This is a genomic window from Microbispora cellulosiformans, assembly GCF_008728085.1.
GTDB classification, from domain to species: domain Bacteria; phylum Actinomycetota; class Actinomycetes; order Streptosporangiales; family Streptosporangiaceae; genus Microbispora; species Microbispora amethystogenes.
Genome location: NZ_VYTZ01000013.1, coordinates 1 through 114,280 on the forward strand (window position 1 = coordinate 1; position 114,280 = coordinate 114,280).

103 protein-coding genes and 1 pseudogene are annotated in these 114,280 nt (G+C 72.1%); 57 read left to right on the forward strand and 47 right to left on the reverse strand.

Going from position 1 to position 114,280, the window contains the following annotated elements; all coding sequences use genetic code 11:
• Positions 1 to 130 (forward strand): annotated as a pseudogene (locus F5972_RS28690) (sugar phosphate isomerase/epimerase); the annotation flags it as partial.
• A 67-nt stretch (positions 131 to 197) separates the two neighbouring features.
• Here F5972_RS28690 and F5972_RS39015 read toward each other — a convergent pair.
• The 4 genes from F5972_RS39015 to F5972_RS28710 all read right to left on the reverse strand — a co-directional run bounded on the left by F5972_RS39015 (position 198) and on the right by F5972_RS28710 (position 6,530).
• Complete coding sequence (locus F5972_RS39015) at positions 198 to 2,012, reverse strand: serine/threonine-protein kinase (RefSeq protein WP_150937806.1); 1,815 nt, start codon at positions 2,010 to 2,012, stop codon at positions 198 to 200.
• Between the two features lie 42 nt (positions 2,013 to 2,054).
• Positions 2,055 to 3,515 (reverse strand): serine/threonine-protein kinase, encoded by a 1,461-nt coding sequence (locus F5972_RS28700; RefSeq protein ID WP_150937808.1) that lies wholly within the window; start codon positions 3,513 to 3,515, stop codon positions 2,055 to 2,057.
• A 99-nt stretch (positions 3,516 to 3,614) separates the two neighbouring features.
• Positions 3,615 to 5,267, reverse strand: coding sequence for a fumarate hydratase (locus F5972_RS28705; RefSeq protein WP_150937810.1), 1,653 nt, complete (start codon positions 5,265 to 5,267; stop codon positions 3,615 to 3,617).
• 306 nt (positions 5,268 to 5,573) lie between these two features.
• A complete protein-coding gene (locus F5972_RS28710; protein WP_225311985.1) occupies positions 5,574 to 6,530 on the reverse strand; it encodes a DMT family transporter in 957 nt (318 codons plus the stop codon).
• 67 nt (positions 6,531 to 6,597) lie between these two features.
• Between F5972_RS28710 and pdxR the strand changes: the two genes are divergently transcribed.
• On the forward strand, positions 6,598 to 7,989 hold the full coding sequence (gene pdxR / locus F5972_RS28715) for a MocR-like pyridoxine biosynthesis transcription factor PdxR (RefSeq protein ID WP_150937812.1): 1,392 nt from the start codon (positions 6,598 to 6,600) through the stop codon (positions 7,987 to 7,989).
• Here pdxR and F5972_RS28720 read toward each other — a convergent pair.
• The gene (locus F5972_RS28720) at positions 7,976 to 9,199 is read right to left on the reverse strand and encodes an MFS transporter (RefSeq protein WP_225311986.1); all 1,224 of its coding nucleotides are present in this window, start codon (positions 9,197 to 9,199) and stop codon (positions 7,976 to 7,978) included. The genes pdxR and F5972_RS28720 overlap by 14 nt on opposite strands.
• A 164-nt stretch (positions 9,200 to 9,363) precedes the next feature.
• On the opposite strand from F5972_RS28720, the gene F5972_RS28725 reads away from it, so the two are divergent.
• Positions 9,364 to 10,026 carry a DUF1707 SHOCT-like domain-containing protein gene (locus F5972_RS28725; protein ID WP_225311987.1) on the forward strand — a complete coding sequence of 221 codons (663 nt, stop codon included), beginning with the start codon at positions 9,364 to 9,366 and terminating at the stop codon, positions 10,024 to 10,026.
• A gap of 7 nt (positions 10,027 to 10,033) precedes the next feature.
• Here F5972_RS28725 and glpX read toward each other — a convergent pair whose 3' ends face one another.
• Positions 10,034 to 11,062, reverse strand: coding sequence for a class II fructose-bisphosphatase (glpX, locus tag F5972_RS28730; RefSeq protein WP_150937816.1), 1,029 nt, complete (start codon positions 11,060 to 11,062; stop codon positions 10,034 to 10,036).
• A gap of 159 nt (positions 11,063 to 11,221) precedes the next feature.
• On the opposite strand from glpX, the gene F5972_RS28735 reads away from it, so the two are divergent.
• Entirely contained in the window at positions 11,222 to 11,839 is a 618-nt protein-coding gene (locus tag F5972_RS28735; protein WP_150937818.1) for a TetR/AcrR family transcriptional regulator, read from the forward strand.
• Between the two features lie 46 nt (positions 11,840 to 11,885).
• Positions 11,886 to 12,452: a DUF4245 domain-containing protein gene (locus tag F5972_RS28740; RefSeq protein WP_150937820.1), complete on the forward strand. Its 567-nt coding sequence runs from the start codon at positions 11,886 to 11,888 to the stop codon at positions 12,450 to 12,452.
• 103 nt (positions 12,453 to 12,555) lie between these two features.
• Here the strand turns inward: F5972_RS28740 and F5972_RS28745 are convergent, their stop codons facing one another.
• Positions 12,556 to 12,837, reverse strand: a complete 282-nt coding sequence (locus F5972_RS28745) for an exodeoxyribonuclease VII small subunit (RefSeq protein WP_150937822.1) — start codon at positions 12,835 to 12,837, stop codon at positions 12,556 to 12,558.
• A 136-nt stretch (positions 12,838 to 12,973) separates the two neighbouring features.
• Between F5972_RS28745 and asnB the strand changes: the two genes are divergently transcribed.
• On the forward strand, positions 12,974 to 14,818 hold the full coding sequence (gene asnB, locus F5972_RS28750) for an asparagine synthase (glutamine-hydrolyzing) (protein ID WP_150937824.1): 1,845 nt from the start codon (positions 12,974 to 12,976) through the stop codon (positions 14,816 to 14,818).
• A 33-nt stretch (positions 14,819 to 14,851) separates the two neighbouring features.
• Here the strand turns inward: asnB and xseA are convergent, their stop codons facing one another.
• Positions 14,852 to 16,069, reverse strand: coding sequence for an exodeoxyribonuclease VII large subunit (gene xseA, locus F5972_RS28755; RefSeq protein ID WP_150937826.1), 1,218 nt, complete (start codon positions 16,067 to 16,069; stop codon positions 14,852 to 14,854).
• A 400-nt stretch (positions 16,070 to 16,469) separates the two neighbouring features.
• Positions 16,470 to 17,906 (reverse strand): hypothetical protein, encoded by a 1,437-nt coding sequence (locus tag F5972_RS28760; RefSeq protein WP_150937828.1) that lies wholly within the window; start codon positions 17,904 to 17,906, stop codon positions 16,470 to 16,472.
• 130 nt (positions 17,907 to 18,036) lie between these two features.
• Here F5972_RS28760 and F5972_RS28765 point away from each other — a divergent pair, with 130 nt between their 5' ends.
• Positions 18,037 to 19,002 (forward strand): 4-hydroxy-3-methylbut-2-enyl diphosphate reductase, encoded by a 966-nt coding sequence (locus F5972_RS28765; protein WP_150937830.1) that lies wholly within the window; start codon positions 18,037 to 18,039, stop codon positions 19,000 to 19,002.
• 57 nt (positions 19,003 to 19,059) lie between these two features.
• Here the strand turns inward: F5972_RS28765 and F5972_RS28770 are convergent, their stop codons facing one another.
• Both F5972_RS28770 and F5972_RS28775 read right to left on the reverse strand, forming a co-directional pair.
• Positions 19,060 to 19,635 carry a DUF6542 domain-containing protein gene (locus F5972_RS28770; RefSeq protein WP_150937832.1) on the reverse strand — a complete coding sequence of 192 codons (576 nt, stop codon included), beginning with the start codon at positions 19,633 to 19,635 and terminating at the stop codon, positions 19,060 to 19,062.
• Positions 19,636 to 19,645: 10 nt separating this feature from the next.
• Positions 19,646 to 20,947 (reverse strand): DNA recombination protein RmuC, encoded by a 1,302-nt coding sequence (locus F5972_RS28775; protein WP_150937834.1) that lies wholly within the window; start codon positions 20,945 to 20,947, stop codon positions 19,646 to 19,648.
• Between the two features lie 109 nt (positions 20,948 to 21,056).
• Here F5972_RS28775 and ychF point away from each other — a divergent pair, with 109 nt between their 5' ends.
• The gene (gene ychF / locus F5972_RS28780; RefSeq protein ID WP_150937836.1) at positions 21,057 to 22,145 is read left to right on the forward strand and encodes a redox-regulated ATPase YchF; all 1,089 of its coding nucleotides are present in this window, start codon (positions 21,057 to 21,059) and stop codon (positions 22,143 to 22,145) included.
• On the opposite strand, the gene F5972_RS28785 is transcribed toward ychF, so the two are convergent.
• On the reverse strand, positions 22,097 to 22,558 hold the full coding sequence (locus F5972_RS28785; RefSeq protein ID WP_225311988.1) for a MerR family transcriptional regulator: 462 nt from the start codon (positions 22,556 to 22,558) through the stop codon (positions 22,097 to 22,099). The two genes, ychF and F5972_RS28785, sit on opposite strands and share 49 nt — an antisense overlap.
• Positions 22,559 to 22,613: 55 nt before the next feature.
• Here F5972_RS28785 and F5972_RS28790 point away from each other — a divergent pair, with 55 nt between their 5' ends.
• The 12 genes from F5972_RS28790 to F5972_RS37525 all read left to right on the forward strand — a co-directional run bounded on the left by F5972_RS28790 (position 22,614) and on the right by F5972_RS37525 (position 38,820).
• Entirely contained in the window at positions 22,614 to 23,558 is a 945-nt protein-coding gene (locus F5972_RS28790) for an SDR family NAD(P)-dependent oxidoreductase (RefSeq protein ID WP_150937841.1), read from the forward strand.
• 56 nt (positions 23,559 to 23,614) lie between these two features.
• Positions 23,615 to 24,364 carry a group II truncated hemoglobin gene (locus F5972_RS28795; RefSeq protein WP_225311989.1) on the forward strand — a complete coding sequence of 250 codons (750 nt, stop codon included), beginning with the start codon at positions 23,615 to 23,617 and terminating at the stop codon, positions 24,362 to 24,364.
• A 363-nt stretch (positions 24,365 to 24,727) separates the two neighbouring features.
• On the forward strand, positions 24,728 to 25,396 hold the full coding sequence (locus tag F5972_RS37520) for a hypothetical protein (protein WP_191910358.1): 669 nt from the start codon (positions 24,728 to 24,730) through the stop codon (positions 25,394 to 25,396).
• Positions 25,397 to 25,770: 374 nt separating this feature from the next.
• Positions 25,771 to 26,778 (forward strand): conjugal transfer protein, encoded by a 1,008-nt coding sequence (locus tag F5972_RS28805; protein WP_150937845.1) that lies wholly within the window; start codon positions 25,771 to 25,773, stop codon positions 26,776 to 26,778.
• A gap of 65 nt (positions 26,779 to 26,843) precedes the next feature.
• Complete coding sequence (locus F5972_RS28810; protein WP_396777362.1) at positions 26,844 to 27,116, forward strand: hypothetical protein; 273 nt, start codon at positions 26,844 to 26,846, stop codon at positions 27,114 to 27,116.
• 21 nt (positions 27,117 to 27,137) lie between these two features.
• Positions 27,138 to 30,296: a TcpE family conjugal transfer membrane protein gene (locus tag F5972_RS28815; RefSeq protein ID WP_150937849.1), complete on the forward strand. Its 3,159-nt coding sequence runs from the start codon at positions 27,138 to 27,140 to the stop codon at positions 30,294 to 30,296.
• 85 nt (positions 30,297 to 30,381) lie between these two features.
• A complete protein-coding gene (locus F5972_RS28820; RefSeq protein WP_150937851.1) occupies positions 30,382 to 32,859 on the forward strand; it encodes an ATP-binding protein in 2,478 nt (825 codons plus the stop codon).
• Positions 32,856 to 35,477: a type IV secretion system protein gene (locus F5972_RS28825; RefSeq protein ID WP_225311990.1), complete on the forward strand. Its 2,622-nt coding sequence runs from the start codon at positions 32,856 to 32,858 to the stop codon at positions 35,475 to 35,477. The genes F5972_RS28820 and F5972_RS28825 overlap by 4 nt, the downstream gene beginning before the upstream one ends.
• Positions 35,478 to 35,496: 19 nt before the next feature.
• Entirely contained in the window at positions 35,497 to 36,159 is a 663-nt protein-coding gene (locus F5972_RS28830; RefSeq protein ID WP_150937853.1) for a hypothetical protein, read from the forward strand.
• Positions 36,156 to 37,310, forward strand: coding sequence for a C40 family peptidase (locus F5972_RS28835; RefSeq protein ID WP_225311991.1), 1,155 nt, complete (start codon positions 36,156 to 36,158; stop codon positions 37,308 to 37,310). Before F5972_RS28830 ends, F5972_RS28835 begins: the two co-directional genes overlap by 4 nt.
• Entirely contained in the window at positions 37,307 to 37,696 is a 390-nt protein-coding gene (locus tag F5972_RS28840) for a (deoxy)nucleoside triphosphate pyrophosphohydrolase (RefSeq protein ID WP_150937855.1), read from the forward strand. Before F5972_RS28835 ends, F5972_RS28840 begins: the two co-directional genes overlap by 4 nt.
• Positions 37,697 to 37,809: 113 nt before the next feature.
• Positions 37,810 to 38,820 carry a hypothetical protein gene (locus tag F5972_RS37525; RefSeq protein ID WP_191910359.1) on the forward strand — a complete coding sequence of 337 codons (1,011 nt, stop codon included), beginning with the start codon at positions 37,810 to 37,812 and terminating at the stop codon, positions 38,818 to 38,820.
• An 81-nt stretch (positions 38,821 to 38,901) separates the two neighbouring features.
• Here F5972_RS37525 and F5972_RS28850 read toward each other — a convergent pair whose 3' ends face one another.
• The 7 genes from F5972_RS28850 to F5972_RS28880 form a co-directional block, all read right to left on the reverse strand.
• Entirely contained in the window at positions 38,902 to 39,654 is a 753-nt protein-coding gene (locus F5972_RS28850) for a succinate dehydrogenase/fumarate reductase iron-sulfur subunit (protein WP_150937857.1), read from the reverse strand.
• Positions 39,654 to 41,546 carry a fumarate reductase/succinate dehydrogenase flavoprotein subunit gene (locus tag F5972_RS28855; protein ID WP_150937859.1) on the reverse strand — a complete coding sequence of 631 codons (1,893 nt, stop codon included), beginning with the start codon at positions 41,544 to 41,546 and terminating at the stop codon, positions 39,654 to 39,656. Before F5972_RS28855 ends, F5972_RS28850 begins: the two co-directional genes overlap by 1 nt.
• A 27-nt stretch (positions 41,547 to 41,573) precedes the next feature.
• Positions 41,574 to 42,377 carry a hypothetical protein gene (locus tag F5972_RS28860; RefSeq protein WP_150937861.1) on the reverse strand — a complete coding sequence of 268 codons (804 nt, stop codon included), beginning with the start codon at positions 42,375 to 42,377 and terminating at the stop codon, positions 41,574 to 41,576.
• 195 nt (positions 42,378 to 42,572) lie between these two features.
• The gene (locus tag F5972_RS28865; protein ID WP_150937862.1) at positions 42,573 to 43,010 is read right to left on the reverse strand and encodes a response regulator; all 438 of its coding nucleotides are present in this window, start codon (positions 43,008 to 43,010) and stop codon (positions 42,573 to 42,575) included.
• On the reverse strand, positions 43,003 to 44,646 hold the full coding sequence (locus tag F5972_RS28870; protein WP_150937864.1) for a sensor histidine kinase: 1,644 nt from the start codon (positions 44,644 to 44,646) through the stop codon (positions 43,003 to 43,005). Before F5972_RS28870 ends, F5972_RS28865 begins: the two co-directional genes overlap by 8 nt.
• Positions 44,643 to 45,830, reverse strand: a complete 1,188-nt coding sequence (locus F5972_RS28875; protein ID WP_150937866.1) for a PP2C family protein-serine/threonine phosphatase — start codon at positions 45,828 to 45,830, stop codon at positions 44,643 to 44,645. The genes F5972_RS28870 and F5972_RS28875 overlap by 4 nt, the downstream gene beginning before the upstream one ends.
• A 118-nt stretch (positions 45,831 to 45,948) precedes the next feature.
• A complete protein-coding gene (locus F5972_RS28880) occupies positions 45,949 to 46,875 on the reverse strand; it encodes a LysR family transcriptional regulator (RefSeq protein ID WP_150937868.1) in 927 nt (308 codons plus the stop codon).
• A 247-nt stretch (positions 46,876 to 47,122) separates the two neighbouring features.
• Here F5972_RS28880 and F5972_RS28885 point away from each other — a divergent pair, with 247 nt between their 5' ends.
• From F5972_RS28885 to F5972_RS28900, 4 genes are all read left to right on the forward strand, one after another.
• Positions 47,123 to 47,902 carry a succinate dehydrogenase cytochrome b subunit gene (locus tag F5972_RS28885; protein WP_150937870.1) on the forward strand — a complete coding sequence of 260 codons (780 nt, stop codon included), beginning with the start codon at positions 47,123 to 47,125 and terminating at the stop codon, positions 47,900 to 47,902.
• 41 nt (positions 47,903 to 47,943) lie between these two features.
• Positions 47,944 to 49,893: a fumarate reductase/succinate dehydrogenase flavoprotein subunit gene (locus F5972_RS28890; RefSeq protein ID WP_150938100.1), complete on the forward strand. Its 1,950-nt coding sequence runs from the start codon at positions 47,944 to 47,946 to the stop codon at positions 49,891 to 49,893.
• Positions 49,890 to 50,630 (forward strand): succinate dehydrogenase/fumarate reductase iron-sulfur subunit, encoded by a 741-nt coding sequence (locus tag F5972_RS28895; RefSeq protein WP_150937872.1) that lies wholly within the window; start codon positions 49,890 to 49,892, stop codon positions 50,628 to 50,630. Before F5972_RS28890 ends, F5972_RS28895 begins: the two co-directional genes overlap by 4 nt.
• Before the next feature lie 151 nt (positions 50,631 to 50,781).
• Positions 50,782 to 51,186 carry an STAS domain-containing protein gene (locus F5972_RS28900; protein ID WP_191910360.1) on the forward strand — a complete coding sequence of 135 codons (405 nt, stop codon included), beginning with the start codon at positions 50,782 to 50,784 and terminating at the stop codon, positions 51,184 to 51,186.
• Positions 51,187 to 51,191: 5 nt separating this feature from the next.
• On the opposite strand, the gene F5972_RS28905 is transcribed toward F5972_RS28900, so the two are convergent.
• Positions 51,192 to 52,034, reverse strand: coding sequence for a sensor histidine kinase (locus F5972_RS28905; protein WP_191910361.1), 843 nt, complete (start codon positions 52,032 to 52,034; stop codon positions 51,192 to 51,194).
• Positions 52,035 to 52,203: 169 nt separating this feature from the next.
• Here F5972_RS28905 and F5972_RS28910 point away from each other — a divergent pair, with 169 nt between their 5' ends.
• From F5972_RS28910 to F5972_RS28925, 4 genes are all read left to right on the forward strand, one after another.
• Positions 52,204 to 53,100 (forward strand): helix-turn-helix domain-containing protein, encoded by an 897-nt coding sequence (locus F5972_RS28910; RefSeq protein ID WP_150937878.1) that lies wholly within the window; start codon positions 52,204 to 52,206, stop codon positions 53,098 to 53,100.
• Between the two features lie 95 nt (positions 53,101 to 53,195).
• Positions 53,196 to 53,546, forward strand: a complete 351-nt coding sequence (locus F5972_RS28915) for an STAS domain-containing protein (RefSeq protein WP_150937880.1) — start codon at positions 53,196 to 53,198, stop codon at positions 53,544 to 53,546.
• A 113-nt stretch (positions 53,547 to 53,659) separates the two neighbouring features.
• Entirely contained in the window at positions 53,660 to 55,354 is a 1,695-nt protein-coding gene (locus F5972_RS28920) for an ABC transporter ATP-binding protein (protein WP_150937882.1), read from the forward strand.
• A gap of 11 nt (positions 55,355 to 55,365) precedes the next feature.
• Positions 55,366 to 57,114 (forward strand): ABC transporter ATP-binding protein, encoded by a 1,749-nt coding sequence (locus F5972_RS28925; protein WP_150937884.1) that lies wholly within the window; start codon positions 55,366 to 55,368, stop codon positions 57,112 to 57,114.
• Position 57,115: 1 nt separating this feature from the next.
• Here the strand turns inward: F5972_RS28925 and F5972_RS28930 are convergent, their stop codons facing one another.
• The gene (locus F5972_RS28930) at positions 57,116 to 59,239 is read right to left on the reverse strand and encodes a prolyl oligopeptidase family serine peptidase (protein ID WP_150937886.1); all 2,124 of its coding nucleotides are present in this window, start codon (positions 59,237 to 59,239) and stop codon (positions 57,116 to 57,118) included.
• Between the two features lie 42 nt (positions 59,240 to 59,281).
• On the opposite strand from F5972_RS28930, the gene mshB reads away from it, so the two are divergent.
• The 5 genes from mshB (at position 59,282) to rraA (ending at position 62,738) form a co-directional block, all read left to right on the forward strand.
• Complete coding sequence (gene mshB / locus F5972_RS28935) at positions 59,282 to 60,187, forward strand: N-acetyl-1-D-myo-inositol-2-amino-2-deoxy-alpha-D-glucopyranoside deacetylase (protein ID WP_150937888.1); 906 nt, start codon at positions 59,282 to 59,284, stop codon at positions 60,185 to 60,187.
• Positions 60,188 to 60,196: 9 nt separating this feature from the next.
• Positions 60,197 to 60,649, forward strand: a complete 453-nt coding sequence (locus F5972_RS28940) for a DUF6113 family protein (protein WP_150937890.1) — start codon at positions 60,197 to 60,199, stop codon at positions 60,647 to 60,649.
• A 63-nt stretch (positions 60,650 to 60,712) separates the two neighbouring features.
• Positions 60,713 to 61,132 carry a hypothetical protein gene (locus F5972_RS28945; protein ID WP_150937892.1) on the forward strand — a complete coding sequence of 140 codons (420 nt, stop codon included), beginning with the start codon at positions 60,713 to 60,715 and terminating at the stop codon, positions 61,130 to 61,132.
• 77 nt (positions 61,133 to 61,209) lie between these two features.
• Positions 61,210 to 62,217 carry an MBL fold metallo-hydrolase gene (locus F5972_RS28950; RefSeq protein ID WP_150937894.1) on the forward strand — a complete coding sequence of 336 codons (1,008 nt, stop codon included), beginning with the start codon at positions 61,210 to 61,212 and terminating at the stop codon, positions 62,215 to 62,217.
• Between the two features lie 26 nt (positions 62,218 to 62,243).
• Positions 62,244 to 62,738, forward strand: a complete 495-nt coding sequence (gene rraA / locus F5972_RS28955; protein WP_150937896.1) for a ribonuclease E activity regulator RraA — start codon at positions 62,244 to 62,246, stop codon at positions 62,736 to 62,738.
• A 31-nt stretch (positions 62,739 to 62,769) separates the two neighbouring features.
• Here the strand turns inward: rraA and F5972_RS28960 are convergent, their stop codons facing one another.
• From F5972_RS28960 to F5972_RS28995, 8 genes are all read right to left on the reverse strand, one after another.
• Positions 62,770 to 64,566 (reverse strand): HNH endonuclease signature motif containing protein, encoded by a 1,797-nt coding sequence (locus F5972_RS28960; protein ID WP_191910362.1) that lies wholly within the window; start codon positions 64,564 to 64,566, stop codon positions 62,770 to 62,772.
• 699 nt (positions 64,567 to 65,265) lie between these two features.
• A complete protein-coding gene (locus F5972_RS28965) occupies positions 65,266 to 66,417 on the reverse strand; it encodes a cysteine--tRNA ligase (RefSeq protein ID WP_150937900.1) in 1,152 nt (383 codons plus the stop codon).
• Between the two features lie 111 nt (positions 66,418 to 66,528).
• Positions 66,529 to 68,406: a sigma factor-like helix-turn-helix DNA-binding protein gene (locus tag F5972_RS28970; RefSeq protein ID WP_150937902.1), complete on the reverse strand. Its 1,878-nt coding sequence runs from the start codon at positions 68,404 to 68,406 to the stop codon at positions 66,529 to 66,531.
• A 63-nt stretch (positions 68,407 to 68,469) separates the two neighbouring features.
• On the reverse strand, positions 68,470 to 70,563 hold the full coding sequence (locus F5972_RS28975) for a UvrD-helicase domain-containing protein (protein ID WP_150937904.1): 2,094 nt from the start codon (positions 70,561 to 70,563) through the stop codon (positions 68,470 to 68,472).
• A 4-nt stretch (positions 70,564 to 70,567) separates the two neighbouring features.
• On the reverse strand, positions 70,568 to 72,169 hold the full coding sequence (locus F5972_RS28980; protein WP_150937905.1) for a hypothetical protein: 1,602 nt from the start codon (positions 72,167 to 72,169) through the stop codon (positions 70,568 to 70,570).
• A gap of 76 nt (positions 72,170 to 72,245) precedes the next feature.
• Entirely contained in the window at positions 72,246 to 73,022 is a 777-nt protein-coding gene (locus F5972_RS28985; RefSeq protein WP_150937907.1) for a class I SAM-dependent methyltransferase, read from the reverse strand.
• A 185-nt stretch (positions 73,023 to 73,207) separates the two neighbouring features.
• Positions 73,208 to 74,299 carry an ABC transporter substrate-binding protein gene (locus tag F5972_RS28990; protein ID WP_150937909.1) on the reverse strand — a complete coding sequence of 364 codons (1,092 nt, stop codon included), beginning with the start codon at positions 74,297 to 74,299 and terminating at the stop codon, positions 73,208 to 73,210.
• A gap of 91 nt (positions 74,300 to 74,390) precedes the next feature.
• Positions 74,391 to 74,621 carry a putative acetyltransferase gene (locus tag F5972_RS28995; protein WP_150937911.1) on the reverse strand — a complete coding sequence of 77 codons (231 nt, stop codon included), beginning with the start codon at positions 74,619 to 74,621 and terminating at the stop codon, positions 74,391 to 74,393.
• A 97-nt stretch (positions 74,622 to 74,718) separates the two neighbouring features.
• Here F5972_RS28995 and fdxA point away from each other — a divergent pair, with 97 nt between their 5' ends.
• From fdxA to dapE, 5 genes are read left to right on the forward strand one after another with little or no spacing between them, the layout of a single operon-like run.
• A complete protein-coding gene (fdxA, locus tag F5972_RS29000; protein ID WP_111701357.1) occupies positions 74,719 to 75,045 on the forward strand; it encodes a ferredoxin in 327 nt (108 codons plus the stop codon).
• 50 nt (positions 75,046 to 75,095) lie between these two features.
• On the forward strand, positions 75,096 to 76,175 hold the full coding sequence (gene dapC / locus F5972_RS29005) for a succinyldiaminopimelate transaminase (protein ID WP_150937913.1): 1,080 nt from the start codon (positions 75,096 to 75,098) through the stop codon (positions 76,173 to 76,175).
• 11 nt (positions 76,176 to 76,186) lie between these two features.
• On the forward strand, positions 76,187 to 76,837 hold the full coding sequence (locus F5972_RS29010) for a DUF4178 domain-containing protein (protein ID WP_225311992.1): 651 nt from the start codon (positions 76,187 to 76,189) through the stop codon (positions 76,835 to 76,837).
• 22 nt (positions 76,838 to 76,859) lie between these two features.
• Positions 76,860 to 77,690, forward strand: coding sequence for a hypothetical protein (locus tag F5972_RS29015; protein WP_225311993.1), 831 nt, complete (start codon positions 76,860 to 76,862; stop codon positions 77,688 to 77,690).
• A gap of 11 nt (positions 77,691 to 77,701) precedes the next feature.
• Positions 77,702 to 78,772 carry a succinyl-diaminopimelate desuccinylase gene (gene dapE / locus F5972_RS29020; protein ID WP_150937916.1) on the forward strand — a complete coding sequence of 357 codons (1,071 nt, stop codon included), beginning with the start codon at positions 77,702 to 77,704 and terminating at the stop codon, positions 78,770 to 78,772.
• Between the two features lie 64 nt (positions 78,773 to 78,836).
• Here the strand turns inward: dapE and F5972_RS29025 are convergent, their stop codons facing one another.
• Entirely contained in the window at positions 78,837 to 81,038 is a 2,202-nt protein-coding gene (locus tag F5972_RS29025) for a bifunctional polysaccharide deacetylase/glycosyltransferase family 2 protein (protein ID WP_150937918.1), read from the reverse strand.
• Between the two features lie 19 nt (positions 81,039 to 81,057).
• On the reverse strand, positions 81,058 to 81,576 hold the full coding sequence (locus F5972_RS29030) for a hypothetical protein (RefSeq protein WP_150937920.1): 519 nt from the start codon (positions 81,574 to 81,576) through the stop codon (positions 81,058 to 81,060).
• 123 nt (positions 81,577 to 81,699) lie between these two features.
• On the opposite strand from F5972_RS29030, the gene F5972_RS29035 reads away from it, so the two are divergent.
• Together F5972_RS29035 and F5972_RS29040 are read left to right on the forward strand one after the other, a co-directional pair.
• Positions 81,700 to 82,440, forward strand: coding sequence for an LOG family protein (locus F5972_RS29035; protein ID WP_150937922.1), 741 nt, complete (start codon positions 81,700 to 81,702; stop codon positions 82,438 to 82,440).
• 9 nt (positions 82,441 to 82,449) lie between these two features.
• Positions 82,450 to 83,034 (forward strand): LOG family protein, encoded by a 585-nt coding sequence (locus F5972_RS29040; RefSeq protein WP_150937924.1) that lies wholly within the window; start codon positions 82,450 to 82,452, stop codon positions 83,032 to 83,034.
• 9 nt (positions 83,035 to 83,043) lie between these two features.
• Here F5972_RS29040 and F5972_RS29045 read toward each other — a convergent pair whose 3' ends face one another.
• On the reverse strand, positions 83,044 to 83,346 hold the full coding sequence (locus tag F5972_RS29045; RefSeq protein ID WP_150937926.1) for a hypothetical protein: 303 nt from the start codon (positions 83,344 to 83,346) through the stop codon (positions 83,044 to 83,046).
• 44 nt (positions 83,347 to 83,390) lie between these two features.
• Between F5972_RS29045 and F5972_RS29050 the strand changes: the two genes are divergently transcribed.
• A complete protein-coding gene (locus F5972_RS29050) occupies positions 83,391 to 83,864 on the forward strand; it encodes a hypothetical protein (RefSeq protein ID WP_150937928.1) in 474 nt (157 codons plus the stop codon).
• 15 nt (positions 83,865 to 83,879) lie between these two features.
• Positions 83,880 to 84,455, forward strand: coding sequence for a DNA-3-methyladenine glycosylase I (locus tag F5972_RS29055; RefSeq protein WP_150937930.1), 576 nt, complete (start codon positions 83,880 to 83,882; stop codon positions 84,453 to 84,455).
• Positions 84,456 to 84,467: 12 nt separating this feature from the next.
• Here F5972_RS29055 and F5972_RS29060 read toward each other — a convergent pair whose 3' ends face one another.
• On the reverse strand, positions 84,468 to 85,238 hold the full coding sequence (locus F5972_RS29060; RefSeq protein ID WP_150937932.1) for a PaaX family transcriptional regulator: 771 nt from the start codon (positions 85,236 to 85,238) through the stop codon (positions 84,468 to 84,470).
• A 181-nt stretch (positions 85,239 to 85,419) separates the two neighbouring features.
• Here F5972_RS29060 and F5972_RS29065 point away from each other — a divergent pair, with 181 nt between their 5' ends.
• Both F5972_RS29065 and F5972_RS29070 read left to right on the forward strand, forming a co-directional pair.
• Positions 85,420 to 85,587: a DUF3117 domain-containing protein gene (locus F5972_RS29065; protein ID WP_076433904.1), complete on the forward strand. Its 168-nt coding sequence runs from the start codon at positions 85,420 to 85,422 to the stop codon at positions 85,585 to 85,587.
• Positions 85,588 to 85,663: 76 nt separating this feature from the next.
• Complete coding sequence (locus F5972_RS29070) at positions 85,664 to 87,133, forward strand: leucyl aminopeptidase family protein (protein WP_225311994.1); 1,470 nt, start codon at positions 85,664 to 85,666, stop codon at positions 87,131 to 87,133.
• 7 nt (positions 87,134 to 87,140) lie between these two features.
• Here the strand turns inward: F5972_RS29070 and F5972_RS29075 are convergent, their stop codons facing one another.
• Positions 87,141 to 87,770 (reverse strand): O-methyltransferase, encoded by a 630-nt coding sequence (locus F5972_RS29075; RefSeq protein ID WP_150937934.1) that lies wholly within the window; start codon positions 87,768 to 87,770, stop codon positions 87,141 to 87,143.
• A 185-nt stretch (positions 87,771 to 87,955) separates the two neighbouring features.
• Between F5972_RS29075 and sigE the strand changes: the two genes are divergently transcribed.
• The 4 genes from sigE to F5972_RS29095 all read left to right on the forward strand — a co-directional run bounded on the left by sigE (position 87,956) and on the right by F5972_RS29095 (position 90,951).
• Entirely contained in the window at positions 87,956 to 88,564 is a 609-nt protein-coding gene (gene sigE, locus F5972_RS29080) for an RNA polymerase sigma factor SigE (RefSeq protein WP_111701367.1), read from the forward strand.
• Positions 88,561 to 89,118, forward strand: a complete 558-nt coding sequence (locus F5972_RS29085; protein WP_150937936.1) for an anti-sigma factor family protein — start codon at positions 88,561 to 88,563, stop codon at positions 89,116 to 89,118. Before sigE ends, F5972_RS29085 begins: the two co-directional genes overlap by 4 nt.
• An 80-nt stretch (positions 89,119 to 89,198) precedes the next feature.
• Entirely contained in the window at positions 89,199 to 90,497 is a 1,299-nt protein-coding gene (locus F5972_RS29090) for a S1C family serine protease (RefSeq protein WP_150937938.1), read from the forward strand.
• Positions 90,498 to 90,594: 97 nt separating this feature from the next.
• On the forward strand, positions 90,595 to 90,951 hold the full coding sequence (locus F5972_RS29095) for a sec-independent translocase (protein WP_150937940.1): 357 nt from the start codon (positions 90,595 to 90,597) through the stop codon (positions 90,949 to 90,951).
• A gap of 33 nt (positions 90,952 to 90,984) precedes the next feature.
• On the opposite strand, the gene F5972_RS29100 is transcribed toward F5972_RS29095, so the two are convergent.
• The 3 genes from F5972_RS29100 to F5972_RS29110 are packed head-to-tail and all read right to left on the reverse strand — an operon-like array spanning position 90,985 to position 93,838.
• Positions 90,985 to 92,124 (reverse strand): Mrp/NBP35 family ATP-binding protein, encoded by a 1,140-nt coding sequence (locus F5972_RS29100; protein ID WP_150937942.1) that lies wholly within the window; start codon positions 92,122 to 92,124, stop codon positions 90,985 to 90,987.
• A gap of 17 nt (positions 92,125 to 92,141) precedes the next feature.
• Positions 92,142 to 92,636 carry a DUF1003 domain-containing protein gene (locus tag F5972_RS29105; RefSeq protein ID WP_150937944.1) on the reverse strand — a complete coding sequence of 165 codons (495 nt, stop codon included), beginning with the start codon at positions 92,634 to 92,636 and terminating at the stop codon, positions 92,142 to 92,144.
• The gene (locus F5972_RS29110; protein ID WP_150937946.1) at positions 92,633 to 93,838 is read right to left on the reverse strand and encodes a magnesium transporter MgtE N-terminal domain-containing protein; all 1,206 of its coding nucleotides are present in this window, start codon (positions 93,836 to 93,838) and stop codon (positions 92,633 to 92,635) included. Before F5972_RS29110 ends, F5972_RS29105 begins: the two co-directional genes overlap by 4 nt.
• A gap of 85 nt (positions 93,839 to 93,923) precedes the next feature.
• Between F5972_RS29110 and F5972_RS29115 the strand changes: the two genes are divergently transcribed.
• The 4 genes from F5972_RS29115 (at position 93,924) to F5972_RS29130 (ending at position 100,576) form a co-directional block, all read left to right on the forward strand.
• Positions 93,924 to 94,868, forward strand: coding sequence for an EamA family transporter (locus F5972_RS29115; protein WP_150938108.1), 945 nt, complete (start codon positions 93,924 to 93,926; stop codon positions 94,866 to 94,868).
• 80 nt (positions 94,869 to 94,948) lie between these two features.
• Positions 94,949 to 95,887, forward strand: coding sequence for an HpcH/HpaI aldolase/citrate lyase family protein (locus F5972_RS29120; RefSeq protein WP_150937948.1), 939 nt, complete (start codon positions 94,949 to 94,951; stop codon positions 95,885 to 95,887).
• 81 nt (positions 95,888 to 95,968) lie between these two features.
• Positions 95,969 to 97,075, forward strand: coding sequence for a type II CAAX endopeptidase family protein (locus F5972_RS29125; protein ID WP_225311995.1), 1,107 nt, complete (start codon positions 95,969 to 95,971; stop codon positions 97,073 to 97,075).
• A 135-nt stretch (positions 97,076 to 97,210) separates the two neighbouring features.
• A complete protein-coding gene (locus tag F5972_RS29130; protein ID WP_150937953.1) occupies positions 97,211 to 100,576 on the forward strand; it encodes a beta propeller repeat protein in 3,366 nt (1,121 codons plus the stop codon).
• On the opposite strand, the gene F5972_RS29135 is transcribed toward F5972_RS29130, so the two are convergent.
• Positions 100,563 to 100,988, reverse strand: coding sequence for an NUDIX hydrolase (locus F5972_RS29135; RefSeq protein WP_225311996.1), 426 nt, complete (start codon positions 100,986 to 100,988; stop codon positions 100,563 to 100,565). The two genes, F5972_RS29130 and F5972_RS29135, sit on opposite strands and share 14 nt — an antisense overlap.
• 72 nt (positions 100,989 to 101,060) lie before the next feature.
• On the opposite strand from F5972_RS29135, the gene F5972_RS29140 reads away from it, so the two are divergent.
• The 3 genes from F5972_RS29140 to F5972_RS29150 are packed head-to-tail and all read left to right on the forward strand — an operon-like array spanning position 101,061 to position 103,458.
• Positions 101,061 to 101,723 (forward strand): DUF6758 family protein, encoded by a 663-nt coding sequence (locus F5972_RS29140; RefSeq protein WP_150937958.1) that lies wholly within the window; start codon positions 101,061 to 101,063, stop codon positions 101,721 to 101,723.
• A gap of 39 nt (positions 101,724 to 101,762) precedes the next feature.
• Positions 101,763 to 102,476 carry an MBL fold metallo-hydrolase gene (locus F5972_RS29145; RefSeq protein ID WP_150937960.1) on the forward strand — a complete coding sequence of 238 codons (714 nt, stop codon included), beginning with the start codon at positions 101,763 to 101,765 and terminating at the stop codon, positions 102,474 to 102,476.
• Positions 102,477 to 102,480: 4 nt separating this feature from the next.
• Positions 102,481 to 103,458 (forward strand): RecB family exonuclease, encoded by a 978-nt coding sequence (locus F5972_RS29150; RefSeq protein ID WP_225311997.1) that lies wholly within the window; start codon positions 102,481 to 102,483, stop codon positions 103,456 to 103,458.
• A gap of 6 nt (positions 103,459 to 103,464) precedes the next feature.
• Here the strand turns inward: F5972_RS29150 and F5972_RS29155 are convergent, their stop codons facing one another.
• The 3 genes from F5972_RS29155 to F5972_RS29165 all read right to left on the reverse strand — a co-directional run bounded on the left by F5972_RS29155 (position 103,465) and on the right by F5972_RS29165 (position 107,811).
• On the reverse strand, positions 103,465 to 104,388 hold the full coding sequence (locus tag F5972_RS29155) for an oxygenase MpaB family protein (protein WP_150937963.1): 924 nt from the start codon (positions 104,386 to 104,388) through the stop codon (positions 103,465 to 103,467).
• Between the two features lie 10 nt (positions 104,389 to 104,398).
• Complete coding sequence (locus tag F5972_RS29160) at positions 104,399 to 105,277, reverse strand: alpha/beta fold hydrolase (protein ID WP_150937965.1); 879 nt, start codon at positions 105,275 to 105,277, stop codon at positions 104,399 to 104,401.
• A gap of 380 nt (positions 105,278 to 105,657) precedes the next feature.
• Complete coding sequence (locus F5972_RS29165) at positions 105,658 to 107,811, reverse strand: DEAD/DEAH box helicase (protein WP_225311998.1); 2,154 nt, start codon at positions 107,809 to 107,811, stop codon at positions 105,658 to 105,660.
• Positions 107,812 to 108,263: 452 nt separating this feature from the next.
• Between F5972_RS29165 and F5972_RS29170 the strand changes: the two genes are divergently transcribed.
• Positions 108,264 to 108,923 carry a ferritin-like fold-containing protein gene (locus tag F5972_RS29170; protein WP_150937969.1) on the forward strand — a complete coding sequence of 220 codons (660 nt, stop codon included), beginning with the start codon at positions 108,264 to 108,266 and terminating at the stop codon, positions 108,921 to 108,923.
• A 354-nt stretch (positions 108,924 to 109,277) separates the two neighbouring features.
• Here F5972_RS29170 and F5972_RS29175 read toward each other — a convergent pair whose 3' ends face one another.
• The 5 genes from F5972_RS29175 to ligD (F5972_RS29195) form a co-directional block, all read right to left on the reverse strand.
• The gene (locus F5972_RS29175) at positions 109,278 to 109,508 is read right to left on the reverse strand and encodes a DUF3107 domain-containing protein (RefSeq protein WP_117409109.1); all 231 of its coding nucleotides are present in this window, start codon (positions 109,506 to 109,508) and stop codon (positions 109,278 to 109,280) included.
• Positions 109,509 to 109,625: 117 nt separating this feature from the next.
• Entirely contained in the window at positions 109,626 to 110,246 is a 621-nt protein-coding gene (locus tag F5972_RS29180; protein WP_117409108.1) for a TetR/AcrR family transcriptional regulator, read from the reverse strand.
• A gap of 72 nt (positions 110,247 to 110,318) precedes the next feature.
• Entirely contained in the window at positions 110,319 to 110,519 is a 201-nt protein-coding gene (locus tag F5972_RS29185; RefSeq protein WP_150937971.1) for a hypothetical protein, read from the reverse strand.
• 67 nt (positions 110,520 to 110,586) lie between these two features.
• Complete coding sequence (gene ligD / locus F5972_RS29190; protein WP_150937973.1) at positions 110,587 to 111,468, reverse strand: non-homologous end-joining DNA ligase; 882 nt, start codon at positions 111,466 to 111,468, stop codon at positions 110,587 to 110,589.
• Positions 111,468 to 112,439 (reverse strand): non-homologous end-joining DNA ligase, encoded by a 972-nt coding sequence (gene ligD / locus F5972_RS29195; protein WP_150937975.1) that lies wholly within the window; start codon positions 112,437 to 112,439, stop codon positions 111,468 to 111,470. Before ligD (F5972_RS29195) ends, ligD (F5972_RS29190) begins: the two co-directional genes overlap by 1 nt.
• Before the next feature lie 77 nt (positions 112,440 to 112,516).
• Between ligD (F5972_RS29195) and ku the strand changes: the two genes are divergently transcribed.
• Positions 112,517 to 113,485, forward strand: coding sequence for a non-homologous end joining protein Ku (ku, locus tag F5972_RS29200; protein ID WP_150937977.1), 969 nt, complete (start codon positions 112,517 to 112,519; stop codon positions 113,483 to 113,485).
• A 149-nt stretch (positions 113,486 to 113,634) separates the two neighbouring features.
• Here the strand turns inward: ku and F5972_RS29205 are convergent, their stop codons facing one another.
• The gene (locus F5972_RS29205; protein WP_150937979.1) at positions 113,635 to 113,943 is read right to left on the reverse strand and encodes a hypothetical protein; all 309 of its coding nucleotides are present in this window, start codon (positions 113,941 to 113,943) and stop codon (positions 113,635 to 113,637) included.
• Positions 113,944 to 114,280 lie beyond the last annotated feature (337 nt).

Consider the following 114,280-nt stretch of genomic DNA (forward strand, 5'->3'; position numbering starts at 1 on the left):
CTCCATCGAGTGGGAGGACGCGGGCATGGACCGGCTGCACGGCGCACCCGAGTCCCTGGCCTACATCCGCTCGCTCAACGCCATCACCCCACCCGACGCGGCCTTCGACGCCGCCTTCTCCTCCGAGTAAGGCCTCGCCCCCAGACGGCGGCCGCGGTGTCCCCACCGCGGCCGCCGTCTCATTTGGTGAAGACGTCTCATTTCGCGAAGAACACGACGGCCAGCAGAATCAGCACCACGAGGCCGGCGAGCACGACTCCCATCGTCACCAGCACCCGCACCCGCGTGCCGGGGTCCGGGCTGGAGGGGCCGCGCATCGCGAACAGGTCCGTGCCCAGGCTGCTCGACCCCGGTACGCCGTCCCCCGGCCCCCCAGGACCCCCGGGGCCCTCCAGCGGACCGCCCGGACCCCCGGAATTGCCGCCCAGGCCGCCGGGCCAGGAGGGGCTTCCGGGCTCGGGAACCCCGGGACCGTCAGGATGCGCCGAGGGATGCGGGCCGAAATGCGGGCCAGAGTGTGGGCCTGCGTGTGGCCCGGGATGTGGGCCGGCGGCTGGGCTGGCGGATGCACCTGCGTGTGGACCGGGGTGCGCCGGCGATTGCCCGGTGTGTGGGCCGGGATGCATCGGAGGTTGCCCGGCGGGCAGGGAGACGCTCCCCGCGCCGCGCTGCCCTGCGCCTCTGTCTCCTGCGCCTCCGTGTCCTGTGCTGCTGTGCCCGTAACCGGTGTCGCCTGCCGCGTCGCGACCGGTGGCGTTGCCCTCGGCGGTGCGATCGGAGGCAGGGGCGGGGGCCGCGGCCGGCCCCCGGCCGGTCGTCCCCGGCAGCCTGCCGGGGACGGTGGTCTCGTGCCTGCCGGCGGGATCGGAACCGGGCTCGGGGCGTGGCGGAGGAGGAGGCACCCGCGGCACGCCCGTCGGGCGGGCCACGACCATGGTGCGGTTCGCATCCTCCTCGTAACCACCCAGCACACCGCCCGGAGCCTCGCCGCCGGGACTCGCGCTGCCAGGGGCCACGCGGTCCGGGGCCACGCCGCCCGGAGCCGTGTTGCCCGGAGTCGCGCCGGGCGGACTCGCGCTGCCGGGACTCACGTCGGCTGGAGTCACGTCTGACGGGACGTCCGCGAGAGACGAGGCGGCGGGTGCCGGCCGGGCGGAGGGAGCCTGGGCGGGGGCGGGTGAGGCACCTGTGGGCGTGTCGGCGATCATCCGGAGCATCGCGGCGGCGCGTTCGGGCGTGAGGCGCGCCCTGTGGTCCTTCTCCAGCAGCCCCTCCAGCACCGGGCGCAGCGGCCCGGCCTGCGCGGGCGGGTCGGCGCTCTCGGTCATCAGCGCCGCGAGCGTCTCGCCCACCGTGGCCCGTTCGTACGCCGGTCGTCCCTCGACGGCGAAGTACAGCGTCGCGCCGAGCGACCACAGGTCCGACTCCGGGCCGGTGTGATCACCTCGCGCCCGCTCCGGGGCGGTGTATCCCGGGGAGCCGATGACCATGCCCGTCTGCGTGAGGGCGGTGTCGCCGAGGGCCTTGGCGATGCCGAAGTCGGTCAGGACGACCCGGCCCGTCTCGGTCAGCAGGACGTTCGCCGGTTTCACGTCCCGGTGCAGGATGTGCTGCGCGTGCGCGGCCCGCAGCGCGCTGAGCAGGTCGCAGCCGATCTCCGCCACCAGGCGTGGCGGCAGCGGCCCCTCCTCGTCGATCACCTGCTCCAGCGACCGGCCCTCGACCAGTTCCATGATGATCCACGGGATGCCGTCGGCCAGGATGACGTCGTGGATCGTGGCGACGGAGGGATGGCTGACGCGGGCCGCCATGCGGCCCTCACGCAGCATGCGTTCGCGCAGTTCCTGGCGTTGCCGAGGGCTGAGTGCCGGATCCTGGCGGATCTCCTTGACCGCGATCTCCCGGTCCAGCGACCGGTCGTACGCTCGCCAGACCGTGCCCATGGTGCCCCGACCGATGCGGACGCGTAGCTCGTAGCGCTCAGCGAGCATCCGCCCATGCTGTTCCGGCATGAGAAGAAAGATAGCGATTCCGCCTTGAAAAGCGCTTTCCTGTTACTTGATAAAAATCCTCGGCCAGTACCGTCGCGGCAGCAGGATCTTGATCATCTTGGCCACGTGCCGCATCATGGGGATGCGCACGACCTGCTGGAAAGCCGGCTCCGGCGGCTTGCGGTGCAGCCCCTCGCTCGGCCGCCGCCGCTGTGACGGCACGGCCGCGACGTCACCAGCGCTGCCCAGATCGCGGGGATAGGCGAGGTGCCGGCCCGACTGTCCGTAGAAGGTGTGCGGTCCGCTGTGCCGGAACTGACCGCTGTGCCCGTACGGCCCGGTCTGGCCGTAGGACCCCGACTGGCCGTAGGACTGGCCGTAGGGCCCGGTCTGCCCGTACTGGCCGGCAGGCGGGAACGACGAGCCGCTCGGGCCGTACACCTCGTAGGAGCCGGACGGATCGTACGCCCCGCCCGCCTGGTACGGCTGGCCGTACGGCCCCGACTGCCGGTGCGGCCCGGAGTCGCGGTCGCGTGGAGTCACCTTGGGCGCCGGTCGCGACTCGGCGCGGTGCTGGCCCCGGTGCTGCCCCCGGGGCGGGTTGCGGTGCGGCGGCTTGCGGCTGCTCGGCGGAGCGGGCGCGGTGGGCGGCGGCGAGGGCCGTCCGCCGCGGAAGGGAGAGGCGAGCGGATCGTCGACCACGCCTCCGGCCGCGACCCTGGACAGGACGTGCGCGGCGCGCACGCCGTCGATCCTGGCGGCCGGGTCGATCTGCAGCAGCCCCCGCAGGACCGGCGCCAGCGGGCCGGCCTTCTCCATCGGGATGGGCGCCCCGCTGGTCAGCGCCGCGAGCGCCGCCGCCGCCGTACGGCGGCCGTGGAGGCCGCGCCCCTCGACGGCGGTGTAGAGGGTCGCCCCGAGCGACCACAGGTCGGCGGCCGGGCTCGCCCGGTCGCCGAGGACGCGTTCGGGGGAGATGTATCCGGCGGAGCCGAGCACTATCCCCGCCTGGGTGATGGACGCGTCGCCCTCCAGGGCGGCCAGCCCGAAGTCGGTCAGCACCGCCCGGTCGTCGTCGGTGACCAGCACGTTGCTGGGCTTCACGTCGCGGTGCAGGATGCCCTTGCCGTGCACGGCCCGCAGCGCGCCGAGGACCTGCCGCCCGATGTCGGCGACCCGGCGAGGCGGCAGCGGGCCCTCCTGGCGGATGAGCTCCTCGAGCGACCGCGCCCGGAGCAGTTCCATCACGATCCACGGCCGGTCGTCCTCGGTGATGACGTCGAAGACCGTGATGACCGAGGGGTGGGCGACCATGGCGGTCGCCCGGCCCTCGCGCTCGGTGCGCGCGCACAGCTCCGCCCGCAGGTCCTCGTCGAGGACCAGCGGAAGCCGCACCTCCTTGACCGCCACCTCGCGGTCGAGCAGTTCGTCACGCGCCCGCCACACTGTGCCCATGCCGCCGCGCCCGACCGGCTCGATAAGCCGATAGCGCGCGGCTAGCAGGTATCCGGACGGCGCACGCATGAGGGGCAGCTTACCGATTTGTGCCATGCGACCTGTAGAGACCATGCCGGGAAATTGTTGAGATCTTCTGTCAAAGATCCTGACAACGTCCCCGTAGAGTCAGCGGCGTCCGATGGTAAGGACGGGCCCGGTGGTGTCGGTGAAGAAGTCGGCGCCCTTGTCGTCGACGACGATGAAGGCGGGGAAGTCGACGACCTCGATTTTCCAGACCGCCTCCATTCCCAGCTCCGGATATTCCAGGACATCAACCTTCTTGATGCAGTCCTGGGCCAGTCGGGCGGCAGGGCCGCCGATGGAGCCGAGGTAGAAGCCGCCGTACTTGTGGCACGCCTCGGTGACCTGCTTGGACCGGTTGCCCTTGGCCAGCATCACCATCGAGCCGCCCGCCGCCTGGAAACGCTCGACGTACGAGTCCATCCGGCCCGCCGTCGTGGGGCCGAAGGAGCCGGACGCGTAGCCCTCGGGGGTCTTGGCCGGGCCGGCGTAGTAGACGGCGTGGTCCTTCATGTACTGCGGCATGTCCTCGCCGGAGTCGAGCCGCTCGGCGATCTTCGCGTGCGCGATGTCGCGGGCGACCACGAGCGGCCCGGTGAGCGACAGCCGCGTCTTCACCGGATATCTGCTCAGCTCGGCGAGGATCTCCGGCATCGGGCGGTTCAGGTCGATGCTCACCACGTCGCCGCCGAGGTGCTCGTCGGTGGTGTCGGGGAGGAACCGGGCGGGGTCGGTCTCCAGCTGTTCGAGGAACACCCCTTCGGGCGTGATCTTCGCCAGCGCCTGCCGGTCCGCGCTGCAGCTCACCGCGATCGCGACCGGGCAGGACGCGCCGTGCCGCGGCAGCCGGATCACCCGCACGTCGTGGCAGAAGTACTTGCCGCCGAACTGCGCGCCGATGCCCAGCTTCTGGGTCAGCTCGAAGACCTTCTTCTCCATCTCCAGGTCGCGGAATCCGTGGCCGCTCGCCGAGCCCTCGGCAGGGATGGAGTCCAGATAGCGGGCCGAGGCGTACTTCGCCGTCTTCAGCGCGTACTCGGCGCTGGTGCCGCCCACGACGATCGCCAGATGGTACGGCGGGCAGGCGGCGGTGCCGAGCGAGCGGATCTTCTCCTCCAGGAAGGCGAGCATCCGCTTCTCGTTGAGCACCGCCTTCGTCTCCTGGTAGAGGAACGACTTGTTGGCCGAGCCGCCGCCCTTGGCCATGAAGAGGAACTTGTACTCGTCCGGGTGGCCGTTCGGGTCCTCGGCGTACAGCTCGATCTGCGCCGGCAGGTTGGAGCCGGTGTTCTTCTCGTCCCACATCGTCAGCGGCGCCATCTGCGAGTAACGCAGGTTGAGCCGCGTGTAGGCGTCGTACACGCCCCGGCTGAGGTGCTCGGCGTCGCGGCCGTCGGTCAGCACGTGCCGGCCGCGCTTGCCCATCACGATCGCGGTGCCGGTGTCCTGGCACATCGGCAGCACGCCGCCGGCCGAGATGCTCGCGTTCTTCAGCAGGTCGAGGGCCACGAAGCGGTCGTTGCCGCTGGACTCGGGGTCGTCCACGATCTTGCGGAGCTGGGCCAGGTGGGACGCGCGCAGATAGTGCGAGATGTCGTGGATCGCGGTCTCGGTGAGCAGCCGCAGCGCCTCCGGCTCGACCTCCAGGAACCTGCGCCCGGCCGCCTCGACGACCCGCACCCCCTCGCTGGTGATCAGGCGGTATTCCGTCTCGTCGGGTCCCAGCGGGAGCAGGTCGGTGTAGTCGAACTCCGGCATCGTCCTCGGTCCTCGTGGTCTGCCTCGTCGGGCGCGCCCGCCGCGCGGGCCGTCCATGTCCTGTCCGTGTCCCTGCACAGCGTACGGGTCCCTGCACAGGGTACGGCGAACGAGCGATGGTCATCATGCCCGGGGCATGAGTAGGTTTTGAAGAAATTCAACCAGACGATATGCGCACAAAGCGGGATAATCGAGACGGAACGAGAGGAGGGGCCATGAACGGCGAAGTCATCGTAATGATCATATTCGCGATCGGCATCCTCGTGGCCCTGGCGCTGTCGCTGCTCGCGCTCGTGCTGCGGCAGGTCAGAGAGGGCGAGATGACCTGGTTGGTTCCGTCCGGCGCCGCGCGTGACCGTTCGCGCGACGGCTCGCAGGACGGCTCGCGGCCCCCGTCTCCGGACGCCGAGGCCGGGGTGAACGGAGCCCGAGAGCGATTCCGCTGACGACGAGGGCCGCTCCGGCGAGATCGGCCGGGGTGGGGACGGCGATCCCGAGGAGGGCGGCCGTGGTGATCGCCCCGACGGGGACCATCCCGGCGAACAGCCCGGCCCGGTCGGGCCCCAGGCGGGGCAGCGAGCGGTACCACAGGAAGAACGCCACGGTCGTCACGATGAGCGCGAGGTAGGCGAGGCCCGCCGCCTCGGCCGGGGTGGGCGTCCGCAGCACGTTCCGGCCGTCCAGGGCCAGCCCGGCGGCCAGCAGGAGCGGCACGGCGAGCACGGCCGACCAGGCCGACAGCCGCACGGGCCCGATCACCGGCAGCAGCGGCAGGGCCAGCAGCGAGAAGCACAGCTCGCAGGCGAGCGCGCCGAGCGACCACAGCAGGCCGGGCAGGTTCCCGCTGCCGGCGCCCGTCGCGAGAAGGGCCCCGGCGGCCACCACCAGCCCCGCCCCGACGACGCGCGGGGACGGCCGCCCGCCCGTGGCCATCGGGCCCACGAGGGCGAGCGCCAGCGGCACGGTGCCGAGGACGATGCCGGGCAGCGCGGGGCCGGACGCCCGGGCCGCCTCGACGACGCACACGTTGAACAGCGCCAGCCCCGTCAGCGACAACGTGGCGAGCAGCCCCCACTGCCGCGGCCGGAGCCGTACGGGGCCGAGGCCGCGTGCGCGGGCGGCGGCGAGCAGGACAACGGCGGCGAGGGCGTAGCGGAGCGCCTGGCCGCCGTAGACCGGATAGTCCGCGATCGCGCCGGAGACCGCGGCCAGCGTCCCCACGAGGAACATCGCCCCCGCGGCCCCCGTCGTATAGGTGTTCACGTCTGGCGATCCTAGGAAGTCCTTGGTCCCCGCCACTGGTCCAATCGGACGGCGTTATGGTGGTCCAATGGCCGATCTTCACCTGGTGGTCGACCGGAGCGGCGGCGGGCTCGCCGCGCAGATCGCCCACGAGGTGCGCGAGGCGGTGCGCTCCGGGCGGCTCGGCCCGGGCGCCCGCCTGCCGGCCACCCGTGACCTCGCCCGCGATCTCGGCCTGTCGCGCGGCGTCGTCGTGGAGGCGTACGAGCAGCTCGTGGCCGAGGGGGTGCTCGAAAGCCGGACCGGCGCCGGGACCCGGGTCGCGGCGGGGGCCGGGCGGCACGCCGCCGTGGAGCCGGCCGGGCGGGAGGGGGAGGGCCGGCCCCACTACGGGCACCGGCCCACGTCGCCGGACCTCGGCGCCTTCCCCCGGCAGGCCTGGCTCGCGGCCGTCCGACACGTCCTCGCCACGCTGCCGAACGACGCGCTCGACTACGGCGATCCCGGGGGAGTGCCCGCCCTGCGCCGTGAGCTCGCGGCGTACCTGGGACGGGTGCGCGCCGCCGACGTGACGCCGGACGACGTCGTGGTCCTGACCGGGATGGCCCAGGGGCTCAGCCTCGTCCTGCACGCCCTGGCCCGCGAGCGGGGCCGCGACGTCGTGCTGGCCGTCGAGGACCCGACGAGCGAGCGGCAGCTTCCGCTGCTCCGCCGGACCGGGGCGCGGCTCGTCCCGGTGCGCGTCGACGGGGAGGGGATCGTCGTCGGGGACCTCCCGGCCGAGGCCGACGCCGTGCTGGTGACCCCCGCGCACCAGTACCCCACCGGTGTGGTGCTGTCCCCGGGCCGCCGCGCCGCCCTGATCGCCTGGGCCGCCCGCACCGGCGCCCTCGTGCTGGAGGACGACTACGACGCCGAGTTCCGCTTCGACCGCGATCCCGTCGGGTGCCTGCAGGGGCTCGCGCCCGGCCGGGTCGTGCTCGCGGGCAGCGTGAGCAAGGCCCTCGCCCCGGGGCTGCGGCTCGGCTGGATCGCCGCGCCGCCCGGCCTCGCCCGCGCCGTACGGCTCGCGCGTGAGGAGTTCGACCTCGGTTCTCCGGTCATCGAGCAGTACGCGCTCGCCCACCTGATCGCCAGTGGCGCGTACGACCGGCACCTGCGCCGGATGCGCAGGGAGTACCGGCGGCGCAGGGACGCGCTCGTCGGCGCGCTCGCCGAGCACCTGCCCCGGCTCGCCGTACGCGGCATCTCGGCCGGGCTGCACCTCTACGCGGTGACGGACCCCGAGACCGAAGGGACGGACGCGTCCGGCCTGGCCGAGGCGGCCCGGGCGTCCGGCCTGTCGGCCGAGGTCGCGACCCCGGCCCTCGGGGCGGCGGAAGGGCGGCCGGCGGGGCTCGTGATCGGGTTCGCCCGCCTGCCCGCCCACCGCGTCCGGGAGGCCGTGCGCGCGATGGCCGAGGGCGTCAGGACGCGATAGGGGCCGTCGTGGCGGCGCTCCCGGCCGTACGCGGCTGGAAGCCCCGGGCGAGCAGGATGATCGCGGCGGCCAGCACGAGCGGCGCGGCGAAGGCGACCTGGTAGCCGGAGGCGTCGGCGATGCCGCCGACGAGGGCGGCGCCGACGACGAACCCCACGTAGTTGAACATGTTGACCCGGGCGATGGCCACGCCCGTGCCCGCCGGGTCGAGGCGGCCGGCCGCGCTGAACGACTGCGGGGCGACCACCGACAGGCCGATCCCGGTGAGGGCGAAGCCCGCGATGGCCGCGGGCGCCGACGGAGCCGCCACGATGGCGACGAAGCCCAGCGTCGCGACGGCGCCGCCCGCGCGCACGATCGCCGCGGAGCCGAACCTGCGCACCGCGAGATCGCCCCCGACGCGGACGAGGAACGTCGTGAGCTGGTACGCCCCGAGGGCCAGCGGGATCACGGGCGTGGCGGCGTGCACGACCCGGTCCATGAAGACGGAGCCGAAGTTGGAGATCGACGAGTCGCCCACGTAGAGGAACGCCATCGCGAGGCAGAGGGGAATGATGGGACGCCACGCCACCTTCACCTTGGCCGTCGTCTCCTCCGCCGGGGACCCGGCACGGTGGCGGTGCTCCTCGCCCGGGAGGTAGAGCCAGGCCGAGGCGACCAGCGCGACGGCGACGGCCGGGACGAGGGCGATCGCGAAGGTGGCGGGCAGCCCGAGGCCGATCCCGGCCGCCGCCGACGCCCACACCGCGCCGGCGACCGCCGCCGCGCTCCACAGCGCGTGGAATCCGGTGAGCACCGCCCGGCCGTACTCCCGCTCGACCGCCACGCCCTGCATGTTCATGCCCGCGTCCACCCCGCCCAGGCCGAGGCCGAACAGGACGTTCGCCACGACGAGCGCGGGGACGTTCGGCGCGAGCCCGGCGAGCACCACGGCCGCGCAGGCGAGCGGCTGCGCGAGGCGCAGCACCAGGCGGCTGCCGTACCGGGAGGCGGCGGCGCCCGCGAGCACGCTCCCGCCGCCCGCGATCACCGGCACGACCAGGAGCAGGATGGACAGCTCGCCGTCGGTGAGACCATGCTTGCGCTGCAGCGTGGCCACCTGGGTGAGCAGCGTGGCGAAGGTGAGGCCCTGGACGGCGAACACCGCGAAGGCGGCGAGCCGGGCCCGCCGGTCACGCGGCGTGGGCACCGTGCCCCCGAGCGTGCGCACACAGGCGGCGAGTCCCGCGGACGGCGACCCTCACGGACATTGGGCCTCCACGAACATGAGGACAGTTCAGGTTTTCGCCAGCGTAGGAGCCGCGCCGCGCCCGGTCAATGGTCGGAACGGCCGGAGACTGGGAGGCGCGCCGCGGACCGCATACCCTCGAAGATGTGAGCAGCGAGTCCTCAGCCGCGAAGTGGATCACCACCTTCCTCGCGTCGCGCGCTCCCGGCACCTCGGGCGGTCCCGCCGCGCCCGATCCCGGGCTGATGCGCGCGTCGGACGCCGACCGGGAGCGGGTCGTCACGGTGCTGACGGACGCCGTCATCGACGGTCGCCTGACCCCGCTGGAGCACGAGGAACGGGTGGAGCGCGTCTGGGCCGCCCGGACCCTCGGCGAGCTGGCCGAGCTGACCCTGGACCTGCTGCCGCCGGAGAGCCAGCCGTTCCGCATGGACAGCCGTCCCGTCACCGCCTTCTTCCGTACGGAGACGCGCGGCGGCCGGTGGGTGGTGCCCTCGCAGATCCCGGTGACGTCGCTGGGCGGCACGGTCTCGATGGACCTGTGCGAGGCGCTGCTCCAGTCGCGGCACGTGGTGGTCCAGCTCGCCGTCATGGCCGGCACGGTCAACCTGACGGTTCCCGAAGGCGTGCGGATCGTGACCGCCCCGGACGCTCGCGTGCGGTCCTTCCGGAACGAGGTGCGGCTCCCGCCGGGCGCGACCGGCCACGCGCCGGACGCGCCCGTGATCGAGCTCGCCGGGTTCGTCTTCGGCGGCAAGGTCGTCGCCCGTTCGCCGAAACGCCCCCGCCGCCGCCTGTTCGGCCGGTGAGCCTGGTTCAGACGGCCGTGTCGAAGTTGATCGCGCTGTAGGCGCCGAGCTTCCAGAGCTGGTGCTCGCTCTCGATCTTCCGGATCGTCCCGGAACGTCCCCGCATCACGAGGGAGTGCGTCACCGCCGCGCCGCCCTGGAACCGTACGCCGTGCATCAGCTCGCCGTCGGTGATGCCCGTGGCGGCGAAGAACACGTCGTCGGAGCGTACGAGGTCGTCGGTGGTGAGCACCCGGTTCAGGTCGAGCCCGGCGTCGAGGGCCCGGAGGCGCTCGTCGTCGTCGCGCGGCCACAGCTTGCCCTGGATCACCCCGCCCATGCACTTGAGCGCGCATGCGGCGACGATGCCCTCCGGGGTGCCGCCGATGCCGAGCATGAGGTCGACGCCAGTGCCGGTGCGGGCGGCCATGATCGCGCCGGCCACGTCGCCGTCGGTGATGAAACGGATGCGGGCCCCGGTCTCCCGGATCTCCTTGACGACGCGCTCGTGCCGGGGCCGGTCCAGGATCACCACGGTCACGTCGGACGGCTTGGCGCCCTTGGCCCGCGCCACGGCCCGGATGTTGTCGGCCACCGGAGCGTCGATGTTCACCTGCCCGGCCGCCTCCGGACCGGTGACGAGCTTCTCCATGTAGAAGACCGCGGAGGGGTCGTACATCGAGCCGCGCTCGCTCACCGCGATCACGGAGATCGCGTTGTTCATGCCGAGCGCGCACAGCCGGGTGCCGTCGATCGGGTCCACGGCCACGTCGCACTCGGGCCCGGTCCCGTCGCCGACCCGCTCGCCGTTGTACAGCATCGGGGCGTTGTCCTTCTCGCCCTCGCCGATCACCACGGCGCCCTTCATCGAGACCGTGTTGATCAGCTGGCGCATGGCGTTGACGGCGGCGCCGTCCGCGCCGTTCTTGTCCCCGCGCCCCACCCAGCGGGCCGCGGCCATCGCCGCCGCCTCGGTCACCCTCACCAGTTCGAGAGCCAGGTTGCGGTCGGGCGCGCGTTCTCCCGCCGCCAGTGCCGCCGGTACGTGATCAGCCATTGATCCCCTCACGTCGCAAGCCCACTATGGGCGATCGTAGTGTGCGAAGGGTGCTCTTGTCCGATTGGTCTGAACCTGTCCGGCCAGGTGGGAGGCCGTTCGCGGCGTGCGCCACGGGAAGTGACGGTCGTGGACGACGGGCGGGGATATCGTCGCCGCATGAGCGGCGACATCGGGCAACCCCCAGTACGACAACCTGAGCGGCCTCTCGCGACGCGTGCGTCGGACCGCGGGGCGGCGACGAGGGTCGCGCTCCTGGACGCCGCCAAGGAGACCTTCGTCACCAGCGGCTTCGCGGAGGCCGGCGTGACCGAGGTCGTGGCCCGGGCCGGTGCCAGCGTCGGGAGTCTCTACCACCACTTCTCGGGCAAGGCCGACCTCTATCTCACGTTGTTCGAGGAGTTCCAGAAGCGTCAGGCCCAGCGCACCCGGCAGGCCGTGCAGGACGCGAGGGCGGCGGGGGAGACCGACCCGATGCCCCAGTTCCTCGCCGCCGCCCGCGCCTACCTGGAGGGCTGCCTCGCCGAGCGCGACCTCGCCGCGCTCTTCCTGCGGGGTGACGCGCCGCCCGGGTTCGAGGTCGTCATGCGGGAACGGCTCCGGCAGTGGGCCAGGCGCACCGCCGCCCTGTTCGAGCACGAGGACGCACTGGTCCTGGTCGTCACCGGCGCCCTCGCGGCGGTCGTGCAGGAGGTGACATTGTCCGACGACCCGGAGGCGGCCCGGAGGATGGCCGAGGACGCTCTTCGCATCATTGGCAATATCCGGCATCCCTGACCGCCGGTACGGCGGGCGGCCACCCTGACGGCTAACGTGGCGTGACGTGGGACGATTCACCCAGGGTTTCTACGGCTACGCGTTCGCGCTCCTCGTCTGCATCGCCGGCGTGGGATTGTTCCTGCTCGTCACGCCGCAGAGCCGCACCGAGCACATCCCCCGGGTGCAGTACGGCATCGACCAGGCCAACGCGGTCCGCACGGCTCCGTACGAGGTCGTGGCGCCGAGGCAGGTCCCGGCGAACTGGGTGCCCAACAGCTCGCGTCTGACCCAGGACGGCGGCGTCGTGACGTGGCGGCTGGGCTTCGCGACCGGCGAGCGGGAGCACGCGATGGTCGCCCAGAGCGACGAGCGCCCGATCGCGGGCTTCGTCAACCGGATGACCAACACCGACAAGCCCGGCGGAAGCCGCCAGATCGACGGCGTGACCTGGGAGGAGCGGGTGCGGCCGGACAAGAACCAGCGGTCGCTGGTCCGCGTTCTCCCCGATCACGCGGTGGTCGTCACCGGAACGGCCGGCTGGAGCGAACTGAGCGCCCTCGTCCACACCCTCGCCCCACAGCCCACGCCCACCCCCGTGCCCTCGGCCTCGCCGGTCGCGACGACCGGCTGATCTCCTCGCGACGGCCTGAGGACGGCCCAGAGCGCGGCGAAGCGCGGCACCCCGGGGGCGTCCTGCCGGGACGGGGCGAGGCGGCGCGCATGGAGGGGCGGGGTCAGAAGGGGGCGTCCTCTGGGGCGCCCGGCTGGGGTTCCTGCCGCTGGGCCATCGCGGCGGCGAGCTTGGCGCGCGCGCCCTGGAGCCACTCCTCACAGACCGCGGCCAGCCGCTCGCCCCGCTCCCACAGCTCGATCGACTGCTCCAGCGTGAGGCCGCCGTTCTCCAGCCGCCGCACCACGTCGGTCAGCTGCTCGCGGGCCTGCTCGTACGACGGTGTCTCCCCATCCTGCGCGGAAGCCTGTCCTTCCCGCGGGGGAGTCTGCCTGTCCTCGCTCACGTCACCTACCTTAGAGGCCGGGGCCGACACTTCGTGGCCTCATAGCGATGCCCGATTTGGGCATAAAAGTCCTGATTGGGTAGTTACTTAGGTGTACTAACCATCTGCGGGAGCTCTGGACCGGGAGGTCGTCTCCATGTGCGGAATCAGTGGCTGGGTGGACTACGGACGGGACCTCCGAGAGGAGCGGCAGACCGTCCAGGCGATGACGGACACGATGGCGTGCCGGGGGCCGGACGCCGAGGGAGCCTGGCTCGCGCCGCACGTCGCGTTCGGTCACCGGCGGCTCGCCGTCATCGACATCGAGGGCGGACGCCAGCCGATGACCGCCGAAGCCGACGGAGGGGTCCTGGCCGCCCTTACCTACAGCGGCGAGGTCTACAACTTCCAGGAGTTGCGCGACGAGCTCGTACGGCTCGGCCACGCCTTCCGGACCAGGAGCGACACCGAGGTCGTCCTGCGGGCGTACCTCGAATGGGGCGACGACTTCGTCGCCCGGCTCAACGGCATGTACGCCTTCGCGATCTGGGACACCCGCCGCGAGGAACTGCTGCTCGTGCGTGACCGCATGGGCATCAAGCCCCTCTACTACTACCCGACGCCCGACGGGGCGCTGTTCGGCTCGGAGCCCAAGGCGATCCTGGCCAACCCGCTCGCCGAGCGGGTCGTCGACGCCGACGGCCTGCGGGAGATCCTCGCCTTCGTGAAGACTCCGGAGAACGCGGTCTTCCGCGGCATGCACGAGGTGCGGCCCGGCCAGGTGGTCAAGGTGCGCCGCGAGGGGCTGAGCAAGCGCCGCTACTGGCAGTTGGAGGCCCGCGAGCACACCGACGACCTGCCGACGACCATCCGGACCATCCGCGAGCTGCTCGACGACATCGTCGCGCGGCAGCTCATCTCCGACGTGCCGCTGTGCACGCTGCTGTCCGGCGGCCTCGACTCCAGCGCGATCACCGCCCTCGCGGCCCGCGCGCTGCGCGGCCGGGGCACGGTGCGATCGTTCTCGGTCGACTTCAGCGGCTACGCCGAGAACTTCCAGCCCGACGACATGCGCGACACCGCCGACACGCCGTACGTACGCGACGTGGTGCGGCACGTGGGCTCCGACCACACGGACATCGTGCTGGACTCGGCCGACCTGATGGACCCGGCCGTGCGCGCGGCCGTGCTGCGCGCGAGAGACCTGCCGCTCGGCATCGGCGACATGGACACCTCGCTCTACCTGCTCTTCAAGGCGATCAGGGAGCGCTCGACGGTCGCGCTGTCGGGGGAGTCCGCCGACGAGGTGTTCGGCGGATACCGGTGGTTCCACGACCCGGCGGCGGTCGGCGCGCACACCTTCCCGTGGCTCGCCGCCGCGCAGACCCAGACCGGCCTGAGCACCCGGGGCGAGTTTCTGAACGAGGAACTGCTGCACAAGCTCGACGTCCCGGCCTACCGCGCCGACAGCTACCAGCGGGCGCTGGCCGAGGTGCCCCGGGTGCCGGGGGAGACCGGGTTGCAGAAGCGGATGCGGGAGATCAGCTACCTGCACCTGACCCGGTTCGTGCAGGTCCTGCTGGACCGCAAGGACCGCATGAGCATGGCCGTGGGGCTGGAGGTCCGCGTGCCGTTCTGCGACCACCGCCTGGTCGACTACGTCTTCAACGCCCCCTGGGCCATGAAGACCTTCGACGGCCACGAGAAGAGCCTGCTGCGCGCCGCGACGGCCGACGTGTTGCCCCGGTCTGTGGTCGAACGGCGCAAGGTGCCCTATCCCTCCACCCAGGACCCGGCGTACGAGCACGCGCTGCGCGCCGCCGTGGCCGACCTGCTGAGCGGAGAGCCGGCCATCGGCTGCCTGATCGACACTGCCAAGGTGCGGAGCATCCTCGCCCAGCCGGTGGGCGCCGTCAGTCTCCAGGGCTCCCGTACGGCCCTCGAAGGGCTGCTCCAGGTGAACGCCTGGCTCGACGCGTACGGTGTCCGGCTCGCCCTCTGACACCCGCCTGCCCGCCTGGCGGCCGGTCGGCCGTCAGGCGGGCGGGGCGTCGGGGTCGGCGGTCACCGTGACGCGGTCGTCGGAGAAGCGGATGGTGAGCGCGTCTCCCGGCTTGACGTCGGCCGCCAGGCGGACGACCTCGCCCGACGGGCGCTGCGCGATGGCGTAACCGCGTTCCAGGGTCGCGGCGGGGGAGAGCGTCACGAGCCGGGCCGTGAGGTGTTCGAGCGAGTCGGCCGAGCGGTCCAGGGAGGCGGAAAGACACCGCCGGGACCGCTCGCGCAGCGCGTCGACCTGCTCGGCCCGCCGGTCGAGCTCCCGCACCGGATCGGCGAGCGACGGCCGCGAGCGCACGGACTCCAGCCAGGACAGCTCCCGCTCGACCCAGCCGCGCAGCACCCGGCGGCCCCGGTCCCTCAGCTGGTGGACCAGGGTGAGCTGCTCGCCCACATCGGGCACGACCTTCTTGGCCGCGTCCGTCGGGGTGGAGGCGCGCACGTCTGCCACGAGATCCAGCAGCGGGCTGTCCTGCTCGTGGCCGATCGCGCTCACCACGGGCGTACGGCAGGCCGCCACGGCCCGAACCAGCGACTCGTCGGAGAAGGGCAGCAGGTCCTCCAGCGAGCCGCCGCCCCTGGCGATGACGATCACATCGACCTCGTGGTCGGCGTCCAGCCTGCGCAGCGCCTCGGTCACCTCGCCCACCGCGTACGGCCCCTGCACGGCGACCTGCTCCACCCGGAACCGTACGGCGGGCCAGCGGCGGCGGGCGTTCTCCAGCACGTCACGCTCGGCGGCGGAGTCGCGCCCGCAGATGAGCCCGACCGTCCCCGGCAGGAACGGCAGCCGTCGCTTCCGGTCCACGTTGAACAGGCCCTCGCCCGCCAGCACCTGCCGCAGCCGTTCGAGCCGGGCCAGCAGCTCGCCGATCCCCACCGGGCGGATCTCCAGGGCGGTGAAGGCGAACGACCCTCTGTTGACCCAGAAGTCCGGCTTGACGTGCACCACCACGCGCGCGCCGTCCACCGGGCGCGGCACGCTGGCCTCGTAGACGCCCCGGGCGCAGGTGACCCGCGCCGAGACGTTCGCCACCGGGTCGCGCAGGGTCAGGAAGACGGTGCCGCCACGTGCCGTCAGCTCGGTGATCTGCCCCTCGACCCAGACGGTGCCCAGCTTGCCGATCCACTGGGCCACCATCTGCAGCACCGACCTGATCGGCAGGGGCGCCTCCGGAGACGTCTTCGCGCTCAACCAGTCCTCCTCGCCTGGGCCAGGCGACCCACGCCACCTCATCGCCCACGGTCATCGCCCACCGTACGCTCGCCGTGCCGCACCCGCAGGCTAGCCGCAGCGCCCGACAGTTCCGGGACCGGCGGCCTAGCCGGTACGCGACCTCACCAGTGCGCAAGACGCGGCCGGTGAGCAGGACGTGACCTGTGCTCACGACCCGCCTGTGCTCACGACCCGCTTGTGCTCGCGACCCGGCCTGCGCTCGCTCACGACCCGCTTGTGCTCACGATGTGGCCTGTGCCTTGCGACCCGGCCTGTGCTCATGACCCGCATGTGCTCACGGCGCGCCTGTACTCGCGACCCGTACTCGCCACCCGGCCTGTGCTCAGGACGGAGCCGACGCTCGGGACGCGGCCGATGCTCAGGACTCGGACTGGAGCTTCGACAGCCGGTTCTGGAACATGCGGACCACCTCGGGACGGTTCGTGTGCGCCTTCTCGTAGTCGAGCAGCGCGTGCACCTGCTCGGCAGACTTGCCGCGCAGTCTCGACCGCAGCGACGCGATGGTGAGGTTGGCGTAACCCGGCATCGGCTCCGCCTGCTCACCCCCACCCTCGCCTGCGCTCACGGCGGTCTCGCTCACGGCGGCTTCGGAGACGGCGGGTTCGGTGCCGCTCTCAGTGGCCTGCGCGCCGGTGGTTTCCGCGGCGGCGGGCTGAGCGGCGCCGTCGCCACCGGCGGCCGTCGCGGGTGCATCCTCGGGGGCGCTCTCCGGGGCCGTCGCGGTGGTCTTCGCGGTGGTCTTCCTGCGGGTCCGGGCGGGCTTGGGTGCGGCGGCCTCGGCAGTCTCTCCGCCCGGCGCCTCGGTCGTCGCCGTCTCTGCTGCGGTCTCGGTGGCCTCCGCGGTGGTCTCGGCGGCGGGCTTGCGGCGGGTGCGCGGCTTCTTCGCAGGGGCCGCGGGCACGGCTTCGACTGCGGCTGCGAGGGCGGATTCGGCGGCGGGTTGAGCGGCGCCCTCGCCCTCCAGGGTCGCGGGTGCCTCCTCGGCGGCGCTCTCCGGGGCCGTCGCGGTGGTCTTCGCTGTGGTCTTCCTGCGGGTCCGGGCGGGCTTGGGTGCGGCGGCCTCGGCAGGCTCTCCGCCCGGCGCCTCAGTCGTCGCCGTCTCTGCTGCGGCCTCGGTGGCCTCCGCAGTGGTGGTCTCGGCGGCGGGCTTGCGGCGGGTGCGCGGCTTCTTCGCGGGAGCCGTAGTCGCGGCCTCGGCCTCTGCCTCGGTGCCCTGCGCGGCCTCCGTAACCTCTGCCACCGGCGCGGCCTCGACCTCGGTGGCGGCGGTGCCCTGTGGGGTCTCCGCATGCTCCGTCGCCGGGGCGGCCTCCGCGACCTCCGTGACCTGCGCGGTCTCGGCGGTGGTCTCGGCGGTGGTCTCGGGTGCCGGGGCTTCAGCGGCCGGGGTCTCGGGCGTGGGCTCGGGCTTGGGGGTGCTGAGGGATTCCTGGACCTGGGCCTCGGGGGCCGGCACCGCTTCGGTCTCGGCCGGAGCGGGCGTAGGCGCAGTAGTGGGGGCGGCAGTGGGAGCCGGTGCGCTCGCGACGGTCTTCTCGCCGTCCCGCTCCGCCTTGCTCGGGCGGGGTGCGAAGATGACGGGCTCCCTGCGCGTGGCCGCCGGTTCCGCGGCCTGCTCGTCGCGGGAGGCGGCGTCCGGGGCCTCGGTCTTCTCGGGCCCCTCTTCCTCACCCACGACCAGGCGCTTGATCCGGGACCTGACCTTGTCGCCGATCAGCAGTGCCTGGCCGACGCCGTTCAGAGCGGTCTGGAGCATGAGCACCGGCAGCGCCCGCAGCCGTTCCCCACTCTCCATTGCGTCGCGGAGAGGTTTTGTTATAGCCCTAAGGACGGACATTTCGGCTCCCGGGGAGATGTGTATAGGTACACCCAGTCTCGCAAGACCAGGGTCAAGAGGCGGCTCGCGTTCCACATAGCATAGGAACATGGACGTGCAGACCTCAGCGACCCGCCGTGTCCTGGTCGCCAAGCCCCGCGGCTACTGCGCGGGAGTCGACCGAGCGGTACAGGCGGTGGAGCGGGCGCTGGAGCAGTACGGCGCGCCCGTCTACGTACGCAAGCAGATCGTGCACAACACCCACGTCGTGAAGACGCTGGAGGAGCGCGGCGCCGTCTTCGTGGAGGAGACCGAGGAGGTCCCCGAGGGCGCGATCGTCGTGTTCTCCGCGCACGGCGTCGCCCCGGCCGTCCACGAGGAGGCCGCCGGCCGTCGGCTGAAGACCATCGACGCCACGTGCCCGCTGGTCACCAAGGTGCACAACGAGGCCAAGAGGTTCGCGGCCAAGGACTACGACATCCTGCTCATCGGGCACGAGGGGCACGAGGAGGTCGAGGGCACCGCCGGGGAGGCCCCCGAGCACATCCAGCTGGTCGACGGCCTCGACGGCGTCGGCGAGGTGTCCGTCCGGGACCCGGAGAAGGTGGTCTGGCTCTCCCAGACGACCCTGTCGGTGGACGAGACGACCGAGACCGTGGCCCGGCTGCGGACACGCTTCCCGAACCTCATCGACCCGCCGAGCGACGACATCTGCTACGCCACCTCCAACCGGCAGACGGCCGTCAAGGCGATCGCCGCGGAGTCCGACCTGGTCATCGTCGTCGGCTCGACCAACTCGTCCAACTCCAAGCGGCTGGTCGAGGTGGCCAAGGACTACGGCGCCACCGCCTCCTACCTCGTCGACGACGCCTCCTTCGTACGGGAGGAGTGGCTGGAGGGCGTCCGCACGGTCGGCCTCACCAGCGGCGCGTCGGTGCCGGAGGAGCTGGTGGAGGGCGTGCTCGCCAAGCTCGCCGGCCTCGGCTTCACCGACGTCGAGGAGGTCGAGTCGGTGCAGGAGAGCATGCGCTTCGCCCTGCCCCACGAGCTGCGCCGCGATCTCCGCGCCGTGTAGGCGACCCCGCCCACCCCACTACAGACCACTACGGAGACGACCGGCCGTGCGTACGGCCTATTCGTCGGCCGCCTTGCCGTACACGCGGGGTTCGAAGTAGCCCTCGGGCTCGGGGTCGAAGGCTTGGCCGCGGCCCCTGCGGGCGCGGCCGGGCGCGGTGGCGCGGGTCCCGCCGACCCCTGTGCCGGCCGCCGTCCCAGCCCTTGTGCCGGTCCTCGCGGCGCCCCCCGTACCGGCGGGTTCGGGCACGGCGCCCGTACGCAGTTCCCTGAGGTTGTCGGGCAGGCCGCGCACCCAGGCGACGCCCAGCGCCAGCGCCGATCCGGCGAACAGCCACGGGGCGGCCGACGACAGCGTCGTGAACATGCCGAGCCCGAACGTCGGGAGCATCGAGCCGGACCCGAGTGACCGCAGCAGCTCCACCAGCAGGGCCGCGAGGAAGAAGACCAGCGGGGGCGTCACCACCAGCGGCAGCAGATCGCGGGGCCGTACGAGCAGGACGGCCGCGAGGCAGCCGGCCACGAACGCGGGCCCGGGCAGCTTCGGCAGGAGACCCACCACGGTGATCACGAAGAGCATGACGATCGCCCCCCGAGCGGTCAGCCGCAGCCCGGCTCGACCGGTGCCTGTCATCGGGCCCCCCTCACGACAAGTCTCGCGCCAATTTACCGTTCTGACGATGCGGGGGAGGGGAGCTTACCCGCTCTTCACCTTCGAGTTCGGGGATCGCGACCGGCCGGGGGACCTCCTCCACCGCCGCCGGGGCGTCGAGCGAGTAGTCCACGAGGCCGAGGTCGTTCATCCTTCGCGCGCTGACCAGGACGCGGCTCTCCAGGCTGCCGACCGTCTGGTTGTACGCGGTGACGGCCCGGGTGAGCGCCCTGCCCAGGGTGTCCACGTGCCGCCCGAGGCCGCCGAGCCGGTCGTACAGCTCCTTGCCGAGGTCGAAGACCGCCTTGGCGTTCTCGCTGACCGCCGCCTGCTGCCAGGCGTACTGCGCGGTGCGCAGCATCGTCACGAGTGTCGTCGGGGTGGCGATGTGCACGCGCCGCCGCATCGCGTACTCGAGTAATCCGGGATCGCGCTCCAGCGCGGGCGCGAGGAAGGCCTCGCCGGGGATGAACAGCACCACGAACTCGGGCGACGGGCTGAACGCCTGCCAGTACGACTTGGCCGCCAGCCGGTCCACGTGCTCGCGCAGGTGCCGCGCGTGGGCGTCGAGCCGGGTCGAGGCGAACGAGGGATCGGCGCTCTCGGCCGCCTCCAGGTAGGCCGCGAGCGACACCTTCGCGTCCACGATGACGTTCTTGCCGCCGCTGAGCCGCACCACCATGTCCGGACGGACCAGCCCATCGCGGGTGACGGCGCTGACCTGCTCGTCGAAGTCGCAGAACCGGGCCATCCCGGCGATCTCCGCCACCCGCCGGAGCTGCAGCTCTCCCCAGCGTCCCCGGGCCTCCGGCCGCTGGAGCGCCCGCACCAGCGCGTCCGTCTGGGCCTTCAGCCGTTCGGAGCTCTCCCGTACGAACTCCATCTGCTTGCTCAGCTCGGCGCGGGCGGCGCGGGCGCCCGACTCGCTCTCCCTGAGCTGGCTCTCCACCTTGGCGAGCGTCTCGCGCAGCGGCGCGACCAGATTCTCGACCGCCTGGCGGCGCTGGTCGAGGTCGCCGGCCGCCTCCGCCCTCGTGGTGTTGAGCCGGTTCTCGGCCAGTTCGAGGAAGCGCAGGTTGGCGACGTCGAGAGCGTGGGCCGAGATGGCCTGGAACCGCTCGGTGAGCTGGTTCTCGACGTAGGCGACCTTGTCCTCCGCCGCCCGCGTCCTCGCCTCGGCCTCCGCCACCCGTGCGGCGGCCTCGGCCGTACGGCCCGCGGCCCGCATCCCGGCGAGGGCCAGACCGGTCACCAGGCCGACGGCGAGTCCCAGTACGAGCGCCACGACATCCACGGTCTGGATGATTTCAGGCGTTGGCGTGCCAAACGGGGAGGCGCGCCCAGGAGGGGGCCGAGGCCGCCGATGTCCGGCGCACCCGCCGAGGCCCCTAAACTCGTGGTACGTGAGCCTGAGCATCGGCATCGTCGGCCTTCCCAACGTCGGTAAGTCCACGCTTTTCAACGCGCTGACCAAGAGCGGGAACGCCCTGGCGGCCAACTACCCGTTCGCCACGATCGAGCCGAACGTCGGCATCGTCGGCGTCCCGGACGCGCGGCTGAACACGCTGGGGGAGATCTACAACTCCGCCCGCATCCTGCCCGCCAAGGTGGAGTTCGTCGACATCGCCGGCCTGGTGAAGGGCGCGTCCGAGGGACAGGGCCGGGGCAACCAGTTCCTCGCCAACATCCGCGAGACCGACGCGATCTGCCAGGTGATCCGGGTCTTCTCCGACCCCGACGTGACCCACGTGGACGGCGAGGTGTCGCCGCAGCGCGACATCGAGACCATCAACACCGAGCTGATCCTCGCCGACCTGCAGACGATCGAGAAGGCGGTGCCCCGCCTGCAGAAGGAGGCGCGCACCAACAAGGACCGCAAGGTCCTGCTGGAGGCGGCCGAGGCCGCGGCGAAGCTCCTCGACACCGGCACGACCCTGTACGCCGGGGGCAAGGGCGCCGGCATCGACCTCGCCGACCTGCGTGAGCTGCACCTCCTCACGGCCAAGCCGTTCCTGTACGTCTTCAACCTCGACGCGGACGAGCTGACCGACGAGGACCTGCGGGCCAAGCTCTCGGCGCTGGTGGCCCCGGCCGAGGCCGTGTTCCTCGACGCCAAGATCGAGTCGGAGCTGGTGGAGCTGCCCGACGACGAGGCGCTGGAGCTGCTGCAGTCCGTCGGCCAGGAGGAGTCGGGTCTCGCCCAGCTCGCCCGGGTCGGGTTCGAGACGCTGGGCCTGCAGACCTACCTGACGGCCGGGCCCAAGGAGGCGCGGGCCTGGACGATCCGCCGGGGCGCCACCGCCCCCGAGGCCGCCGGGGTCATCCACACCGACTTCCAGCGCGGGTTCATCAAGGCCGAGGTCATCTCGTTCGACGACCTGGTCGAGGCGGGCTCGATGACCGCCGCCAGGGCCGCCGGCAAGGCCCGGATCGAGGGCAAGGACTACGTCATGCGCGACGGCGACGTCGTGGAGTTCCGCTTCAACGTCTGATCCGGCCCCGGCTGGCGCTGCCAGGGCTCTCCGGTGCCGTCGGCGGCGAGGTGCCGTTCGTAGGCGGCCACCTTGCCGTCGATGAGATCGAGGCAGTCCCGTAGCTGCGCGAGCCGCTCGGTGACACGGCGCTGGTGCTCGCGCAGCACCTCGAGCCGTTCCGCTTCGTTGCCGGTGCCCTCGCGCACGAGCCGGGCCAGCCGGCTGATCACCGCCAGCGGCATGCCGGAGGCCCGGAACTTCACGCAGTTGCCCAGCCACTCGACGTCCCAGGCGCTGTAGACCCGCCGCCCGGCGTCGTCACGCCGCACCTCGCCCGCGAGCAGCCCCGCACGCTCGTACAGCCGCAGCGTGTGCACGCTCAGGCCGGTGCGCCTGGCCACCTCGCCGATATGGAGGACCTCAGCCGTCACGCGGTGATCGTAACCGGTTGACCTAGACCTCGGTCGAACACCTAGCGTCTGCGCCATGACCAGCGACACGACAGCTGACACGGGACAGCACGCCATCGCCGCAGGCAGCACGGCCGCCGAGGTGCTGGCCGGGATCGACCTGACCGGCAGGACCGCGGTCGTCACCGGCGGATACTCCGGCCTGGGTCTCGCGGCCACCCGCGCGCTCGCCGGGGCCGGGGCGCGCGTCGTCGTCCCGGCGCGCCGGCCCGAGACGGCGCGGCAGGCGCTCGCCGGCGTCGACGGCGCCGACGTCAACAGGGCCGAGGTCGAGCGACTCGACCTCGCCGACCTTGATTCCGTACGGGCGTTCGCCGAACGGTTCCTGCGCCGGCAGGCTCCCCTCCACATCCTGATCGCCGGCGCCGGGATCATGGCCTGCCCCGAGACCCGGGTGGGGCCCGGCTGGGAGGCGCAGTTCGCCGTCAACCACCTGGGCCACTACGCGCTGACGCACCTGCTGTGGCCCGCCCTCACGGCCGCCGGCGCGGCCCGCGTCGTCTCGGTCTCCTCCGGGTACGACGCGGGCTGGCGCATCCGGTGGGACGACCCGCAGTTCACCCGCGGCTACGACAAGTGGGCCGCCTACGCCCAGTCGAAGCTCGCCAACATCCTGTTCGCCCGCCACCTGGATCGGCTGGGGGGTCCGTACGGGGTCCACGCGTTCTCGGTCAATCCCGGCTGGATCCGCACTCCGCTGCAACGGCACCTCACGGCCGGCGAGATGGTCGCGGCCGGCTGGATCGACGCCGAGGGCAACTCGGCGCCCGGCCTGTTCCGGGCACCCGAGCAGGGTGCGGCGACGCTGGTCTGGGCCGCCACGTCACGCGAACTCGACGGGCGCGGCGGTGACTACTGCGCCGACTGCCGCGTCGCCGGAGAAGGCCCGGCGGACGACGGCGCGGCGGCCCGTCTCTGGGCGCTCTCGGCCGGCCTGACGGGTCTCGACCGCATTCATTGATCGTTTCGCTGTGGAGAGGTAGCTTTGGCCTTGATTACATAATTACAAAGGGGTGGGTGCTCGTGATCGTCGAATACATCCGTTACCGCGTTCCCGACGGGGAGGAGTTCGAGGCCGCCTACCGGCGCGCCGTCGTGCCGCTCGGGCGGGCGCCGCAGTGTCTCGACTACGAATTGTCCCGCTGTGTGGACGAGCCCGAGTGCTACATCCTGCGCATCACCTGGACCTCGGCCCGCGACCACCTCGAAGGCTTCCGCGGCAGCGAGCACTTCCGGGAGTTCTTCGCCGAGATCAAGCCGTACGTGTCGAACATCGAGGAGATGCGGCACTACGAGAAGGTGATCGAGAAGACCGAGCCCACGCTGTTCGAGTGGGCCGGGGGCGCGGAGGCGCTGGAGCGGCTGACCGAGGCGTTCTACGGGCGGGTCAAGGAAGACGACCTGGTCGGGCCGCTCTTCGCGCACATGGACAGCCGCCATCCCGCGTACGTCGCGATGTGGCTCGGCGAGGTCTTCGGCGGCCCGGCCCGGTACAGCGAGGAGCGCGGCGGCCACTCGCACATGGTCTCCCACCACCTCGGCAAGGGCATCACGGAGCGGCAGCGCCGCAGGTGGGTGAGCCTGCTCATGGACGCGGCCGACGAGGTGGGCCTGCCCGCCGACCCGGAGTTCAGGGCGGCGTTCGCGGGTTACGTCGAGTGGGGCACCCGTCTGGCCGTCCACTTCTCGCAGCCGGGAGCCACGCCGCCGGGCGAGGAGCCGGTGCCGCGCTGGGGCTGGGGCGTCATGCCGCCCTACCAGCCCTGACGCCGGGGCCGGACGCCAACGGCCATCCGTCTCCTCACCTCAGAGTCCCCTTCCGTACAAGCCGGCCCCAAGACGTGTGCGGGTAACATCCGCCGCGTCTCTCCCATCGGTCAGATCCTCCATGGCCTGCGGAAACGCTTGTATCAAGTGCCCTGGACGCCCTCGGGACGCTCCATTGAGCATCGAATTGAGGCCGTTGGGCGGCGACTCGTCAGGTGAACCCTCCCTTTTCAGTAATTGATCCCATTTCAGGCTGTATGTCGGCTTGATTGGGAGAGGGAGACGCCCACGGCGCAATTCGGGAGCCGGGAAAAGCCCAGGTGGCTCGACCTGCGCGGCCCGATACGGGCCCAAGGAGGGACCATGCATCGGAAGTCCGGACAGCTCGCTCTCTCGGCGGTCATCGCCGCGACGCTCACGGCCGGAGGGGTCGCTCTGGCGAGCGGCGCGGCCTCCGCCGCCACGATCGCGCCGCAGGAAAGGGTGCCGGGCGGATGGGCGCGCTCGGTCGCCTACACCCCCGTCCTGGAGCCGTCGCTGAGCATGGTCGCCGAAGTGCCGGCCATCTCCACGATCGCCGTACCGGAACTGCCCGCCAGCCTGATGGTCATACCGCAGGCGTACTCCGGCCTGAGCGGCCTGAGCAGCGAGATGGAGCAGGCGCGGGCCGACATCAACGCAGAGGCCGCCAGCGCTATGCAGCGCATCAGGGACGAGGCCGCCGGCGCCCAGCAGCGCATCCAGCAGATGGCGAGCGATGCCATGGCGCAGCTGCCGAGCGAGTCGTCCTCGCTCCCGTCCTCGCCGGAGTCGTCACTGCAGTCGTCCCAGGAATCGTCCCAGGAATCGTCCCAGGAGTCCGTCCAGGAGTCCTCCGAGCAGTCGTCGCTGGAGTCGTCCTCCTCGGCGCCGTCGTCCGTGGAGGCACCTCTGGAGGCTCCCCTGGAGCCGCCTCTGGAGTCGTCCGTCTCCGGAGAGTCGAGCCTCGGGACGGAGAGTGAGACGTCCTCCTCGTCCTCGGCCTGCCAGTGACGGGAGCGCGCACGACCGATCGGAGAGGGTCCCGCACGTACCGCGTGCGGGACCCTCGCGTGCGGAGGCCGGCTCCGGGCGGTACGTCCGCATCGCCATCTCTCCAGGCTGTGAAGACACCAATAGGTGGCGGTTAGGTAATCGCCAACCCCGCTGGCCAGGCATAACGCACTTTTCCACAGAGTGGATAGGCGTGGCGCCTCACAACGCGATGTAGACCTGGTTTGCTCGCTCGCGGCGATGCTTGCACCATGGGCGTGGCTTACCTGGAAGAATTGGCTAGACCGCTAGGGTGAATACTTCAATGCGGCTAACCGGAACGAGAGCAAGAGGAAACCGCGCCAGCCGGATGGATCGGCGCGAGCGGAGGCGTGATGGCTCGCAGGTCAGACGTCCAGCAGGATCCTCGGATCGCTGGCGACCCTGAGCCGTACCCTCCGGAGGGCCTCGACCGGTTGGCAGCACCTCACGGCACCGCCCCCCGGCGCAGAGGATGGAGCGGCGGCGGAGGCCGCTGGCTCGTCTGGGCCGGGCGCGCGATCCTCTGGGCCCTGATCATCGTGATCGTGGTCAACGGCGTCCGGGCGTTGTTCGAGCGTTCCATGCAGGACACCGGCACCGGCACCGCCCCGGCCGGAACGGCCACGTCGGCCTTCCCGACGACGCGGGCGGCGGCCTTCGCGGACCAGTTCGCGGCGGTCTACCTCAACTACGACGCGGCCAACCCCCAGCAGCGTGCGGAACGGCTGAAGGCGTTCCTGCCGGAGGGCGCCGACGCGCAGTTCGGCTGGAACGGCTACGGGCGCATGTCCGCCGGAGCCTTCCAGTACGCGGGGATCGACGTGATCGACGACCACAACGCCCGGGTGAGCGTGTCGTACCAGTCCGGGGACTCCCGTGGCCTGCTGTCCGTGCCGGTCTACTACGACGGCGGCAGGTTCGTGGTGTCGGCGCAGCCCGCCCTGCTGCCCGACCCTGGCCCGGCCGGTCTGCCCCAGCTTCCCGATCCCGACAGTGACTCCGCCACCGAGGCCGAACTGCGTCCGACGCTCGAAGGCTTCTTCAAGGCGTACGCCGCGGGCAATCAGGCGGATCTGCAGCGATACGTCGCGAACGGCGTGACGATCGAGGGCTTCAACGGCAGGTTCACCTTCGCCGAGCTGAAGAAGGTGTCCGTGCCACCGGGTGGTGCCGACAGCAGGAAGGTGACCGCGGTGGTGGTGTGGGCAGTGGCGTCCGGCGACGGGACGGCGCCGAGTCCGTCCCAGGACCCGGCCGGCGAGCCGGGGGGCCTCGAACAGGCCTACGAGCTGACGGTTGAGAAGCAGGGCGGCAAGTGGTTCGTCAAGGACATCCAGGGTGCGAACCGGTCCGTGGGGTAGCGCATGCCCGGCACAGACATCGCTGATCCATACCCCCGGGAGGGCGAGAGTTGATTGTGAAGACCATCGCGGATCATTTCCTTGATCTGGCCGCACCGTCGCCGGCGCCGGTGACGGGCATCAACACCGAAGGTCTCGCTGAATTCCTCAGGAAGTTCTTCGCCCCGCTGTTCCTCGCGGTCGTCTCCGTCGTGGCGATCTTCTTCCTCTTCACCCGTGAGATCACCAGGTTCGTGCAGTTCATCATCCTGGCGATCGCGATCGGTGTGATCTTCTACGTCCCCAACATCATCGAGGTGACAGCGAAGGCCATCGCGGGCGCGCTCGGGATCAAGTAATCGGGCGGAGAGGAGGTTCGGGTGGATCTGCCCACATATACGAATATCTGGCGTATCGAGAAGCGGCTGTACAAGCTGTACGACCTACGGCTGCCGATGCCGCTTCCAGTCGTCTGGATCGGTGTGTTCGTGGGTGTCTCCGTACCTTGGTGGCTCTTCCTCCTCCTGGTGAGACTGCCGCTGGAGGCGCCGTGGCACGTCGTCTACCTGGTTCCTCCGGGCGTGCTCACCTGGCTGTCCACCCGTCCGGTCATCGAGAACAAACGTCTCACCGAGCTTCTCCAGTCGCAGGTTCGCTACATGGCCGAGCCCAAGACCTGGTGCCGGATGGCTCCGTTCGACGAGCCGGACGAGATCGCCCTCACCGGGCGCGTCTGGCGGACCACCCCGCCTGCCCCCACCGGCAACGGCAGAACCGTCTCCCGCGGGGTCAGAGCCAGGGCGCGCCGCCCGATCTCGGTAAAGGTCGCCGCCACGGAGGCCGCGCAGCCCTCGGGCGCCTCACGAGCCGCCGCGGCGCACGCGGGCGGGCCGCCGCTCGACCCGTCCCGTGTCGTGCGCCCCGCGGTGGCCGCCGCTGCCGCCGCGGCCATGCCGGTCGCCACCGGCAGCCCCGCTCCGCTCCCCTGGAGCGGCGCCGCCGCCAAGCGTGACACCACGGGCGATGTCACGGGTGAGCGGGTCTACTCCCTGCCGCAGCCACCCCCGCCGGCGAGCCCCGCCCGTACGGGCGATCCCGTGCGTGACCGGCACACCGGCGGATCACCCGCCGGGTGGGAGGACGGCACTGCCCAGGACAGCACTGCCCAGGACAGCACTGCCCACAGCAGCACGGCCGACGACGGCATGGTCCACGACGCGGAGTCGCGGGACCGGGGCTCGGACAGGCAGGTGCCCGGTGCGAGCCCCGCCGCCGCCTCGCAGGCCCACCCGCAGGCCCAGTCGGAGCCGCGTTCCGAGGCCCACTCCGAGGCCCACCCCGTGCCGCCCATCGGTACAGAGACGCTGCGCCGTCTGCGCAGGCTCGCCGCGTCCTCCGAACCCCGCGCCATACTGCCCGCCGACCCGGCCTTCTCGACCCCGGGCCGGCACGATTCGGATGACGAGCGGGCCGCGGACCTCCCGGCCGCACCGGCCGTTCCGGAATCCGCCGCAGAAACCGCCCAGGAAACCGCTCAGCAAGCCGTCCAGGAAGTTGCTCCAAGGGCGGATTCCGACCGCGACGAGGCCGCGCGACAGGACGCGACCGCGCCGGGTGACAACGCGGGGGACCGGCACTCCGCCGCCTCCGCCACTCCTGCGACCTCGGCTGACTTGGCTACCTCCGAGTCCGCCGACGCCGAGCAGGCCGACGCCGGGCCGGGTGCCACCGAACCCGCTGCGAACGAGCCCATCACCCTTCGAGCTGCCAGCGCCGCCTCCGAGGCCGGGATCGGGCGGGCGGAGGACGACGAGCGCAACGAGGACGAGCGGGACCACGAGAAGCAGGTCCGGAGCCAGTGGGATCACGGTGATCGGGGCCAGGGTGATCGGGGCGAGGGTGCCGGGAGGAGCGAAGCCCCCGCGCGGCGGGACGACGCCGATGTTCTCGCGCAGCACCGCAGGGGGCGGCCGCCTCGGCTGGTGCGACCCCGTGAGCAGGGCGGCGTGTGGGGAGAGGCGCTCCCCGCGACGGCCCAGGCCCATACCTCGCCCGATCAGTCTGCGGACATCGCAGACGCCGGCGACATCAGGGACACCGGTGACGTCCCGAAGAGCGCTGAGCCTGCGGACGTGACGGTCATCGGGCCCTTCCGGACCGGCCCGACGGCGACTGCCGGTCCCTCGGAGGCCAACACCAAGGCCGACGGAAACATCGACGCCAGCGCCAGCGCCGACATCGATGCCGGCGCCGGCGCGGGCGCGGAGCGGGCCGGTGAAGTGTCCGCTCCGGCCGCGCAGCCGATCAGGATCAGGCCGCCCTACTCGCAGCCCCCCGCCGCGCACCGCTCCGAGCCGCAGCCGCCCAGTGCCCAGCCCGACGTCCAGCCCGGTGACACGCAACCCGGTGACGCGCAGCCGGGCGCCGGTCACCGGGAGGGGTCGTACGGCCTCGGCTCGGGATCGCCCGGTCCGGCGGGCAAGGGGAGCGTCACGCCTCCGGCGGGTCCCGCCGGAGTGCCGATCCGGACGGTCCCGGCGGGGCCCCGCCACGCGGCCCCGTCCGGCGCGCGGCCCGCGCTGCCCGCCGCCAGGCCCGCGACCGGCCGGCCGGGGCACGAGGAGCCGCCGCGGCTGCGCCGGGTCGAGGCGGTGGTGGGCCGCGACCCCTCCGGCGGCTGGCGGCGCCTGGCGCAGGTGGTCGTGGGCGGCAGCCGTACGGACGGCATGGAGGTCGACGAGGCGCGCGCCCGCGTCCCGCTGACCACCAGCAGGCGGATCATGGTGCTCGGCTGCACGGGCGGCGCCGGGCAGACGACCACGGCCTTAATGCTGGGCCACACGCTGGCCCGATACCGAGACGACCGGGTGCTCGCGCTCGACGCGAACACCGGCGAGGGCACGCTGACGACCAGGATCGCCGCCGAGTCGCCGGAGACGCTGAGCTCGCTGCTGGAGGGCTCCGAGGAGGTGAGCGGCTACCTCGGCATGCGGTCCTACACGACGCGCTGCGAGTCGGGCCTGGAGGTCGTCGGAGCGGACACCGACGACCGGGTGACCCAGCGCCTCGCGGAACGCGCGTTCCTGGCCGACTGGCGCCGGACGCTCGCCGCGCTCGACCGGCACTATCGCCTGACCGTCATCGACCCCGCGGCCGCGCTGGCCGCCCGCCTCCTGCCGTACGCCGACCAGCTCGTGCTGGTCGCCCCCGCGAGCGAGGACGCCTCCGAGGCGGTCGCGATGACGTACGAGTGGCTCGACGGCCACGGCTGCTCCGACCTGCGGCGGCGGGCGGTCATGGTGATCAACGGAGTGAGCCGCCGCAGCCTCCCCGACGTGGAGCAGGCGGAGGCGGTCGCCAGCGGCAGGTGCCGGGCGATCGTCCGCATCCCCTGGGAGGACGAGCTGGCGCCCGGACGGCCGGGACCGGTCGACATCACCCATCTCCGGACAGGCGGCCGCAGGGCGTACGTCGCGCTCGCGGGAGTGATCGTGAACGGCCTGGCGGCGGCCCAGGCCAAGCAGGAGGTGGCGAGATGAACGCCGGACGCGTGCCGCGGCGAGGGCGGTCGCGCGGGTCCGACGGGTCCCGGGACGTGCGATCAGGAGAGCTGGTGAAAGGTCGATGAGCAGGGCGCGCAGTCGCCTGGCGGTGCGGTACTTCGATGATCGGGTTCTGCTCACCGACTCGGCGGCCTGGGCCTACTTCCGCCTGCCGACGGTGAGCTACGAGTTCCTCACCCCCGAGGAGCGCGAGGCGCTGGCCACGAACGTCACGATCGCGCTGGCCGCGATCAGGATGCCGGACGCCGAGGTGCACCTGCGGGTCGCGCACCGGGCGTATCCCGCCGCGGAGTGGGCGATGGCCCTCAACGCGACCTCCGACGAGGGTCCGGGCTGGCGGGAGTACCTGGAGGAGATGTACCGCCACGTCTGGGCCAAGGACTTCTGGAGCAAGGAGGTCTACCTCGGCGTACGGCTCGGCCCGCGCGGCGCCCAGCTCGGCACCGGCGTGCTGGCCCAGCTGTTCGGCTTCTACCAGCGCGGCGAGAAGAAGCTGGGCATCGAGGACGACCACGTGCCGGACAGGGAGATCGCCCGGTGGACCGAGGCCGCCGAGCGGCTCGGCCGGGCGCTGGGCTCCAGCGCGCTCTATGCCCGCCACGCCACCTCGACCGAGATCGCCTGGTTGTTCCAGCACGCCGCGGCGGCCGGTCTCGGCGAGCCGCTGCCCTCGGCGTCGCCCCGCCGCAGATGGGGCAAGGGCGAGATCGAGGCGCTGGTCGAGGGCCAGATCCACAACGGCAGGTCGCTGCTGCGCATCCAGCAGCCGGCCGGCGAGGCCTACGTCGCGCACCTGTCGTTCGCCCGGTTCCCCGATCTCATGCCGTTCCCCGACGGCGAGCCGTGGCTGCACTTCACCGACCAGCTTCCCTTCCCCGTCGAGATCTCCAGCCGGATGCGGCTGATCCCGCCCGTACGGGCCAGCAAGGACGTGGCGCGCAAGCTCGCCCACGCCCGCGACATGGACATCCACATCCGCGAGGCGGGGGCCGAGGCTCCGCTGGCGCTGGCCGAGCAGATCGACGCCGCCCGCATGCTGGAGCACGGCATCACCAAGGAGCGGCTGCCCTTCGTCTACGGCTGGCACCGGCTGAGTGTCAGCGCGCCGACCGAGGAGATGTGCGTCCAGCGGGTCGAGGCCATCGTCGAGCACTTCCGCGACATCGGCGTCGACGTCGTCAACTCCACCGGCGACCAGTTCTCGCTGTTCTGCGAGGCGCTGCCGGGGGAGCGGCTGCGGGTCAACGCGTACGCCCAGCGGCAGCCGCTGCGGACGATCGCGGGCGGCATGGCCACCGCGACCGTCGAGATCGGCGACCGGGTCGACGAGTCGAACGCCGGGTGGATCGGGCCGTACGTCGGAGAGACGCTGGGCCGGGCGCGCAGTATCGTCCACTTCGACCCGCTCGTCGCGGCGGCGCGCAACCGCCCGACGGCCATCGCGATCACCGGTGAGCCGGGCGGTGGAAAGACCACGCTGGCGCTGCTGCTGATCTACCAGATGGCGCTACGCGGCGTCACGATCGCGGTGATCGACCCCAAGGGTGACGCCGAGTCGCTCGTACGGCTGCTGCGGGCGCGGGGCCGCAAGGCGCGGGTCATCCCGCTGGGGTCGGCCGCGCCGGGCCTGCTCGACCCGTTCGCGTTCGGCGACGACATCGCTGCGAAGAAGACGATGGCGACCGAGACCCTGCGGCTGCTGCTGCCGAGGATGTCGGAGGAGCGCGAGTCCGCCATGATCCAGGCGGTCGCGGCGGTGTCGAACGAGCCCGACCCCTCGCTGGGGAAGGTGGTCGACCACCTGGAGCAGTCGTCCGACCCCGCGTCCAAGAACCTCGGGGCCGTGCTGCGCTCGATGTCGGAGATGCACCTCGCCCGGCTCTGCTTCGACGCCTACGGCGGCGAGCAGATCGACACCGCGGGCTGGACGACGGTGTTCACGCTCGGCGGCCTCACGCTGCCCGACGTGGCGACGGTCAGGGACGACTACTCCTACGAGCAGCGGCTGTCGGTGGCGCTGCTCTACCTGGTGTCGCAGTTCGCCCGGCGCCTGATGAACGGGCTCGACCGGCGTACGCCGAAGGCCATCTTCCTCGACGAGGCGTGGGCGATCACGTCCACCCCCGAGGGCGCCAAGCTCGTGCCCGAGGTTTCACGGATGGGCCGTTCGCGCAACACGGCGCTCGTCCTGGTCTCACAGAACGCCGGTGACCTTCTCAACGAACAGGTCACCAACTGCCTGTCGTCGGTGTTCGCGTTCCGGTCCACCGAGCGGGTGGAGGTCGAGCACGTGATGGAGCTTCTCGGCGTGGACCCGTCGGAGGACCACAAGGGCGTGCTGCGCTCCCTGGGCAACGGGGAGTGCGTCTTCCGGGATCTGGACGGCCGGGCCGGCCGTATCGGGGTGGACCTTATTTCGGAGGAGCTGCTGCGCTGGCTTGACACCAATCCGACACACGACAAACCCGGCGAGAACATGCATGATCTCTTTGACGGGGGCTCCGGTCGGTCGGGGGTCGCGCAGGAGGTGCGATCGTGAGCGTGCGCAGGAACGGTCCCAGAGGCCGCACCGAAGAGGGTGGTAGACGCGGCAGGAGGCTCCGGCGGAGCCTCGCCCTGCTGTTCGTCGCCTTCGCGGCGTTCGTGACGCTGCCGCTGGTCTTCCCGTCCGGCACGGCGAGCGCCGACGGGATCTGCGACCTGTCGCCCAAACTCGCCCCCGAGATCGTGGGCGGCGGCGTCGACGGCCTGGTGCAGCCCCCGGCGCCGGAGGACGCGACGGCCGCCACCACCGGTAAGCCGCCCGCCGGTGCTGCGGACGGCTCGGCGGGGAGCACGGCGTCGAAGGAGCCGGTCACCAACTACGAGCGGTACGGCATGGCCGGGCAGTTCTGGCACACCTACGGCCTCGGGTGCTCCGACGTCACCGCCGTGCTCGGCAACGCGTGGGCCAACACGGTCTTCTCCTGGGCCAAGGCCGTCGACCGGCTGACGATCAGCACGTACCAGGCGGCGGCCACCGAGGGCCCGCTCCAGCCCATCAAGGAAGTCGCCGACGACATCGTCAAGAACCTCGCCGACGCGATGTACTGGCCGTACCTGCGCCCGGTCGTCATCCTCGCCGCGATCTGGCTGGCCTGGTACGGCCTCATCCGCAAACGCGCGACGACGACCACCGAGGGCGTCGTCTGGATGGTCCTCGCGGTCACGGTCGCGATCTGGTTCTTCAGCCGCCCGGGCGACTTCACCGGCCTCGGCAAGACCGTGACCGACAAGACCGGCGAGATCGTCAACTCGGCGTTCTCCGGCCTGCCGGGAGCGGGCGGCGCGTCCTGCCTGCCCATGAAGGCGACCGAGCCGGGCGAGGTGCCGAGCGAGCCCACGGCGGGCGGCTACGGCCGGCAGGGCACCCCCGGCGTGGCCCAGAACGCCGACGCCCTGTGGTCGATCCTCGTCTGCAAGCCGTGGCTGATGGGTGAGTTCGCCACGGCCGACCCCAACGCCGGTCTCGTGAAGGGCCTCGGCGCCAAGACCCTCGATCTTCAGGCGATCGACGCCCAGGAACTGGCCGCCAAGCAGACTCCGGCCTCCGACTCGCACCAGCAGCGGTTCGAGGAGGAGGTCGCCAAGCCGCTGCAGAGCACTCCGGTGTTCTTCCTCTTCCAGGGCAAGGACTGGACCAGCCGCCTCGGCATCGCCATCGGGGCGTTCATCGCGGCGATGGTCGCCGGTCTGCTCATCTTCCTCGTCGCGGTGTCGCTGCTCGTGCTGAAGGTCGGCTTCCTGCTGCTGCTGATGCTCGCGCCGGTCTTCCTGCTGATCGGCGTGCATCCCGGCTCGGGACGGATCATCGCCATGCGGTGGCTGGAGATGCTGGTCGGCACGCTGCTCCGTCAGGCCGTGCTCGCGCTGGTGCTGGGCATCCTCGTGTACGGCTACGCGCTGATCATCTCGACCAACCTGCCGTGGGGCATGCAGATCCTCTTCATGGCGCTGCTGACGATCGCGGTCTTCTTCTACCGCAGGCCGTTCCAGCATCTGTTCGCCTCGATGGACGGGCACACGCTCGCCACGCGGATGCTCGGCGAGGCCGCGACCGCGCCGACGCTCTCCCGGGCGGCCTCCGTGCTGCCGCCGGTCGCGGCGGCCCGGGCGGGCCGGTGGGGCCTGCGCAAGGCCGAGCCCGTCATCGGCGCCGCCGCGATGGCGAGCGGCGCGGGAGCCGCCGCCGCTGCCGCCTCCTCCGTGGCCCAGGGCCGGGTGCGTGGCGAGGAGGGCGCGGGCAACGTCCCCGCCCAGGCCGGAGCGCGCGCGGGGGCGCAACCCGCGCCGCTCGACGCCGACGGGCAGGCGGGCCGCCGCAAGGCCGGGGTCGCCGCCGCACGTCCCGGCACCGCCCCGCCGCTGAACCTGTCCGGCGTACGGGCGGCCGGGGCCCGGGGCCCGGCGAACGGCCAGGTGAACGGCCCTGCGAACGGCCCTGCGAACGGCCCTGCGACGGGACGGGCACCTGGACGGGTCACGGGAGGCGGGGCTGCGCCGTCACGGCCGTCCGGGCCGTCGGCTCCGTCCGCGCCGCCGCGGCGGGTGACGGGAGCCGCGGTCACCGGCGTCTCCGCCTCCTCCGCTCCTCCCTCCGCCGCTCCCACAGGCGGATCGGGTGGCGGGTCCGGCAGTGGCGGATCCGGTGGCGGGTCCGGGGGCGGCTGGTTCAGTGGCCGGTCCGGCGGCTGGGCCTCCCGGCCGTCGTCCACGCGCGGCTCCGGCGGCTCGGGTGGCTCAGGTGGCGGGTCGGGCAGCATCTTCGGCGGCGGCTCGGGTCGCTCGCCGCGGGGCTCCTCCGGCAGCGGGTCGGGGAGCATCTTCGGCGGCGGTTCGGGTCGCTCGTCCCGGGACTCCTCGGGCTCCTCAGGCGGCTCGGGTGGTTCGGGAGGCTCGGGCGGCCTGTTCGGCGGTTCGTCCCGCCGGGGTGACGCGGGCCGCTCCCGTCCGGCGCCGCCGCGTGACTCCCGTGACTCGGGATCGTCCGCCGGGCGGTCGCGTCCGGCCGAGCCGCCGCCGCTCTGGCTGCCGAGCCGGGGGGAGAGCACGCGCCGCGAGGGCGACGCTCCGGCCCCGTTCTGGGCCAAGCCGTCCGACCGCGACTCCGGCGAGTGACGGGACCACCGACGAGGCCATGAGAAGCCGGAACAGCGACCGGGGCAAGGGGCTCGCCTTCGTGGCGGCCGTGGTGGTGCTCGCCGCCGTCGGCGTCTACCTCACGATGAGCCCGTCCTCGGACGGCGACGAGCAGGCGAGACAGCAGTCGGTGGGGCGGTCGGCGGCCACCGGACGGGCGACCGCCGGAGGGGCGGCGACGGCCGCGCGGGAGCCCGGCCCGGTCGCCACCACTCCCGGCGCCTTCGACGTGTACGCGTACCTGCCGCTGTCGAGGGAGGAGATCGGCGCGGCGGCCGACCTCGCCCGCCGCTTCACCGAGGCGTACGGCACCTTCTCGTACGACGAGGAGGCGGCGGCCCGCGCCGAGCGGCTCACGGCGTTCGCGACCACCGAGTTCGCGGCCCAGCTCACCAGGACCGTCACCGATCCCGCCGTGGCGGACCAGAACGAGGCCGACCAGGTGGTCTCGAAGGGGTCGGCGAAGGTGGCGTCGATCCGCGACATGACGGGCGCCCAGGTGGTGTTCGTCGTCGACTCCACCCGGCACGTGTCGGACCGGAACGGCCAGAAGGACGTGCCCGAGCGGTTCGCTGTGACCGTCGTCAAGTCGGGCGCCGACTGGCGGGTGTACGACCTGCAACTGGCCGACTCCGGCCAGGACGGGGACACCTCGCCGTGACCGTCCCGCCGCGCGGCACCTCGGCAGTCCGCCGGCTCGCCTCGGGAGGGCGGTCCTGGCGGCTGATCGCCGTGGCCCTCGTCGTGATCGTGCCGGTCACGCTGTTCGCCTCGATCATCCTCATGACCCCGAGCCCATCGATGCTCCTCGGCGGCGGCGCGGACGGGAACTGCGCCGAGGCCGCCACGGGACCCGGCGCCGGGACGCCCGCGACGCCCGGGACGGACCTCTCCAAGACGGCGCGAAGCGACATCCCCGAGGACTACCTGGAGCTCTACAAGAAGTTCGGCAAGCAGATCGGCGTGCAGTGGAACGTGCTGGCCGCCATCGGCAAGCGGGAGACGAACCACGGCCGGTCCTCGCTGCCGGGCGTGCGCAGCGGCACCAACTACGCGGGCGCCGCGGGCCCGATGCAGTTCCTCATCAGCACCTGGGGCGGCCAGGCCAAGATGAAGATCGAGCCGGGCATCAACGGCTACGCCTCCGACGGCGACGGGGACGGCTTCGGCGACGTCTACAACCCGGCGGACGCCATCCTCGGCGCGGCCAAGATGCTCAAGCGCAACGGCGCCCCCGACGACCTCAGGAAGGCGATCTTCGTCTACAACCGCGCCACCTGGTACGTCGACCAGGTCCTGGAGATCGCCAAGCGTTACGCCGCGACGGGGGAGATCGGCGTGCCCGCCGAGGCCGACCCGGCCTGCGACTCGGGGTTCGTCGACAGCGCCCCCGACGACGTCGTCCGCCAGATCCTCCAATACGCTCTGGCGCAGCGGGGCAAGCCGTACCGGTGGGGCGGCACCGGCCCGGACGCCTTCGACTGCTCGGGGATCATCTACATGGCCTACCGGAACGCCGGTCTGAGCATCCCGCGGACGACCTTCGGCCAGTGGCCCTTCGGCGAACGGATCGAGCAGGGCGAGGAGCAGCCCGGCGACCTCGTCTTCTTCAACGCCGGGCCCGGCACGTCGAAGGACAATCCCGGGCATGTCGGGATGGTCGTCTCGCCCGGCACGATGATCGAGGCGAGGTGCACCCTCTGCGGGCCGATCAAGGTGACGACCTACCGCGACCGGCCGAACATCGTGGGCTTCACCCGGCCGCTCCGCAACGACACCGTGCTGGCGCAGCTCAAGCGGGCCCAGACGTGACCGGCAGGCTGGTCGTGGGCGCCGCGATCGTGGAGGACGGCCGGCTCCTCGCCGCCCAGCGGTCCGCGCCGCCGGAACTGCGCGGCGGCTGGGAGTTCCCCGGGGGGAAGGTCGACCCGGGGGAGGACGAGCGCGCCGCGCTGGTGCGCGAGTGCGCCGAGGAACTCGGCGTCGACATCGTGGTCTCGCGCCGCGTCGGCGGGGACTGGCCGCTGCCGAACGGCGCCGTGATGCGCGTCTGGCTCGCGGAACTCGCCGCGGGCGTCCCCCGGCCGATCGAGCACCTCGCGTTGCGCTGGCTGGAGCCGCACGAGCTGTACGACGTCGCCTGGCTGCCCGCGGATCTGCCGGTGGTCGCCGCGATCGAGACGCTGTTGCCCAGGTAAGACGTGGAGTTGGCCGGATAGGACGCAGAATCGTGCCCTGAGACCGGCTTTGCGGTGCCGTGGACCGAACTACAATCGGTGTTGACCTCGCACGCGCTGACAGGAGGCGATCGGTGATCGGACGCGCATACATCAGGGCCGCGTCCTCGGCCGCCGCGTCGCTGGCACTCGCCACGCTGGCGGTCGTGGTGATCAGTCCCATGCTCGGCGCGACCGCCGACCCGGTGAACCCGTGTGACGCCTCTCAGGGCGACGACTGCGACGTCGTCACCGTCACCGTCACCCAGACGCCGTCGCCCTCGCCCAGCCCGACCGCCGAGCCGGTGGTGACGAAGACCGTCACCGTCACGCCGACGCCCAAGCGCACCACCCGCAAGCCCCAGGCGACCCACACCACCACCCCGCCCGCGTCGACCGGCGGACAGCAGGGCCAGCAGGGGCAGCAGCCCCCCGCGACCACGGAGCAGTTCCCCTCGACGACGACCGAGGTTCCCGCCGGGGCGGGCGGCACGTCCGCCACCCCCACCCCGGAGACCGAGGGGCAGGTGAGCCTGCCCCCCGCGTCGGCGCCGGAGACGACCCCGACTCCCACCGCGGCCGCGTCGTTCGAGGAGCCCGCGCCCGACACGGTGCCGTACGAGATCCGCAACGCCTCACCCGAGTACGACAAGGCGTCGCTGGCCCACCGGCTCGCGATCCCCGCCGGTGTGCTCCTCGGCATCGCGCTGATCGCCTGGCTGATCTTCGAGGGCCGGCTCCGGCGGATGGCCCACGCCGCCGCCGTACGGCGGGGCGGCCCGGCGGTCGCCACGCCGGTCGTGCCGGAGACGCCGGCCGCCTATCCGGCGGGCTCCGGCTACGCCCCGATGGTCGGCTTCATGCCGGTCCCGTACGGGCAGCAGCCCTACCCCCAGCAGTACGCCGTGCCCTATCCGCAGCAGCCCTACGGCTACGCCGTGCCGTACGGGTACGCCCAGCCGTACGGCTACCCGGCCGGAGACCCCGCACAGGGACAGGCACCGGCGCAGGCGCAGCAGGGCGGCGTGCCCGACCCCTGGAGCACGGCGGTCGGAGAGCCCCAGCAGCGCCCGGGCGAGGCCCCCGACGCCCAGCCCCGGCAGTAGTACCGGCAGTAGACGCTCAGAACAGAACACGAGAGGCGCCGCCCGGACGAGCCGGGCGGCGCCTCTCGTGTCACGCGCGGGTCAGCGCTGGCGCTTGAAGATCTTCGAGCCCAGCCAGACCAGCGGGTCGTACCTCCGGTCGACCACGCGCTCCTTCATCGGGATGATCGCGTTGTCAGTGATCTTGATGTGCTCGGGGCAGACCTCGGTGCAGCACTTGGTGATGTTGCAGTAGCCGAGGCCGTGCTCGTCCTGCGCCGGCTCCTTGCGGTCCGCCACGTCGTACGGATGCATGTCGAGTTCGGCGATCCGGATGAAGTAGCGCGGGCCGGAGAAGTTCGGCTTGTTCTCCTCGTGGTCCCGGATCACGTGGCAGACGTTCTGGCACATGAAGCACTCGATGCACTTGCGGAACTCCTGCGACCGCTCGACGTCGATCTGCTGCATGCGGTACTCGCCCGGCTTCACGTCGGCCGGCGGCGTGAACGACGGGACCTCACGGGCCTTCTGGTAGTTGAACGACACGTCCGTCACCAGGTCCTTGATGACCGGGAACGTCCGCAGCGGCGTGACCGTGATGGTCTCGTCCTCCTCGAAGGTGGACATCCGGGTCATGCAGCCCAGGCGCGGCTTGCCGTTGATCTCCATCGAGCACGAGCCGCACTTGCCCGCCTTGCAGTTCCAGCGGACCGCGAGGTCGGGCGTCTGGGTGGCCTGCAGCCGGTGGATGACGTCGAGGACGACCTCGCCCTCGTTCACCTCGACGGTGAAGTCCTCAAGCCTGCCCTCGCCGCCCTCACCGCGCCAGACGCGGAACTTCGCCTTGTATCCCATCACGACTCCTTGACGGCGGCGTCGTACTCCGCCAGCTCTTCTTCGGTGAGGTACTTCTCCAGCTCGCCACGCTCGAACAGGCTGATCAGGTCGGAGCGCATCGACGGCTGGACCCTCTCCTCGACGTTCACGCCCGACTCGTCCGGCGTCAGCGTCACGCGCAGCAGCTTCCTGCGCCACTCCGGCGACATGCCGGGGTAGTCGTCCCGGGTGTGCCCGCCACGGCTCTCCTCACGCAGCAGCGCGGCCTTCGCCACGGCCTCGCTCACCAGCAGCATGTTGCGCAGGTCGATCGCGAGGTGCCAGCCGGGGTTGTAGATCCGGCTGCCCGCGGAGGCGGTGTTCTTCGCCCGCTCCTTGAGCTTCTCGATGACCTGGAGGGCCTCGCCGATCTCCTCGGACTTGCGGATGATGCCGACCAGGTCGTTCATCGTGCGCTGCAGCTCGTGGTGGACCTCGTACGGGTTCTCCCCGCCGGTGCGCTCCAGCGGCGCCAGCGCCTCCGCCCTGGCCTCCTCGACCAGCCCGGCGGCCGCCGCCGGCCGCCTCGCCAGGCCGTCGATGTACGCCGCGGCGCCCGCGCCGGCCCGGCGGCCGAACACCAGCAGGTCCGAGAGGCTGTTGCCGCCGAGGCGGTTGGAGCCGTGCATGCCGCCGGAGACCTCGCCGGCCGCGAACAGGCCGGGCACCGAGGCCGCGCCGGTGTCGGCGTCCACCTCCACGCCGCCCATGACGTAGTGGCAGGTCGGGCCGACCTGCATGGGCTCCTTGGTGATGTCGACGTCCGCCAGCTCCTTGAACTGGTGGTGCATCGACGGCAGCCGCCGGGTGATCTCCGCGGCGGGCAGCCGGGTCGACACGTCCAGGAACACGCCGCCCTGCGGTGAGCCGCGCCCCGCCTTGACCTCTGAGTTGATCGCCCGGGCCACCTCGTCACGGGGCAGCAGCTCGGGCGGGCGGCGGTTGCCCGCCTGGTCGTCGTACCAGCGGTCCGCCTCCTCCTCGGTCGTGGCGTACTTGTCCTTGAACACGTCCGGGATGTAGTCGAACATGAACCGGCGGCCCTCGGAGTTGCGCAGGACGCCCCCGTCGCCGCGAACCGACTCCGTCACCAGGATGCCGCGCACCGACGGCGGCCAGACCATGCCCGTCGGGTGGAACTGGATGAACTCCATGTTGATGAGGTTCGCGCCGGCGAGCATGGCCAGCGCGTGCCCGTCGCCCGTGTACTCCCAGGAGTTCGACGTGACGACGAACGACTTGCCGATGCCGCCGGTGGCCAGCACCACGGCCGGAGCGTCGAAGACGACGAAGTCGCCGGTCTCCCGCCAGTAGCCGAAGGCCCCCGCGATCGCGTCGCCCTCCTTGAGCAGGCGGGTGATCGTGCACTCGGCGAAGACCTTGATGTACGCCTCGGGGTCGCCGTGCAGCTTCTCGTCCTCCTGCTGCAGGGCGACGACGCGCTGCTGCAGGGTGCGGATCATCTCCAGGCCCGTACGGTCGCCGACGTGGGCGAGCCGCGGATACTCGTGACCGCCGAAGTTGCGCTGGCTGATCTTGCCGTCCTTGGTGCGGTCGAACAGCGCGCCCCAGGCCTCCAGCTCCCAGACCCGGTCCGGCGCCTCCTTGGCGTGCAGTTCCGCCATGCGCCAGTTGTTGAGGAACTTGCCTCCGCGCATGGTGTCGCGGAAGTGCACCATCCAGTTGTCGTTCGGGTTGACGTTGCCCATCGCGGCGGCCGCGCCGCCCTCGGCCATGACCGTGTGGGCCTTGCCGAAGAGCGACTTGCAGACGATGGCCGTCCGCTTGCCCTGCTGCCGCGCCTCGATCGCCGCGCGGAGCCCCGCTCCGCCGGCTCCGATGACGACGACGTCGTATTCGTGACGCTCCACCTTGAGATCCTTACAACGACGTGCTGCTTAAGCGAACGGGAAGTTGATGACGCCCTTGGCGACGAGGCGGACGTACAGGTCCGCGACCACGATCGAGACCATGGACGCCCAGGCGAACTGCTGGTGCCGCGCGTTGAGCTTCGAGACCAGGGTCCACGCCTTGTAGCGCAGCGGGTGCCTGGAGAAGTGGTTCAGGCGCCCGGCGGTGATGTGGCGGCAGGAGTGGCAGCCGAACGTGTAGCACAGGACCAGGACCGCGTTCACCACGAGGATGACCGTGCCGAGGCCGACGTGTCCCCAGTTGCCGTCCGCGTCGCGGAAGGACAGCACCGCGTCGTACGTCAGGATCAGACCGATGATCGCGGCGACGTAGAAGAAGTAGCGGTGGACGTTCTGCAGGATCAGCGGCAGGCGCGACTCGCCCGTGTACTTGCTGTGCGGCTCGGCGACCGAGCACGCCGGCGGCGACATCCACCACGAGCGGTAGTACGACTTGCGGTAGTAGTAGCACGTGAACCGGAACCCGCCCGGGAAGGCGAGGATCAGCAGTCCCGGCGGGAGTTTGTACCAGTCACCGAACGGAGCGAATCCGAACAGCCGGGCCCCTTCCGGACACGTCGCCGCCGCCAGGCAGGGCGACGAGAAGGGGGCGATGTACGACCCGGCGAGCATGCTCAAGTCGAACATCGCCCAGAAGCCGTAAATCAGGAACAAGAAGAGCCCGGCGAACGTGAGCACCGGAGCAAGCCACCATCGGTCGGTACGCAGAGTGCGCACCCGGATCTGCGCGCGTTGTTTCCGTACCGCGCTCTCGGCCGTTGTCTGGGTCATCGGAGACCTTCCACCCTCACTGACTCCGCGCACGCCGGAGCGGCCGCGCGTGCTCGGGCCAGCGTTGCTCGGGCCGTGCTGCTCGGGCCGTGCTGACCCTGCTGCTCAGGCCGTGCGCGTTATTGGTGGGGCACACATTACGACGAGCACATCACGAACTGTGAGGAGGGTCACTCCTCCCCGCTGTGATCTCGGTCACTTCCCCGGCAGTTTGACCACGGTGACGAAGAATTCGTCGATCTGCCGCACCACTCGGGTGAACTGCTCGAAGTCGACGGGCTTCGTGATGTACGCGTTGGCGTGCAGGTTGTATCCCCGAAGGATATCCTGCTCGGCCTCCGAAGTGGTCAGGATCACCACGGGGATGCTCCGCAGGGAGGGGTCGGCCTTGACCTCCTGCAGCACCTCGAAGCCGTTCACCCGGGGCAGGTTCAGGTCGAGCAGCACGAGGTCGGGCCGCGGCGCCGAGCCGTGCGGCCCCTCGCCGCGCAGGAAGGCCATCGCCTGTTCCCCGTCGTGGACCACGTGGAGGTTGTTGCCGACCTTGTTGTGCGAGAACGCCTCCTGGCAGAGCAGCACGTCGCCGGGGTCGTCCTCCACCAGGAGAACCTCGATCGGGCGGAACTCACTCATCGGGGTCTCCCAGGGCCGGCAGCGTCCAGCGGAACGTGGCCCCGGCGTTCCCGCCGGTGTCGAGCCAGATCCGGCCGCCATGATATTCGACAATCTTGCGGCACAGGGCCAGCCCGATGCCCGTACCGGGATAGACGTCCCGCGAGTGCAGCCGCTGGAAGATCAGGAAGATCCGGTCGGCGTACTTCGGCTCGACGCCGATCCCGTTGTCCGCGCAGCTGAACTCCCACATGTCGCCGTCCCGCCGTACGCCGATGTGGACGCGGGGCGGCTCCTCGGAGCGGAACTTGAGCGCGTTGCCGACGAGGTTCTGGAAGAGCTGGGTGAGCAGGGTCCGGTTGCCGAGGACCCTCGGCATGTCGTCGTGCGTGACCGTCGCCCCGGTGTCGGTGAGCCGGGCGTCGAGGTTGCGCAGCGCGGCGGCCAGCGCGTCGCCGCTGTCCATCTCCGCCCGCTCGTCGCTCACCCGGCCGACCCGGGAGAAGTCGAGCAGGTCGTTGATGAGCAGCTGCATGCGCCGGGCGCCGTCCACCGCGAAGGCGATGTACTGCCGGGCGCGGTCGTCGAGCCGGTCGGAGTAACGCTGCTCCAGCATCTGGGTGAAGCTCGCCACCTTGCGCAGCGGCTCCTGCAGGTCGTGGCTCGCGACGTACGCGAACTGCTCCAGCTCCCGGTTGGAGCGCCGGAGCTCCTCGGCCTGGTCCGCGAGCTGCTGGCGGGCCTCGACGGACGACTGCCACTCGGCCATGATCCGGCGGCGCATGCCGTCGATGTGACCGGACAGCTCCCACAGCTCGGCCGGCCGGGCGACGCCGAGCTCGTGGTCGAAGTCGCCCCCGGCGACCGCCCGGACCTGCCGGGTCAGCCGCGCGACCGGGCCGACGACGGCGCGGCGCACGATCAGCGCGCAGACGACGATGGCCAGCACCATCGCGCCGCCCAGCACCGCGATCGCCGCGTAGATGGTCGACCAGGCGGAGTAGAGCCGGTCCCGCGCGGTGTCGTGGAGCTGGCCCAGGGCCGCCTGCTGCCGGTCGAGCGCGGTCTTGACGGCAGCGAAGCGCTGGAGGTTGGGCCTCGCCAGGTCGGCGAGCGAGCCGGGGCCCCGGTCGAGCGTCCTGGCGACGACGGGCTCGGCGTAGTCGCGCCTCCAGGCGTCGGTGGCCTGGGTGAGCGCGAGGATCTGGCCGCGGACGCCGTAGCCCTGGGGCAGCCGGGGGACGAGCCTGGCGATGTCGTCCTTCGCCGCCCGCTCGTCGGAGACGCCCTTGCGGTAGGCGTCGAGGTACTGCTGCTCCCCGGTGAGCCCGAACCCGCGGATCGCCCCCTCCTGCGCCTGTACGGCGGTGGCCACCCGCAGCGTGTGGAGGGCGGCCGGGTCGACCGCGTCGACGAGGGTCTGCCGGGCGTCCTGCGCCTGCACGAGCGCGAGCAGGGTCGCGCTGAGGGCGATCAGGAAGACGACCAGCACGCCCGCGCCGGTGAGCAGGAACCAGCGGCTGACGGTCAGGCGGGAGTCCAGCGCGGGCGGGGTGAGCGGGGGAGGACTGAGCGGGGGCGGCCCGGCGAGGGGCGGTGGCGCGTCCGTCTCCGGTTCGCTCGTCTCTTCGGTGCTCGTCTCCGGTGTGGTCGTCATGCCCTGATCTCCCCGGCTCCCGTGGTACCCGACAGGCCCGCCTTGCCGCGGGAGACGAGGACGGCGGCGACGTCGTCGTGCATGGCGCCGTCGAGACTGGCGATGATGCGGTCGAGGTCGATCCCCGCCTGGGCGCGGATCAGGTTCGCCAGCCCGTCGGTGCCGAGCAGGTCCCGGTTCTCGCCGACCGTGGCCTCGATCAGCCCGTCGGTGTAGAGCAGCAGCGACCACCGGTCGCCCAGCGTGACGTCGATCGGCGTCCACTCGATGTCCGGGAAGATCCCGAGCGGCGGGCCGGACGGCGTCTCGGTGACCACCCCGAGCACGCCGTCGCGCAGCAGCAGCGGCGGCGGATGGCCGATGACGTGGAGGCGGGCGGTGGTCAGGTCCGGGCTGATGGCCGCGCTGCACATCGTCGTGAAGATCTCCGGAGACTTGCGCTCGTGCCGCAGCAGCGTGTCGAGCGTCCGCAGCACGTCGTTGCCGGTCTGCCCGGCGAGGACCAGCGTGCGCCAGGCGATGCGCAGCGCCGTGCCGAGCGCGGCCTCGTCGGGCCCGTGCCCGCACACGTCGCCGATCAGCACGTGCACCGCGCCGTCGGGCGTCTGCACGGTGTCCCAGAAGTCGCCCGCCAGCAGCCCGCCCGTACGGCCCGGAAGGTAGCGGGCCTGGTGCTGCAGCAGCGTGGGATCGAGCAGCGGGACGGGCAGCAGGCCGCGTTCGAGCCGGGAGTTCTCCTTGCTGACGATGCGTTCCTGGAGCAGTTCGCGCATGGCGAGGTCGGCGCGCTTGCGCTCGATCGCGTAGCGGATCGCCCGGATCAGCAGGCGGGCGTCGACGTCCTGCTTGACCAGGAAGTCCTGGGCGCCGGCGGCGACCGCCTCGATGCCGGCGTGCGTGTCGCCGAGGCCGGTGAGCACCAGCACGGCGGTGTCGGGGGCCATGGCGATGACCTGCTCCAGCGCCTCCAGCCCGGTGGCGTCGGGCAGGGAGAGGTCGACGACCACGCACTGCACGTCGTCGGTCAGCCGCTCGCGCCCCTCGGACAGCGTCCGCGCCCAGGTGATCTTCGGCGGCCTGTCGGCGCCCGCCAGCAGCTCCTCGACGAGGAACGCGTCGCCGGCGTCGTCCTCGATCAGCAGGAGCGTCAGCGGATCGGGCAGGTCAGGTGGGACGGGGGTCACGAACGCCTCTCGGTCAGCGTCGGCAGCAGCGTGGGGACAAACTTAGCGTCAGGGGAAGGCGCGGTGCGGCTCACATGCCCACTCGCATGCCTACTCGCACCGCTACTCACATGGCGACTCACATGGCGACGAGCGCCTCGATTCCGGGGGCGAGGGTCCCGTCGTGCGCGGCCTCGCTCAGGAACGACAGTAGCGTCGAACGGAAGGCCTGCGCCGCCCGCGTCGGCTCCACGTCCTTGCGGTGGGCGAGGGCGACCGTACGGCGGAGCCCCGGCACCAGCGGCGTGCCCACCAGCCCCGGCCGGTTCTCCAGCACCATCGACGGCACCACGGCGATGCCGAGCCCCGCCTCGACGAACCGCAGCACCGCGTCCATCTCCCCGCCCTCCACCGCGAAGCGCGGTTCGAAACCCGCCTGACGGCAGGCGGCGAGCGTCGCCTCCCGCACGTCGTACCCCCGGCGGAACATCACCAGGGGCCGTCCGCGCAGGTCCTCGATCCGCATGTACGGCTTGCGCCCCCGGTCGCCCCCGGAGGCCACGACGAGGTTCTCGCTCAGGATCTCCTGGGTGACCAGGGACGGATCGCTGCTCTGCAGCGGCAGGATGATCAGCGCCAGGTCGAGCTGGCCCCGGGCGAGGTCCCGCACCAGGTCGCGCGACCCGCCCTCCTCGACCCGCAACTCCACGCCAGGGTAGTCGCGGTGGAAGCGGGCCAGCGCGTCGGCCAGCAACCCGGCGCACAGCGAGGGGGTCGCCCCGAGGCGGACCCGCCCCCGCCGCAGCCCCGCGAGCTCGGCGACCTCGCGCCGGGCCGTGTCGGCGTCGGCCAGGATGCGGCGGGCGAGCGGGAGCAGCGCCTCACCCGCCGGAGTGAGTGTGACGTTCCCCCGCGCCCGGCTGAACAGCGGGGCTCCCAGCTCCGCCTCAAGGCTCTTGATCTGCTTGCTCAGCGACGGCTGGGCGACCCGCATCCGCTCGGCGGCCTGGGTGAAGTGCCGCGTCTCTGCCACGGCCGTGAAGTAGGCCAGTTGCTGGAGCTGCACGGCTCAATAGCCTACGGCTATGGTCTCCGGCCATCCCATGCGGCCCCCGGATTGTGAGTTTCGTCGCACCTGCCCGGCGCCTCCCGGCCCGGCATCGGTACGGGGCAGAGAACATAGCCCCCGGCTATCGAAACCAGAACCGCCATGACTTGGACGCCTCGAGAGAGCGAACCTAGCGTTTTGATACGTGACTGCCACCATTGACCACTCTGTCGACCACGGCTCTGGTTCTGTCGATCACGGTTCTGTGGATCACAGCTCTGGGGGACGTGGTTCGGCGACCGCGCCCGTTCCCCGGCGGGACGTGCCCCGCGAGCCGGCCCGCCCCGGCCCGCGTACGCCCGCCCGGCGCGGCCTGTTCGGCACCTCCGCCGGCAGGAAGGCCGTCATGGCCGTCACGGGCGCCGTGCTCGTGCTCTTCCTGATCGGCCACATGCTCGGCAACCTCAAGATCTTCCTGGGCGCCGACTCCTTCAACCACTACGCCGACTGGCTGCGCACCGTGGGCTCGCCCGCGCTGCCCGACCGGACCCTGCTGACGATCACCGAGATCGTGCTCGTGCTCGCCGTCGCGCTGCACATGTGGGCGGCCGTGTCGCTCGCCCGCCGGGCGGCCAAGGCGCGGCCCGTCAAGTACGCGGCCAAGCGGAAGTCGCAGGCCAGTGGATACGCCACGCACACCATGCGGTGGGGTGGCGTGATCATCGTGCTGTTCGTGATCTGGCACCTGCTCGACATGACCTTCGGCACCGTGAACCCCGGAGGCGGCGACGCCACGCCGTACGACCGCATGATCGCCGGCTTCCAGCCCGGCCGCTGGTGGGTGGGACTGTTCTACCTGGTCGCCATGGTCATGGTCGGCCTTCACCTGCGGCACGGCCTGTGGAGCGCGTTCCAGTCGCTCGGCCTCACCCGCCGCCCCCGCGTCCGGAACGCGCTCAGGGCGGGCGCCGCCGTGGTCGCCGCGGTGCTCGTGGTCGGCTTCGTCGCGGCGCCCGTCTGCATCATGATCGGAGTGGTCAAGTGAAGTTCCGCCGCCGCACCCAGCAGGAGCAGAGCACCCCGCCCCTGACTCAGCCTGCGTCCCAGCCCGGCGCGTACCGGACCGGCGAGCCCATCCGGGACACCAAGGCGCCGTCGGGTCCCGTCGAGGACCGCTGGGACACCCGGCGTTTCCAGGCGAAGCTGGTCAACCCGGCCAACAAGCGCAAGCTGACCGTCATCGTGGTCGGCACCGGACTGGCCGGCGGCTCGGCCGCGGCGACGCTCGGCGAGCTGGGCTACAAGGTCAAGTCGTTCTGCTACCAGGACTCGCCCCGGCGGGCCCACTCGATCGCCGCGCAGGGCGGCATCAACGCCGCCAAGAACTACCGCGGCGACGGCGACAGCGTCTACCGGCTGTTCTACGACACCGTCAAGGGCGGCGACTTCCGCGCCCGCGAGTCGAACGTCTACCGCCTCGCCCAGGTCAGCGTGAACATCATCGACCAGGCCGTGGCGCAGGGCGTGCCGTTCGCCCGCGAGTACGGCGGCCTGCTCGACACCCGCTCCTTCGGCGGCGCCCAGGTGTCGCGCACCTTCTACGCCCGCGGCCAGACGGGCCAGCAGCTGCTGCTCGGCGCCTACCAGGCGCTGGAGCGGCAGATCGCGGCCGGCACGGTCGAGATGCACACCCGCCACGAGATGCTGGAGATCGTCGTCAGCGGCGGGCGGGCCAGGGGCGTCGTGGTCCGCGACATGGTCACCGGCGAGATCGAGACCCACCTCGCCGACGCGGTCGTGCTGGCCACCGGCGGCTACGGCAACGTGTTCTTCCTGTCCACCAACGCCAAGGGCTGCAACACCACGGCGATCTGGCGGGCGCACAAGAAGGGCGCGTACTTCGGCAACCCCTGCTTCACCCAGATCCACCCGACCTGCATCCCCGTCAGCGGCGACTACCAGTCGAAGCTGACCCTGATGTCGGAGTCGCTGCGCAACGACGGCCGCGTCTGGGTGCCGCTGCGCAAGGGCGACGACCGGGCCCCCGCCGACATCCCCGAGGACGAGCGCGACTACTACCTGGAGCGCATCTACCCGGCGTTCGGCAACCTGGTGCCGCGCGACATCGCCAGCCGGGCCGCCAAGAACGTCTGCGACGAGGGCCGCGGCGTCGGCCCGGGCGGTCTCGGCGTCTACCTCGACTTCGCCGACGCCATCGCCCGGCTCGGCCGCGACGCCGTCGAGAAGAAGTACGGCAACCTCTTCGAGATGTACGAGCGCATCACCGGCGAGAACCCGTACGAGGTCCCGATGCGCATCTACCCGGCCGTCCACTACACGATGGGCGGGCTGTGGGTGGACTACGACCTCCAGTCGACCATCCCCGGGCTCTTCGTGATCGGCGAGGCCAACTTCTCCGACCACGGAGCGAACCGCCTGGGCGCCTCGGCCCTCATGCAGGGCCTCGCGGACGGCTACTTCGTGCTGCCGACGACGATCGGCGACTACCTCGCCGGGGCCGGCGCCTTCGGGCCGGTCGAGGAGGACGACGTCGCGGAGGCCAGAAAGGCCGTCCAGGAGAAGATCGACAGGCTCCTCGCCGTGAACGGCACCCGTACGGCCGACTCCTACCACCGCGAGCTCGGCCGGATCATGTGGGACTACTGCGGCATGGAGCGCACCGAGGAGTCGCTGCGCAAGGCGCTGGAGCGCATTCCCGAGCTGCGCGAGGAGTTCTGGAACAACGTCAAGGTGCCGGGCGACGCCGAAGGGCTCAACCAGGCGCTCGAACGGGCCGGCCGGGTGGCCGACTTCTTCGAGCTGGCCGAGCTGATGTGCGTCGACGCCCTGCACCGCACCGAGTCGTGCGGCGGCCACTTCCGGGCCGAGTCCCAGGACGCCGACGGCGAGGCGCTGCGCGACGACGAGAACTTCGCGTACGTCGCCGCGTGGGAGTGGACCCCCGACGGCCCGGTCCTGCACAAGGAAGAGCTGGACTACGAGTACGTGAAGATGACCCAGCGGAGCTACAAGTGAACCTGACCCTGAAGATCTGGCGCCAGTCCGGCTCCTCCGACAAGGGGCGGATGGTGACCTACCGGGTCGAGGACGTCTCCCCGGACATGTCGTTCCTGGAGATGCTCGACGTGCTGAACGAGCGGCTGATCCTGGAGGGCGACGACCCGGTCGCCTTCGACCACGACTGCCGCGAGGGCATCTGCGGCATGTGCGGCATGGTCATCAACGGGGTGGCGCACGGCGAGCAGCGCGCGACCACCACCTGCCAGCTGCACATGCGGCACTTCGAGGACGGCGCCGTCATCACCATCGAGCCGTGGCGGGCCGCGCCCTTCCCGGTGATCAAGGACCTGGTGGTGGACCGGTCGTCGTTCGACCGGATCATCCAGGCGGGCGGGTTCGTCTCCGTCCCCGCCGGGTCCGCGCCCGACGCGCACGCCATGCCGGTGCCGAAGGAGGACGCGGACGCCGCCTTCGACGCCGCGACCTGCATCGGCTGCGGCGCCTGCGTCGCGGCCTGCCCCAACGGGTCGGCCTCGCTGTTCACCGCCGCGAAGATCACCCACCTCGGCCTGCTGCCGCAGGGGCAGCCGGAGCGCGACTCCCGAGCCAGGGCGATGGTCGAGCAGATGGACGCCGAGGGCTTCGGCGGCTGCACCAACACCGGCGAGTGCACGGCCGTGTGCCCCAAGGGCATCCCGTTCGACACCATCGCCCAGATGAACGCCGACTACCTCAGGTCGGCCTCAAGCTAGCCGCGACCCGCTCTGGGGACCCAACTTCCGGTGTCCGGGCACATAACCTCCCCTGCTCCCGGGTAACGTGTGATTTGTGTTGGCGTAACACGTCTGCCGTGAACCCGCAGACGAGGGAGTGTGCATGGCCGTGTCCGGTCCCCGTTCGACCTTGAAAGTCGCGTCAGTCGCGCGAGGCGACGCCCTCGTCGTGCGCATGCAGGGAGACCTGGACGCCGTCACCGCCCACCTGCTGCGGGAGGAGCTGCGGCAGGTCTGGGAGTCGTCCAGAACCTCCGTTCTCGTCATCGACGTCGCCGAGGTGATGTTCTGCGACTCGCGGGGGCTGAGCGAGCTGATCTCCGCGCTCCAGCGGGGTCAGGCCGCGAACGTCAGGCTGATCCTGACCGGCGTGCAGGGCGTGCTGCGCCGAGTACTGACGATCACAGGTCTGCGCAACGTCTTCGAGCAGCATCCGACGGTAGAGGAGGCGCTCGCCGGCGCGTCGGACGCGGGTCCCCGGCAACCCCGCGGCCCTGAGATGGGCGGCCTGTACGAGATCGCGGGCGACCGCTGACGTGATCAGGCGCCCTTCGCGAGCGGAAGCCACAGCACGAAGAACGCCCCGCGGGTGGGCGACTCCTTGACCCGCAGGCCGCCGCCGTGCGCTTCCGCGATCTCCTTGGCGATGGTCAGGCCGAGGCCGGTGCCGCCCTGCGCACGGCTGCGGGCGGCGTCCAGCCGGTAGAACGGATCGAAGACCCGCTCCCACTGCCCTTGGGGGATCCCGTCCCCGTCGTCGGCGACCATCAGCTCGCCGGTGTGTTCCCCATGCCGGACCTCCACCCGGACACGGGTCCTCGCATGCCGCACCGCGTTGTCGAGCAGGTTGACCAGGGCGCGCCGGACGAGGTCCCCCGCCCCCTCGACCACGACCCCCGGCCGGAGGCTCAGGCGGACGCTGCACTCCCAGGACCGGAGGGTGGTCTCCTCCTGCACGAGGCGGCCCAGGTCCAGTCGCATCATCGACCCGGGTTCGGCGGCGCGCAGCCTGGTGAGCAGCAGCAGATCGGTGACGATCGCCTCCAGCCGGTCGACGTCGCCGAGCGTCTGCTCCAGCAGGGCCGGCAGGCTGGTGTCGTCCGGATGCGACTGCGCGTCCTCCAGCCGCATGCGCAGCGCCGTGAGCGGGGTGCGCAGTTCGTGCGAGACGTCGGCGGCACACCGCCGCTGCCGCTCACGCAGCTCCTTGAGCTGCCGGTTCGCCTCGTCGAGGCGCGCGAGGGCGCCGTTGACGCTGCGGCCGAGCCGGGAGACCGGCCCGGACCCGTACTGCTCGGGGACCCGGCCCACGCCTTCGCCACGCATTTCTTCCCGGCTCTCGCCACGGTTGACGGCGTCCAGCCTCCGGGCGATCTCGTTCACCCGTCGCAGCGTGCGGTGTTGTCGTTCCGGAGACATGGTCGGTCGCTCCTCGAAGGCCGGGTGGCCTCACGTATCCAGAATCCGCGTTCAACCGCTCACCTGCCAGGACACACCCAACCTTGGTGCGAGACTCCCCCTCAGCTGGGAAAACGCACCCTAGTGTGGAGGTATGGAACGCAACCGTCTCCTGGGAGAGTTCCTGCGGGCGCGCCGTGAGGCCACGCCGGTCGAGCAGGTTGGTCTGGCACGGGTCGGTCACCGCCGCACCCCGGGGCTCCGCCGGGAGGAGGTGGCCATCCTGGCGGGCATCAGCACCGACTACTACTCCCGGCTGGAACAGGGGCGCGAACGCAATCCCTCCGACCAGGTCCTCGTCGCCATCGCCAGGGTCATGTGCCTCGAGGCCGAGGCCGTCGAGTATCTGCACGCGCTCGCCCACCCGTTGCCGAAGGTGTACCGGGTCGTGGATCACCGGGAGGAGGCCGCGCCCACCCTCCTGCGGGTGCTGCGCGGGTGGACGCATACACCCGGGTTCATCATCGACCGCTGGATGAACATGCTCGCGACCAACCGCCTGGCCGATGCGCTCTACGCGGGGATGGAGCACAACGACAACCTGATCCGGCTGGTCTTCCTCAACCCCGAGGCCCTCCAGTTCTACGCGGACTGGGAGAAGACCGCCTATCTCAAGGCGGCGCACCTACGGGGGGTCGCGGCGATGGATCCGCACGATCCGCTCCTGCCGCGGTTCGTCCAGGAGCTCTCGGCGCACAACGAGGAGTTCCGCCGCCTGCGGGGCCAGCACGACCTGCGTCCGAGGACGAACGACACCAAACGGTTCCGGCATCGGCTGGCCGGCGAGTTGGCGTTCGAGTACGACTTCTACACCGCCAAGAGCGCCCCCGGCCAGCAACTCGTCCTCATGCAGGTCGGGCCGGACAGCGCGGCGGAACAGGGGCTGGCGGCCCTGTGCGCCCTCGCCGATTCCGGCGTGAACGTCATCCGGCTCGCCCCGGCGCCCGAGCCGGTGCCGTTCGGAAAGACGGTGGTGAGCGATCGAGGGTGAGGCGTCGTGAACATCACCGCCTTGCCTGTCCCTGTCGCCGTGGGATGCTCAGAGGTGTAGCTTCTCTGTAGATCTTTCCGGGCTGAGGACAGGCGATGACGACGAGACTTGCCGTCACGGTGAGCCATGAGGCGACGCACACTCTCGTCACCCTGACCGGCGAGCTCGACGTGATCTCCGGTGAACGATTGCGCCCCGCGCTCGACAAGCTGCTCGACGAGGGCCACACCCGGCTCGTCCTCGACACCACCGGGCTCGGGTTCTGCGACTCCATGGGGCTGCGGCTGCTGCTGGAGACGCACGACCGCGCCGTCGAGGCGGGCGGCTTCCTGAAGCTGGCCGGGGTGGGCGGCGCCTTCCGCAGGATCCTCACGGTGACCGGCCTGTACGCCGCCTTCTCCATCTACGAGACCCTTCCCGACGCGCTCGCAGCCGTGGCCGACTGATCACGACCGACTGATCACGACCGACTGACCGGCCGGTCGGGCGCACCGGGCCGCGCGGCCGGCGGGAAAACGATTTGCCCTCCGACCTGCGATCTTGCGAGGCTGGAACGGCCATGCGCTCTCTTCCTGTGACCGATCCCGGCACTCCCGACGCCCGCGGGCCCCTCCGGTACCTGTGGTGGGTGGCGCGCGCCCAGGCCGCCCCGCTGCTGGCCGGAATGGGCCTGGCGGTGCTGTGGTGGCTGGGCCAGGCCCTGGTGCCGTCCGCGCTCGGCCGGGCGATCGACGCCGTCACCGCGGCGGACTCGGGAACGCTCCTCGCCTGGTCGGCGGTGCTGCTCGGGCTCGGCGTGCTCCAGGCGGTCACCGGTGTGCTGCGCCACCGCTTCGCCGTCTTCACCTGGCTGTCGGCGGCGTACCGCACGGTGCAGGTCACCGTGCGGCAGGCCGCGCGGCTGGGGGCGACGCTGCCCAAGCGCCTGTCCACGGGCGAGGTCGTCAGTGTGGGCAACTCCGACATCGCGCAGATCGGCAACGCGATGGAGATCCTCCTGCGCGGCGCCGGGGCGGCCGTCTCGATCGTCGCGGTGACGGTGATCCTCATCGCCACCTCGGTCCCGCTCGGCCTGGTCGTGCTGATCGGCGTGCCGTTGATGGCGGCCGCCGTGGGTCCCCTGCTCAGGCCGCTGCACCGGCGCCAGCACGAGCAGCGCGACCTGCAGGGCGACCTCGCCACCCGCGCCGCCGACATCGTGGCGGGCCTGCGGGTGCTGCGGGGCGTCGGCGGCGAGCAGGTCTTCGCCGCGCGCTACCGCGAGGAGTCGCAGCGCGTACGCCACGCCGGCGTCCGGGTGGCCTCGGTGGAGTCCCTGCTCGAAGGCGCCCAGATCCTGCTGCCGGGCGTGCTGATCGCGTGCGTGACCTGGCTCGGCGCGCACTTCGCGCTCGACGGCCGCATCACCCCCGGCCAGCTCGTGGCGTTCTACGGCTACGCGGTCTTCCTGATCGCGCCGCTGCGCACGCTGACCGAGGCCGCCGACAAGCTCACCAAGGGGCACGTGGCGGCCCGCCGGGTCTGCCGGATCCTGTCACTGGAGCCCGAGATCACCGGTGGCGACGCCCCCTTCTCCGCCGGAGAGGGCACGCTTCGCGACGGCGAGTCGGGCGTCGAGGTCCGGCCCGGACGGCTGACCGCGCTCGCCGCGGCCTCGCCCGAGGACGCGATCGCCGTCGCCGACCGTTTGGGCGCCTTCGCCCCCGGCGACGTGACGCTCGGCGGCGCGCCGCTGGCGGACCTGCCGCTCGCCGAGGTCAGGGAGCACATCGTGGTCGCCGACAACGGCGCGCGGCTGTTCTCCGGACGGCTGCGCGACGAACTGGACGTGCGCGGCACGGCCGGCGACGAGGAGATCGGCCAGGCGCTGTACGCGGCCTGTGCCGAGGACATCGTGGCGGCCCTGCCCGAAGGGCTCGACGCGCACGTGGCCGAGTCGGGCCGGGAGTTCTCCGGCGGCCAGCAGCAGCGGCTGCGGCTGGCCCGGGCGCTGCTCGCCGACCCCGAGATTCTGATCATGGTCGAGCCGACCAGCGCCGTCGACGCCCACACCGAGGCGCGCGTCGCCGAGCGGCTGGGCAAGGCGCGGGCCGGCCGGACGACCCTCGTCTGCACGACCAGCCCGCTCGTGCTCGACCGGGCCGACCACGTGCTGTACGTCGAGGGCGGCGTGGTGCGGGCCGAGGGCGGCCACCGTGCGCTGCTCGGCACGTCGCCCGGCTATCGCTCGGCCGTCATCCGCGGAGAGGACTGAGAGGTTCGGCAATGGCCCGTGAGATCCTGCCGGTCGCCGACCGGGCGCAGGTGCGCGCCTACGCCCGCCGGCTCACGCTGAAGTATCCACGCGAGCTGGGCCTGGCGCTGGCCCTGCACGCCCTCGCGGCCGCCGCGGGGCTGGTCGCCCCCCGGATGCTCGGCGGCCTGGTCGAGGGCCTCGCCGAGGGCAGGGCCGACCTGCGCGTCGACGCCGTCGCCCTGGCCATCGCCGCGTTCGTGGCCGCACAGGCGGTGCTGATCAGGTTCGCGGTGTACGCCTCCTCCCGGCTGGGCGAGAAGGTCCTGGCCGAACTGCGGGAGGAGTTCGTCGGCCGGGTGCTCGCGCTGCCGCTGTCGACGGTCGAGCGGGCCGGCGCCGGTGACCTGCTCACCCGCACCTCCCGGGACGTGGACGCGCTGTCGCGCTCCGTGCGGCACGCCGTGCCGGAGACCCTGATCGCGGTCGTGACCGGGGCCTTCGTCGTCGGCGCCGTGGTCCTCGCCGGGCCGCTCATGGCGGTGCCGTCGCTGATCGCCGTACCGCTGCTGTGGATCTCCACGAAGTGGTACCTCACCCGCGCCAGGGACGGCTACCTGCGCGAGAACGCGGCGTACGCCGACATGACCGAGGGCCTGGCCGAGACGGTCGAGGGCGCGCGCACCATCGAGGCGCTGGGCCTGCGGGACCGCCGCCACCAGCGGACCGACCAGGACATCGCCCGGTCGTTCGCGGCCGAGCGCTACACCCTCGGCCTGCGCATGGTGTGGTTCCCCACCGTCGAGTTCGGCTACGTCGTCCCGATCGTGGCGACCCTGCTCGTCGGCGGGCTGTTCCACATCGAGGGCTGGGTGTCGGTGGCCCAGGTGACCACCGCCACGTTGTACGTCCAGCAGCTCATCGACCCGCTCGACCGGCTGCTGTCGTGGACGGACGAGCTGCAGGTCGGCGCGGCCTCGCTGGCCCGGCTCCTCGGCGTCGGCGGCGTCCCCGACGACCGCGCGGCCGGGACCGCCCGGCCGGTGGGGGAGGAGCTGAAGGCCAGTGCCGTGCGGTACGCCTACCGCCCCGGCCACGACGTGCTGCACGGCGTCGACCTCGACGTACGCCAGGGGGAGCGGCTGGCCATGGTCGGGCCGTCCGGTGCGGGCAAGTCCACGCTCGGCCGGCTGCTCGCCGGGGTGCACGGGCCACGGACCGGGTCGGTCACCGTCGGCGGGGTCCCGCTGGTCGAGCTGCCGCTCGGCGAGCTGCGCGGGCACGTCGCGCTGGTCACCCAGGAGCACCACGTGTTCCGGGGCACGCTGCGCGACAACCTGCTGATCGCCCGCCCGGACGCCGCCGACCCGGACGTACGCCGCGCCCTGGAGGCCGTGGACGCCTGGGAGTGGGTGGCCGCGCTGCCGCGGAGCCTGGACACGACCGTGGGCTCGGGCGGCACGGCGATCTCGCCCGCCCAGGCGCAGCAGCTCGCGCTCGCGCGGCTGGTCCTGGCCGACCCGCACACGCTCGTGCTGGACGAGGCCACCTCGCTGATCGACCCGCGCGCCGCCCGCCACCTGGAGCGCTCGCTCGCCGCCGTGCTGGAGGGTCGTACGGTGATCGCCATCGCGCACCGGCTGTACACGGCGCACGACGCCGACCGGGTGGCCGTCGTGGAGGACGGCCGGATCAGCGAGCTGGGCTCCCACGAGGAACTGGTGGCGGCGGGCGGCGCCTACGCCGCGCTGTGGGACAGCTGGCACGGCACCGCCCGGTAGCTCACCTGGTGATGTTGAGGGACTTCTTCAGGAAGTCGAGCTGCAGGAGCAGCAGGTTCTCGGCGACGACCTCCTGCGGGGTCATGTGGGTGACGCCCGACAGCGGCAGCACGGTGTGCGGGCGGCCCGCCGCGAGCAGGGCCGACGACAGCCGCAGCGTGTGCGCGGCGACCACGTTGTCGTCGGCCAGGCCGTGGATCAGCAGCAGCGGGCGCTCCTGCTTCCCGGTCTCACTCCCGGCGATCTTCTCCGCGTCGCCCAGGAGGGACGACCTCTCGTAGTGGCCCTCGTCGGGGTGGCCGAGGTAGCGCTCGGTGTAGCAGGTGTCGTACAGCCGCCAGTCGGTGACCGGCGCCCCCGCGACGGCGGCGTGGAACACGTCCGGGCGGCGCAGCACCGCGAGCGCGGCGAGGTAGCCGCCGAACGACCAGCCCCTGATCGCCACCCGCGACAGGTCGAGGTCGCCCGGGTGCAGGGCCGCCACGCCCTGGAGGGCGTCCACCTGGTCCTGCAGGGAGATCGTGAAGTCGCGCAGCATCTCCCGCTCGAAGGCCGGGCCGCGCCCGGGCGTGCCCCGCCCGTCGGCCACGATCACCGCGAAGCCCTGCTCGGCCCACCACTGGGACTCCAGGAACATCCGCCGGGCGGACAGCACCCGCTGCACGTGCGGCCCGCCGTACGGGTCCATCAGGACGGGCAGCGGGCCCGAGCCGGGCACGTGCCAGGACGGCAGCAGGACCGCCGCGGCCAGTTCGCGCTCGCCCGCGCGGACCAGCGAGACCCGCGGCTCCAGCCCGGGCCGCTCCGCCACCGACCTGATCGAAGATCCTCCCACCGGCGCTGATCTCACTGACACCGTCACACCCTCGGTGTCGAGGCTCTGCCGGATGACGAGCGTCGTCCCGCCCGCCCGGCGGCCCGAATGGACGCCCGGTTCGGTGGTCACCGGGCTGAGGGTGCCGTCGCGGTACGTCCACAGGTGGATCTCGGTGGAGTCGCCGCTCGCCTGGAAGAGCACGGTGTCGCCGTCCACGTCGAGCACCGCGCGGACCTGCAGCGACGCCGGCGTGACCGGCTCGGAGCCGACCACGAGCCGGCGCCCGCCGTCGGCGTCGGCCACCCAGACGAGCGTCCCGTCGGACAGGCGCGCCGGCACGCCGGGGACGATCTCCACCCAGGCCGGATCGGTGTCCTCACGCAGGATCGTCGTCTCGCCCGTGTCCGGGTCCGCCGACAGCAGGCGCATGCTCCTCTGGTCGCGCGAGAGCGTCACGAGCGCGAGGCCGTGGGTGTCCCACACGGCCGTCGCCAGGTACTCCTGATCGAACGGCACCTCCGTACGCGTGCCGTCCAGGCCGATGACCAGCAGCGTGACCTCGGCGTTGGACGTGCCGGCGGCCGGGTAGCGCTGGGGGACGGGCTCGCGGGAGGGGTTGGCCGGGTCGGCGATGTGCCAGAGCGCGACCGGCGCCTCGTCCACCCGGGCCACGAGCAGGCGGTCTCCCGAGGGAGACCACCAGTAGCCGCGCATCCGGTCCATCTCCTCGGCCGCGATGAACTCCGCGAGGCCGTAGGTGACGGTGTCGCTCTCCGGCTCGGCGAGCGTGCTGTCTGCTCCTGTGCCGGTCCCTGCGTCTGTCCCGCTGCCGATCTCCAGCACGTGCAGGGCGCCGCCCGTCACGTACGCCACCCGCGTGCCGGTGGGGTCGAGCCGGGGGTCGATGACCGGCCCCGCCGCCGGGAGCCGCCGCACCTCGCCCGTGGCGAGTTCGGCGAGGTACAACTCGCCCGACAGCGCGAAGACGGCGAGCCGTACCTCCCGATCGGTGGCGTACGCCACGACGCCGCCCGCCGACTCCCGCGACCGCTCACGGCGGGCGCGCTCCTCCGGGGGCAGGTCCTCGTCGGCCGCGCCGAGCGCGAGCGGGTCGACGACCAGCCGCTCGGCGCCGGTCGCGCCGTCGGACGGCACGTCCAGCTCCCACAGGCACGTCACCGGATCGGTGCCCGACCTCGTCCTGAGGAAGACCACGCGACGACCGTCGGGGGAGATCGTGAAGCCGCGCGGCACCCCGAGGGTGAACCGCCGGGTCCTGGCATGCAACCGTGGGAAGCTCTCCGTCATAGCTCCTCATACTGCCAGCAGGAGGGCACTACCCTCGGAGGCATGACTGACCGCCGTCTGCTGCTCGTGCACGCCCACCCCGACGACGAGACCATCGGCACCGGCGCGACCATGGCCAAGTACGCCGCCGAGGGCGCCCATGTGACGCTCGTGACCTGCACCCTCGGCGAGGAGGGCGAGGTCATCCCGCCGGAGCTCGCCCACCACGCCGCCGACCGGGACGACACCCTCGGCCCGTACCGCATCGGCGAGCTCGCGGCGGCGTGCAAGGCGCTCGGCGTCACCGATCACCGGTTTCTCGGCGGCGCCGGCCGCTGGCGCGACTCGGGAATGATGGGCGGGGCGGCCAACGACCGCCCCGGCTGCTTCTGGCGGGCCGGCCTCGACGAGGCCGCGGCCGAGCTGGTCAAGGTGATCCGGGAGGTCCGGCCGCAGGTGCTCGTCACCTACGACGAGAACGGTTTCTACGGCCACCCCGACCACATCCAGGCGCACCGCGTCTCCCGGCGGGCCTTCGAGCTGGCCGCCGACCCGGGGCACCCCGGCGGGCGGCCGTGGCGCGTCGCCAAGTTCTACTGCACCGCGATGCCCAGGTCCGTGCTGCGGCGGACGGCGGAGACGATGCGCGAGACCCTCGTCGACTTCTGGGTGCCCGACTCGGTCGAGGACCTGCCGGCGTGCCCTGACGCGGACGTGACGACCGAGATCGACGCCCGGCCGTACGTCGAGGCGAAGATCGACGCGATGCGGGCGCACGCGACCCAGATCGCGGTCGACGCGCCCTGGTTCGCGTTGTCGAACAACATCGGCCAGCAGATCCTCGGGGTCGAGCACTACATCCTGCGCGCGGGGGTGCCCGGGCCGCCCGGCCTCGGGGTGCCGCCCGAGGCGGGAGGCATCGGAGAGCCGTACAACCGCGAGAGCGACCTGTTCGCCGGCATCGGCTAGGTTGATGTGGTGACCCAGGAGACCGAGGAGACGCCGCCCGGCGTCGAGGCCGGCGCTGTGTCTGGTCCTGTGCCCGGTCCTGTGGCCGGAGCCGTGGCCGGCGCGGCCTACGGCATGCTCTTCCTGCTGGGGCTCGTGCTGGGGGTCGTCGGCGGTTTCCAGCACGCGTGGTACCTGGGCGGGCTGCCGATCGCCGCGATCGCGTGGCTGGCAGTGCTGTTCGCCCTGCCGTACGCGATGGGCAGGATGATGGGCGGCAAGCTGGGCGCGTTCGTCCCGGCCGCCGGCTGGCTCCTCATCTCGTTCGTGCTGGCCACGCCGCAGCGGGCCGGTGACCTCGCCATCGCCGGGAACTCCGCCGGCTACTGGTATCTCTACGGCGGCGTCCTCGCCGTCGCGGCCGCCGTGGCCGTGACCCGCTCCACCGGCTCCTGGCTGCTGCGGTCGTACGACCGGGCCTGAGCTTGACTGTGTAGCTTGACTGTGTAGCTTGCCCGGTTCGCGGGAGTCGCCGATTCTGAAGAGATGCGGCGGTCGCACCGGGTCCGGCAGGTCATCAACTACGCCAACCTCTCCACGCCTCTCGGCCTGCTGATCGCGAGGCTGGGCCGGGCGCGCACGTGCAGGGGGGAGCGGGGGCTCGTCTACGCGCACGGTTACCGGATCCCGTTCCCGGTCGCCGGGGCCTTCACAGTCGGGAACGTGATCCTCACCAAGCACGGCGAGGGCTATCTCAGCGGCCCGCTGCTCGACCACGAGGCGCGCCACGCCACGCAGTACGCCGTCTGCGTCGGCCTGCCGATGGTCGTGTTGTATCTCGCCGCCTCGGCGGTCTCGTTCGTCCTCTGCGGCCATCCGGGCTCGTGGAACCTCTTCGAACGGATGGCCGGCCTCGACGACGGCGGCTATCCCCGGGTGCGTCCCTGGTGGGGGAGAGTGAGATAGGGGGGAATCGAATCCGCCGGTCGTAGGAGGAATATTTCCGTTCTCGTGGGGATCATGAGAGCGGAAGGGAGTTCCCCATGTCGCAGACGATTCAGCCGGAGAGCCCTGAGGCCCCAGAAATTCCCGTTTCTTCCGATGTCGTCGTACGGCCCGCCACCACTCCCCGCCGGTGGCCGTCGAGCTTCGCCGACCGGCTGACCGCTCCCCTCCCGGACTTCCGCGAGGTGACGAGCGTCATGTGGCACGGGCAGCTCAGGCCCGACATCGGCGACGGCGACCAGATTCCTGTCCAACGTGTGGGACTGTCCCGTGCCGCGGCGACCGAGACCATGGTGACCTGGGTCGGCCACGCGACGTTCGTGCTGCAGATCGGCGGGCTGACCGTCCTGACCGACCCGGTGTGGTCCCGGAAGATTCCCGGCGTGCGCCAGCGGCTGACTCCTCCCGGCGTCGCCTGGTCGGACCTGCCCAGAATCGACGCCGTCGTGATCAGCCACAACCACTACGACCACCTCGACGCGCCGACCATCCGCCGCCTGCCGCGAGACACGGCCGTCTTCGTGCCCGCCAGGCTCGCGGGCTGGTTCCGGCGCCGGGGCTTCCACAACGTGACCGAACTGGACTGGTGGGAGTCGGCCCGCCTCGGCGAGGTGTCGTTCGACTTCGTCCCGGCCCATCACTGGAGCCGCCGTACGTTGTGGGACACCTGCCGGACGCTATGGGGCGGCTGGGTGCTCACCTCCTCCGAGCACCGGGTCTACTTCGCGGGCGACACGGCCTATGGGGAGCGGTTCGCCCAGATCGGTGAGCGTTATCCGGGTATCGACCTCGCCCTCATGCCCGTCGGGGCCTACGATCCCCGCTGGTTCATGAAGGTCTCCCACGTCGATCCCGAGCAGGCCGTACAGGGGTGCCTCGACGTGGGCGCCCGGCGGATGGCGACGATGCACTGGGGCACCTTCGTGCTGTCCGGCGAGCCGCTCCTGGAACCGGTGCGCGAGGCCCGCGCCGTCTGGGAGTCGCGCGGTCTCGACCCGGGCGACCTGTGGGACCTCGCGGTCGGTGAGAGCCGCACACTGCCCTGACGAGGCGCGCTGGCACAATTCCCCGCATGAGCTTCGCGACCGCTGACCTTTACGACGCTCACTACGACACCCACGGCGACGCGCTGCGCAGCTGCCTCACCCAGTTCCGTTCGTACGGCTCGCGCCCCAGGTTCTCCGGCCAGATCTCGACCATCCGCTGCCTGGAGGACAACGCGCTGGTCAGGCAGGTCCTCGGGACGCCGGGCGAGGGAAGGGTGCTGGTGGTCGACGGCGGTGGGTCGCTGCGTACGGCGCTGCTCGGCGACCTGATCGCGGCCTCCGCCGTGAAGCACGGCTGGGCGGGCGTCATCATCAACGGCGCCGTACGCGACACGGCGGCGCTGACCGGCCTGGACCTCGGCGTCAAGGCCCTTGGTTCCAATCCCCGCAAGAGCGCCAAGACCGGCCTCGGAGAGGTCGACGTCCCGGTGACCTTCGGTGAGGTCACCTTCGCCCCGGGCGAGTGGCTCTACAGCGACGAGGACGGCATCCTCGTCGCCTCCACCCGCCTCACCCCCTGACCGGCCCGCCCCCTGACCGGCCCGCCCGCCTCTATACCCGCAGCCGGGTGGTGCGGGGGTTGCGGTAGGTGAAGGCCCAGCGGTCGTCGCCGATGTTGCGGCGGGTGTAGCGGGTGGGGTGGCGGTAGCGGTCACGGTTGTGGAACTGACACGCCGGCCCCAGCAGCTTCAGATCAGTCAGCCCGCCGCTGCACCAGTCGTCGGCGTGATCGATCTGGCACATCGTTGCGGGCAACGGGCAGCCGTCCACCCAGCAGGTGGCGTACCGGGCGAAGACGGCCCGGCGCTGTGCGGGGGTGGCCAGGCGGACCTTGCGGCCCATGTCCAGGACCTGCCCGGCGGCGTCCATGACGATCCGCACGAGAGTGCTGGTGCGGGCCAGCCGGTGCACGCTGGAGGCGGGCAGCAACTGCCCGGTCGCCAGGATCAGCCCCGGCAACCCCCGCAACCACACCCCCGGCGGACTGTTCACCCCCAGCCCCGGCGGTCTGTTCTCCGGCGGAGCATCCGCTCCCGCGCCCGACCAGGCCTCACCACCAGGCCAGACACCACCACTGTGCTCCGGCCCCGGCAGAGCGTCGGCTCCCAGCCCCGACCAGGGCTTATCTCCGGGCCAGGTGTCGCCTCCCCCGGTTGGGGGTCTGTGCATGGAGGGCTCGGCAGCGGTAGGGCGGTCGGGAGCGGCGCGCTCCCCGCCGGAAGCGGGAGCCTCTGTGGCGGGGTTCTCGTCGACGAGGTCGTTAGCCCGGTGCTCATCGCCGTACAGCGGGGTGTCGCTTTCAAATTGCTCGCGATCGTGCAGGTGCGCGTCGCTCTCGCGGTGCGCGCTCTCACCCTCCGGCGCATCACCGGCGCAGGGCTCGCTGCCGGGAGCGGTCGGGGAGTGGCCAGGGTTCAGGCGCTCGTCACGAGGGACAGACGTGTCGCTGGTGGGGTGGTCGCCCGAGGGGCCGTCTAGGTGGTCAGCGGCGGCGTGGTCGGCTGAGGCGTCCGCGCCTGCGGGGTCGTCTGCGAGGTCGTCTGCGAGGCCGTTTGTGGGGTCCGTGCCTGCGTGGTCGGCTGGGGAGTCGGCTGTGGGGGCGGTGTCTGGCGGGTCGTCGGGGAGGGATTCGGCGTTGACCAGCACCAGAAGCTCGGTCGCGATCCTGTTCTCCAGGAACGCGATCAACACGTCCGCGTTCCGCACACTCAGCGTGCGGTCATCGCCCTCAGCTTTCGGCTTGGCGTAGGCGTCCAGCAGGTGCTGCAATCGCGCGGCGGCCTCCACCGGCAGGTAGAACTCCCCCTCCACAGCGCCGTTCCTTCGCCGGCGCACCCGGAAGAACCGGCGGTCGAAGTCCGCCTGCTCATCCTTCTCATGGCCGTCGGGGTCCAGCACCGCCCGCAGATACCGCCCCGCCTTGGCCACCTCCGCCGCACCCGCCGATCTCGCCAACTCCAGCAAGATCCCCTCAGCCGTCTTCGCCTGGTCGTCGGTCAACCCGGAAGTGGCTATGCAGATCGCCTCCACGATCCCCTCAGCCAGGCCACCCTCCGCGAACAGGCGGCGCGCCTCGTGCAGGCGGACCAGCTCCATGCTCACCGTCAGCAACCGGCCGGCTCCCGCAGGGGTCATCCCCCCAGCGGAACGCAGCCACAGCTTGGTGGACGCATGCCCATGGCTCTTCGCCTCCCCAGCCCGGTGAACACGCCCGACCCGGGCGGCCAACGCGCTGGTGATGCGGTCACGGGCCGACAGCAACTCCTCGGCCTCGGCCAGGCACACGCCCGAGTCCTCCGGCACCGGCACCAGAGCCACCGCCCGCGCCGCCTCAGCAACCGCCGCCACCGCCACCCACGACGAGCCTCCGGCATTGTCGGTAGAGACGCTGTCGGTAGAGACACCGTCAGGAGAAACACCGCCAGAAGGGGCACCACTCGGGGTCTCTTCACCGTTGTATTCAGCATCGGGCGCACGGCCGCGACGAGTATCGAATACACGGGCAGAGTTAGGCGATTCCGCCGATTCGTCGAACCGGCTCGCGTGCTTCCGCGCCCCGGGCTCGACGATCGGCACATATTCACGGGCAAGCGCACCCTCGGACGACCAAAGGGGCGAGCGAGAGATGAGCCGCTCCCACCATTCGCCATTGCCGTCATCGTTCGAATGACGAGGGTGCGCAGGGTCAGAGTCGAACAGATCCATCACACCTCCCATCAATTCGAAAGCCTGTATTAATTCTCCCACGGCAACGCGCCGTGAACACCCCAGCGCGGCGATTAGCTGGGATCACACGTCGGCGGTTTCCTCTGCGTTTCAGCCGTTTATCGAGTGATTTGTCGCTATGGAATGCCAGATGTGCAGTGCGTTGTCGCCCGTGATCTCCGGCTCGCCCGCAATGAGCCCGCAGTGAACCCGCGCGGTGGACCTGCAGTGAATCCGCGCGGTGGACCCGCGGTGAACGCAGCCGGCAGGGTGTTCGGAGCTCAGCCTGCTGGGAGCGTGGGAGAGCTGCCGAGGAGGTATCCGGAACGCTGCCGGGGAGGGTCAGGCCTTGCCGATGTCGGCGGGCAGGTCGAGGGCGAGTATGTGATCGAAGTGGAGGAAGGTCTCGAACTTGGCCCCCGGCGTGATCGACTCGTCGGTTTCCAGGTCGCCGAGCAGGCGCAGGGCCTCTGGTGTGTCGAGATCGTCGTCCAGCGCGTTCTGGACGCGTCCGGCGTACGTGGCGTCTATCGGGCGGCTGGGAGACTCCGCCCACTCGGCCACGCGCCGCCGCAGGCGGCGCAGTTCCGCGTCGGCTGTCTTGAGGCTGTCCCAGGTGAGGTCCACCTGTTGCCGGTAATGGTGGCGCAACAGGGCCAGCCGTACGGCCAGGGGGTCGAGCCCGGCCGCAGCCACACGGGCCGGCGTCACCGCGTCGGCGCCGCCAGAAGAGCCGCCAGAAGAGCCGCCGTCGGAGCCGCTGTTGGAGTCGCCGTTGGAGTCGTGATCGTCCACCGGTCGGCCCTCGAACAGCAGGCGTCCGGCGTGCGCCCAGTGGGCGGCCGCCTCTTCGCCGGTGGCGGCGTTCGACTGTGCCCGCACTCTCTCGTGATGCGGGGAGCGCAGGCCCTCACCGCCGACGTAGAGGTCGAAGCGCGGCCCGAGGAACCGGAGCGGCGTCGCCGAGCATTCGATGTCGCGGCTCGGCAGCCCGCGTCCCCAGGGCGCGTCCCAGGCCGTGCCCGCGCGGTCCTCGTCGCCAGGCTCCCAGAGCATCCAGTCGCCGGGAGCCGCCGCGCCGCACATCTCCCCGTACGCCGGGAAGGACGCCGCGTCGAACATCACCGCCCCCTCGGGAGTGGCGTACGCGTGACCATGCTCGATGAGCCGTCCGATGAGCTCGATGATCAGACCCATGGTCTCGCTGGTGCGGGGGGAGTGCTCGGGAACGCGCATGTTGAGCGCGAGAGCGCCGGCTTCGAGGGAGGCTCCGCCGTCACCCCCGTGCCCGAGGTCGGAGACGTTCCGGCAGGCGAGCACGCGTAACCCGGCCCGCTCGCTGACGCGGCGGATCAGGTCGGCGAGCAGATACGGGCGCGGGTCGCCGAGACCGGAGGGCCCGTGTGCGGCGCAGGTGTGCATCCGCAGGATCCGCGAACCCGCCGGTGCGAGGGGCACGATCTGCCGGGTCAGGGTGTCGTGGAGCCGCAACATGCCTTGAGCCTACGTGCTGTGCCCGGCGTCCCCTCCACCCGAGCAGGACCCTTCACCCCAGCTTCACGAGCAGGACCCTTCACGAGCAGGAAGCCCGGTCAGGAAGCCCCGTCAGGAGAGGAAGCGGAGGATGTCGCGGTCGCCGCGGTCGCGCAGGCGGTCGAGCACCTCTTCCCGGCCGGTCCCCTCGGTCAGGCCGATGCGCGCGCCGATGAGGCGCAGCCCTTCGGCCTCGGACGCCACCGGCGCCGTGTACCCGATCAGGTGCAGGGCCTGGTTGATCGCGGGCAGCCCGGCCGCGGCGGCGGGCAGGAACCGCGTCAGCAGCTCGCCGCCATCGGAGACGGTGAGGAAGACGTGGTCGCCGTCGGAGGCGTTGTAGTCGGCCAGCACGTTCCTGATCGATCCGATGGTCGGCTGGTTGTGCCAGCTGATCACCACTTCGCCCGACGACGTCGACACGGTGAGCTGCCCCCCGGGCGCCATGCCGAGATGGGCCGCGAAACCCGTCGGCAGCGGCGAGCCGGAGCCCCGCAGGTGTTCGGCGTTGACGTCGACCCGGTGCCACCAACGGCCGTCGCGGCTGCGGAAGCAGCGCCGGGTCATCGAGACGTCCCGGCGCGGCTGGTACGGCTCGCCCTGGGCCTGCCCCGCGACCCTGATGTAGCCGCGCTGGGTGCGTTCGAACCCGGGCCCTCCGGCGTACGCCCTGATCGAGCTCTCGCTCACGTCGTAGCGCGAGGTGAGGTTGTCGACGATCGTGCTCACCGACGCCTCGCCGCCCGCGCGCTCGATCTCCCGGCTGATCATCTCCCGGATGCCCAGGTACTCCTCGCCGCCCCAGCGGCGCAGGCCGTACTTGCTGCGGTCGAGCCGGATGAACCGCTCGTCGGCGGCGAGCTGGTTGCGCAGGCCGACGAGGCTGTAGTCCTCGCCGATGCGGGCCTGGATCTCCTCGGGGGTCAACGGAGCGCCGGAGACCGCCAGCACGGCCTCGGCCTTGTCGCCCATGCTGCGCGGCCAGGGCACGACGTGCCCGTCGAGCACGCGCAGCTGCGGCACCGACGCGAGCCAGCGCTCGGCCACGTCCTCGCGTACGCCGAGCTGGGCCACCTGCGCGACCGCCTCGTCCAGCGGGCGGGGGCCGTCGGCGAACAGCTGGCGGGTCTTCTCCCTGAGCTCGTCCGCGCCGCCCGCGACCAGCCAGCCGTCCACCTGGTCGTACCCCGTCAGCAGTGTGCGGACGAACCGCCAGGCGGGGATCGCGAGAGTGATCAGCTCGGTGCGGTGCCACGGCACGGCCGCGGCGAGGTCGTCGGCGGGCACCGCGGAGCCGAGCCGGGTGCGCAGCCAGGCCAGATGGGCGTTGAGCGGCGCGGCGGCCGGGCTCCGCAGCCACTCCAGCACGTGGTCGCGCAGGTCGCGCTCGATCTGCCGGATCCGCTCGCGGGTGACGGAGAAGCGCTGGGCGAGCTCGTCGAGCGTGGCGCGCTGGGCCTGGCCGGGGTGCTGGCCCGACTGCTGGGAGGTGTCGTAGTAGAGCCGGTCTCTGGCGATGGCCCGCTGGCGGTCGTCCAGCCGGGCGAAGATCTCGTCGATGACCTCGGCCATCGGCCGCTCGGGGAGGGCCGGCGGGACCGGGGCCCCGGCGGGCTCCCCGGCCGGCTCGGTGGCCAGCAGCCGGTCGATGACGTCGATGAACAGCTTGTGGACGATCTCGCGGGGGCCCGGCGTCTGCAGGCTCTCCTCGGGGTGGGTGAACCTCAGCAGCGGCAGGATGTCGCCGAGGACCAGGTGCGCCCAGCAGGCGCTGGTGAGATCGGCGAGCCGGGAGGCGATCTGTACGGTCCCCACAGCCGCGCAGGCCCGGTCGAGGGGGAGCGCCTGCCACCACGCGTCGGGAAGACCGGGGTCGCTCGCGATCGGCTCTACCTGGCTGGGCGCGGTCCAGCGCAGCGGAGGCACGATGTCGCTAAGGCTCAGGTTCATGCAGGTCCAACCGGCGAGGGGAATATATCCGCAGTTCACACTAGGGGATCAGGGCCAAGGTGGTCACACGGGAAGGAAGGGACTGGCGCGTCCCGAATAGGACACGTAGAGCAACTCTCCCGCTCGTGTGCACGCCACGTAGAGCAGCCCCCGTTCGCGTTGCAGATCGTGCGCCCGTGCCGTCGGATCCTCGGCGGCCGGGGTCAGCGCGTCGGGCGCCGGCACGATTCCGTCAGCCACGCCTATCACGGCAACCCGGCGGAATTCCAGCCCTTTCATTCCGTGAAGCATGGCGACTTTGACCGTGATGCCCGCTTCGCGTAGTGCGGTACGGGCGGTACGCACGAGGTCGGCGGTACGCGCGGCGACCGCGATCTCTGCCGTGGGCACGCCTTCCCGCAGCCAGTCGGCCACCGTCGAGACGAGGCCGGCGATCTCCGCCGCCGGGGTCACGTACTCGCGCACCATCGGGCGCGGCCCGTGGCCGAGCCCGCGGTAGCCGTACAGCCCGGCGTTGCCCGCGACCAGGCCGTCGGCGGGTCCGCCGCCGCGCAGCCGCACCCCCCACGACAGCATCTCCGGCGGCAGCCGGTAGGAGAGCTTCAGATGGAACCGGCGGACGGGGATGCCGACGTCCGCGAGCGCGACCCTCGTGTCGAACATGCGCTGGTGCGGGTCGCCGAGGATGAACAGGTCGTTCGGGGCGGCGGGGACCGCCGCCCGCAACAACCGCCATTGCGCGGGGTGCAGGTCCTGCGCCTCGTCCACCACGATGTGCCGGTACGGCTCCCGCCCCGGCTCCCGGTCGCCGAGGAGGTCGCCCACGGCCCGCCCCAGCAGCCCCGCCGCCTCGGAGGCGAGCTGGAGCAGGGTCCGCCGGCCCGTCTCGCGCAGCCGCCCGATGACGTGCTGGACGGCCTCCCACACCAGGGTCCTCGCCCCGGCGTCCAGCGGCACGCTGCGGCCGGGCCGCGCCGCCGCCTGGTACTCCTCCAGCGTCCGCAGGTCCTGCGCGAGGATCACCTGTTCCCACTCCCGCAGCAGGAACGCGCTGCCGAAGCGCCGGTCCGAGTGCTTCCCGTGTTTGCCGAAGCGCCCGGCGGCCGCCTCCTGCCACAGCCCGGCCAGGTCGTCGGAGGAGACCAGGGCCGGGGCGCGGCCCTCCGCCTCGGCGACGATGCGGTGGGCGATCCGGTCCACGTTCCCCACCTCGACGCGCTTGCGCACCAGCTCGTCGCCGACCATCATGTCGAGCCGCGCGGACAGCTCGGTCGCGAGGCCCTGCGAGAACGTGACCAGCAGGATCGGGCCGGTGGCCGCGCGGGCAAGCAGGGCCGCGCGGTGCAGCGCGATGACCGTCTTGCCGGTGCCGGCTCCCCCGGTGATCAGCACCGGCTCGTCGTACGACGGCCAGTTGGCGTACGTGTGCTGCGGCGGGTAGAGGAACGTGCACCAGTGGGGCTGGGCGACGATCCGCTCCAGCTCGGCGGCGTCGGCGGTGAACACCGCCCGGTCGGGGCTGCGCCGCAGCGCGGTGAGCAGGTCCTCGGGGTCGACCTCGTCGGCCGCCCGGCAGCGGCAGGCGTCCAGTTCGCGCCAGGCCGCCGCGAGCGAGCCGCCGCGGGCGAGCGCCGACAGCGGCGCGAACTGGCTGCGCGGGAGCAGCGGTTCCACCGCGGCGAGGTGGGCCTCCGACGTCATCATCCGCAGCAGCGGCAGCAGGCGGGCGTCCACGCCGATGTTCAGCAGGTCGGTGTCGCAGAAGTCCTCGAACAGCGGACGGCCGCCGCTCCGCGACGCCCGGCGCAGGGCCGGCTCGATCCGCTCCAGCGCCTCGGCGTCCCAGACCTCGACGATCCCGACCGCCGTGTTCACCCCGATCCGGTGCCGCTGGGCGTACGACCACGCCTCGGCGTCCGGCAGCACGGTCAGCAGCCAGTAGACGTCGTCCTGCCGGACGACCACCCCCCGGTGGCGGTCGGCGAGCCGCAGCGTGGCGACCCGGGGATCGCGGCCGTTGCGCACCCTCTCGGGGTGCGGCGCGGTGGAGGCGTTCAGCAGGAACCGGCGTACGGCGAGGATCGCCTCCCGGCGGACGGGCCGGGGGAGCGCGCCGAGCCCGTGCAGGAACTCCGGGGAGATCGCGAGCCGGGGCATCCCGCTATCCCAGCAGGGTCAGCAGGTCGCGGTCCCCGCGTTCGCGCAGCCGCGCGAGGATCTCCGGCCGCCCGGCGGGCCCGGCGAGCCCGACCCGCGTCGCGATCACCCGCGCCGCCTGCTCGGGCGTGCCGCCCGGAGCGGTGTAGCCGACGAGGCGCAGCGCCCGCCGCATCTCGTCGCCGCCCGCCGCCGGCAGGTGCCGTACGCGCAGCAGGCCCTCCTCGGAGAGGGTCAGGAAGATGTGGCTGCCCTCCTCGGCCGAGACCTCGGTGAGGATCCGCCGCAGCGAGTCCAGCGACGGCCGGGTGTGCCAGGAGAGGCCGATGTCCCCGGCGGCGCTCTGCACGGTCCGGGTGTCGCCGGGGGCGAGCCCGACGTAGGCCGCGAACCCGGTCGGCAGCATCACCTCGCCGCCGCCGAGGTGATCACCGGAGACGTCGACCCGCAGCCACCACCTGCCGTCCGGCTGCCGGAAGCACCGCCGGGTCAGCGACACGTCCTTGAGCCCGCGCCCCCGGGGCACCCGCTGCGCGCGTAGCTGCGGGACGCTGTCCAGCCATTCTCTGGCGGCGTCGGGACGTACGCCGAGCGAGCGGACCAGTTCGAGCGCCTGCGAGACGGTCGGCGGCCGCTCGGCCGCGGTGATGAGGGCGCGGGTCCGCTCCCTCAGGTCCTCGACGTCCCCGGCCACCAGCCAGTCGCCGGAGAGCCGGTGGTCGGGCAGCGTGGCGAGCACGAACCGCCAGGCGGGCACCTCCAGCGAGCGCAGCTCGCGCCCGTGCCAGTCGGCCGCCGCGACCAGCCGCGCCTTCGGCACCGCGACGCCGAGCGCGGCGGTGAGCCGGGCCAGATGCTCGTTGTACGGCGCCGCCTCCGGCGACGCGAGCCACTGGGCGATCCGGCCGCGCAGGGCCGCCTCGGCGTCGGCGAGCACCTCGGGGGGTACGGCGAGCAGCCTGGCGAGCTGCTCGGGCGCCGACGGGTCGTCGGTGAAGACCCGGTTCTGCGCCACCATCCAGGTCTGGTCGTCGAGGTCGGCGAAGGCCGCGTCGATCAGTTCGGGGATCAGCTCGGGGATCACTTCGGGAGGGTCGGCCGGCCCCGGTTCGGGCTCGTCCGGCAGGCTTCCGGAGACCTCGCCCTTCTGAGTCGTCTCAGAAGTCGTTTCAGAAGCCGTCTCGGCGGAGTCCGCCATCCGGGCGAAGACGGCGGAGAACAGGGCGGCCAGCACCGGCCGCGCCTTGACGAAGGGCTGGTCGGCCAGCTCCCGGCCGGACAGCGCGAGCAGGCCGTGCCATGATCCCGCCCGATCGAGCGCGATCGCGACCTGGGGGTCGTCGGCCTCGTCGGGATCCAGCACGTGGAGCGCGGGCAGCACGTCGCCGACGGCCGCCGCGGGCCAGTGCTCCAGCGCGAGGACGGTGAGCAGCTCGGCGAGCGCGTCGGCGTCCGCGACGGCCAGCACCCGGTGCAGGGGAAGCGTGCGCCACCAGGCGTCGGGCAGCCCCGGCCGGTCGAGCGTCCCGATGCGGGCGGCATCACTCCAGCGCAGTGGTGGCACGAGGTCACTCAGGCAGAAGTTCATGCTGTCCCCATCGCTCACAAAGACCAGACCATAGTCTGGCAAATCTCCCCGCCGTGCTGGAGATCCCAGTTAACTGGCTCAGTGGCTAATTGGCTCAGTGGCGTTCGGCGGCGAAACGGAGGCGCACGTAGTCGGCCATCCAGCCCGACTCGCGCCGCAGCGCCGGGGCGGCCAGCTCGTTGACCCGCCGGAGCAACGGCCCCACGGTCGCGGGAGGAACCTGGTCGAGCAGCCGGCCGGCGAACAGTCGCACCCAGTCGGCCGCGCCGTCGGGGCACTCGTCGAGCGGCGTGGGCCGGTCGAAGTGTTCGAGCAGCCGCACCGTGAACCCGCCCTTCTCCAGCCGCAGGGCGTACTCCGCCGGGCCGGGGAAGTACCACGGCAGCTCGGGCTCGCGCAGGCCGTGCTCGCGCCAGGCGGTGAGCATGGCCGAGGTCAGGGCCGCGCAGTTGCCCGCGCCGCCCATCTCGGCGACGAACCGGCCGCCCGGCCGCAGCGCCTCGCGTACGCAGTCGATCACCGCGTCGGGGTCGCGGCTCATCCAGTGCAGGGCGGCGTTCGAGAAGACCGCGTCGTACGACTGGGCCACGGTGAAGTCGTGGCCGTCGCCGACGGTGAAGTCGAGACCGGGGTGATGGGCGATGGCCTGCTCGATCATCGCGTGGGAGCCGTCGATGCCGAGCACGTGGGCGCCGCGCGCCGCGATCTCGGCGGTCATCACCCCGGTGCCGCAGCCGAGGTCGAGCACCCGCTCACCGGGGCGGGGGTCGAGCAGGTCGACCAGCGGCGCGCCCACGGGCGAGACGTAGCCGAAGGAGCTGTCGTAGGCGCGAGCGTTCCATCGAGTGGGACTGGGGGTTTCGTACCTCAAGATCGGCTCGCATTCTTACTGGCCGGTGCCGGGATCGCCACACTCTGATCCACAGCCCGGCCACCACGACTCGATCACCACGGTCTCAGCCGACTCGTGAGACTCCTGGGATCTGGTGGGATTCCGGTGGGATGCGACACACTGTACGGCTTCCGACGCCTCTGCGAGTGTCAGTGCTGTGAGTGTCAGCCCACGTCCTTCGCCCAGTGCGCGGCCAGGTAGGCCTTGGCCTTGTCCTGCTCGGGGATGGTGAGGATCACCGGGTCGCCGGACGCCTCGGGCAGCCGGGCGGCGGCGCCCCCGTCGAGGGCCCCGCGCGTCTCCATCGCCTCCATCCGCGACGGCCGGGCGTACGCCTTGAGGAAGAGGTTCTGGCCCTCGTCGGACAGCAGGAACTCCTCCCACAGGCGGGCGGCGGCCGGATGCGGCGCCGCCGCGTCGATCGCCTGCATGTAGTAGGAGGCGAGCACCGCGTTCTTCGGGATCGTGACCCGCCAGGCCGCCGCGCCGCGCGCGCCCGCGGCCCGCGCCGCGTTCATGAAGTCCCAGTCGACCACCGTCGTGGCCTGGTCGGGACGGCCGAGCATGCCGCCCTTGCGCAGCCGCGCGAACAGGTTCACCCCCCGCGCGGCGTCGGGCAGTCCCCGGCCGAGCGAGGCGGCCATGACGCCGCTGAAGGCCGACGCCACCTGCCGGGGGTCGCCGGGCAGCGCGACCGTCGTCCCCGGCCGGGCCAGCGCGGCGTACGACGCCGGGGCGGGCACCTTCCTCGGGTCGTAGCCGATCGACATGTACCCGCCGTAGGCGGCGTACCAGCGGCCGTCCTGGTCCTTGGCCTCGTCGGGGATGTCCGCCCAGCCCGTCACCCGGTACGGCGCGAAGAGCTTGGCGTTCGCGACCGCGACCTCCAGCGTGACGTCGAAGACGTCCGGCGCCTGGGCCGTCCCGCGCAGGCGGGCCGCGGCGTCGATCTCCTGCCGGCTGTTCGCCTCCGGCATGATCGACGCCACCTTGATCCCGTACTTGTCGGAGAAGCGCGCGATGATCTCCTTGTAGCCGACCCAGCCGCCCGGCAGGCCCACGACGGTGAGCGCGCCCTCCTTGCGGGCGGCGTCGACGAGCCTGTCCATCGTGCCGAACCCGTCGGCCAGACTGGCCGCGCGGGGGTTCAGCGGAGGCGGCGGCCTGTCCGGCGTCCGCTGCCGGGAGCACGCGGAGGCCGCGGCCAGGAGGACCGCCGCCGAGGAGATCGTCACGACACAGGCGCGTAGGGTCACGTCGCGTATGCTCCGCCCCGCCGGCGCGGCCGGTCGAGGCGGCACGCTGCGGGATTGCCGCCTGATTACCTCGGCTGTCTACCTCGCCTGCTTACCTCGGCGGTCTGGGCGGCACGACCTTGGCGGCGGCGAGCGTCTCCTCGGCGATTTCGACGAGGCTTCCGTCCCGTTTCCGTACGGTGAGCACGCCGTCGCGCCAGGATTCCAACACGCCGACGGCGTCCCGGAACCCACTTGGGTCCCTGCGCCGGGTGGTCACGCGTTCGCCCACGTCGGCAGGGGTGATCGCGACGACGAGGCGGGCTCCGGTCTTAGGGGCCACGACGATTGCCCCCCTCCTGTTCCGGCTGGTAGGCAGGCACCGCAATACTAGGGCTAGCAACCCGCGGTCGAGCCGTGCAACCCAGAAGGAGCCCGAGGTGACGTACGTCATCGCGCAGCCTTGCGTGGACGTCCTGGACAAGGCGTGCATCGAGGAGTGCCCCGTCGATTGCATCTACGAGGGCGAACGCATGCTCTACATCCACCCCGACGAGTGTGTGGACTGCGGGGCGTGTGAGCCGGTCTGCCCCGTGGAGGCGATCTTCTACGAGGATGACCTTCCCGAGCAGTGGAAGGACTTCTACAAGGCCAACGTCGACTTCTTCGAGGAGCTGGGCTCGCCCGGCGGCGCCTCGAAGGTAGGAAAGATCAACAAGGACCACCCGGTGGTCGCGGCGCTTCCGCCGCAGAGCGAGGAACACTAAAGAGTCACCGACCCTCGCGGGCCCGCTCCGTGACGACTGGGGGATTTCCTTTGATCGCGTTGCCCGACTTTCCATGGGACCGGCTGGCGCCGTACCAGGAGCTGGCGCGGGCGCATCCCGGCGGGATCGTCGACCTGTCGGTCGGCACGCCGGTCGATCCGGTTCCCCCCGTCGCCCGCCAGGCGCTCTCCGCCGCCGCCGACAGCCCCGGTTATCCCCTGACGTACGGCACGCCGCGGTTGCGTGAGGCGGCCGCGGGCTGGCTCCGGCGGCGGCACGGGGTCGTCGTCGACCCCGCGGACGTGCTGCCGACGATAGGCACGAAGGAACTGGTGGCCTGGCTGCCGACGCTGCTCGGCGTGCGGCCGGGGGAGCGGGTGGTCTTTCCCGCGCTCGCCTATCCCACCTACGACGTGGGGGCCCGGCTCGCCGGAGCCGAGCCGTACGCGACCGACGGGCTGCTCTCGCTGGGGCCCGAGCGGGTGCCGCTCGTCTGGGTGAACTCGCCGTCCAACCCCACGGGACGGGTCCTGCCCGCCGAGCACCTGCGCAAGGTGGTCGCGTGGGCGCGGGAGCGTGGCGCGATCGTCGCCTCCGACGAGTGCTACATCGAGCTCGGCTGGGAGGACGAGCCGCTGTCGGTCCTCCATCCGGACGTGTGCGAGGGCTCGCACGAGGGGCTGCTCGCGGTCCACTCGCTGTCGAAGCGGTCGAACCTCGCCGGATACCGCGCGGGGTTCGTCGCCGGCGACCCCCGGCTCGTACGGCGGCTGCTCGAGGTGCGCAAGCACGCGGGCATGATCGTGCCCGCTCCGGTGCAGGCCGCGATGACGGCCGCGCTGGACGACGACGCGCACGCCGACGAGCAGCGGGAGCGGTACGCCCGCCGCAGGGCGGTGCTGCGTCCCGCGCTGGAACGGGCGGGCTGGCGGGTGGAGCACTCCGAGGCCGGGCTCTACCTGTGGGCCGCCAACGGCGAGGACTGCTGGGACCAGGTGCGAGCGCTGGCGGGCCGGGGCATCCTCGTCGCGCCGGGCGAGTTCTACGGCGACGCCGGGCGTGGACACGTCCGCGTCGCGATCACCGCCACCGACGAGCGCGTCGATGCGGCGGTCAGCCGCCTCCAGTAGGATCGCGCGCCATGACGACAATGACCGTGATCGTGCTGGGCCTCGTCACGGTCGTCGTCCTGCTGGGTGTGGTGACGGCTGTGGTGGCGGCGAGCCGGCGCAGCCGTACGCGTCAGCCCGTGCGCACCCCGCCCGCCGCCCCGGGAGAGTCGCCGGCGCGGGACCTCGCGTCCGATCCCGACTACTTCGACCCCCGCACGATCAAGGTGGGGGACACGGTCTACGTCGAGGCCGCCCGCTACCGGGCCGTCGGCGCGGTGCACTGCGCGGTGCAGGGCGAGCAGTGGACCGACTACCTCCTCGACGAGGGTGCCCGCCGCTACGACAACTGGTTGTCGGTCGCGGAGCGGCCGGGCCCGGGGGGCGAGCCGTCCCACCTGGAGGTCCTGCTGTGGACCGACGTGCCGACCCAGGGGATGGTGCCGGCCAAGCACATGCTGATCGTCGACGGCGTCGAGTTCTCCCCGATCGAGCGCGGCACCGCCGCCTTCCGATCCGAGGGGAGGACGGGCCTGCCCGAGCGCGGGCTGCTCGACTTCGCCGACTACCGCGCGAGTGACGGCCGCCTGCTGTCGTTCCAGCGCGTGCAGGGCGGCCAGTGGGAGGCGGCGTACGCCCGCCCCCTCACCCCCGGCTCCGTCCGCGCGGAACGACTGCCCTGATCACCGGGGTAGGTTCTGGATCGTGGAACGGCGCCTTACCAAACCAGTCGTGACCGTCGTGGTCATCGTCGCCCTGCTCGGCGGGGCGATCTACTACGGCGCCTATCACCTGCTGAAGCGGACCGAGCCCTTCGCGCTCGGGGAGCACTGCCTCGTGAAGACCCCCGAGGGCACGCTCGACATCGACATCGAGCAGGCCCAGGTGGCCGCCACCGTCGCCGCCGTCGCCGCCCGGCGCAAACTGCCCGAGCGCGCCCTCCAGATCGCGTACGTCACCGCGATCCAGGAGTCCAAGCTGGCCAACCTCCCGTACGGCGACCGCGACTCGGTCGGGGTCTTCCAGCAGCGGCCCTCACAGGGCTGGGGGACGCCCGAGCAGTTGCAGGACCCGGTCTACGCGACCCGCAAGTTCTTCGCCGCCCTGGAGAAGGTGAAGCACTACCGGACGATCCCGCTGCACGACGCCGCCCAGGCCGTGCAGCGCTCCGCCGACGGCTCGGCCTACGCCGAGCACGAGCAGTCCGCGAAGATCCTTTCCGCGGCGTTCACCGGGCGGGTCCCGCAGGCCGTCCACTGCTGGTATCCGCCGCCCGCCAAGCCGGTCAAGCCGCAGCCCGAGACGGCCCGAAAGCAGCTCGTACGAGCGCTCGGCGCCGAGGCCGCCGACAAGCGCGGCTGGCTGGTCGCCGCGTGGTACGTCGCCCACGCCCAGAAGTACGGCCTGCGCGAGGTGCGGTTCGAGGGGGTGGCCTGGACGGCGGCCGCCGGGCACGACGGCTGGCGCAAGGAACCCAAGCCCACCGACGCCAAGCCCGCGGACTCCAAGCCCACCGGCGCCGTCCAGGTGGCGTAAGGTCGGGAGGCATGCGACTTGACCTTGCCGAGGACGTGGGCGCGCTGACGGCGCGGCTGGTGGACATCGAGTCGGTGAGCGGCGCGGAGAAGGCGCTGGCCGACGCGATCGAGGAGGCCCTCCGCGCCCTGCCCCACCTGACCGTGCTGCGCGACGGCGACGCGGTGGTGGCGCGGACCGATCTCGGCCGGGCCGAGCGCGTGGTGATCGCCGGGCACATCGACACGGTCCCGGTGGCGGGGAACCTGCCGAGCCGGACCGAAGACGGCGTGCTGTACGGCTGCGGCACCTCCGACATGAAGAGCGGGGTGGCGGTGCAGCTGAAGCTCTGCCTGCTGGCCGCGCCGAACCGCGACCTGACCTTCGTCTTCTACGACTGCGAGGAGATCGAGGCCGAGCGCAGCGGGCTGCTGCGGCTCACCCGCACCCACCCCGAGTGGCTCGCCGGCGACTTCGCGGTCGTCATGGAGCCGACCGACGGCCTCATCGAGGGCGGCTGCCAGGGCACGCTCCGCGCCGAGATCACGGTGAAGGGCGTCCGGGCGCACAGCGCCCGCTCCTGGGAGGGCGTCAACGCCGTCCACGGGATCGCGCCGGTCCTGGACCGGCTGGTCCGGTACGAGCCGCGCAGCCCGCTCGTGGACGGCCTCCGGTTCCGGGAGGGGCTCAACGCGGTCGGCGTACGCGGAGGGGTGGCCGGCAACGTCATCCCCGACGAGTGCGTGGTGACCGTCAACTACCGCTTCGCCCCCGACCGGACGATCGAGGAGGCCTTCGCGCACGTGTGCGAGGTGTTCGACGGCTTCGACGTACGGCTCACCGACGGCTCCCCCGGCGCGCGGCCGGGGCTGACCGATCCGGTCGCCGCGGCGTTCGCCGCCGCGATCGGCGGCACGCCCCGGGCCAAACTGGGCTGGACCGACGTCGCGCGTTTCTCCGCCCTGGGCATGCCCGCCGTCAACTGCGGTCCGGGCAACCCCGACATCGCGCACACGGCGGGGGAGAACGTGAGCCTGGCCAAGATCGTCGAGAGTGAGCGCCGCATGACGGAGTGGCTCACCGAGCAGACGGGCGGCAGATAGAAGAAAGTGGCTCTCCTCGCCGGCCATTTGGCGGGGAGAGCCACTTTCGTCCCGAGCAGCACCCTCATCGCTTAGACGGGGCCTCGGCGAAGACCGGTTCCACGTCTCCGGGAACATTTTCAAGATTCTTCGAAGTGCTGAACGTGCCCTCCCGCCGTACGGTGTGCCACCGCAGCCGGACGCCCAGGACGGCCGTGGCGACGGACTGGATCACCACCAGATACATCAGTTGCCGGTAGACGAACTGCTGGAGCGGCAGCACCCACAGCGCCGAGGCACGCTCCCCGTCGAGGCGCAGCGCGTACCAGCCGCTGAGGGCCTGGGCGGTCACGAAACCGGCCCAGACCGCGACGACGGGCAGCGGGTCGGCGACCGCGACGCTGTAGACGGCCATGATGTCGACCACCGGGGCCAGCAGCGGCAGGATCACCTGGAAGAGGGTGAGATAACCGAGGCACCTGCGGCCGAACGGGCCGCGCTCCAGCACCGCCCCCCGGTGCTTCCACATGGCCTGGAGAGTGCCGTAGCACCAGCGGTAGCGCTGGCGCCACAGTTGCCGCAGCGAGGTGGGCGCCTCGGTCCAGGCCCTGGCCCGCTCCTCGTAGACGACCCGCCACCCCGCCCGGCAGATCGCCATCGTGAGGTCGGTGTCCTCGGCGAGGGTGTCGAGGCTGACGCCGCCGGCCGACAGCAGCGCCTGCCGGCGGAAGGCGCCGATCGCTCCGGGCACCGTCGCCATGCAGCCGAGCAGGTCGAACGCGCGCCGGTCGAGGTTGAACCCGATGACGTACTCGATGTGCTGCCACCGCCCGACCATGCCGCGGCGGTTGCCGACCTTCGTGTTGCCGCTGACCGCGCCCACCGAGGGATCGGCGAGCGGCTGGACGAGGTTCCCGATCGTGGACGGCTCGAAGACGGTGTCCCCGTCGACCATGACCAGGATGTCGTGGGCGGCCTCGGCGATCCCGGTGTTGAGCGCGGAGGGCTTGCCGCCGTTCGGCTGCCGGATGACCCGTACTCCGGGCAGTCCCAGCGAGGCCGCGATCTCCGCCGTGCGGTCGCTGGAGCCGTCGTCCACGACCAGGACCTCGACCTGCCCCGGGTAGTCCGTCGTGACGAGCGAGCGGACCGTCGCCTCGATCCCCGCCTCCTCGTTGTACGCGGGGACGATCACAGACACGGGCGGCGGGGCCGGCCACACCGGAGCACGGTCGCGCCTGCGCCGCGGGGTGTTCTCGGGGCGCCTGCGGCGCGTTCTGCGGGCGTGGACCCAGGCCAGCGAGACGAAGAACGCCAGCCGGGCCAAGGTGAGCACCCCGGCCGCGGACAGGATCCAGCCGAGTGAGCCCGTGAAGGCGGCCGAGATCCGCTGGGCGGCGGCGAGGGCGCCGCCGATGACCCGCTCGCCGCCTCCGGCGGGCGTGTGGGCCGAGGGCAGCCCGACCGCCTTCGTGAGCGTGGTGGCCGCGTAGCCCTTCCTGTCGAGCGCGTCCAGCAACGCGTCGACCGCGGCCAGGGTCCGGCTCCGGTCGCCGCCGGCGTCGTGGAACATGACCACCGCGCCCCGGCCCCGGTGCGGGAGCGTGTCCGCCACCATCCGGGCGACGGCGGGACGGCTCCAGTCCCGCGAGTCGAGGTCGGTGAGGGCCACCAGATAGCCCTCGTCCCCGAGCGCGCGCATGGCCGCGAGCTGGGCGCTTCCGACCGCGGAGGGCGAGGAGGAGTAGGGCAGGCGCGCCAGGCGCGTGTGGACCCCCGTGGTGCCCGCCAGGACCTTCTGCGTGAGGGACATCTCCAGGCGGGTGCGCCACGGCGCGGTGCCCGCCAGGTCGGCGTGGGTGTAGGTGTGGCTGCCGAGCTCATGGCCCTCCGCCAGGATCCTGCGGGTCAGCCCGGGATGCTCCGCCACGTGCGCGCCCACCACGAAGAAGGTGGCCTTGGCGCCGTGCCTGCGCAGCACGTCGAGAATCCGGGGGGTCCACTTCGGGTCGGGGCCGTCGTCGAAGGTCAGCGCGACCGTTCGGGCGGCGGACCGCAGGCTGCGCGGGCGCGGGCCGGAGGCGTTGACGACCGGGCCGCCCGAGCGCACCTGGTCGAGCTCGGCGGAGCGCTCCTCGCCCGCCGCCGGGGGCGCGTGCGTCTCCCCGACGACGTTATGCGCGAATCCGTTGAGCAGCAGCGCGCCGGTCGTCAGCAGGGCCGCGATCGCCACCAGGAACCAGTGGCCGCGGGGGTCGGTCCGCCTGCCCCGCCGTCCTGCCCTCATCGCGTCCTCACCTGCTTGCTCACCTGGGCCCACGGGTGCGGCCGACCTGGCCGGGCGGAGTGCCGCCGTGGCCGGGGTTCGGCGCGGGCGACCGCGTGGCCTCGGACGACGGCGAGGGCCGGGGCGACGGCTCCGGCGACGGTTCCGCCGGCGCGGACGGCGAGGGCCGCCGGGACGGCACGGAGGACGGCACGGAGGACGGCGCGGGAGACGACGAGGAGGCGGACGGACGGGTCGCCCGGGTGGTGCGGACCGCGGGCGCCGACGACACGCTCTCGCCGGAGGCGGGTGTCCGCGCCTGCCGGGAAGGGCTGGGGGAGCGCGTCTGCGGATGCGCGGCGTCCGGGTTTCCGCGCTTGGCCGGCCAGTTCAGCGCGGGCAGCCCGGAGCCGCCGACCACACCCCCGAAGACGCCGGCCATCAAGGTCAGCGTGAGAGCCGTGACCAGGACTCCGGTGACGATCGCGGTGACGGTCAGGATCTTGCTCCTGCGGCCGCTGTGGTCGACGAAGACAGCGGTACTCGAAGGGTGCTTCACGGGCTCCGATGCTATTGATGCATCGGTGATGAACAGGACCGGATATGACTTTTGGGACATAACTAATCGGCCACCGCATGCGCCGGTACGTCGCTCCCCGGTCCGGGCGTTAGCGTGACGGGCATGAACTACTCCCGACCCGAACGCCGGCAGGGCCCGTCGCTGGTTCGCGGCGGCCTCGTCCCCGAATCCACCCACGACCAGCGCCTGCTCGACCGCCGGGGCCCCACCGGCTGGCTGCACGAGGACCCCTGGCGGGTCCTGCGCATCCAGTCCGAGTTCGTGGAGGGCTTCGGCGCCCTCGCCGACCTTCCCCCGGCCGTGACCGTCTTCGGGTCGGCCCGCACCGGTCCCGACACCGCGGAGTACGAACTCGGGGTGAAGGTCGGCGCGGCGCTCGCCAAGGCGGGCTACGCGGTGATCACCGGCGGCGGCCCCGGGGTGATGGAGGCGGCCAACCGCGGCGCGCTGGAGGCGGGCGGCGTCTCGGTGGGCCTCGGCATCGAACTGCCGCACGAGCAGCGGCTCAACGACTACGTCGACCTCGGCATCGAGTTCCGCTACTTCTTCGTCCGCAAGACCATGTTCGTGAAGTACGCCAGCGGGTTCGTGGCCCTGCCCGGCGGGTTCGGCACGCTCGACGAGCTGTTCGAGGCGCTGACCCTGGTCCAGACACGAAAGGTGACCTCGTTCCCGGTGATCATGATGGGCGTCGCCTTCTGGACGCCGCTGATCGACTGGATCCGCGACACCCTGATGGCGTCCGGCAAGATCTCCCCGCAGGACGTCGAGCTGGTCTCGGTCACCGACGACCCCGACGAGGCCGTACGGACCATCATGGAGGCGGACCGCCGCGGCGAGTAGGGTGTCGGCGTGTTCGTCTGCGTCTACTGCTCGTCCAGCCAGCGGATCGACCGGAAGTACGCCGACCTCGCCGGCGAGGTCGGCACGGAGCTGGCCCGCCGGGGCCACGGCCTCGTCAGCGGCGGCGCCGTCGTCTCCTGCATGGGTGAGGTCGCACGGGCCGTCCGCGCGGGCGGCGGCCACACGATCGGCGTGATCCCCCAGGTGCTCGTGGACATCGAGATCGCCGACACCGACTCCGACGAGCTGATCGTCACCGCGGACATGCGCGAGCGCAAGGGGGTCATGGACGCCAGGTCCGACGCCTTCCTCGTGCTTCCCGGCGGCATCGGCACGCTGGAGGAGCTGTTCGAGATCTGGACGTCCCGGGTGCTCGGCATGCACGAACGGCCGCTGGTCGTGCTCGACCCCTGGGGGCTCTACGGACCCCTCCGCGTCCTGGTCGACGGCATGTACGAGCAGGGCTTCCTGCGGCCCGACGCCTTCGACGCGATCGCGTGGGCGACCACCGTGGACGAGGCGCTCGACCTGCTCGAACGGCGGGTCCCGCACCTGCGCCCCACCGGAGAGGAACTCGGCGAGAGCTCCCCCTGAGCGCGCGCCTCAGGCCAGGCCGCGGCGGGCCAGGGCCGGGGGACGGCGGCCCAGCAGGGCCTCGGTCATGTCGAGCGCCTGCCGTACGAGCTGGGAGGTGACGGGCTGGGAGGTCGCCGGGTGGGAGGTCCGGAAGACGCTCGCGCCCGCCCAGGCGTACGCCGCGGCGGCGGCGATCGCCTCGGTCTCGTCCTCCGGCAGCGTCACCAGGACGGTGCGCCCCGCCCGGACCAGCGCGGACACCTCCGGCAGCGAGGCGGCCTCGGCCCACTCCGGGTCGGCCGGGTCGTCCGGCCCGATCACCAGCGTCATGCCTTCCATGCTCGCACGCGCACGAGTTGTGGCACGATTCGTATGTGCTGGTCGTACTCGTCATCGCCGGGCTCGCCGTGATCGCGTGTGTGGTGATGGTCTCGTTGGGCCATGGAGGCGAGATGGCGGAGTTCTCTTCCGATGCGCCGCCGCTCGGCCTGCCCGCCGCCGGAGAGTTAACCCCCACCGACCTGATGACGCTCCGGCTTCCCATCAGTCTCGTGGGCTACGGCACCCATGCCGTGGACGAGACCCTGAACCGGGTGTCGATCGCGCTCGCGGAGCGGGACACCCGCATCGCCGTGCTGGAGCAGCGGGTGGCCGAACTGGCGTACGGACAGCCGCGGGCGCGCGACGCGGCCCCCGAGGTGGCCGACGACAAGACCGGCGACGAAACCGGCGACATGGCCGATGAGAAGCCCCGCGACCGGCCCGAGGTGCCCGTGGCGGCGGCCAGAGAGAGCGCGGCCAGAGAGAGCGGGGACGGCGACCGTTCCGACGCCGAAGAGACATGGTGACCCCGCGGTGATCCCATGGTGATCGCGGTGATCCGGTGCGGCTGGGCGGGTTCGACGCCGGACTACGTCGCCTACCACGACGAGGAGTGGGGCCGGCCGGTCCGCGGCGACGACCTCGTCTTCGAACGGATCACCCTGGAGGCGTTCCAGTCCGGCCTGTCGTGGCTGACGATCCTGCGCAAGCGGGAGAACTTCCGCAAGGCGTTCGCCGGGTTCTCGATCCCCGCCGTGGCGGCGTTCGGCGAGGAGGACGTGGAGCGTCTGCTCGCCGACACCGGCATCGTGCGCAACCGCGCCAAGATCGAGGCCGCGATCGCCAACGCCCGGGCCGCCGCCGAGGTGCCGGGCGGGCTGTCGGAGCTCGTGTGGCGGTACGCCGAGGAGCCCGGGCGCGTCGCGCCGGCCACGCTCGCCGACGTCCCCGCCCGCACCCCCGGCTCGGTCGCCCTGGCCAAGGAGCTGAAGAAGAACGGGTTCCGCTTCGTCGGGCCCACCACGGCGTACGCCCTGATGCAGGCCATCGGGCTGGTCAACGACCACGTCGCCGACTGCCACGTCCGCGAGGCCGTCACCGCCCTCCGCGGCGCCTGACCGTCGCGGGTCTCAGCTCGCGGCCAGGTTGCGGTCCACGAACGCGGCGGCGGCGGGCAGCAGCCGGGCGGCCTCCTGGTCGAAGAACGCGCGGGCCTTCTCACCCGGCCAGCCCGGCGGCAGCAGGTCGGCGGGCAGGCCGGGGTCGCGAAACAGGAAGTTGCGCCAGCCGTGCACCAGTTCGCTGCGGATTGCGAAGACCTGGTCGTCCGGGGCGCCCTCCGGCAGGGAGCCGACCAGGCCGGCCGCGCTGGCGAGCCAGTCCTCGTACGCCCTGCCGATGGCGTCCAGGTCCCACGCGCGGGCGAGCAGGTTCCGCGCGTCGCCCTCGTAGGCCGCGTCGAACCAGTGGCCGGGGATCCGCAGCGCGTCGAGCTCGGGCGACGGCCGCGGCCCGATCCAGGTCGTCTCTGACAGCGGCGCGTATCCGAGGAAGGCGAGGTCGGAGCGCAGGCGCTCGCGCCGCGCGCGGTCCCTGACCGGTTCGAGCACCAGGACGTGCCACCGCCCGTCCCAGGGGGCGTCGGCCCCGCGGTACACCCGGGCCGCGGCGTCGTCGAGCCTGCGCTCGCACTTCGGCGTGACGGCGTACCCCGGTCCCTGCGGGAGCCGTACGGGATCGAGCCAGCCCTGCCGGACCATGCGGGAGATCGCGGTGCGCACGGCCGGCGCCGCGATGCCGAGCGGCGCGAGCAGCCGTACGAGCGCGGCCACGGAGGCGCGGCCGCCACGGGTGCGGAGGTGGTCCCCATAGAGATCGAAAAGCGCGGCTCGGGCGTTCACGCCACCCAGTGTGGGGTCACGTCCCGCCCTCCGACAACGCGTGCGACGCGTGCATTGATCCACCTACCGGAGCCGGGCCGTTACCTTTTTGAGCTCCGAGGCGGGATAATAGAACATCACAGAAACGTGAATACGCCGGTTACCCCCAGGGGCGGCCGACAAGGCGGGAAGGGATACACGCATGGCGGCGATGAAGCCGCGGACCGGTGACGGTCCGCTGGAGGTCACCAAGGAAGGACGGGGCATCGTCATGCGGGTCCCTCTGGAGGGTGGCGGCCGACTCGTCGTGGAGCTCTCGGCGGACGAGGCCAGCGCCCTCGGCGACGCGCTGAAGAAGGTCGTCGGCTGATCTACCGGCCGATTTGCTGATCTACGGCCCTGGCGGCGGGTCTCTCCGCGCCGGGGCCGCTCTGTTGGAGGTGGACGTGCCCATCGAGACCACGCCGGTCCTCTCCGGCCCCCGCACCGCCGGGCCCGCGCCGGAGGCGGACATCGTGGCCGTGCCCTTCGGCCCCGGCCGGACCCCGCCCGCCGTGCCCGGGACGGAGCTGCCGGTGCCGGTGGACGCGCTGCTCGCGCAGTACGAGGCCAAGGGCGAGCCCGGAGAGGTCGTCGAGGCGACCGCCCTGCGCGAGGGCGGGCTGCGGCGCGTCCTGCTGTACGGCGTCGGCGACGGTTCGCCCGGTGCGCTGCGCAGGGCCGGGGCGGCGGTCGCGAGGCGGGCGAGGCGCCGGGCGTCGCTGTCGGTCGTGGTCCCCACAAAGGAGGACTTCGGGCAGGGCTTCGAGGGCGGCGCCGAGGGGGCCACGGCCTCCCTGGTGGAAGGGGCGCTGCTGGCGTCGTACTCGTTCTCCATCGGAGACGGCCGCCCGGGCAAACCGGTGCGGGAGATCGTCTTCGTCGGCGGGGACGAGCGGGAGCTGCGGCGGGGCGAGGCGCTCGCGCGGGCCACCGCGCTCGCCCGCGACCTCGTCAACACCCCCGCCAGCGTGAAGACCCCCGCCTGGCTCGCCGACCAGGCGAAGGAGGTGGCGGCCGGCGCCGGGCTGGACGTGCGCGTGTGGGCGGAGCCCGAGCTCGGCGAGTTCGGCGGCATCCGGGCCGTCGGCCAGGGGTCGGTGAACCCGCCGCGCCTCGTCCAGCTCTCCTACACGCCGGAGAACCCGCGCGCCCACGTGGTGCTCGCCGGGAAGGGCATCACGTTCGACTCGGGGGGCCTGTCCCTGAAGCCCACCGAGGGCATGAAGACGATGAAGACCGACATGGCGGGCGGCGCCGCCGTCATCGCCGCGATGAGCGCGCTGGCGGACTTCGAGGTGCCGGTGCGGGTGACCGGGCTCGTGGCCTGCGCGGAGAACTCCATCTCCGGCTCCGCGCAGCGCCCCGGCGACGTCATCAGGCAGTACGGCGGGCGGACGGTCGAGGTGCTGAACACCGACGCGGAGGGCCGCCTGGTGCTGGCCGACGCGCTGGCGTACGCGGACGCCGAGCTCGACCCCGACGTCGTGATCGACGTCGCCACCCTGACCGGCGCGGCCAAGATCGCCCTCGGCCCGACGATCGCGGCGCTCTACTCGACCGACGAGGCGCTGGCCGCGGGCCTGGCCGGGGCGGGGGAGGCCACCGGGGAGCGCCTGTGGCGGATGCCGCTGGTCGACGACTACCGCGCGATGCTCGACTCCGAGGTGGCCGACCTGGCGAACGTCGACCGGGCGATGTCGGGGTCGGCGGGGTCGATCCTGGCGGCGCTCTTCCTGCGCGAGTTCGCCGGCGGGCGGCCCTGGGCGCATCTGGACATCGCGGGTCCCGCGCGGGCCGGCTCCGACGAGGGTGAGATCACCAGGGGCGGCACCGGCTTCGGCGTCCGCCTGCTCCTGCGCTACCTGGCCGCCTGACGCCCGCTCAGGCGAGCTTGACGGCGGCCAGCAGGCCGGAGCCGAGCGGCAGCATCAGCGGGCGCAGCCGCTCGTCGTTCCGGACGAGCTTGCCCAGCTCGCGGATCGCGACCGTGTCGGGGTCCCTCTGGGTGGGGTCGGCCACCTGGTCGCCGCAGAAGGCGTCGCCGAACACCACGACCCCGCCCCGGCGCAGCAGCCGTACCGACTCGGTGAGGTAGTCGATGTACTCCTGCTTGGACGCGTCGCAGAAGACCATGTCGTAGCCGCCGTCGGCGAGGCGGGGGAGCACGTCGAGCGCGCGGCCGCCGATCAGCCGGATCCGGCTGCCGGAGAAGCCCGCCTCGGCGAACGTCTGGCGGGCCATGCGCTGGTGCTCCGGCTCCACGTCGACGCTCGTGAGCGTGCCGTCCGGGCGCATCCCGCGCAGCAGCCACAGGCCGGAGACCCCGCAGCCGGTGCCGACCTCCACCACCGAGCGGGCGTTCACCACCGTGGCGAGGAAGCAGAGCGCCGCTCCGCACCCGGGCAGGATCGGGTGCGCTCCGACCTCGATGCCACGCCGGCGCGCGGTCCGCAGGATGTCGTCCTCCGGGACGAACTCCTCCGCGTACTCCAGGCTGGCCGGTGTCGCCATCGGCCTCTCCCTCCCCTGCTTCATCTTGCACGCAGCCTAGGGGAGTCGGCCCGGAACGGGAACTCACGCCACAACGGGGACGTTGCACGCTTTGAACGGTCTTTGTTCAAGACCGCTCGGCCCACGGTGCGCAGGAAGGGGCGAAACCAGGCACTATGGCTGTAGCGACGATCCTGCAGAGAGGAATGCCGGTGGACGAGCACGACCACCAGGCGGAGACTTCGGTGTCCGACTGGACGCCTCCCACATGGGAGGAGGTCGTCAGAACGCATTCCGCACGCGTCTACCGGCTGGCCTATCGGCTGACGGGCAACGTCCACGACGCCGAGGACCTCACGCAGGAGGTCTTCGTCCGGGTATTCCGATCCCTGTCGAGCTACACCCCCGGCACGTTCGAGGGGTGGCTCCACCGGATCACCACGAACCTCTTCCTCGACATGGCGCGGCGCAGGCAGCGCATCCGTTTCGAAGGGCTGGCGGACGACGCCGCCGAGCGGCTGCACGGCCGTGAGCCGTCCCCCGCGCAGGCGTACGACGACGCGCACATGGAGCCCGACATCCAGGCCGCGCTCGACGCCCTGGCGCCGGAGTTCCGGGCGGCCGTGGTGCTGTGCGACATCGAGGGCCTGTCCTACGAGGAGATCGCGAGGACGCTCGACGTGAAACTCGGCACGGTGCGCAGCCGCATCCACCGCGGTCGCGCGCAACTGCGGGAGGCGCTCGACCACCGGGCGCCCTCGGCGAACCGGAACGGCGACCAAACCCCCCCTTCATTCAGCAGGGAGGGACTGTGAGTCATCTTGGCGAGCGCGTCTCCGCGCTCATCGACGGCGAACTCAGTCACAACGAGCGGGAACGCGCGCTGGCGCACCTGACCTTCTGCGCGGACTGCCGCGCGGAGGTCGACGCGCTGCGGGCGCTGAAGACCCGCCTACGGTCCATGGATCCGCCCGCCATGCCGGCGGACCTCACGATGTCGCTCCTGCGGATGGCGGAGCCGGGAGGGCCGTTGCCGCCGCGGATGCGGCCCTTTCCCGACCACCCGGCCTTCGGCCGGCTTCCCGCCATGCACGCGGCCGGGCCGATGGACAACCGGCCCCGGCGCCGGGACGACGGACGGTCGGGGCCAGGACGGCCCGGCAGGGCCAGACGCGCGGGATACGTGGCCGTGGGAATGGCCTCCGCCGCCGTCGCCCTCGGCACCATGCTCATGGCCGGAGGATCGAGCGCCACTCCCAGCAGCCAGACCCCCGGGCAGATGTTCGTTCATCCCGCCCCGAACAAGGCGCCGGTGGTGAGCGTGTCGCCCACTCCGTCACAGAGCGTTACCAGGGGTCTTTCGCGCTGATCGGGGAAGACGGCATACGATCGGACACCGCACCCGTTCGGGTGTGACAGGCGCGTCGTGTGCGAGGAGTGACTGTCGCGATGACCGACAACACGCGTTCCCACGGCGCGTCGGACCGGCCGGAGTTCCTGCCCGCCGGTCATGAGGCGCCGCAGGAGCCCTCCCACGACTCCTGGGGCACCCGGTGGGCGCCCCAGCCGGGGTTCCCGCAGTCGTACTTCTCGGAGACGGCCTTCGCGGAGGAGGCACCGGAGCCCCGCGGGCCCAGCATCGCGCTGTTCACGGCCCTGGCCGTAGTGATCGCGCTCGTGGCGGGCGGGGTGGCGAGCTGGGGGACGTTCCTGCTGACCCGCCCCGCCTCCGGCGTCGACCCCGGCTACACGCTGACCGCGCCGTCGTCCCTCCCCACGGCACGGCCGCCCGGGTCGGTCGCGGGAGTGGCCGCCAAGGTCCTGCCCAGCGTGGTCTCGCTGGAGGTGAAGGGCAACAGCGAGGCCGGCACCGGGTCGGGCTTCGTCATCAAGGGCGGCTACGTCGTCACCAACAACCACGTCGTGGCCGTCTCGGGCCAGGCGGGGAACATCCGCGTGCGCTACAACGACGGCACCTCCGCCGCGGCGCGGGTCGTGGGCCGCGACCCGAACTCCGACATCGCGGTGGTCAAGCCCGACGGGGCCGTCAGGGCGCCGGAGCTTCCTCTCGGGAACTCCGACGGGGCGGTCGTCGGCGACCCGGTCATCGCCGTAGGCTCGCCCCTCGGCCTGACCGGCACCGTCACCACCGGGATCATCAGCTCGCTCAACCGTCCCGTCGAGGCCGGCGGCAGCACCGGGTCCGACTACGCGCTCATCAACGCGATCCAGACCGACGCCGCGATCAACCCGGGCAACTCCGGCGGCCCGCTGGTGAACACGGCGGGAGAGGTGATCGGCGTGAACTCGGCGATCGCCACGGTCGGCGGCGGCTCGCTGCTCGGCCAGCAGTCCGGCAGCATCGGCCTCGGCTTCGCGATCCCGGTCAACCACGTGCGCCGGATCGCCCAGGAGCTCATCACCACCGGGGCCGCCCGCACCTCCCGGATCGGCATCACCATCGACCAGAACTATCAGGGCGAGGGAGTGCGGATCGCCACGGAGACCGAGGGTGGAGCCGTGCCGGTCACCCCGGGCGGGCCGGCCGCGAAGGCGGGCCTGCGGGCCGGTGACGTCATCCTGGAGGTCGACGGCCGGCCCGTGGGCGACAGCCGCGAACTGGTCGTCACCATCCGCAGCAAGGCGCCCGGCGACCAGGTGCGCCTGCGGTTCCGGCACGACGGCGAGGTACGGACCGCCACCGTCACCGTGGGCGCGGCCCCCGCCCCCAGCGCCGCCCCGTCCTGACCTCACCGGCCGGTCCTGATCCCATCGAGCCCCCGTCCCCAGCGCGCGGGCGTGGGCATTAGTCTGAATCCAGTCGTACTTGCTGGAGGAGATCGCCATGTTCGGACTCGGCTGGGCGGAGGCCCTGGCGCTCGTGGTGATCGCCTTGCTCGTCTTCGGTCCCGACAAGCTGCCCCAGGCCGCCCAGCAGGCGGGCCGCACGCTGCGGCAGCTCCGTCAGATGGCCAACAACGCCAAGTCGGACCTGCAGGCCAACATGGGGCCGGAGTTCGCCAACTTCGACCCGGCCGACCTCAACCCCAAGAACTTCGTGCGCAAGCACCTGCTCGACGACCTCGAGAAGGACTGGAACGACCCGGGGCACACGGACCACGGGCCGTCGGACTCCCCGACGCCCGAGGTGCCCGAGCTGGGCGTGGGGGAGATTCCGCCGTACGACAACGAGGCGACCTGAGCGCCTGCTGAGCGCTCACCGAGAAGCCCCCGGTCAGTGCTTGACCGGGGAGATGTCGAGCTTCAGCCCCTTGAGCCCGGTCGGCTTGCGGCCGAGCCCGGCCGCGATCCTGCGCAGCTCGGCCGCCGCGGGGGCCTCCGGGTCGGTCAGCACGAGCGGCTTGCCCTCGTCGCCGCCCTCCCGCAGCCGCATGTCGATCGGCACCTGACCGAGCAGCGGCACCCGCGAGCCCAGCGTGCGGGTCAGCGCGTCGGCCACGGACTGGCCGCCGCCCTCGCCGAACACGGAGATGCGCTCGTCGCAGTGCGGGCAGGGCAGCCACGCCATGTTCTCGATGACCCCCGCGATCTGCTGGTGGGTCTGGGCGGCGATCGACCCGGCGCGCTCGGCCACCTCGGCGGCGGCCTGCTGGGGGGTCGTCACGACCAGGATCTCCGCCGAGGGCAGGCGCTGGGCGACCGAGATCGCGATGTCGCCGGTGCCCGGAGGCAGGTCCATCAGCAGGACGTCGAGGTCGCCCCAGAAGACGTCGGTCAGGAACTGGTACAGCGCGCGGTCGAGCATCGGCCCACGCCAGACCACCGGGGTGTTGCCCTCGGGCTTGAACATGCCGACCGAGATGACCTTGATGTCGTGCGCCACCGGCGGCATGATCATGTCTTCGACCTTGGTGGGCCGCTCGCTCACCCCGAGCATGCGCGGCACCGAGTGGCCGTAGATGTCGGCGTCGACGACGCCGACCTTCAGGCCCTGGGAGGCCATGGCGGCGGCGAGGTTCACCGTGACCGACGACTTGCCGACGCCGCCCTTGCCGCTGGCGACGGCGAAGACGCGGGTCAGCGAGCCGGGCTTGGAGAAGGGGATCTCCTTCTCCGGCCCGCGGTCGCCGCGCAGCTTCGTCTGCAGCTCCTTGCGCTGCTCGGCGCTCATCACGTCCATGTCGACGTGGACGCGCGACACGCCGTCGAGCCGGGACACGGCGCCGGTGATGTCGCGGGTGATGGTGTCCTTCAGCGGACAGCCGGCGACGGTCAGGTACACGCCGACGCGCACCACCCCGTCGAGGGAGATGTCCACGCTCTTGACCATGCCGAGCTCGGTGATCGGCCGGCGGATCTCCGGGTCGTTCACCGTGGCGAGGGCGGCCGTGACCTGTTCAGGGGATGGTGCCATGAATCCATGCTATGGACTCAGCGGGAATCCTCAGAACCCGCCCCGCACGATCTCGCCGGTTCGCCGCCCAGCTCCTCCTGGAGGCGCTGGAGCTCCGATCGGATGTAGTCGCGTGTGGCCACCTCGCCGATCGCCATGCGCAGGGCGGCGATCTCCCGGGTGAGGTACTCGATCTCGGCCTGGTTCCGCTCGGCCGTCGTCTTGTCCTGCTCGTACTGGACGCGGTCGCGGTCGGCCTGCCGGTTCTGCGCCAGCAGGATCAGCGGCGCGGCGTACGACGCCTGGAGGGAGAGCATGAGCGTGAGGAAGATGAACGGGTACGGGTCGAACGTGACCGGCGCGAACAGGTTCCACAGCAGCCACACCGCGACGAACACGGTCATGTAGACGATGAAGCGGGCGGTGCCGAGGAACCGCGCGAACCGTTCGGAGAACCTGCCGAACGCCTCGGGGTCGTAGTAGAGCCGCACACGGTAGCCGATCTCGCGCGGCTGGTCGAGACGCTCTGTCATGGTCGTTCCCGCCAGTCGTCCGGCAGCATGTGGTCGAGCACGTCGTCGACGGTCACGGCGCCGAGCAGGCGCCCCAGCTCGTCCACGACGGGGACCGCGACCAGGTTGTACGTCGCGAGGTAGGCCGCCACCTCGGCCACCGTGAACTCCGGCCTGATCGGGTCCACGGTGATGTCTATCACGCTGCCGAGCAGCGTCGACGGCGGCTCCCGCAGCAGGCGCTGGAAGTGCGCCACGCCCAGGAAGCGCCCGGTGGGCGTCTCGCTCGGCGGCCGGGCGACGTACACCTGGGCGGCGATAGCCGGCGTCTGCTCCTGCTGCCGGATGTGCGCGAGGGCCTCGGCCACCGTCGCGGTCGGGGGCAGGACGACCGGCTCGGTCGTCATCATGCCGCCGGCCGTGTCCTCGCGGTAGCTCAGCAGCCGCCGCACCGGGGCGGCCTCCTCGGGCACCATGAGGCGCAGCAGGCCCTCGGCCTGCTCGGCGGGCAGTTCCTGGAGCAGGTCGGCCGCGTCGTCCGGGCCCATCTCCTCCAGCACGTCGGCGGCCCGGTCCCGGTGCAGCCGGCTCAGCACGAGCACCTGGTCGCGCTCGGGCAGTTCCTCCAGGACGTCGGCGAGCCGGTCGTCGTCCAGCGCGGCGGCCACCTCGGCCATCCGCTGGCTGGGCAGCTCGTGCAGCATGTTCGCCAGGTCGGCCGGGCGGAGCGCCTCGAACACGGCGAGCAGGTTGGCCGCGCCCTGGTCCTTCTGGACCCCGGTGAAGCCGGAGACGTCCTCCCAGCCGACGATCAGCGTCTCGCCCCGGCGCCGCGACCCCCGCCGTACGGCGACCTTCGCGATCAGCCAGTCGGAGGGGCGGGTCCGCTCCATGGCGAGGTCCTGCACGGTGACCCGCTCGCCGCGGTATTCGACGGTGCGGTCGAGCATCTCGCCGATGGCCAGCGTCTCGGTGTCCCGGCACTCGAACCTGCGCATGTTGAGCTTGCCGGTGAAGATGACGGCGCGGGCCTCGATGGAGGTGATCCTGGTGACCGGCAGGAAGACCCGGCGGCGCGGCTGCACCTCGACGACGAAGCCGTGGACCCGGGGGAGCAGCGGCCCCCGCAGCGAGACGACGACGTCCCGGATCCGGCCGATCTGGTCGCCGGCCGGGTCGAAGACCGCCACCCCCGCCAGGCGGGCCACGAAGATCCGATCCACCCTGCCAGGTTACGCAAGGATGCGGACCTGTCCGTGTTGTGACAGGATCAAAGCCTTTTATTGGTGATTACATGGGCAGGTGACGATGAGGGCGGTCAGCCTGGCGATCGCGGGCGTCTCGGCCTTCTGCTTCGGGTTCTCCGGACCGATGGCGAAGATCCTCGGCATGGCCGGGCTCGCGCCGCTGGAGGCCGTGTGGGTCCGCATGGCGGGTGCGGGCGTGCTCCTGCTGCTGGTCCTCGCCGTCTTCAGGCCGCGGGCGCTGCGCATCCCCCGCGACCGGCTGCCGTTCTTCGCGGCGTACTCGGTGATCGCGGTCGCCGCCGTGCAGGGCCTGTTCTTCGTGGCCATCACCCGCCTGCCGGTCGGGGTCGCGCTGCTGCTGGAGTACACCTCTCCGGTGCTGGTGGTCCTGTGGGTGCGGTTCGTCCGGCGGATCCGGCTGCCGCGCTCGGCCTACCTGGGCGCCCTGGTCGCGGTCGCGGGCCTGGCGATCGTCGTCCAGGTCTGGGAAGGCCTGCGGCTGGACGCGCTCGGGCTGCTGCTGGGCCTGCTGGCCGCGGCCTGCTGCGCCGGATATTTCCTGATGAGTGATTCGTTCGGCGACGACGTGGACACGCTGGGCCTGATCGGCTGGGGCATGCTCGGCTCGGCGGTGGTCCTGCTGCCCCTCTCGCGGCCGTGGCACATCGACTGGGCGGCGTTCACCCGCACGGCCGAGGTCTCCGGGCACGCCGTGCCGGTCGCCGCGGCCGGTCTCTGGATGATCGTGGTGGCCACCGTGGTGGCATACGTGACCGGGGTCACCGCCGTACGGCGCCTGTCGGCGGCGGTCGGCGCGACGGTCGCGTCGGTCGAGGTCATCGCCGGGGCGTTGATCGCCTGGGTGCTGCTCGGCGAGCACCTCGGCGCGGCCCAGATCACCGGGGGCGCGATCGTGCTCGCCGGCGCGTTGTACGCCCAGTCGGCGACCACGCGGATCGGCGCCGCGCAGCACGCGCCCGAGGCGCCGCAGGCCGTACGCGTCTAAGGGGACGCGTCTAAAAGGGTTCGGGGCGCCGGCCGTGCCGCGGCGGACGCTCACCCGCCGGGTCTCGCTACCGTAGGGCCATGCGCGCGCGACGTTCCTGCCTGGCGGTGCCCGGCAGCAACCCTCGATTCCTGGAGAAGGCCCAGGGCCTCGGCGCCGACGAGGTCTTCCTCGACCTGGAGGACTCCGTCGCCCCGGGCGCGAAGGAGGAGGCGCGCCGCAACGTGGTCGCCGCTCTGCGGGAGGGCGACTGGACGGGCAAGACGGTCGTCGTTCGGGTCAACGACCTCACCACCCAGTGGACCTACCGGGACGTCGTGGAGGTGGTCGAGGGAGCCGGTGACAGGCTCGACTGCCTGATGCTGCCGAAGGTCCGGGACGCCTCGCACGTGGTCTGGCTCGACACCCTGCTCGGCCAGATCGAACGGGCCGTCGGGCTGCCCGAGGGCGGCATCGGCGTGGAGGCCCAGATCGAGGACGCCCGGGGGCTCGTCGAGATCGACGGCATCGCCCGGTCGTCGCCCCGGCTGGAGACCCTGGTCTTCGGCCCGGCCGACTTCATGGCCTCCATCGGGATGCGCACGCTGGTCGTGGGGGAGCAGCCCCCTGGATACGACGAGGGCGACGCCTACCACTACATCCTCATGCGCATCCTGATGGCCGCCCGCGCGTACGGCCTGCAGGCGGTCGACGGGCCGTACCTCCAGATCCGCGACCTGGGCGGCTTCCGGCGGTCGGCGAGGCGGTCGGCCGCGCTGGGCTTCGACGGCAAGTGGGTGCTGCACCCCTCGCAGGTCGAGGCGGCCAACGAGGTGTTCTCCCCGTCCCAGGAGGACTACGACCACGCCGAACTGATCCTCGACGCGTACGAGTACTACACGACGGTCGAGAAGCGGGGCGCGGTGATGCTGGGCGACGAGATGATCGACGAGGCGTCGCGGAAGATGGCGCTGGTGGTCGCGGCCCGGGGCCGCGCCGCCGGGCTCGTCCGCACGAGCGCCTTCACCCCGCCCGCCTGAAGCCCGTCTGAAGCCTGCCCGAAGCCCCCCGAAGGCCCGCCCGCCTCAAGCGGCTGTGCGAGGGCCGCGAAGAATGGACATATGAGCGAGACACAGCCGGATCCGCGCCGGCTTCCCGCGGTCTACCTGGCTCCCGGGCCGTACGCGGGCGGCACCGCGTGGCCGGCCGGCCCGCCGCCGGGATGGCACCCTGGCCGCTATCCGGCCTCGGGTCCTCCCGCCTGGGGAGGCTCTGTGGCGGGAAGCGCTGCGTGGGGAGGCGCTGCCTGGGGCCCGCCCGCGCGGACGCGCTGGGACGTCGCTCCGCCTCCGGGCACCCCGTACGACCAGATGGCGCGCACGGTCCTGAACCGCTGGTGGCGGCCGATCGCAGGCACCCTCGCGATCGTGGCGACCTTCGTCGTGATCTCCATTGGGGCGGGGCTGGTGGCCTACCTCGTCTCCCTGGTGTCCGGGGTGCCGATGACGGGGTCGGGGGCCCGGCTGTTCGCCGATCCCGTGCTCGATCTGGGGTTCCAACTGGGCGTCATCGCCCTGCTGCTCCCTCTGGTGCTCGGTGCGGCGTGGGCGTTCCAGCGGAGGCCGCCCGGGTCGCTCTCCTCGGTGGCCCTGCGCCTGCGGTGGAGGTGGCTGGCGGCCTGCCTGCTGGTGGCGCTGGTCTCGGTCGTGCTCGGCCAGGCCGCCGAGGCCGGGATGCTGCTGTCGGCCGGCGTGGGCCCGGGATACGCCTGGGCGGGCTGGGGGGCGTTCCTCCCGGCCCTGATCGTCATCGTGCTGCTCGTGCCCTTCCAGGCGGCGGCCGAGGAGTACGCCTACCGGGGCTGGATCATCCAGGGGCTCGGGGCGTACTTCCGCAACCCGTGGCCGGCGATCCTGCTGGGCGCGGTGGCCTTCGCCGCCTCGCACGGATACACGGGCTGGGGGATCGTCTACGTCTTCGTGTTCGGCGTGCTCATGGGGTGGCTCGCGGTTCGCACCGGCGGGCTGGAGGCGCCGATCGCCCTGCATGTCTCGAACAACGTCGTGGCCTTCGGGCTCGTGGCCGCCTCCGGCGACATGAACGGCGCTCTGGAGCAGGGCGCGGTGCCGTGGCAGGCTCTGATCGGATCGGCCGTCCAGTTCGCGGTTTTCGGGTTTGGTGTCCTAATAATCGCCCGAAAGTGGGCAATCCAGACTCTCTCCCGATAAATCTCACTAGAGAGGTATGGTCCCCAGGGCTTTCCCGTGTTGCTCTGGATTCGTGATGGGGTATCACTGTGATCGCTTTGCCGTAATAGAGGTGGAACGGTCCGGATTGACCTCTCCGGGGAGGAGGTACTGAGCGTGGCCTCGGGCCCCGACGAACGTGACCGCCGGCGCACGCCCGGTGAACAGGAGACGCCCGCGCCCCCTCCGGAGCTGCATCACCGGCCGCCGGGTCCCTCCCCGTGGGCACTGCCCCCCTTCGCCGCCCCCATACCCGAGGACGCCTCATCCGAGGAGCCCTCACCCCAGGAGCGCTCAGGCGGGGAGCCCTTACCCGGGGACGTCCTGGCCGGGGACGACGAGGACACCCGGCCCTACCGCAGGATCGGCGACGCGGAGCCGCGCCCCGAACCGCGCCCCGGGCCCCAGACGGAGTCGCAGGGCGAGGCGCACGACTGGGCGCCGCGGCCGGAGGCGGAGGCCCCGCCCCACTTATCCGGCGGCCACCCGCCCCGGACGGGCCGCAGGCCCTACTCGGCCCCGTACGGCGCCGCGGCCCCGGGAGCAGCGAACACGGGAGCCGCGGACACGGGCCCCACTGACGGCTCCACCCCCTGGCACGGCGAGGGTGCCAGGTCGACCGGCCCGTCGGAGGAGGGAGGCCGGCGGCGGCGCGTCGTGGACCGGCCGGACAAGCTGGTCGCCTCGGGCCCGCCCCGGCCGCGCCGGGCGCAGATCCCGCGCGAGAACCCCGACGGCCCCGGCGCCCCCGAGATCGACACTCCGCCGTCCGGCCCGCTGCGTCCCCCGGTAGGCCCCCCGCCAGGGGGTGCGCACGTGTGGACGCACACGCCGCCCGAGCCCGCCTCACGCCACGGCCACGGCGACGACCCGGAGCCGGACGAGCCCGGGAGAGATGAGCCCGGGACAGACAGGCACGGGACAGACGGGCACGGGCCGGGCATCCGGATGCGCCCGGAGATCCCCGTCGAGCCGGAGCCCGGACCCGAGCCCGAACTAGAGCACGGACCGGAGCACGGGCCCGACTCCGGGCCGGTCGAGCGCATCGGCCGCCCGCCGGGAGGCCGCCCGGCGCGGCACGACGTGCTCGTGGCCGTCGGGCCGCCGCGGCCGGGCGGAGGGCGCCACCACAGGCGGGTGCTGCCGGGCCGTGGCTCGCCGGTCCGGGGGCTGCCCCGGCTGGTCACGCCGGTGGTCGTCGCGGCGGTCCTCGTCGTTGCGGCCGTGCTGGGCGTGGCGGTGGTCAAGTGGTCCCGGGGACCGGCCACCACCGGGCTGCGGCTCGCCGCGGGCGACGGCCAGTCGGGCGACACCGCCTTCGCCGCGCCGGGCCTGCCGGGCAACGGCTCCAGCCAGGTGCTCAACGCGTTCGCCTCGGCGGGCTCGACCGTCGTGGCGGCGGGCAGCGACATGACCGGGGCGCTCGCGCGCCCCCTGTTCCTCGTCTCCGCCGACGGGGGCGCGCACTGGCAACTGGGCCGGGTCACCGGAGCGCCGGGCTACGAGGCCGCGGCGGCCGTGGGCCGGGTCGCGGGCGGAGACGGCCGCTGGCTCGCGGTCGGCACCGACGCGCCGGGCCCCGCCGGCCCCGCCGCCCGCGGCATGTGGGTCTCCTCCGACGGCCGTTCCTGGACCGCGGTCGACCCGGCCCGGCTGACCGCCTTCTGGAGCCAGGACAGGATCACCGACGTGGCGCGGACCGCGACCGGCTTCCTGGCCGTGGGCGCGACGACCCTGCGCGACGGCACGGCGGGCCCGGTGGCCTGGGTGTCGGCCGACGGCACCGGGTGGACGCGGGTCGACACCGACCAGATCGGCACGCCCGACAAGGTCCGCGGCATGCGGGCGGTGGCGGCGCGCGGTGACCGGGTGGTGGCCCTCGCCGACCCCGGCTCGGGCGACACGGTCTCGGTCATCCTGCGGTCCGACGACGGCGGCCGCACCTGGCTGCGTACGGCCGCGGCGATCTCCGACGTACGGCCCGAGCCCGGCGCGCTCGCCGCCGCGGAGAAGGGCTTCGTGCTCGTCCCCACCCGCCAGCGGTCCGCCGGCGGCGAGGTGCGGGTGTACTGCTCGCCCGACGGCGCCGCCTGGACGCAGTGCGGCGCGATCGGGCCGCTCGGCGCGCAGGGCACGGGCGTACGCGGCCTCGCCGCGTCGGCGGCGGGGATCGCGGCGGTGGCCGAGTCGGCCTGGGAGCGGTACGCCGTCTACACCAGCCGGGATGGGCGTCAGTGGACCAAGAGCGCCGACCTCGGCGAGATCCCCGGCACGCTGCGGGGCCTCGCCATCACCGACGGCGGCACGCTGGTCGCGGGCGGCGACAAGCGGGGCCCCGGCGACGTGGAGAACCTGCCGGTGCTGATCACGGCGGGGAAGGGCGAGGCGGCCCGCGCCGTGCCGCTCAAGGAGATCGGCGGGCTCAACCGGCTGGCCAGGGACACGGCGGACCTCGCCGCGGCCGGCGGCACGTTCGTGGCGGTGGGCTCGGCCAATGGCGACGCCGCCATCTGGACGAGCGGCAACAACGGCGCGAACTGGAAGGACGCCGGCTTCCCCGATCTGCTCGGCGGCCCCGGCCGCCAAGTGCTGAGCGGCGTGGCGCACGGCCCGAAGGGGTGGCTCGCCGTGGGCGGCACGATGACCGACCCCGCCGTGACACGGCCTCTGCTGGTCACCTCGGCGGACGGCAGGTCGTGGCGGCCCGGCCCGCCGATCGAGGTGCCCGCGGGCCACTTCCTGCTCACGCCGCGCGTGGTGGCGGCGGGGGAGAAGGGCTACGTCCTCGCCGGCGAGGACCGCGGCGCGGCGGGGGTGACCGCCGCCCTCTGGTTCAGCCCGGACCTCAGGCGGATCACCCGCTCGGCGCCCGGCAGCATGCCCGCCGGCGGGGTCGGCGTGCGCCTGTCCGGGGTCACGGCGACGTCCCACGGGTTCATGGCGGTCGGCGGCTCGGGCTCGGCCGACCGCGAGACAGGGGTGGTCTGGGTCTCCTCCGACGGGCTCAACTGGACCGCGCGCGGCAGGGTCCTGCCGCCTGACGCCACCTCCGCCGGGCTGCGCCACGTGGTCGCGACGAAGGCCGGGGTCGTCGCGGTGGGCGTCGCCGTGACCGAGGACGGCCCCCGCCCGTTCTCCGCCGTGTCCGCCGACGACGGCGAGCACTGGGAGTACGCCATGCTGCCCGCCGACGGGGACGCCTCGGTCCTCGACCTGACCGCGACCGCGAAGGGCGTGGTCGCGGTGGGATCGCACCGCTCCGCCGACGACGCGGACGGCGACGGGGACAGCACCGCCTGGATCTCCGAGGACGGCCTGGACTGGTCGCGGCACACGCTCACCCAGGACGGCCTCGGCGGGCGGGGCTCCCAGTGGCTCGGCGCGGTGGCCGTCTCCGGGAGCCGGGTCGTGGCCGTCGGCAGGTCCACCGACTACGCCGACGATCACCTGACGATCTGGCGCAGCACGGTCACGGACCGATGATGCCCCATCCGGTAAGGGCGTCGGCGAGGCCGTCGGTCAACGGGAGGCCGGGCAGGTCGGCCGGCGCCCACCAGCGGGCGTCGGCGGCGTCGTCCCCGGCGACCGGCGTGCCCGAGGCCGTCCCCGGGATCGTCGCCACGTAGTCGTGGATCTCGTACGTCACGCCGCCGGGGCCGGGCCGCAGCACGGTCCCGGCGAGCCGTACGACCGCGACGTCGAGGCCGGTCTCCTCGCGCAGTTCGCGGCGCAGCGCCTCCTCGTCGGTCTCGCCGGGCTCGACCCTGCCGCCGGGCAGCGACCACAGCCCCTCGCCGGGCGGGCGGCCCCGCCGTACGAGCAGAAGCCGCCCGTCCGGATCGGCGACGATCGCCCCGACGCATCTGACGCGTTTTCCAAGACCAAGATGTCGCACAACACCAAGATTACGACTAGATAACGGGTGGGCTCTTGACTGATGGACATCACCGACGCACCGTGAATATTTGTGAGAACCGCGCCAACCTGCCCGCGGTGCTTCGGGCCGCTGCATGAACCGAACGTCTGGTCGAGCTCGTGGCGGTGCGCCGCCCACGGCGACGTGCTGCCCTTCCAGCCGCCCCACCGGCCCTCGCAGGCCGCGCTCGACGCTCTGTGCGAGGCCGCACGGGTGCCCGTGTGGCTTCCCTGGCCGCTCCCCACGGGGTGGCTGGTGACCGGCTTCGCCGAGGTGGGCGACGAACGGACCGGTGCGCGGGCGAGCGTCGTCGCCCTGACCGGCCCGTCGATCACCCATGGCCCCGCCGACATGCTGATCGTCGCCGAGGAGCCCGGGATCGGCCTCGGGGCCGCGTACGCCGGGCTGCCCGGGCCCGACCCCGGCGCCGGGTTCGACGCCGGCCCGCCGCACGCGAAGATCGACGTACGCGGCCATCCGACGGCGCTGTGGTGCGCGGGGCCGGGCGTGCCGGACGACCGCGCCGTCTACGTCGGGGAGGCCCTCGGAAACTGGCTGTGGACGGTCGCCTGGCCGGCCGAGGCCGGTTGTTTCATCGCACTGGCCGATCTCTCGCTGCGTGACCTGCGCGACCAGGACCAGGCGGTGGACCCGCCCTTCGGCGCGTTCTCGCCGAGACTGGACGGGCCGAGACTGGACGGGGATGTGCGGTAAAGCAGGTCCGAAGCGCCGGGGATAGTAAGGTTCTGAGCCGTGACAGCGCGTATCGAACGAGTGGTGACCTCGGGCCTCGTGGACATCGAGGGCGACGAGCACAAGGTCGAGAACAACACCTGGATCCTGGGCGACGACGACGAGGTGATCGTCATCGACCCGGCGCGGGACGCCGAGAAGATCCTGGAGAAGGTCGGCGACCGCGAGGTCCTCGCCGTCATCTGCACCCACGGGCTGCCCGACCACGTGGGCGCCGCGATCGAGGTGGCGGCCAGGGACGAGGCGGTGATCGCCGTCCACGCCAAGGACAGGCGCCTGTGGCGGCAGACCTGGGAGGAGACCTGGCCCGACATCGAGATGGAGGACGAGGGACTGTTCTCCGTCGCCGACGTCGAGCTTGAGGTGCTCGCCACCCCCGGCGTGACCACGGGTGGCGTCTCGCTCTACTGCGAGGACCTCGCGGCGGTCTTCACCGGGAAGACCCTGCTCATGGACGGGCCGGGCAAGCTCGGCGGGGAGTATCCCGCCCTCGCCGACCAGCTCACCTCCATCGGCGAGCGGCTCTTCACGCTGCCGCACGAGACCAGGGTGCTGCCCGCGCACGGCGAGGAGGGCAGGATCGGCGACCTTGAGCCGGAGTTCGACCGCTGGCTGTCGGGGTCGCTGACCGGCGCCCAGGAGGAGTCCGAGCCGACGTCGCCGCTGGTGGACGGCACCGGCGTGTCCGGCATCGCGCTGAACCGCGACGAGTAGGGCCGTGGAGCAGCTCGGCCTCGACGGCATGCCGAGGCGGCTCTACACCTGCACTCCGTCACGCCTGAACACCTGGCTCGACTGCCGGCGCCGCTACCGCTTCACCTATCTCGACCGGCCGGCCCCGCGCAAGGGCCCCCCGTGGGCCCACAACAGCGTGGGGGCCTCCGTGCACAACGCGCTGGCCGCGTGGTGGCGGGAGCCGTACGAGCGGCGCACGCCGGTCGTGGCGGCCACCCTGCTGACCGGCGGCTGGCTCCGCGAGGGGTTCAGGGACGAGGAGCAGTCGGCGGCCTGGCGGGACCGGGCCCGCGAGATGGTCTCCTCCTACGTCGCGACGCTCGACCCGGCCGACGAGCCCGTGGGCGTCGAGCGGACGGTCGCCACGCGCACGTCCGTGCTCGCCCTGTCCGGCCGGATCGACCGGCTCGACCGGCGCGGGGACGAACTGGTGGTGGTCGACTACAAGACCGGCCGCCGTCCACTGACGCCCGACGACGCCCGGTCCTCGCTCGCGCTCGCCGTCTACGCGATCGCCTCGTCCCGCATGATGCGCCGCCCCTGCCACCGGGTGGAACTGCACCACCTGCCCACCGGCTCGATCGCGGAGTGGGAGCACGGCGACGAGTCGCTGGCCCGCCACCTGCGCCGGGCCGAGGAGATCGGCCTGGAGGCGGCGGACGCCGACGACGCCTACCGGGAGTGGGCCGGGCCCGCCGCTCGCGCGAGCGGCCGCACACAGGGCCGTGCACAGGGCCGTGCGGGGGGCGCCGTGCCGGCCCCGAGGCGGGGGGAGGGCGCGTCCGCGGAGGACGGCGCGGCCGTCGCGGTGCCGCCGGAGATCGACGCGTTGTTCCCGCCCGAGCCGGGGCCCATCTGCTCGTGGTGCGACTTCCGTGCGCACTGCCCGGAGGGACGGGCCGCCTCCCCCGACCGCCTGCCCTGGGACGGCCTCCCCACGGCCGAGGAGGTCCCCGGCTAGCGCCGGTCAGCTTCCGGGAGGGGTAGCGGACGGGTGCGGGTGGCGACGCGGGTCGGTCAGCGCACGCAGGCCCTGGCCGACGTCGTATCCTGCCGCGCCGAGGCGCTCCCGGGAGGCCCGCAGCATGGCCCGGGTGCCCTCGTCGAGCACGCGCTGGTGCACCGGGTCGGGAATGCTGTTCATGGTGAGCCGGAAGGCCCGCAGCGCCGCGGTGACGGCGATCCCCGGCACCTCGGGCAGCACGCCGTACAGGCGGCGGGCCCAGCGCGGCAGCGTGTAGTAGCAGAGCGCGCCGAACGGGAAGTAGACGGGCCTCGCCGGAGACAGGAACCGCAGGTGCTCCGGCAGGCGCGGCCAGAGCAGGAACCGGACGGCGGCGGCCGACTCGGGGATGACCCGCAGGCTGGGCCGCATCCGGGCGAAGTAGTCGTCCATCTCGCGCATGGTGCCCGGCACGTCCTCCGGGCGCAGCCCGACGTACGCCGCGCTGCGCCGCTGCTCGGCGAGGTAGCGGTCGGCCTGCCGGTCGGTGATCCGGGCGCCCGCCCGCCGGACCACCTCCAGGTAGGACGTGACCTCCGCGCAGTGGACCCACAGCAGCAACTCGGGGTCGTCCACCCGGTGGACCCGGCCCGTGTCGGGATCGTGGACGCGCAGCGCCCGGTGGATCTTGCGGACCCGCCTGGCGACGCGCTCGGCCTCCTCCGGGCTGCCGTACGTCACGCGGCCCACGAAGTCGGCCGTACGGCGCAGCCGCCCGAAGGGGTCCTCCCGGAAGTCGGAGTTCTGCCACACGCCCCGCATCGCGAGCGGATGCAGGGCCTGCAGCATCAGGCCGCGGACGCCGCCCACCCACATGGCCCGGTCGACGTGGACCTGCCACGTCACGGACTCGGGAGGCTGGACGGTGGGACCGCTGACCCCGGTCATGGCCGTCGCGTCAGCCGTGCTGGAGCAGCCGGCTCTCGGCCGCGTTCCAGAAGCGGGTCAGGGCGGCGGCGGTGGTCTCGGGCGCCTCGACGGCGGGCGAGTGGAGCGCCCCCGGCACGACGACGCACTCCGCGTCGAGCCGCCGGGCCATCTCGGCCTGCAAGGGCGGCGGCCAGCCGTCGTCGTGCTCGCCGTACAGGACCAGGAGGTCGAGGTCGCACAGGGCGAGCTCGTCGCACCGGTCGGTGGCGCCCAGCACCTCGTGCGCCATGGCCATGAGCCCGGTGGGGTGGTTGGACAGCAGCCGCTTGCGCAGGAACGCCACGATGTCGTCCGGGACCCCCGCCTTCAGCGCCTCCGGCTCCAGCCGGTTGGACCACAGGTAGTCCAGGCCGTACTCGGGCAGTTCGGCGAGCATCACCCGGCCCATCTTCTCCCGGGGTCCGATGATCCCGGCGGGCCCGGAGCTCATGAGCGTGAGCGAGGCGAACCTGGCGGCGCCGTTCAGCGCGGCCTCCCGGGCGACGAGGCCGCCGAAGGAGTGCCCCATGAGGTGCACCGGCTCGCCCTGCCCGACGGCGGCGGCGATCGCGTCGACGTCCGCGCCGAGCGCCCCGCACGTGTACGCCGCCGGGTCGTCGGGGCCCGGCGTCTCGTACTGCCCGCGCATGTCGACCGCGATCACGCGGCGGCCGGCCTGCGCGAGGGTCTGCAGGACGGAGATGAAGTCCTCCTTCGACCCGGTGAAGCCGGGGACGAGGAGGGCGGGCCAGCGCTCGGGGATCCCGCTCACGGGCAGCGCCTCCAGGGCCGCGAACGAGCCCAGCGGCGTCTCGATCTGCTCGCTGCTGACGCCCGGAGGGAGGGTCAGGAACCGTGGCGTGCTCACGAGACCTCCTCCATCTCACCCGGGATCCCCGGTATGGACCGTCTGCTGAAGGCTCGCTCACTCACGTGGCATCACGATACCCAGCGGAGACTCCGGCGACACCGCCGAAATATCCAAGCCGGTTGCGGACCGGCCGGGAAGAGAGAGTCCGGGTGGTCATGACGCGTGCCTCCTGTCCAGGTCATACCCACTGCGAACGTGGCGGCCCGCCAGGGGGACCGTGCCCACGTACGAAGGCGCCCACGTGTAGAGGCGCCCAACGTATAGAGGCGCCCACATGTGAAGGCGCCCACGTGAAAAGGCAGGGAGCGCGCCGGGTGTCCGGCGCTCTCCCTGCCCTGGTGATCGTGCTCATCGACGAGCGGGCCGTGTCCGGCCCCTCACCCCGTACGGCGCGGGCGCGGCCGGGGCGGGCGGCGCCGCTGCTGGGCGCGCTCGGTCGCGGCGGACGGAGCGGGATCGTCGTCGTCGGTCGCGAGGTCCGGGGACTTGAACACGACCATGAACGGGCTGGCCGGAATGATCCGTTCCGGCTCCTGCCGGGCGACCGGCGGCCGGACGGGCTCGTCCGCCACGCCGTTCACGGTCACCTCGGCCGACGGCACCGACGGGACGGACAGCGCCTCGTCAGGGGCGCCCGCGTCCGTGCTCCGCGTACGGCGGCGCGTGGGCCGGTCCGAGGAGACAGACGAGGAGACAGACGAGGAGACAGACGCGGAGACAGCCGGGGAGGCCGCCGCGGAGTCCTCCGTACCGGTGGCGGCTCCGGCGCGGGTCCCGCGGCGGCGGGCGGGCCGGTCCGCGACGGGCTCAGCGACGGGTGCGGTGACGGGCTCGGCGAGGGGCGCGGCGACCGGCTGGTCACCGCTCCGTGGCTCGTCGGCCTGTGGCTCCTCGATCCGGGCCTCGTCGATCCGGGGCTCGGCGGCCGGGGAGCCGGCCGTGTCGGTGGCGCGGGTCCTGCGGCGGGAGGCCCGGCGCGGGGCCGCCTCCGGCTCGGACGCCGCACCGGCCGGCGGTCCGCCCGCCTGCTCCTCCTGGGGCCGTGCGGCCGGGACCTCGGCCAGCGCTCCGGTCAGGGCGTCCGTGTTGGCACCCCCTCGCCGGGACCTGCGCCCCTGAACCTGAGTCTGGACCTGAGCCTGGGCCTGCTCGGGCGACCCGGAGCCGTCCCCCACCTGGTCGGCGCCCTGGGAGGTCGGGGCGGCGGCCTCGCCGGGGGAGGACCCTTCGGCCTCCTGCAGGCGTCCGCCACGGGTCCGCCGCCGCTCGCGGGTGCGGGCGGGGCGCTCCCGGCGTTCCTCGGTGTTGTCGCGGTCGCGGTCACGGCCGCGCCCGCCCCGGTCGGACCTGCCGTTGGAGCGGGTGCGCCCGGTCTCGCCGAGGTCCTCGATCTCCTCGGACTCCAGGCCCGCGCGCGAGCGCTGGGCGCGCGGCAGCACGCTCCTGGTGCCCTCGGGGATGTCGAGTTCGCCGTACAGGTGCGGGGAGCTCGAATAGGTCTCGACGGGATCGGCGAAGTCCAGCGAGAGGGCGTTGTTGATGACCTTCCAGCGGGTCAGCTCGGTCCACTCGACGAAGGTCACCGCGACGCCGGTGCGGCCCGCCCGGCCGGTGCGGCCGATCCGGTGGACGTAGGCCTTCTCGTCCTGCGGGCAGTCGTAGTTGACGACGTGGGTCACGTCGTCGATGTCGATGCCGCGCGCCGCGACGTCGGTCGCCACCAGCACGTTGATCTTGCCATTCCGGAAGGCGCGCAACGCCTGCTCGCGCTGGCCCTGACCGAGGTCGCCGTGGACGGCCGCCACCGCGAAGCCCTTTTCCTTGAGCTGCTCGGCGACCATGTCACAGGCCCGCTTGGTCTCGCAGAACACCATCGTGAGCCCGGCGCCCCTGCTCTGGAGCAGCCGCCCGAGAATCTCGATCTTGTCCATGCGGTGCGTGCGGTACACGTGCTGCGTGGTGAGCGTGGTCGTCTCGGCCTCGGCCGTGCTGCTCTCCGCGCGCACGCGGGTGGGCCGGTCGAGGTAGCGGCGGGACAGGTTAACGATCTCGCCGGGCATCGTGGCCGAGAACAGCATGGTCTGGCGGTCGTCCGGCACGAGCTTGATGATCCGCTCGATGTCCGGGAGGAACCCGAGATCGAGCATGCGGTCGGCCTCGTCGAGGACGAGCATGGTGATCTGGCTCAGGTCGAGGTGCTTCTGCTTGACCAGGTCGAGCAGCCGCCCGGGGGTGCCGACGATCACGTCGACGCCGTTCTTGAGCGCCTCGATCTGCGGCTCGTACGCACGGCCGCCATAGACGGTGAGGATGCGCGACCCCAGCTTCCCGGCGGCGAGGACCAGGTCCTCGGTCACCTGAAGGGCCAGTTCGCGCGTGGGGACGAGGACGAGACCGCGGGGCTTCTTGCGGTTCTTCCTCGGCTTGCCGACCAGTTGGAGCATGGCGACGCCGAAGGCATAGGTCTTGCCGGTGCCCGTGCGTGCCTGCCCGATGACGTCCTGGCCGGCCAGCGCCAGCGGGAGCGCCATCTCCTGAATCGGGAACGGTGAAGTGATGCCCTCGGTCTCGAGGGCATCGGCGATCTCCGGGATGACTCCCAGGTCTCGGAACGTCGTTGTCAGCGTGGCCTGCCTCAATCTGTGAAGGCGGCCCTCCGGGACATCCGGCCGGCAGATCTTTCCCGGTCCGGGTCCTCGCGGACAGTCGCGCCCTCGTCGTGAACAGCGACCGCGGCATCCACTGGTTCCTGAGGTCCGGGGGAGACCCCGGGTCGGCTCGGTTGTCAGCCAGTGCTGGTTGTTGGCCAGTGCGGTCGCACTTCCACGAAGCAGTCTACTCGATACCACAACACGGAACCGATTTCCGCGACTTCTCACTAAAAGTTGTTGTCCTGCGGGGGGTCGTACGGGGCGCCGAAGGGGTTCCGCGGGACCGGACCGGGTGGCTCCGCGGGCGCCCCGCCGACCCTTACGCTGCATCCATGAGTGATTCGTCTCCCGGGATCGTCGACCTGCTGGGCGTCCTCGCGTACGCCGAGCTCACCGCCTTCCTCAGGCTGGCCGAGGACGCCGCGCTGTTCGCGCCGACGCTGAACGACAGGGCGGCGCTCGGGGACGTGGCCGCGACCGAGTACGGGCACTTCCGGGTGCTGCGCGACCGGATCGCCTCCCTCGGGGCCGATCCGGAGGAGGCGATGGCGCCCTTCGTCGAGGCGATCGACGCCTGGCACGCCCAGACCAGGCCGAAGGACTGGTACGAGGCGCTGGTGAAGGCCTACGTGGGGGTGGGGATCGCGGGTGACTTCTACCGCGAGGCCGCCCGCCACGCCGATCCCTCGATCATCGCCCTGGTCGACGAGGTGCTGGCCGACGGGAGCCGTTCGGAGTTCGCGGTGGAGCGGATGCGCGCCGCGCTCGACGCCGACCCGCGCCTGTGCGGGCGGCTCGCGCTGTGGGCGCGCCGGATGGTCGGCGAGGCGCTGAGCCAGGGGCAGCGGCTGGCGGCCGCCCGTCCGCACCTCGCCGCGCTGCTCGTGGGCGAGCAGGGCGAGGATCTGGCGGAGGTCGGCCGGATGTTCGCCCGGCTGACCGAGGAGCACGGCAGGCGGATGTCGGAGCTCGGCCTCACCCCCAACGGGTGAAACCTCGCCGTTCCTGATTCGCGCATCCGGCAAACGGATGTACGGTGCGAGCATGAGGGCCTCGCGCCGCTACGGCAGTTCCTTGACAAGATGTGGGCCGAACAGCTGGACTCCCCGCCCGATCCTGCGGAGAGGAAGCACGGGCTGTCCGACGATCGGCGGAAGACGGGACGATCCGCATCGGGCGGATCTCACCCGCCGTCCCCGCGGATGCGGTTACAAGCGGTCCTGACCCGGGCGGCCGGACCGGCCGTCGGCACGCCGCGCGTCGCGGGACACCCGCGCCGCGGGCCGGCTCCGGCCGCACGTCAGACATTCTTCAAGCCGGACGGTCTGTGAGTCGGACGGTCCAGATCAGAGAGTTCCGCCGAAGCCGACGGGCCGCGTCTCGTCCTCGCCGATCTCGACGAACCCGAGCGAGGTCACTGGGACGACCACCCGGCGGCCCTTCGTGTCGGTCAGGGAGAAGACGCCCTTGTCCGAGGCGAGCGCCTTGCGGAGCTCCTCTTCGATCTGCTCGGCCGACAGGTCGGTCTCCACCACGATCTCGCGGTGCACCGACTGCACGCCGATCTTTATTTCCATAAGGCTCCCCTTTCGCGAGGGCTGGTCTCTCCCCATCGTCGTCGCCCCGCGGCGCGGCGAGCTCTGTGATCGCGTCAAGCGAACAGGAATCCGGCGAACAGGATTCCGGCGGCCCGGTCAGCCGGTGCGGGGAAAGCCGCTGATGCCGCGCCAGGCCAGGCGTGCCATCAGCTGCGTCGCCGCCTCCTTGGGGATCGAGCCGTGGCTGCTCAGCCAGTAGCGCGCGCTCACCTCGGCCATGCCGACCAGGCCGACGCCGAGCAGGTGCGCCTCGTCGCTGGAGCAGCCGGTGTCCTCCTGGATCACCCGGCTGATCGCCTCGGCGCTCTCGTACAGCGAGCGCTCCATGCGCTGCCGTACGGGCGCCACGTTGCGCAGGTCGGACTCGAAGACCAGCCGGAAGGCCTCTCCCTGGCTCGACACGAAGTCGAAGAAGGCGCCGATGGCCGCCTGCACCCGCTGCTTGTTGTCGGTGGTGGACTCGAGCGCCTGGCGGCACCGGTTCACCATGTCGTCGACGTGCAGGTCGAGCAGCGCGAGATACAGCTCAAGCTTGCCCGGGAAGTGCTGGTAGAGCACCGGCTTGCTCACCCCGGCCCGCTCGGCGATCTCGTCCATCGCCGCGGCGTGGTAGCCGTTCTCCACGAACACTTCCTGCGCCGCGCTCAGCAACTGGCGGCGGCGGGCCATCCGGGGCAGCCGGGTGCCCCGGGGCTTGGCGTCCGGGGTAGCGGTCACGGCAGTCTCCTTGCACAAAGCGCATCGGGGGCTCCCGCCCCGGGGCCTCATCCTACGTGTCGGTATCCGTGATCAGCGATAGTCGTCGTCGTCGAGGTCGACCGTGCGCTCCTGCTCGGTCACGTCGGCCGGGTCGGCGTCGAACGGAACGCGCTCGGGCCAGCGCCTGTCCTCGGCGACCTTGACGAGCTGGTGCTGCTCGACCGCGTCGGCTTCCGGCGCCTCGATCGAGATCTCCTCGGCGACCTCGTCGAGGGGCTCCATCTCTGGCATGTGATCTTCCTTCCGTTCGACGGTCGGCTGCGACAGGTCCAACACTACGGCCAGGGGTGCGGCCGGGCTAAGCGCCGAGGGGCAGGAACAGGTCGCCGTGTTCCGCGACGCGCTTCAGCACGTCGGAGGAGGTGAAGACGAGCTGCTCCGGGTTCTCGCACGCCTCGACCTCCTCCCACCGCAGGGGCGTCGACACGGTCGGCAGCGGGTTGGCGCGCAGCGAGTACGGCGCGACGGTGGTCTTGGCCGGATTGTTCTGGCTCCAGTCGATGAAGACCTTGCCCGGCCTTTCCTTCCTGGCCATCACACTGGTCACGAACGGGTGCTCCTCCTGCATCCGCCGGGCCAGCGCCTTCGCGTAGTCGGAGGTGCCGGGCCCGCGGTCCCACGGGACGTAGAGCTGCATGCCCTTGTTTCCGCTGGTCTTCGGATGGCTCTCCAGGCCGTCGTCGGCCAGCGCCCGCCGCAGCAGGACGGCGACCCGGCAGCAGTCGACGATCGTGGCCGGCGCCCCGGGATCGAGGTCGAAGACGAGGGTGTCGGGCGGCTGCGGCTCGCCGTCCTTGGCCACCCGCCACATCGGCAGATGGATCTCCAGCGCGGCCAGGTTGGCGTAGTAGACGAGCGTGGGCAGGTCCTCCACGACCGCGAACTCGATCTCCTCGCGGTTCTTCGTGCTGCCCGGCGCGGGGAGGGTCACCGTACGGACCCAGTCGGGCGTGTGGTCGGGGGCGTTCTTCTCGAAGAAGAACGCGGCGTCCGCGCCGTTCGGATAGCGCTTGACCGTGAGCGGACGCCCGCGCAGATGCGGGAGCAGGACCGGGGAGATCCGGGTGTAGTAGTCGATCACCTCGGCCTTGGTGAACCCGGTGCCGGGATATAGGACCTTGTCCAGGTTGGTCAGGACCAGCATCCGGTCCTCGACCTTCACCCGCACCTTCTCCGTCATCACCGCTCCTCCCGCCGCACCTCCGCGGGGATCTTGTCCACGCGGACGCCGCGCCACACCGGGTTGCGCAGCCGTCCGTCGCGAGTACCGCCGCCCCCAGTCCACATGGTGAACGCCACCTCGCCGACCACTTCGGGCCGGACCCAGCGGGCATTCCTGGAGATCTCTCTCGGCAGCCCGCCAGAGAAGGGGCTCTGCCCGATCTCGAGCGGCTCAATCAGGCCACGGATGTCGTCCAGCACGGCGTCGGTGAAGCCGGTCCCCACATGCCCCGCGAAGAGGAGAGCGCCCGGGGGAGGCCCGCCGTACACGCCGAGCAGGAGCGAGCCGACGCCGCCCGCGCGGCGGCCCTTGCCGGGCCGCCAGCCGCCGACGACCACCTCGGTGGTGCGCAGGTTCTTGACCTTGATCCACCAGTCCGTCCTGCGCCCCGGCAGGTACGGCGAGTCGAGGCGCTTGGCGACCACGCCCTCCAGCCCCTGCCGCCTGGTCGCCTCCACGACCTCCGGTTCGCAGGGGAAGGACGGCGGCGCGCCCAGGCCGAGCGAGTCGAGCAGCGCCCGCCGGTCCCGGTACGGCAGGTCGAGCAGCGTGTGCCCGTTCAGATGGAGCAGGTCGAAGGGGAGATAGGACGCCGGCAGGAGGCCGAGCACGTGGGCGCCCGCCGGATCGGTCACGTGCATGCGGCGCTGCAGCCGGGCGAAACTCGGCCGTCCCTCGTGGTCGAAGACGACCACCTCGCCGTCGACGACCGCCCGGTGCCCGGCGAGCGGGGCCATGGCGGCGGCGATCTCGGGGTAGCGGGAGGTGAAGTCGGCGCCGTGCCGGCCGGTCACCCGCACCACCCCGCCGTCGACGTACGCGAGCGCGCGGATGCCGTCCCACTTCACCTCAAGGGCGTAGTCGCCGGGGTTTCGGGGAAGCTCGCCGGCGACCGCGAGCATGGGTTCGACCGGGTACGGCACCGCCATAGTGGGTACCTGCCCATGAGGTAACTCCCTTGAATCCCAGCATAGCGGTATTCGAACACAGAGACGAGAATGTAGCCATGCGGAGCATCTGGAAAGGCGCCATCTCGTTCGGTCTGGTCACCATTCCCATCAAGCTGTACTCCGCGACCGAACAGAAGGACGTCAGCTTCCATCAGGTGCACCGGGAGGACGGCGGGCGGATCAAGTACAAGAGGGTCTGCTCGGTCGACGGCGAGGAGGTGCCGTACGCCGACATCGCCAAGGGGTACGAGCTTCCGACCGGTGAGATGGTCGTGCTGACCGACGACGACTTCGCCGACCTGCCGCTGACCACCTCGCGGCGGATCGACGTGCTGCAGTTCACCCCCGCCGACCAGATCGACCCCATCTACTTCGCGAAGTCGTACTATCTGGAGCCCGACGGGCAGGGGGCGAAGCCGTACGTGCTGCTGCGGGACGCCCTGGAGCGGTCGGGGCAGGTGGCGGTCGTGAAGATCGCGCTCCGCCAGCGGGAGTCGCTGGCCGCGCTGCGCGTCCGGGACGGCGTGTTCGTGCTGGAGACGATGCTCTGGCCGGACGAGATCCGCGAGGCCGACTTCGGCTTCCTGGAGGAGGACGTCCCGGTGCGGCCACAGGAACTGAAGATGGCCGAGTCGCTGATCGACACGATGGTGGCCGACTTCGATCCGGCGGAGTACACGGACGCCTACCGTGAGGCTCTGCAGGAGGTCATCGAGGCCAAGGTCGCGGGCAGGGAGATCGTGGCGCCCGAGGCGCCCGCCGAGCAGGGCCCGGCCGTCGACCTCATGGCCGCGCTGCGCGCCAGCGTCGAGGCCGCGAAGCGGGAACGCCAGGGCGCGGAGGCGGCGAAGCCACAGGAGAGGACGGCCGCGAAGAGCGCGGCGGGGAGTTCGGCGAAGAGCGTGGGGAAGAGTGCTGCGAAGCCCGCCGCGAAGTCTGCCGCGAAGAGTGACGGCAAGGCGGCCTCGGACGGCGCGGAGGAGGAGAGCGCCCCCAGGAAGCGCAGGACCCGCCGCTCCGCCTGACCGTTCGGCCCGCCTGCTTCCTCACGCTTCTCGCCGCTCCACGGGAGCCCCGGCGGCTGTCCCGCCGGGGCTTGTTCACTGTACGGATTGTTCACCGTGCGGATTGTTCACCGTGCGGAAGGAAGCGGCGCCGGGTAGCGCCGTCCGGATCAGTCGTCGTCGTCGCCGTCGATGTCGACGACCGCGTCGCCGGACGCGAAGGCGGCGGTGTTCCGGTTGACCTTCTTGATCCTGTAGTACTTGAAGCTGCGGAAGTCGTTCCGGTTCACGAGCTTGTTCTTGTTCTTGTTGTAGTTGCGGCCGTGCCCGTGGCCGTCCCAGCCGCAGCCCCACTTGGTGACGACGGTGGCGGTGGTCGGGGTGGAGGCGTGGGCGCTGACGGTGCTCAGAGCGAGTGCGCCGCCGGCCATTGCCGTGCTGACCGCCAGGCCGGTGATGACGTTCCGGAATTTGGGCATAGAGGCCCTCCTCGAAGGATGGATTGCCCGTAGTTCTGACTTCTCCGGTGGGAACCGGAGAAGTCCGGTTCTGACCTATATGTCCGGTCATCGCCGTGGTGTCTAGATTGCCGAAGGGGCCCGCGGCCAAACGCGGCGGGGGAGAGTTTGAACTCTCGTTGCGACCCATGGCGGGGGTTAACCGGTCGCTGACGCAGTCGGTGTCCGGTCCGCGATTCACCGGCCGTGCCGGAGGGTACTCCCCCGGCCGCATTCCCCGTCTCCGGCTCTCCCAATCCTCGTGACCGCGGTTTCCGCCCGCCGTCCTGGGCCGGGCAAAGGTCAGGGCTCCGGCGAG

Excerpts from the sequence above, each read along its gene's own strand:
- F5972_RS29010 (WP_225311992.1), top strand. The coding sequence starts at position 76,187 with ATGACGACAATGACCGTGATCGTGCTGGGCCTCGTCACGGTCGTCGTC.
- F5972_RS29100 (WP_150937942.1), bottom strand. The coding sequence starts at position 92,124 with ATGGCACCATCCCCTGAACAGGTCACGGCCGCCCTCGCCACGGTGAAC.
- F5972_RS29165 (WP_225311998.1), bottom strand. The coding sequence starts at position 107,811 with ATGGCGCTCCCGCTGGCGCTGGCCGGCCAGGACGTCATCGGGCAGGCA.
- F5972_RS29105 (WP_150937944.1), bottom strand. The coding sequence starts at position 92,636 with ATGACAGAGCGTCTCGACCAGCCGCGCGAGATCGGCTACCGTGTGCGG.
- rraA (WP_150937896.1), top strand. The coding sequence starts at position 62,244 with ATGAGCTTCGCGACCGCTGACCTTTACGACGCTCACTACGACACCCAC.
- F5972_RS28965 (WP_150937900.1), bottom strand. The coding sequence starts at position 66,417 with ATGTTGCGGCTCCACGACACCCTGACCCGGCAGATCGTGCCCCTCGCA.
- F5972_RS28735 (WP_150937818.1), top strand. The coding sequence starts at position 11,222 with ATGAGCGGCGACATCGGGCAACCCCCAGTACGACAACCTGAGCGGCCT.
- F5972_RS28770 (WP_150937832.1), bottom strand. The coding sequence starts at position 19,635 with ATGACAGGCACCGGTCGAGCCGGGCTGCGGCTGACCGCTCGGGGGGCG.
- F5972_RS28975 (WP_150937904.1), bottom strand. The coding sequence starts at position 70,563 with ATGCCCCGGCTCGCGATCTCCCCGGAGTTCCTGCACGGGCTCGGCGCG.
- F5972_RS29125 (WP_225311995.1), top strand. The coding sequence starts at position 95,969 with ATGAGCGAGACACAGCCGGATCCGCGCCGGCTTCCCGCGGTCTACCTG.
- F5972_RS28970 (WP_150937902.1), bottom strand. The coding sequence starts at position 68,406 with ATGAACCTGAGCCTTAGCGACATCGTGCCTCCGCTGCGCTGGACCGCG.
- F5972_RS29045 (WP_150937926.1), bottom strand. The coding sequence starts at position 83,346 with ATGACGCTGGTGATCGGGCCGGACGACCCGGCCGACCCGGAGTGGGCC.
- F5972_RS28950 (WP_150937894.1), top strand. The coding sequence starts at position 61,210 with ATGTCGCAGACGATTCAGCCGGAGAGCCCTGAGGCCCCAGAAATTCCC.
- F5972_RS28850 (WP_150937857.1), bottom strand. The coding sequence starts at position 39,654 with ATGGGATACAAGGCGAAGTTCCGCGTCTGGCGCGGTGAGGGCGGCGAG.
- F5972_RS29065 (WP_076433904.1), top strand. The coding sequence starts at position 85,420 with ATGGCGGCGATGAAGCCGCGGACCGGTGACGGTCCGCTGGAGGTCACC.
- dapE (WP_150937916.1), top strand. The coding sequence starts at position 77,702 with ATGCGACTTGACCTTGCCGAGGACGTGGGCGCGCTGACGGCGCGGCTG.
- F5972_RS28790 (WP_150937841.1), top strand. The coding sequence starts at position 22,614 with ATGACCAGCGACACGACAGCTGACACGGGACAGCACGCCATCGCCGCA.
- F5972_RS37520 (WP_191910358.1), top strand. The coding sequence starts at position 24,728 with ATGCATCGGAAGTCCGGACAGCTCGCTCTCTCGGCGGTCATCGCCGCG.
- F5972_RS29120 (WP_150937948.1), top strand. The coding sequence starts at position 94,949 with ATGCGCGCGCGACGTTCCTGCCTGGCGGTGCCCGGCAGCAACCCTCGA.
- F5972_RS28760 (WP_150937828.1), bottom strand. The coding sequence starts at position 17,906 with ATGGAGAGTGGGGAACGGCTGCGGGCGCTGCCGGTGCTCATGCTCCAG.
- ligD (WP_150937973.1), bottom strand. The coding sequence starts at position 111,468 with ATGACGGAGAAGGTGCGGGTGAAGGTCGAGGACCGGATGCTGGTCCTG.
- F5972_RS28870 (WP_150937864.1), bottom strand. The coding sequence starts at position 44,646 with ATGACGACCACACCGGAGACGAGCACCGAAGAGACGAGCGAACCGGAG.
- F5972_RS28705 (WP_150937810.1), bottom strand. The coding sequence starts at position 5,267 with ATGCCGGAGTTCGACTACACCGACCTGCTCCCGCTGGGACCCGACGAG.
- F5972_RS28860 (WP_150937861.1), bottom strand. The coding sequence starts at position 42,377 with ATGACCCAGACAACGGCCGAGAGCGCGGTACGGAAACAACGCGCGCAG.
- F5972_RS28920 (WP_150937882.1), top strand. The coding sequence starts at position 53,660 with ATGCGCTCTCTTCCTGTGACCGATCCCGGCACTCCCGACGCCCGCGGG.
- F5972_RS28915 (WP_150937880.1), top strand. The coding sequence starts at position 53,196 with ATGACGACGAGACTTGCCGTCACGGTGAGCCATGAGGCGACGCACACT.
- F5972_RS28830 (WP_150937853.1), top strand. The coding sequence starts at position 35,497 with ATGAGAAGCCGGAACAGCGACCGGGGCAAGGGGCTCGCCTTCGTGGCG.
- F5972_RS29035 (WP_150937922.1), top strand. The coding sequence starts at position 81,700 with ATGAACTACTCCCGACCCGAACGCCGGCAGGGCCCGTCGCTGGTTCGC.
- asnB (WP_150937824.1), top strand. The coding sequence starts at position 12,974 with ATGTGCGGAATCAGTGGCTGGGTGGACTACGGACGGGACCTCCGAGAG.
- F5972_RS28945 (WP_150937892.1), top strand. The coding sequence starts at position 60,713 with ATGCGGCGGTCGCACCGGGTCCGGCAGGTCATCAACTACGCCAACCTC.
- F5972_RS29075 (WP_150937934.1), bottom strand. The coding sequence starts at position 87,770 with ATGGCGACACCGGCCAGCCTGGAGTACGCGGAGGAGTTCGTCCCGGAG.
- glpX (WP_150937816.1), bottom strand. The coding sequence starts at position 11,062 with ATGGCTGATCACGTACCGGCGGCACTGGCGGCGGGAGAACGCGCGCCC.
- F5972_RS28925 (WP_150937884.1), top strand. The coding sequence starts at position 55,366 with ATGGCCCGTGAGATCCTGCCGGTCGCCGACCGGGCGCAGGTGCGCGCC.
- F5972_RS29055 (WP_150937930.1), top strand. The coding sequence starts at position 83,880 with ATGGTGATCGCGGTGATCCGGTGCGGCTGGGCGGGTTCGACGCCGGAC.
- F5972_RS28700 (WP_150937808.1), bottom strand. The coding sequence starts at position 3,515 with ATGCGTGCGCCGTCCGGATACCTGCTAGCCGCGCGCTATCGGCTTATC.
- F5972_RS28820 (WP_150937851.1), top strand. The coding sequence starts at position 30,382 with ATGAGCAGGGCGCGCAGTCGCCTGGCGGTGCGGTACTTCGATGATCGG.
- F5972_RS29090 (WP_150937938.1), top strand. The coding sequence starts at position 89,199 with ATGACCGACAACACGCGTTCCCACGGCGCGTCGGACCGGCCGGAGTTC.
- F5972_RS29155 (WP_150937963.1), bottom strand. The coding sequence starts at position 104,388 with ATGACCGGGGTCAGCGGTCCCACCGTCCAGCCTCCCGAGTCCGTGACG.
- F5972_RS29170 (WP_150937969.1), top strand. The coding sequence starts at position 108,264 with ATGAGTGATTCGTCTCCCGGGATCGTCGACCTGCTGGGCGTCCTCGCG.
- F5972_RS29115 (WP_150938108.1), top strand. The coding sequence starts at position 93,924 with ATGAGGGCGGTCAGCCTGGCGATCGCGGGCGTCTCGGCCTTCTGCTTC.
- mshB (WP_150937888.1), top strand. The coding sequence starts at position 59,282 with ATGACTGACCGCCGTCTGCTGCTCGTGCACGCCCACCCCGACGACGAG.
- F5972_RS29175 (WP_117409109.1), bottom strand. The coding sequence starts at position 109,508 with ATGGAAATAAAGATCGGCGTGCAGTCGGTGCACCGCGAGATCGTGGTG.
- F5972_RS29025 (WP_150937918.1), bottom strand. The coding sequence starts at position 81,038 with ATGAGGGCAGGACGGCGGGGCAGGCGGACCGACCCCCGCGGCCACTGG.
- ku (WP_150937977.1), top strand. The coding sequence starts at position 112,517 with ATGCGGAGCATCTGGAAAGGCGCCATCTCGTTCGGTCTGGTCACCATT.
- F5972_RS28805 (WP_150937845.1), top strand. The coding sequence starts at position 25,771 with ATGGCTCGCAGGTCAGACGTCCAGCAGGATCCTCGGATCGCTGGCGAC.
- F5972_RS39015 (WP_150937806.1), bottom strand. The coding sequence starts at position 2,012 with ATGCCGGAACAGCATGGGCGGATGCTCGCTGAGCGCTACGAGCTACGC.
- sigE (WP_111701367.1), top strand. The coding sequence starts at position 87,956 with ATGCCGGTGGACGAGCACGACCACCAGGCGGAGACTTCGGTGTCCGAC.
- F5972_RS29095 (WP_150937940.1), top strand. The coding sequence starts at position 90,595 with ATGTTCGGACTCGGCTGGGCGGAGGCCCTGGCGCTCGTGGTGATCGCC.
- F5972_RS28865 (WP_150937862.1), bottom strand. The coding sequence starts at position 43,010 with ATGAGTGAGTTCCGCCCGATCGAGGTTCTCCTGGTGGAGGACGACCCC.
- F5972_RS28910 (WP_150937878.1), top strand. The coding sequence starts at position 52,204 with ATGGAACGCAACCGTCTCCTGGGAGAGTTCCTGCGGGCGCGCCGTGAG.
- F5972_RS29205 (WP_150937979.1), bottom strand. The coding sequence starts at position 113,943 with ATGCCCAAATTCCGGAACGTCATCACCGGCCTGGCGGTCAGCACGGCA.
- F5972_RS28930 (WP_150937886.1), bottom strand. The coding sequence starts at position 59,239 with ATGACGGAGAGCTTCCCACGGTTGCATGCCAGGACCCGGCGGTTCACC.
- F5972_RS29185 (WP_150937971.1), bottom strand. The coding sequence starts at position 110,519 with ATGCCAGAGATGGAGCCCCTCGACGAGGTCGCCGAGGAGATCTCGATC.
- ligD (WP_150937975.1), bottom strand. The coding sequence starts at position 112,439 with ATGGCGGTGCCGTACCCGGTCGAACCCATGCTCGCGGTCGCCGGCGAG.
- F5972_RS28765 (WP_150937830.1), top strand. The coding sequence starts at position 18,037 with ATGGACGTGCAGACCTCAGCGACCCGCCGTGTCCTGGTCGCCAAGCCC.
- pdxR (WP_150937812.1), top strand. The coding sequence starts at position 6,598 with ATGGCCGATCTTCACCTGGTGGTCGACCGGAGCGGCGGCGGGCTCGCC.